At 67.1% G+C, this 111955-nt stretch carries 109 protein-coding genes, 2 tRNA genes and 1 pseudogene (1 of these 112 cut by a window edge); 39 read left to right on the plus strand and 73 right to left on the minus strand.

Annotation, left to right across the window (positions count from 1 at the left end):
* A pseudogene (locus tag AC1DYK_RS01570) lies at positions 1-1905 on the minus strand (hypothetical protein); the annotation flags it as partial.
* Between the two features lie 579 nt (positions 1906-2484).
* Positions 2485-3714 (minus strand): phosphoglycerate dehydrogenase, encoded by a 1230-nt coding sequence (gene serA / locus AC1DYK_RS01575; RefSeq protein WP_478164667.1) that lies wholly within the window; start codon positions 3712-3714, stop codon positions 2485-2487.
* 187 nt (positions 3715-3901) lie between these two features.
* Between serA and ugpB the strand changes: the two genes are divergently transcribed.
* The 6 genes from ugpB to AC1DYK_RS01605 all read left to right on the plus strand — a co-directional run bounded on the left by ugpB (position 3902) and on the right by AC1DYK_RS01605 (position 11530).
* Positions 3902-5212 (plus strand): sn-glycerol-3-phosphate ABC transporter substrate-binding protein UgpB, encoded by a 1311-nt coding sequence (gene ugpB / locus AC1DYK_RS01580; protein ID WP_478164668.1) that lies wholly within the window; start codon positions 3902-3904, stop codon positions 5210-5212.
* A 156-nt stretch (positions 5213-5368) separates the two neighbouring features.
* Positions 5369-6250 carry a sn-glycerol-3-phosphate ABC transporter permease UgpA gene (gene ugpA / locus AC1DYK_RS01585; protein WP_478164669.1) on the plus strand — a complete coding sequence of 294 codons (882 nt, stop codon included), beginning with the start codon at positions 5369-5371 and terminating at the stop codon, positions 6248-6250.
* On the plus strand, positions 6250-7101 hold the full coding sequence (gene ugpE / locus AC1DYK_RS01590; protein WP_478164670.1) for a sn-glycerol-3-phosphate ABC transporter permease UgpE: 852 nt from the start codon (positions 6250-6252) through the stop codon (positions 7099-7101). Before ugpA ends, ugpE begins: the two co-directional genes overlap by 1 nt.
* A gap of 149 nt (positions 7102-7250) precedes the next feature.
* On the plus strand, positions 7251-8258 hold the full coding sequence (gene ugpC / locus AC1DYK_RS01595; protein ID WP_478164671.1) for a sn-glycerol-3-phosphate ABC transporter ATP-binding protein UgpC: 1008 nt from the start codon (positions 7251-7253) through the stop codon (positions 8256-8258).
* Entirely contained in the window at positions 8255-9004 is a 750-nt protein-coding gene (gene ugpQ / locus AC1DYK_RS01600) for a glycerophosphodiester phosphodiesterase (RefSeq protein WP_478164672.1), read from the plus strand. The genes ugpC and ugpQ overlap by 4 nt, the downstream gene beginning before the upstream one ends.
* Positions 9005-9058: 54 nt before the next feature.
* Complete coding sequence (locus AC1DYK_RS01605) at positions 9059-11530, plus strand: DUF3772 domain-containing protein (protein WP_478164673.1); 2472 nt, start codon at positions 9059-9061, stop codon at positions 11528-11530.
* Here AC1DYK_RS01605 and AC1DYK_RS01610 read toward each other — a convergent pair.
* A complete protein-coding gene (locus AC1DYK_RS01610) occupies positions 11527-11793 on the minus strand; it encodes a hypothetical protein (RefSeq protein ID WP_478164674.1) in 267 nt (88 codons plus the stop codon). The two genes, AC1DYK_RS01605 and AC1DYK_RS01610, sit on opposite strands and share 4 nt — an antisense overlap.
* Positions 11794-11874: 81 nt before the next feature.
* Between AC1DYK_RS01610 and hemA the strand changes: the two genes are divergently transcribed.
* The 7 genes from hemA to paeA all read left to right on the plus strand — a co-directional run bounded on the left by hemA (position 11875) and on the right by paeA (position 18621).
* On the plus strand, positions 11875-13158 hold the full coding sequence (gene hemA / locus AC1DYK_RS01615; protein ID WP_478164675.1) for a glutamyl-tRNA reductase: 1284 nt from the start codon (positions 11875-11877) through the stop codon (positions 13156-13158).
* A gap of 91 nt (positions 13159-13249) precedes the next feature.
* Entirely contained in the window at positions 13250-14338 is a 1089-nt protein-coding gene (gene prfA / locus AC1DYK_RS01620) for a peptide chain release factor 1 (RefSeq protein WP_478164676.1), read from the plus strand.
* A gap of 157 nt (positions 14339-14495) precedes the next feature.
* A complete protein-coding gene (gene prmC, locus AC1DYK_RS01625; protein ID WP_478164863.1) occupies positions 14496-15308 on the plus strand; it encodes a peptide chain release factor N(5)-glutamine methyltransferase in 813 nt (270 codons plus the stop codon).
* A 29-nt stretch (positions 15309-15337) separates the two neighbouring features.
* Positions 15338-15664, plus strand: a complete 327-nt coding sequence (grxD, locus tag AC1DYK_RS01630; protein WP_478092735.1) for a Grx4 family monothiol glutaredoxin — start codon at positions 15338-15340, stop codon at positions 15662-15664.
* 12 nt (positions 15665-15676) lie between these two features.
* Entirely contained in the window at positions 15677-16180 is a 504-nt protein-coding gene (locus AC1DYK_RS01635) for a cupin domain-containing protein (RefSeq protein ID WP_478164677.1), read from the plus strand.
* A gap of 109 nt (positions 16181-16289) precedes the next feature.
* A complete protein-coding gene (locus tag AC1DYK_RS01640) occupies positions 16290-17285 on the plus strand; it encodes an AAA family ATPase (protein WP_478164678.1) in 996 nt (331 codons plus the stop codon).
* 49 nt (positions 17286-17334) lie between these two features.
* Positions 17335-18621: a polyamine export protein PaeA gene (paeA, locus tag AC1DYK_RS01645; protein ID WP_478164679.1), complete on the plus strand. Its 1287-nt coding sequence runs from the start codon at positions 17335-17337 to the stop codon at positions 18619-18621.
* 188 nt (positions 18622-18809) lie between these two features.
* On the opposite strand, the gene AC1DYK_RS01650 is transcribed toward paeA, so the two are convergent.
* Both AC1DYK_RS01650 and AC1DYK_RS01655 read right to left on the minus strand, forming a co-directional pair.
* Positions 18810-19478 carry a lytic transglycosylase domain-containing protein gene (locus tag AC1DYK_RS01650; protein WP_478164680.1) on the minus strand — a complete coding sequence of 223 codons (669 nt, stop codon included), beginning with the start codon at positions 19476-19478 and terminating at the stop codon, positions 18810-18812.
* 10 nt (positions 19479-19488) lie between these two features.
* Entirely contained in the window at positions 19489-21237 is a 1749-nt protein-coding gene (locus tag AC1DYK_RS01655) for a proline--tRNA ligase (RefSeq protein WP_478164681.1), read from the minus strand.
* Positions 21238-21362: 125 nt separating this feature from the next.
* On the opposite strand from AC1DYK_RS01655, the gene AC1DYK_RS01660 reads away from it, so the two are divergent.
* On the plus strand, positions 21363-22019 hold the full coding sequence (locus AC1DYK_RS01660; RefSeq protein ID WP_478092480.1) for an RNA pyrophosphohydrolase: 657 nt from the start codon (positions 21363-21365) through the stop codon (positions 22017-22019).
* Entirely contained in the window at positions 22006-22503 is a 498-nt protein-coding gene (locus tag AC1DYK_RS01665; protein WP_478164682.1) for a CNP1-like family protein, read from the plus strand. Before AC1DYK_RS01660 ends, AC1DYK_RS01665 begins: the two co-directional genes overlap by 14 nt.
* 22 nt (positions 22504-22525) lie before the next feature.
* Here AC1DYK_RS01665 and proB read toward each other — a convergent pair whose 3' ends face one another.
* The 4 genes from proB to rplU all read right to left on the minus strand — a co-directional run bounded on the left by proB (position 22526) and on the right by rplU (position 25384).
* On the minus strand, positions 22526-23665 hold the full coding sequence (gene proB, locus AC1DYK_RS01670) for a glutamate 5-kinase (protein ID WP_478092475.1): 1140 nt from the start codon (positions 23663-23665) through the stop codon (positions 22526-22528).
* Positions 23665-24729, minus strand: coding sequence for an Obg family GTPase CgtA (gene cgtA / locus AC1DYK_RS01675; protein ID WP_478158439.1), 1065 nt, complete (start codon positions 24727-24729; stop codon positions 23665-23667). The genes proB and cgtA overlap by 1 nt, the downstream gene beginning before the upstream one ends.
* A 73-nt stretch (positions 24730-24802) precedes the next feature.
* On the minus strand, positions 24803-25060 hold the full coding sequence (gene rpmA, locus AC1DYK_RS01680; RefSeq protein WP_158722371.1) for a 50S ribosomal protein L27: 258 nt from the start codon (positions 25058-25060) through the stop codon (positions 24803-24805).
* Between the two features lie 12 nt (positions 25061-25072).
* Positions 25073-25384: a 50S ribosomal protein L21 gene (gene rplU / locus AC1DYK_RS01685; protein WP_286369298.1), complete on the minus strand. Its 312-nt coding sequence runs from the start codon at positions 25382-25384 to the stop codon at positions 25073-25075.
* Positions 25385-25581: 197 nt separating this feature from the next.
* Here rplU and AC1DYK_RS01690 point away from each other — a divergent pair, with 197 nt between their 5' ends.
* From AC1DYK_RS01690 to AC1DYK_RS01735, 10 genes are all read left to right on the plus strand, one after another.
* Positions 25582-26574, plus strand: a complete 993-nt coding sequence (locus AC1DYK_RS01690) for a polyprenyl synthetase family protein (RefSeq protein WP_478164683.1) — start codon at positions 25582-25584, stop codon at positions 26572-26574.
* A 54-nt stretch (positions 26575-26628) separates the two neighbouring features.
* A tRNA-Pro gene (locus tag AC1DYK_RS01695) sits at positions 26629-26705 on the plus strand.
* Between the two features lie 457 nt (positions 26706-27162).
* Positions 27163-28896: a type IV-A pilus assembly ATPase PilB gene (pilB, locus tag AC1DYK_RS01700; RefSeq protein WP_478164684.1), complete on the plus strand. Its 1734-nt coding sequence runs from the start codon at positions 27163-27165 to the stop codon at positions 28894-28896.
* Positions 28897-28936: 40 nt separating this feature from the next.
* A complete protein-coding gene (locus AC1DYK_RS01705) occupies positions 28937-30160 on the plus strand; it encodes a type II secretion system F family protein (RefSeq protein ID WP_478164685.1) in 1224 nt (407 codons plus the stop codon).
* Positions 30160-31116, plus strand: coding sequence for a prepilin peptidase (locus AC1DYK_RS01710; RefSeq protein ID WP_478164686.1), 957 nt, complete (start codon positions 30160-30162; stop codon positions 31114-31116). The genes AC1DYK_RS01705 and AC1DYK_RS01710 overlap by 1 nt, the downstream gene beginning before the upstream one ends.
* An 8-nt stretch (positions 31117-31124) precedes the next feature.
* Entirely contained in the window at positions 31125-31727 is a 603-nt protein-coding gene (gene coaE, locus AC1DYK_RS01715) for a dephospho-CoA kinase (RefSeq protein ID WP_478164687.1), read from the plus strand.
* Between the two features lie 79 nt (positions 31728-31806).
* A complete protein-coding gene (locus AC1DYK_RS01720; RefSeq protein WP_478164688.1) occupies positions 31807-33300 on the plus strand; it encodes an MBOAT family O-acyltransferase in 1494 nt (497 codons plus the stop codon).
* Between the two features lie 89 nt (positions 33301-33389).
* On the plus strand, positions 33390-34403 hold the full coding sequence (locus AC1DYK_RS01725) for a hypothetical protein (RefSeq protein ID WP_478164689.1): 1014 nt from the start codon (positions 33390-33392) through the stop codon (positions 34401-34403).
* Positions 34404-34434: 31 nt separating this feature from the next.
* On the plus strand, positions 34435-35190 hold the full coding sequence (gene zapD, locus AC1DYK_RS01730) for a cell division protein ZapD (protein ID WP_478158433.1): 756 nt from the start codon (positions 34435-34437) through the stop codon (positions 35188-35190).
* A complete protein-coding gene (locus tag AC1DYK_RS01735) occupies positions 35187-35396 on the plus strand; it encodes a DNA gyrase inhibitor YacG (RefSeq protein WP_478164690.1) in 210 nt (69 codons plus the stop codon). The genes zapD and AC1DYK_RS01735 overlap by 4 nt, the downstream gene beginning before the upstream one ends.
* A gap of 3 nt (positions 35397-35399) precedes the next feature.
* Here the strand turns inward: AC1DYK_RS01735 and AC1DYK_RS01740 are convergent, their stop codons facing one another.
* From AC1DYK_RS01740 to secA, 4 genes are read right to left on the minus strand one after another with little or no spacing between them, the layout of a single operon-like run.
* Complete coding sequence (locus AC1DYK_RS01740) at positions 35400-35828, minus strand: NUDIX domain-containing protein (RefSeq protein WP_478164691.1); 429 nt, start codon at positions 35826-35828, stop codon at positions 35400-35402.
* Between the two features lie 7 nt (positions 35829-35835).
* On the minus strand, positions 35836-36705 hold the full coding sequence (locus tag AC1DYK_RS01745) for an ATP-binding protein (RefSeq protein WP_478164692.1): 870 nt from the start codon (positions 36703-36705) through the stop codon (positions 35836-35838).
* Positions 36706-36724: 19 nt separating this feature from the next.
* Complete coding sequence (gene argJ, locus AC1DYK_RS01750; RefSeq protein WP_478164693.1) at positions 36725-37954, minus strand: bifunctional glutamate N-acetyltransferase/amino-acid acetyltransferase ArgJ; 1230 nt, start codon at positions 37952-37954, stop codon at positions 36725-36727.
* Positions 37955-37976: 22 nt separating this feature from the next.
* Complete coding sequence (secA, locus tag AC1DYK_RS01755) at positions 37977-40754, minus strand: preprotein translocase subunit SecA (RefSeq protein ID WP_478164694.1); 2778 nt, start codon at positions 40752-40754, stop codon at positions 37977-37979.
* Between the two features lie 179 nt (positions 40755-40933).
* On the opposite strand from secA, the gene AC1DYK_RS01760 reads away from it, so the two are divergent.
* Positions 40934-41239 carry a hypothetical protein gene (locus AC1DYK_RS01760; protein ID WP_478164695.1) on the plus strand — a complete coding sequence of 102 codons (306 nt, stop codon included), beginning with the start codon at positions 40934-40936 and terminating at the stop codon, positions 41237-41239.
* Between the two features lie 15 nt (positions 41240-41254).
* Here AC1DYK_RS01760 and AC1DYK_RS01765 read toward each other — a convergent pair whose 3' ends face one another.
* The 7 genes from AC1DYK_RS01765 to petA form a co-directional block, all read right to left on the minus strand.
* Positions 41255-41956, minus strand: a complete 702-nt coding sequence (locus tag AC1DYK_RS01765; RefSeq protein WP_478164696.1) for a PepSY-associated TM helix domain-containing protein — start codon at positions 41954-41956, stop codon at positions 41255-41257.
* A gap of 11 nt (positions 41957-41967) precedes the next feature.
* Positions 41968-42043, minus strand: a tRNA-Thr gene (locus AC1DYK_RS01770).
* A 43-nt stretch (positions 42044-42086) separates the two neighbouring features.
* Entirely contained in the window at positions 42087-42653 is a 567-nt protein-coding gene (locus AC1DYK_RS01775; RefSeq protein ID WP_478164697.1) for a ClpXP protease specificity-enhancing factor, read from the minus strand.
* 19 nt (positions 42654-42672) lie between these two features.
* Positions 42673-43284 (minus strand): glutathione S-transferase N-terminal domain-containing protein, encoded by a 612-nt coding sequence (locus AC1DYK_RS01780; RefSeq protein WP_478092262.1) that lies wholly within the window; start codon positions 43282-43284, stop codon positions 42673-42675.
* Between the two features lie 91 nt (positions 43285-43375).
* Complete coding sequence (locus AC1DYK_RS01785; RefSeq protein ID WP_478092264.1) at positions 43376-44131, minus strand: cytochrome c1; 756 nt, start codon at positions 44129-44131, stop codon at positions 43376-43378.
* 16 nt (positions 44132-44147) lie between these two features.
* Complete coding sequence (locus AC1DYK_RS01790; protein WP_478164698.1) at positions 44148-45548, minus strand: cytochrome b; 1401 nt, start codon at positions 45546-45548, stop codon at positions 44148-44150.
* A 10-nt stretch (positions 45549-45558) separates the two neighbouring features.
* Positions 45559-46182, minus strand: a complete 624-nt coding sequence (gene petA, locus AC1DYK_RS01795; protein ID WP_442284712.1) for a ubiquinol-cytochrome c reductase iron-sulfur subunit — start codon at positions 46180-46182, stop codon at positions 45559-45561.
* A gap of 178 nt (positions 46183-46360) precedes the next feature.
* Between petA and mscL the strand changes: the two genes are divergently transcribed.
* Positions 46361-46783: a large conductance mechanosensitive channel protein MscL gene (mscL, locus tag AC1DYK_RS01800; RefSeq protein ID WP_442284713.1), complete on the plus strand. Its 423-nt coding sequence runs from the start codon at positions 46361-46363 to the stop codon at positions 46781-46783.
* Here mscL and pdxA read toward each other — a convergent pair.
* Together pdxA and AC1DYK_RS01810 are read right to left on the minus strand one after the other, a co-directional pair.
* On the minus strand, positions 46770-47819 hold the full coding sequence (gene pdxA / locus AC1DYK_RS01805; protein ID WP_478164699.1) for a 4-hydroxythreonine-4-phosphate dehydrogenase PdxA: 1050 nt from the start codon (positions 47817-47819) through the stop codon (positions 46770-46772). The genes mscL and pdxA overlap by 14 nt on opposite strands.
* A gap of 11 nt (positions 47820-47830) precedes the next feature.
* The gene (locus AC1DYK_RS01810; RefSeq protein WP_478164700.1) at positions 47831-48604 is read right to left on the minus strand and encodes a Nif3-like dinuclear metal center hexameric protein; all 774 of its coding nucleotides are present in this window, start codon (positions 48602-48604) and stop codon (positions 47831-47833) included.
* Between the two features lie 212 nt (positions 48605-48816).
* Between AC1DYK_RS01810 and AC1DYK_RS01815 the strand changes: the two genes are divergently transcribed.
* Positions 48817-49977 carry a S1C family serine protease gene (locus AC1DYK_RS01815; protein ID WP_478164701.1) on the plus strand — a complete coding sequence of 387 codons (1161 nt, stop codon included), beginning with the start codon at positions 48817-48819 and terminating at the stop codon, positions 49975-49977.
* 25 nt (positions 49978-50002) lie between these two features.
* On the opposite strand, the gene tatC is transcribed toward AC1DYK_RS01815, so the two are convergent.
* The 9 genes from tatC to AC1DYK_RS01860 form a co-directional block, all read right to left on the minus strand.
* Complete coding sequence (gene tatC, locus AC1DYK_RS01820; RefSeq protein WP_478164702.1) at positions 50003-50800, minus strand: twin-arginine translocase subunit TatC; 798 nt, start codon at positions 50798-50800, stop codon at positions 50003-50005.
* 64 nt (positions 50801-50864) lie between these two features.
* Positions 50865-51323 (minus strand): Sec-independent protein translocase protein TatB, encoded by a 459-nt coding sequence (gene tatB / locus AC1DYK_RS01825; protein ID WP_478088909.1) that lies wholly within the window; start codon positions 51321-51323, stop codon positions 50865-50867.
* A gap of 13 nt (positions 51324-51336) precedes the next feature.
* On the minus strand, positions 51337-51573 hold the full coding sequence (gene tatA / locus AC1DYK_RS01830) for a Sec-independent protein translocase subunit TatA (protein ID WP_478088907.1): 237 nt from the start codon (positions 51571-51573) through the stop codon (positions 51337-51339).
* 65 nt (positions 51574-51638) lie between these two features.
* Complete coding sequence (locus AC1DYK_RS01835) at positions 51639-51998, minus strand: histidine triad nucleotide-binding protein (protein WP_478088906.1); 360 nt, start codon at positions 51996-51998, stop codon at positions 51639-51641.
* Complete coding sequence (locus tag AC1DYK_RS01840; protein ID WP_478088905.1) at positions 51988-52377, minus strand: DUF4870 family protein; 390 nt, start codon at positions 52375-52377, stop codon at positions 51988-51990. Before AC1DYK_RS01840 ends, AC1DYK_RS01835 begins: the two co-directional genes overlap by 11 nt.
* Before the next feature lie 14 nt (positions 52378-52391).
* The gene (locus tag AC1DYK_RS01845; protein WP_478164703.1) at positions 52392-52775 is read right to left on the minus strand and encodes a phosphoribosyl-ATP diphosphatase; all 384 of its coding nucleotides are present in this window, start codon (positions 52773-52775) and stop codon (positions 52392-52394) included.
* Positions 52772-53173 (minus strand): phosphoribosyl-AMP cyclohydrolase, encoded by a 402-nt coding sequence (gene hisI / locus AC1DYK_RS01850; RefSeq protein WP_478164704.1) that lies wholly within the window; start codon positions 53171-53173, stop codon positions 52772-52774. The genes AC1DYK_RS01845 and hisI overlap by 4 nt, the downstream gene beginning before the upstream one ends.
* A 237-nt stretch (positions 53174-53410) precedes the next feature.
* Positions 53411-54190 (minus strand): imidazole glycerol phosphate synthase subunit HisF, encoded by a 780-nt coding sequence (hisF, locus tag AC1DYK_RS01855; RefSeq protein WP_478088901.1) that lies wholly within the window; start codon positions 54188-54190, stop codon positions 53411-53413.
* Positions 54191-54211: 21 nt separating this feature from the next.
* Positions 54212-55054 carry a D-hexose-6-phosphate mutarotase gene (locus AC1DYK_RS01860; RefSeq protein WP_478164705.1) on the minus strand — a complete coding sequence of 281 codons (843 nt, stop codon included), beginning with the start codon at positions 55052-55054 and terminating at the stop codon, positions 54212-54214.
* Positions 55055-55215: 161 nt separating this feature from the next.
* Here AC1DYK_RS01860 and AC1DYK_RS01865 point away from each other — a divergent pair, with 161 nt between their 5' ends.
* Both AC1DYK_RS01865 and AC1DYK_RS01870 read left to right on the plus strand, forming a co-directional pair.
* Positions 55216-56523, plus strand: a complete 1308-nt coding sequence (locus AC1DYK_RS01865; protein WP_478164706.1) for a dicarboxylate/amino acid:cation symporter — start codon at positions 55216-55218, stop codon at positions 56521-56523.
* A 9-nt stretch (positions 56524-56532) separates the two neighbouring features.
* Entirely contained in the window at positions 56533-57474 is a 942-nt protein-coding gene (locus AC1DYK_RS01870) for an amino acid ABC transporter substrate-binding protein (protein ID WP_478164707.1), read from the plus strand.
* Between the two features lie 128 nt (positions 57475-57602).
* Here AC1DYK_RS01870 and hisA read toward each other — a convergent pair whose 3' ends face one another.
* The 32 genes from hisA to AC1DYK_RS02030 all read right to left on the minus strand — a co-directional run bounded on the left by hisA (position 57603) and on the right by AC1DYK_RS02030 (position 89594).
* Complete coding sequence (hisA, locus tag AC1DYK_RS01875; protein WP_478164708.1) at positions 57603-58343, minus strand: 1-(5-phosphoribosyl)-5-[(5-phosphoribosylamino)methylideneamino]imidazole-4-carboxamide isomerase; 741 nt, start codon at positions 58341-58343, stop codon at positions 57603-57605.
* Positions 58344-58463: 120 nt separating this feature from the next.
* A complete protein-coding gene (gene hisH / locus AC1DYK_RS01880) occupies positions 58464-59114 on the minus strand; it encodes an imidazole glycerol phosphate synthase subunit HisH (protein ID WP_478164709.1) in 651 nt (216 codons plus the stop codon).
* 16 nt (positions 59115-59130) lie between these two features.
* On the minus strand, positions 59131-59760 hold the full coding sequence (hisB, locus tag AC1DYK_RS01885; RefSeq protein ID WP_478088892.1) for an imidazoleglycerol-phosphate dehydratase HisB: 630 nt from the start codon (positions 59758-59760) through the stop codon (positions 59131-59133).
* Positions 59757-60848 (minus strand): histidinol-phosphate transaminase, encoded by a 1092-nt coding sequence (hisC, locus tag AC1DYK_RS01890; protein WP_478164710.1) that lies wholly within the window; start codon positions 60846-60848, stop codon positions 59757-59759. The genes hisB and hisC overlap by 4 nt, the downstream gene beginning before the upstream one ends.
* A gap of 7 nt (positions 60849-60855) precedes the next feature.
* Complete coding sequence (locus AC1DYK_RS01895; protein WP_478164711.1) at positions 60856-61236, minus strand: hypothetical protein; 381 nt, start codon at positions 61234-61236, stop codon at positions 60856-60858.
* Positions 61203-61742, minus strand: coding sequence for an LbetaH domain-containing protein (locus tag AC1DYK_RS01900; RefSeq protein ID WP_478088888.1), 540 nt, complete (start codon positions 61740-61742; stop codon positions 61203-61205). The genes AC1DYK_RS01895 and AC1DYK_RS01900 overlap by 34 nt, the downstream gene beginning before the upstream one ends.
* Before the next feature lie 11 nt (positions 61743-61753).
* A complete protein-coding gene (gene hisD, locus AC1DYK_RS01905; RefSeq protein ID WP_478164712.1) occupies positions 61754-63082 on the minus strand; it encodes a histidinol dehydrogenase in 1329 nt (442 codons plus the stop codon).
* Positions 63079-63717 (minus strand): ATP phosphoribosyltransferase, encoded by a 639-nt coding sequence (gene hisG / locus AC1DYK_RS01910; protein WP_442284735.1) that lies wholly within the window; start codon positions 63715-63717, stop codon positions 63079-63081. Before hisG ends, hisD begins: the two co-directional genes overlap by 4 nt.
* Positions 63714-65000, minus strand: a complete 1287-nt coding sequence (gene murA, locus AC1DYK_RS01915; RefSeq protein WP_478164713.1) for a UDP-N-acetylglucosamine 1-carboxyvinyltransferase — start codon at positions 64998-65000, stop codon at positions 63714-63716. Before murA ends, hisG begins: the two co-directional genes overlap by 4 nt.
* Before the next feature lie 18 nt (positions 65001-65018).
* Positions 65019-65261, minus strand: coding sequence for a BolA family protein (locus tag AC1DYK_RS01920; RefSeq protein WP_478164714.1), 243 nt, complete (start codon positions 65259-65261; stop codon positions 65019-65021).
* A 222-nt stretch (positions 65262-65483) separates the two neighbouring features.
* Positions 65484-66248: an ABC transporter permease gene (locus AC1DYK_RS01925; RefSeq protein WP_478088913.1), complete on the minus strand. Its 765-nt coding sequence runs from the start codon at positions 66246-66248 to the stop codon at positions 65484-65486.
* A 76-nt stretch (positions 66249-66324) separates the two neighbouring features.
* Positions 66325-67272, minus strand: coding sequence for an ABC transporter ATP-binding protein (locus AC1DYK_RS01930; RefSeq protein ID WP_478164715.1), 948 nt, complete (start codon positions 67270-67272; stop codon positions 66325-66327).
* Between the two features lie 288 nt (positions 67273-67560).
* Complete coding sequence (locus tag AC1DYK_RS01935; RefSeq protein ID WP_478156828.1) at positions 67561-67833, minus strand: STAS domain-containing protein; 273 nt, start codon at positions 67831-67833, stop codon at positions 67561-67563.
* Between the two features lie 7 nt (positions 67834-67840).
* Complete coding sequence (locus tag AC1DYK_RS01940) at positions 67841-68497, minus strand: MlaC/ttg2D family ABC transporter substrate-binding protein (protein WP_478164716.1); 657 nt, start codon at positions 68495-68497, stop codon at positions 67841-67843.
* A 132-nt stretch (positions 68498-68629) separates the two neighbouring features.
* Positions 68630-69376 (minus strand): MlaA family lipoprotein, encoded by a 747-nt coding sequence (locus tag AC1DYK_RS01945; RefSeq protein WP_478164717.1) that lies wholly within the window; start codon positions 69374-69376, stop codon positions 68630-68632.
* Positions 69373-69861 carry an outer membrane lipid asymmetry maintenance protein MlaD gene (mlaD, locus tag AC1DYK_RS01950; RefSeq protein WP_478164718.1) on the minus strand — a complete coding sequence of 163 codons (489 nt, stop codon included), beginning with the start codon at positions 69859-69861 and terminating at the stop codon, positions 69373-69375. Before mlaD ends, AC1DYK_RS01945 begins: the two co-directional genes overlap by 4 nt.
* Positions 69862-69888: 27 nt before the next feature.
* Positions 69889-70671: a lipid asymmetry maintenance ABC transporter permease subunit MlaE gene (mlaE, locus tag AC1DYK_RS01955; protein ID WP_478093861.1), complete on the minus strand. Its 783-nt coding sequence runs from the start codon at positions 70669-70671 to the stop codon at positions 69889-69891.
* Positions 70668-71492: an ABC transporter ATP-binding protein gene (locus AC1DYK_RS01960; RefSeq protein WP_478164719.1), complete on the minus strand. Its 825-nt coding sequence runs from the start codon at positions 71490-71492 to the stop codon at positions 70668-70670. Before AC1DYK_RS01960 ends, mlaE begins: the two co-directional genes overlap by 4 nt.
* A gap of 335 nt (positions 71493-71827) precedes the next feature.
* A complete protein-coding gene (locus AC1DYK_RS01965; RefSeq protein ID WP_478164720.1) occupies positions 71828-73306 on the minus strand; it encodes a glutamate synthase subunit beta in 1479 nt (492 codons plus the stop codon).
* A gap of 30 nt (positions 73307-73336) precedes the next feature.
* Entirely contained in the window at positions 73337-78079 is a 4743-nt protein-coding gene (locus tag AC1DYK_RS01970; RefSeq protein WP_478164721.1) for a glutamate synthase-related protein, read from the minus strand.
* A 182-nt stretch (positions 78080-78261) separates the two neighbouring features.
* Positions 78262-78957, minus strand: a complete 696-nt coding sequence (locus tag AC1DYK_RS01975; RefSeq protein WP_478164722.1) for a transposase — start codon at positions 78955-78957, stop codon at positions 78262-78264.
* Between the two features lie 27 nt (positions 78958-78984).
* The gene (locus AC1DYK_RS01980; RefSeq protein WP_478164723.1) at positions 78985-79845 is read right to left on the minus strand and encodes a class I SAM-dependent methyltransferase; all 861 of its coding nucleotides are present in this window, start codon (positions 79843-79845) and stop codon (positions 78985-78987) included.
* A 61-nt stretch (positions 79846-79906) separates the two neighbouring features.
* Positions 79907-80479: a DUF1415 domain-containing protein gene (locus AC1DYK_RS01985; protein ID WP_478164724.1), complete on the minus strand. Its 573-nt coding sequence runs from the start codon at positions 80477-80479 to the stop codon at positions 79907-79909.
* Entirely contained in the window at positions 80476-81723 is a 1248-nt protein-coding gene (locus AC1DYK_RS01990; RefSeq protein WP_478164725.1) for an MFS transporter, read from the minus strand. The genes AC1DYK_RS01985 and AC1DYK_RS01990 overlap by 4 nt, the downstream gene beginning before the upstream one ends.
* A gap of 11 nt (positions 81724-81734) precedes the next feature.
* Positions 81735-82865 carry a deoxyguanosinetriphosphate triphosphohydrolase gene (locus AC1DYK_RS01995; protein WP_478089205.1) on the minus strand — a complete coding sequence of 377 codons (1131 nt, stop codon included), beginning with the start codon at positions 82863-82865 and terminating at the stop codon, positions 81735-81737.
* 1 nt (position 82866) lies between these two features.
* Positions 82867-83976: a 3-dehydroquinate synthase gene (aroB, locus tag AC1DYK_RS02000; RefSeq protein ID WP_478164726.1), complete on the minus strand. Its 1110-nt coding sequence runs from the start codon at positions 83974-83976 to the stop codon at positions 82867-82869.
* A gap of 36 nt (positions 83977-84012) precedes the next feature.
* Entirely contained in the window at positions 84013-84558 is a 546-nt protein-coding gene (locus tag AC1DYK_RS02005) for a shikimate kinase (RefSeq protein WP_478089207.1), read from the minus strand.
* A 23-nt stretch (positions 84559-84581) separates the two neighbouring features.
* Complete coding sequence (locus tag AC1DYK_RS02010) at positions 84582-86693, minus strand: type IV pilus secretin PilQ (protein WP_478164727.1); 2112 nt, start codon at positions 86691-86693, stop codon at positions 84582-84584.
* Positions 86690-87232 carry a pilus assembly protein PilP gene (locus tag AC1DYK_RS02015; protein WP_478164728.1) on the minus strand — a complete coding sequence of 181 codons (543 nt, stop codon included), beginning with the start codon at positions 87230-87232 and terminating at the stop codon, positions 86690-86692. The genes AC1DYK_RS02010 and AC1DYK_RS02015 overlap by 4 nt, the downstream gene beginning before the upstream one ends.
* Positions 87229-87900, minus strand: a complete 672-nt coding sequence (locus AC1DYK_RS02020; RefSeq protein WP_478164729.1) for a type IV pilus inner membrane component PilO — start codon at positions 87898-87900, stop codon at positions 87229-87231. Before AC1DYK_RS02020 ends, AC1DYK_RS02015 begins: the two co-directional genes overlap by 4 nt.
* Before the next feature lie 6 nt (positions 87901-87906).
* On the minus strand, positions 87907-88518 hold the full coding sequence (locus tag AC1DYK_RS02025; protein ID WP_478089211.1) for a PilN domain-containing protein: 612 nt from the start codon (positions 88516-88518) through the stop codon (positions 87907-87909).
* Positions 88515-89594 carry a pilus assembly protein PilM gene (locus AC1DYK_RS02030; protein WP_442284757.1) on the minus strand — a complete coding sequence of 360 codons (1080 nt, stop codon included), beginning with the start codon at positions 89592-89594 and terminating at the stop codon, positions 88515-88517. The genes AC1DYK_RS02025 and AC1DYK_RS02030 overlap by 4 nt, the downstream gene beginning before the upstream one ends.
* Before the next feature lie 241 nt (positions 89595-89835).
* On the opposite strand from AC1DYK_RS02030, the gene AC1DYK_RS02035 reads away from it, so the two are divergent.
* Entirely contained in the window at positions 89836-92238 is a 2403-nt protein-coding gene (locus AC1DYK_RS02035; protein ID WP_478164730.1) for a penicillin-binding protein 1A, read from the plus strand.
* 141 nt (positions 92239-92379) lie between these two features.
* Here AC1DYK_RS02035 and cyaY read toward each other — a convergent pair whose 3' ends face one another.
* Positions 92380-92712 (minus strand): iron donor protein CyaY, encoded by a 333-nt coding sequence (gene cyaY, locus AC1DYK_RS02040; protein ID WP_478164731.1) that lies wholly within the window; start codon positions 92710-92712, stop codon positions 92380-92382.
* A 12-nt stretch (positions 92713-92724) separates the two neighbouring features.
* Between cyaY and lptM the strand changes: the two genes are divergently transcribed.
* Positions 92725-92961, plus strand: coding sequence for an LPS translocon maturation chaperone LptM (gene lptM / locus AC1DYK_RS02045; RefSeq protein WP_478164732.1), 237 nt, complete (start codon positions 92725-92727; stop codon positions 92959-92961).
* Complete coding sequence (lysA, locus tag AC1DYK_RS02050) at positions 92958-94241, plus strand: diaminopimelate decarboxylase (protein ID WP_478164733.1); 1284 nt, start codon at positions 92958-92960, stop codon at positions 94239-94241. The genes lptM and lysA overlap by 4 nt, the downstream gene beginning before the upstream one ends.
* 18 nt (positions 94242-94259) lie before the next feature.
* Here the strand turns inward: lysA and AC1DYK_RS02055 are convergent, their stop codons facing one another.
* From AC1DYK_RS02055 to AC1DYK_RS02075, 5 genes are all read right to left on the minus strand, one after another.
* Complete coding sequence (locus AC1DYK_RS02055; protein WP_478164734.1) at positions 94260-94907, minus strand: protein-methionine-sulfoxide reductase heme-binding subunit MsrQ; 648 nt, start codon at positions 94905-94907, stop codon at positions 94260-94262.
* Between the two features lie 69 nt (positions 94908-94976).
* Positions 94977-95975 (minus strand): protein-methionine-sulfoxide reductase catalytic subunit MsrP, encoded by a 999-nt coding sequence (msrP, locus tag AC1DYK_RS02060; RefSeq protein WP_478164735.1) that lies wholly within the window; start codon positions 95973-95975, stop codon positions 94977-94979.
* A 115-nt stretch (positions 95976-96090) separates the two neighbouring features.
* Positions 96091-97407 (minus strand): c-type cytochrome biogenesis protein CcsB, encoded by a 1317-nt coding sequence (gene ccsB, locus AC1DYK_RS02065; RefSeq protein ID WP_478164736.1) that lies wholly within the window; start codon positions 97405-97407, stop codon positions 96091-96093.
* Positions 97404-99545 (minus strand): cytochrome c biogenesis protein ResB, encoded by a 2142-nt coding sequence (locus AC1DYK_RS02070; protein WP_478164737.1) that lies wholly within the window; start codon positions 99543-99545, stop codon positions 97404-97406. The genes ccsB and AC1DYK_RS02070 overlap by 4 nt, the downstream gene beginning before the upstream one ends.
* Positions 99546-99652: 107 nt before the next feature.
* Positions 99653-100327, minus strand: coding sequence for a c-type cytochrome (locus AC1DYK_RS02075; RefSeq protein WP_478164738.1), 675 nt, complete (start codon positions 100325-100327; stop codon positions 99653-99655).
* Positions 100328-100398: 71 nt separating this feature from the next.
* Here AC1DYK_RS02075 and yihA point away from each other — a divergent pair, with 71 nt between their 5' ends.
* Entirely contained in the window at positions 100399-101142 is a 744-nt protein-coding gene (yihA, locus tag AC1DYK_RS02080) for a ribosome biogenesis GTP-binding protein YihA/YsxC (protein ID WP_478164739.1), read from the plus strand.
* 50 nt (positions 101143-101192) lie between these two features.
* Positions 101193-102107, plus strand: coding sequence for an alpha/beta fold hydrolase (locus AC1DYK_RS02085; protein ID WP_478164740.1), 915 nt, complete (start codon positions 101193-101195; stop codon positions 102105-102107).
* Between the two features lie 126 nt (positions 102108-102233).
* Here AC1DYK_RS02085 and AC1DYK_RS02090 read toward each other — a convergent pair whose 3' ends face one another.
* Positions 102234-103118, minus strand: coding sequence for a lysophospholipid acyltransferase family protein (locus AC1DYK_RS02090; RefSeq protein ID WP_478164741.1), 885 nt, complete (start codon positions 103116-103118; stop codon positions 102234-102236).
* Between the two features lie 82 nt (positions 103119-103200).
* Positions 103201-104082, minus strand: a complete 882-nt coding sequence (locus tag AC1DYK_RS02095) for a lysophospholipid acyltransferase family protein (RefSeq protein WP_478164742.1) — start codon at positions 104080-104082, stop codon at positions 103201-103203.
* A gap of 181 nt (positions 104083-104263) precedes the next feature.
* Here AC1DYK_RS02095 and metK point away from each other — a divergent pair, with 181 nt between their 5' ends.
* Entirely contained in the window at positions 104264-105445 is a 1182-nt protein-coding gene (metK, locus tag AC1DYK_RS02100; protein WP_478088318.1) for a methionine adenosyltransferase, read from the plus strand.
* 87 nt (positions 105446-105532) lie between these two features.
* Here metK and AC1DYK_RS02105 read toward each other — a convergent pair whose 3' ends face one another.
* Complete coding sequence (locus tag AC1DYK_RS02105; RefSeq protein WP_478164743.1) at positions 105533-106162, minus strand: phosphoribosyltransferase; 630 nt, start codon at positions 106160-106162, stop codon at positions 105533-105535.
* Positions 106163-106185: 23 nt separating this feature from the next.
* The gene (locus tag AC1DYK_RS02110; RefSeq protein ID WP_478164744.1) at positions 106186-108306 is read right to left on the minus strand and encodes a TonB-dependent receptor domain-containing protein; all 2121 of its coding nucleotides are present in this window, start codon (positions 108304-108306) and stop codon (positions 106186-106188) included.
* 206 nt (positions 108307-108512) lie between these two features.
* Here AC1DYK_RS02110 and AC1DYK_RS02115 point away from each other — a divergent pair, with 206 nt between their 5' ends.
* The 3 genes in view from AC1DYK_RS02115 to pgm are tightly spaced (at most 20 nt apart) and all read left to right on the plus strand, a layout consistent with a single transcriptional unit that may run on beyond the window.
* Entirely contained in the window at positions 108513-110081 is a 1569-nt protein-coding gene (locus AC1DYK_RS02115) for a phospholipase D family protein (RefSeq protein ID WP_478164745.1), read from the plus strand.
* 9 nt (positions 110082-110090) lie between these two features.
* Positions 110091-110786 carry an HAD family hydrolase gene (locus tag AC1DYK_RS02120; protein ID WP_478164746.1) on the plus strand — a complete coding sequence of 232 codons (696 nt, stop codon included), beginning with the start codon at positions 110091-110093 and terminating at the stop codon, positions 110784-110786.
* A gap of 20 nt (positions 110787-110806) precedes the next feature.
* Positions 110807-111955, plus strand: partial view of a phosphoglucomutase (alpha-D-glucose-1,6-bisphosphate-dependent) gene (gene pgm, locus AC1DYK_RS02125; RefSeq protein ID WP_478164747.1) — the 5' portion only. It continues 525 nt past the right edge of the window; only the first 1149 of its 1674 coding nucleotides appear in the window; the start codon lies at positions 110807-110809; its stop codon lies off the right edge, out of view.

Raw genomic sequence — 111955 nt, forward strand, 5'->3', positions numbered from 1 at the left:
CAGGTCGCCCCCGAAGTAGACGCTGTTGACGTAGGTGAACAGTGGCTTCAGGTCGATGAAGGCGGCCTTTTGCTCCGACTTGGAGATCACCACGGCCACGCCACCCTTGGCGTACTTGCTGTAGTTGCTGCCGCCGCTCAGGAAACTCTGGCGGTTGGTCTGGCTGGTCAGCGGCGTGTCCCAGCCCACGAAGATGCCGTTGRYRAACATGGTCTTCCACTGGTCCATGCCCGTGGTGACCGAGATCTCGGTCGGCGCCGTGATGCCCGGCAGGTCGACATAGCCCAGGATCTTCATGAAGGCGATGTCGCCCACATTCATCAGGCCGGGGTACGGGGCGCCCCACTCGTGCCAGTAGTCGTAGGTGTTCTTCGAGTACGGGTCGCAGCCGTTGCACAGGCCGGCCAGCGCCACCACCGCGACCTGGCCCTTGAGGGCGGTCGTGTCCCAGACCGTCACCAGCGCGAATTCGCTGTTGTTGGTCACCGCGATGCCGGTCGGCACCTTGTTGGACGGCAGTTTTGCCGTGGCCTGGTTGTTCGCGGTATTGTTGCCGGCGGTGCCGATCAGKCCGTTCTGGAACACCAGCAGGGTCTGGTTGCAAAAGCCCGAACGCCCGCTGCAYCGGCCCACCGCCACCGGGTCGCCGGTGACGAGGCCGGCCTTCTTGTAGGCCGTCCCATTGACGCTGTCGATCTGGCCGCCCGCGTTCCCGCCGATCGTCCAGCTGATCTGGGGCGTCTGCGCGAAGACGTTGTACTGGTAGCCCGACACCTGGATGTCCGTGACCCCCATGCGTTGCGTCGGATCGTCCGCGACGTACGCCAGGTTGGCCACGTTCGTGGAATAGAGGCCGGCGTCGGAGGAGCTCGCGACCACCGTCAGCGAGCCGTCGACGATGTCGCCGGCGACGGGAGTGCCGCCGGTCCCGCCAGTGGGCGGCGGGGTCGTCGAGCCGCCACCGGTGTCGGCGCCGAGCGAATAGCAGGCCTTGACGACGTTGGGCGCGGGATCCGAGCCGAAGAACGCCACACTGCAACTCGCGGTGCCGGTCACGCTCTTCTGCACCCAGCTGGAGTTGACGCCGAACTGGACGATGGTTGCGCTCGCGACCGTGAAGCTCTGGCCTTCGGCCGCAAGCCTGGTGCCGCTGGGCGGCGCCGTCGTCGTCGGCGGCGGCGTCGTCGTGCTGCCGCCATCCACATAGCAGGCCTTCGCGACGCCGGGCGCGGGGTCCGAGCCGAAGTCGATGTTGTTGCAGTGCGTGGTGCCGCTCACGACTTTCTGCACCCAGCCCGTGCCGGCACCGTACTTCACGGCGGTCGCGTCCGCCAGCGTGAAGCTCTGGCCTTCGTCGGCAAGCTTGGTGCCGGCGGGCGGGGTCGTCGTCGTCGGCGGCGGCGTGGTGGTGCCGGTGCCAACCGAATAGCAGGACTTCGCGACGCCGGGCGCGGGGTCCGAGCCGAAGTCGATGTTGTTGCAGTGCGCGGTGCCGTTGATGGTTTTTTGCACCCAGCTCGAACCGGCGCCGTACTTCACGAGGGTGCCGGTGGGGACCGTGAACAAGCCGCCTTCACTGGCCAGCAGCGTGTCCGTCCCGCTGCTCGCGGTGCCGGTTTGGGCGAAGCAGCCCTTCACCACGCCAGGGGTGGGGTCGCTGCCGAAGAAACTGCTGCTGCAGGTGCCCGCCCCGCTGACGGTCTTCTGGACGAATGTCGAATCCGAGCCGTACTGGACGACCGTGCCGGTGGGCACCGTAAATGACTGGTTTTCGGTCGCGATGCTGACCCAGCTCGCATCCAGCTTCTGCGTCGCGGCGGCTTCCTTGCCGGTGCCCGAGAGCTCGACGAGTGCAGCGTCCGATCCCGCTTCGGCGGACTTGGCGGTCGTCGACGTGTCAGGCATTGCGCCTGCACTGCCCAAAGCACCGCCCGAACTCCCGCCGCCGCAGCCAGCCACGATGGCCAGCACTGCGAGGCAGGACAACTTTGATATTACTTTCATACTTGATCCCTTCAGTTGACATGATTTTTCCTACATATGCATGGCAACGCAATCAAGTGACTGCGGACTTTTCCTACATTTTGTTTTCCCGTATTCGCCAACTAATCGGCGACTTCTTCGCTCATTTCTCGCGTCAATGCTGGAAAGTTCCTGCAACGAGCCCGGCGCGGAGAAGACGTGAAAAACCATGTTGGCCTTACACGTATTCACAAAAAGCATGGGGCGGAACTTGAGATGCACCAGACCGGGGCGCACTTCGGAGCACCCGGCAAAGCATGCGCTGGAGGGGGTCGACCGGACCTCGGCGAGAGCCGCGAACTCGCCGCGGGCCGGGATCTGTTAGCGCTACCGGAGTCGCGACGAAGACATGCCAAGGGACCGTCCTTGCGTGGCTCGCGCTTGCCAGGCTTCAGCCGTGCTGCGCCCGCGCGCCTCCAGCCAGCCCCTTTGCCAGGCCTGCGGAAACAGCCTCAACAGTCCCTAGAACAGCACCCGGCTGCGGATCGTTCCCGGCACCTTGGCCAGCTTCTCGAGCGCGAGGTCGGAGGAGGCGGCATCGATGTCGGTCACCACGTAGCCCACCTTGTCGTTGGTCTGCAGGAACTGCGAGGCGATGTTGATGCGGTTGTCCGAGAAGATCCTGTTGATCTCCGACAGCACGCCCGGGACATTGCGGTGGATGTGCAGCAGGCGATGCTTGCCCGGGTGCGCCGGCAGGGCCACCTCGGGGAAATTGACCGACGAGGTCGAGGTCCCGTTGTCGCTGTACTTCACCAGTTTCTCGGCCACCTCGAGGCCGATGTTGGCCTGCGCCTCCATCGTGGAGCCGCCGATGTGCGGCGTCAGGATCACGTTGTCGAGTCCGCGCAGCGGCGACAGGAACTCGTCCTTGTTGCTGCGCGGCTCGACCGGGAAGACGTCGATCGCGGCGCCAAGCAGCTTCCTGGCCTTCAGCGCCTCGGCCAGCGGATCGATCTCGACCACGGTGCCGCGCGAGGCGTTGATCAGGATCGAGCCCGGCTTCATGGACGCGATCTCGGCGCCGCCGATCATCCACTGCGTGGCCTGCGTCTCGGGCACGTGCAGGCTCACGATGTCGCTCTGCGCCAGCAGGTCGGGCAAGAGCCGCACCTGACGTGCGTTGCCCAGCGGCAGCTTGGTGACGACGTCGTAGAAGCAGACGTTCATGCCCAGGGCCTCGGCCAGCACCGAGAGCTGGGCGCCGATCGAGCCGTAACCTACGATGCCGAGCGTCTTGCCGCGGATCTCGAAAGCGTTGTCGGCCGACTTGAGCCAGCCGCCGCGATGTGCGACCGCACTTTTCTCGGGCACCCCGCGCAGCAGTAGGATGGCTTCGGCCAGCACCAGTTCAGCCACCGAGCGGGTATTGGAATAAGGCGCGTTGAAGACGGCCACGCCGTGCTCGCGCGCCGCATCGAGATTGACCTGGTTGGTGCCGATACAGAAGCAGCCCACCGCGACCAGCTTCTGCGCCTCGGCGAACACCTCGGCGGTCAGTTGCGTGCGCGAACGAATGCCGAGGAAGTGCACGTCGGCGATGCGGGCCTTGAGTTCGGCGTCCGGCAGCGCACCGGGAAGCGACTCGATCTGGGTATAGCCGGCGGCCTGAAGCACCTCGATCGCCGAAGGATGGATGCCCTCGAGCAGGAGGAACTTGATCTTGCTTTTGTCGAGTGAAGTCTTGCTCATTCCAGGGCCAAAAAAAGCGAAAGACGATGCTAGCATGGTGCGCCGCAGCATGCAGGGCGCGCTGCGGCGCACCAAAAGGGTTTCCCCGATTGGTGGACGCTGCGCCGCGCGCAAAGAATATGTGACGCTGTCGTGTCATACGCGCGACCTAGCATCCGCGTTTCTCATTCCCCCCTCAGGAGTCTTCATGCGATTCAAAACGCTCGCCATGGCATCGGCGCTGGCCGCAACGCTTTCCACTTCCGCGTTGGCACAGACCGAAATCCAGTGGTGGCATTCCATGACCGCCGTCAACGGCGAATGGGTCAACGACCTGGCCAGGCAGTTCAACGAGAGCCAGAAGGACTACAAGATCGTGCCGACCTACAAGGGCCAGTACGACGAATCGATGACGGCAGCCATCGCCGCCTTCCGGGCCGGCAACGCGCCGCACATCCTGCAGGTCTTCGAAGTCGGCACCGCGACCATGATGGCCAGCAAGGGCGCCATCGTGCCGGTCGGCCAGGTCATGAAGGACGCCGGCGAGAAGTTCGACCCCAGCGCCTACATTCCCGCGGTGGCCGGCTACTACACGGCGCCGAACGGCCAGATGCTGAGCTTCCCGTTCAACAGCTCGACCACCATCTTCTATTTCAACAAGGACGCCTTCAAGGCGGCCGGCCTGCCGACCGACAAGGCGCCGGCGACCTGGCCCGAAGTGGTCGCCGCCGCGGCCAAGCTCAAGGCCAGTGGCCACAAGTGCCCCTTCACCACCGCCTGGCAGAACTGGACCCAGCTCGAGAGCTTCTCGGCCTGGCACAACGTCGAGTTCGCGACCAAGAACAACGGCCTCTCGGGCCTGGACCCCCGCCTGAAGGTCAATTCGCCGCTGCACCAGCGCCACATCGAGAACCTCGCGAGCATGGCCAAGCAGGGCCTGTTCATCTACAAGGGTCGTGGCAACGTGCCCGAGGCCTCGTTCGTCTCGGGCGAGTGCGCCATGATCGCCACCTCGTCGGGCTTCTACGGCAACGTGGCGAAGAATGCCAAGTTCGCCTACGGCCTGACCGCACTGCCCTACTACCCCGACGTTCCGGGCGCGCCCCAGAACACGGTCATCGGCGGCGCCAGCCTGTGGGTGATGGCGGGCAAGAAGTCCGAGGAATACAAGGGCATCGCCAAGTTCTTCAGCTTCGTCTCCACGCCTGAAGTGCAGTCGGCCAGCCACAAGCGCACGGGCTACCTGCCGATCACCATGGCCGCCTACCAGCTCACCGACAAGTCCGGCTTCTACAAGCAGAACCCGGGCACCGACGTCGCCGTGACGCAGATGATCCGCAAAGTGACCGACAAGAGCCGTGGCATCCGCCTGGGCAACTACGTGCAGATCCGCGCGATCGAGGACGAGGAACTCGAACAGGTCTGGAGCGGCAAGAAGACCGCCAAGGAAGCACTCGATGCCATCGTGACGCGCGGCAACGAGCAGCTCGAGCGCTTCCAGAAAGCTAACAAGGGCTGACGCCCTTGCCAGCTTTCGCTGCCATGTAGCACCCCACCCTGCCCTCCCCGCCAAGCGGGGAGGGTGCCTGCCGGAGTACGGGCCGCGGAGCGGGCGCAGTTAGACTCGCAGCCCCGCCGGACATCAGAACCGGCGGGGTTTCTTTTTGAGGGATTCATGGAAAAACGCGTCGTCTTTCGCTCGGGCTGGCTGCCGTGGGCGCTGCTCGCGCCGCAGATGGTCGTCATCGTCGTGTTCTTCTTCTGGCCGGCCAGCCAGGCGCTGATGCAGTCGATGCAGATGCAGGACGCCTTCGGCACCTCGACCGAATGGGTGGGCCTCGACAATTTCAAGCAGTTGTTCGCCGACCCGAAGTACATCGAATCCTTCGAGACCACGGCGCTGTTCTCCATCCTGGTCGCTTTCTTCGGCCTCACGATCTCGCTGGTGCTGGCCGTCTTCGCGGACCGCATCGTGCGCGGCGCGATGATCTACAAGACGCTCCTGATCCTGCCGTACGCGGTGGCGCCCGCGGTGGCCGCCGTGCTGTGGGTGTTCATGTTCTCGCCGTCGCTGGGCGTGGTCGCCTACGCGCTCGGCAAGGTCGGCATCGACTGGAACCACCTGCTCAACTCGACCCACGCCATGACGCTGATCGTGATGGCCGCGGTCTGGAAGCAGATCTCCTACAACTTCCTGTTCTTCCTGGCCGGCCTGCAGTCGATTCCGAAGTCGCTGATCGAAGCCGCCGCCATCGACGGCGCCAAGCCCTGGCGGCGCTTCTGGACGGTGCAGTTCCCGCTGCTGTCGCCGACCACCTTCTTCCTGCTGGTGATCAACGTGGTCTATGCCTTCTTCGACACCTTCGCGATCGTCGATGCCGCGACCCAGGGCGGACCGGGCCGGGCGACCTCGATCCTGGTCTACAAGGTCTACTACGACGGCTTCAAGGCCATGGACCTCGGCGGCTCGGCCGCGCAGTCGGTGGTGCTGATGGCGATCGTGGTGGTGCTCACCGTGGTCCAGTTCCGCTATGTCGAGAAAAAGGTGAACTACTGATGGTCGAGCGAAACCCGTCCCTGGGCATCCTGGCCCATGCCGTGATGATCTTCGGCGTTCTGATCGTCGCCTTCCCGCTCTACCTGGCCTTCGTGGCGTCGAGCCACTCGGCGCAGGAGATCGTGCAGGCGCCGATGCCGCTCCTGCCCGGCGGCCATCTCTGGGAAACCTACAAGTCGGCGCTGTTCGGCCGCACGGCCGGCGCCGGATCGACCGCCCCCGTGGCCCGCATGATGTGGGTCAGCCTGGTGTCGGCGCTGGTCATCACCTTCGGCAAGATCGCGATCTCCCTGCTGTCGGCGTTCGCGGTGGTGTACTTCCGCTTCCCGTTCAAGACCCTGTGCTTCTGGGCCATCTTCATCACGCTGATGCTGCCGGTCGAGGTCCGTATCGGCCCGACCTACCAGGTGGTCTCGGACCTCGGCATGCTCAACAGCTATGCCGGCCTGACCGTCCCGCTGATCGCCTCGGCGACCGCGACCTTCCTGTTCCGCCAGTTCTTCCTGACCGTGCCCGACGAGCTGATCGAGGCCGCCCGCATGGACGGCGCGGGCCCGATGCGCTTCTTCTGGGACGTGCTGCTGCCGCTGTCGAAGACCTCGATCGCGGCGCTGTTCGTGATCCAGTTCATCTACGGCTGGAACCAGTACCTGTGGCCGCTGCTCGCGACCACGACCGAAGACATGTACCCGGTGGTGATCGGCATCAAACGCATGATCGCCGGCGGCGACGGCCAGAACGAATGGAACATCGTGATGGCGACAGCACTGTTGGCGATGCTGCCGCCGGCGCTGGTCGTGCTCCTGATGCAGAAGTGGTTCGTCAAGGGTTTGGTGGATACGGAAAAATGAACCACCCCCAGGTTGGCTCACTTCGTGTAGCCGCCCACCCCCCGCGAGGGGGCAATACCAGCGGCCAGGCGTTGCCGGTTCCGCGGTATTCCTGGAATGAGATCGGCACGCGCGATGCGTGCGTCGAACTGGAAAACTGAGAAGAACACATGGCAGCACTTTCACTGCGCAACGTCATCAAGCGCTACGGCCACGGGCCGAAGGCAAACCAGGTCATCCACGGCGTCAGCGCCGAGATCCCCGACCACGAATTCGTCGTCATCGTCGGGCCCTCGGGCTGCGGCAAGTCGACGCTGCTTCGCATGGTCGCGGGACTGGAAGAAATCAGCGCCGGCGAGATCCGCATCGGCGACCGGGTGGTGAACAACCTCGAGCCCTCCGAGCGCGACATCGCGATGGTGTTCCAGAACTACGCGCTCTATCCGCACATGACGGTGTTCGACAACATGGCCTACGGCCTGAAGATAGCCAAGGTGCCGGTGCCCGAGATCAAGACGCGCGTCGACAAGGCCGCCGGCATCCTCGAGCTCGGCCACCTGCTCGAACGCAAGCCGCGCGAGCTCTCCGGCGGCCAGCGCCAGCGCGTGGCCATGGGCCGTGCGATCGTGCGCCAGCCGAAGGTGTTCCTGTTCGACGAACCGCTGTCGAACCTGGACGCCAAGCTGCGCGCGCAGACCCGCCTGGAGATCCAGAAGCTGCACCGCGAGCTCGGGATCACCTCGCTGTTCGTCACCCATGACCAGGTCGAGGCCATGACACTGGCCGAGCGCATCATCGTGATGAACGGCGGCGTGATGGACCAGTTCGCCACGCCCGAGGAGGTGTACTCGCGCCCCGCCACCACCTTCGTCGCGAGCTTCATCGGCTCACCACCGATGAACCTGCTGCGGTACGCGCCAGGCGTGCGGCCCGGCATGATCCTCGGCATCCGTCCCGAGCACCTGAGCCTCGATGCGAACGGCTGGACGGTGCAGGTCGAGCACGTGGAGCTGCTGGGCGCCGAGCGGCTGATCTACGGCCGCATCGGCGATGAGCAACTGATCATGCGTGTCGACGAGGGCCACACGCCACCGGTCGCGGGCGACACGGTCAAGATCGCCGCCCGCCAGGACAAGCTGCACTGGTTCGACGCCGGCTCCGGCAAGCGAAGCGCATGAGTGCCGACGCGACCTGGCTGTACCCGCGGTGGATCGCCCATCGCGGTGCCGGCAAGCTTGCGCCCGAGAACACCCTGGCGGCCTTCCGGCTGGGCGCCGAACATGGCTATCGCATGTTCGAATGCGATGCCAAGCTCAGCGCCGACGGCGTGCCCTTCCTGCTGCATGACGCCACGCTCGAGCGCACCAGCAACGGCCACGGCATCGCCGGCGAGCAATCCTGGGCGGCCCTGTCGCGGCTCGACGCCGGCGCCTGGCATTCGCGCCGCTACGCCGGCGAGCCGCTGGCAAGCCTCGAGAGCCTGATCCGCTTCTGCCTCGCGAACGGTCACGCGCTCAACATCGAGATCAAGCCGACACCGGGCCAGGAGCAACTGACGGGCGACGTGGTGGCACGGCAAGCCGCGCTGCTCTGGACCGCATCGGAGCTGCCGCCGCCCTTGCTGACCTCGTTCGCACCCGACGCCCTGCGCGCGGCCCGCGTCGCCGAGCCGCAGCTGCCGCGCGGCCTGCTGCTGGACACGCTGGCCGCGGGCTGGCTCGACCTGGCACTCGAGCTCGCCTGCGTCGCGGTCGTCTGCAACCACGCGCTGTGGGACGCCGCCACGGTGGCCCGGGTGCACGCCGCCGGCCTGCGCGCGCTGAGCTACACCGTGAACGACGAATGGGCGGCCGAGCGGCTGACCGCGCTCGGCACCGACGGCATCATCACCGACCGGGTCGACCACTTCAGCCCGGCGACCTGAGCTCGTCTACGGTTCGTTTCGAACCGGCAGCCGGCGGCTTTTATGATGAAGACCATGCGCTGGTTCCCCCAATTCACGGCCCTCCTGCTGGCTGCCGCGCTGTGCGGCGGCACCTGGGCCCAGCCAAGCACCGAGACCGAGGTCGCACCCACGGTGGCGGCACTGAGAAGCCAGCTCGAGAACGTGCCGTCGGAGGTGGAGACCAGCGCCGACGTGCGCGGCGTGGTCGAGCAGCTCAACGCCCTCAGTGCCTCGACCGACAAGTTCATCGCCGCGCGCACCGGCGAACTCAACGACCTGAACGCCCGGCTGGGCGAACTGGGCAATGCACCGGCCGAGGGTGCAACCGAGAATCCCGACATCACCCGCCGCCGGGCGGAGCTGATCAAGGAGCGCAACGCGCGCGATGCCGACATCCGGCTCGCGCGACTGGTCTCGGTGGACGCCCAGCAGCGCGCCAGCGAACTGCTGGCCAAGCGCCGTGCGCTGTTCGAAGCCCAATTGACCGAGCGCTCGCCTTCCCCGCTGGGGCGGGACTTCTGGGACGACGTCAGCGACGCCTGGTCGAGCGACGTGACCCGGCTCGGGCGCCTCGGTGCCGAGCTGGAGGACGGCGTCCGGACCGCCCGCAAGCCGGCCCACGCGCCCGCGGTGCTCGGCGCCCTGGCAGTTGCCGTGCTGATGGCCCTGCTGGGCAACTGGCTCGCCGAGCGCGCCCTGACCCGGTTCGCCGCGCGCTACCTGCCGCCGGGTCGACTGCGACGCTCCCTGCTGGTCATCGCGATCGTCACCGCCAACGTGCTGCTGGTCGGGCTGGCGGCGCAGGGCGTGTTCGCCGTGTTCGACAGCCACGACCTCTGGGGGCCCCTGACCCGCAAGCTGGGACAGTCCGTGGTTCAGTCGAGCATCTTCATCGCCTTCGTGGTGGGACTGGGTCGGGCGCTGCTGTCCAACGGACGGCCTTCGTGGCGATTGCCGCCGATCTCGGATGCGTTGGCGATCCGGCTCGCACCCTTTCCCTGGGTCATGGCCGGGGTGGCCGCGGTGGTGTGGGCGCCGACCCAGGTCAACGCGGTGGTGGAGGCCAGCTTCGCCGCCGTGGTGGCCACCCACGTCATGACCGCCCTCGTCCTGACGGGCATGATCGGCGCGATGCTGCTGCGCCTTCGCAGCGCGCCGGTCGCCGCAGCGCCGGTCGCCGCCAGGACGCCACCGAAGGACGCCGGGTCCGGCCCGGCGGAGACTGCGTCCTCCGCGCCCGTTGCCGACGGCCCCGAAAGGCCGATGTGGGTCGGCGTGCTGCTGGCCGCGGTGACGTTGATGCTGATCGTCATCTGGGTCCTGGTGGCGATCGGCTACGTCGCGATGGCGAGCTTTCTTGCGAGTCAGCTCACCTGGGCCGGCATCGTGGTGGCCGCCTTCTACGTGCTGTTCAAGTTCGCCGACGACCTGTTCGAATCGGTGGTTTCCTCGCGCAGCAGCTTCGGCGAGCGCCTGCAGCAGAGCTTCGGCCTGCAGCCGCGCACCCTCGATCAGGCGGCGGTGGTGCTCTCGGGCCTGAGCCGCGTGATTCTGTTCTTCTACATGGTGATCGCGCTGGCGACGCCCCTGGGCACCAGCCCGGGCGAGGTCTACCAGCGCAGCGGAAAGTTCGGCGGCGGCGTCAAGATCGGCGAGATCCAGCTGGTGCCTGGCGCGATCATCAGCGCGGTCTTGGTGCTGGTGATCGGCTTCGTCGCGCTGCGCGTGGTCAAGCGCTGGCTGGAGCGACGCTATCTGCCGCACACCGGGCTCGAGCCCGGCATGCAGAGTTCGATCACCACCCTGCTCGGCTACGTCGGCGGGATCATGGTGATCGCCTTCGGACTCTCGGCACTGGGCATCGGCATCGAGCGCATCGCCTGGGTGGCGAGCGCGCTGTCGGTGGGCATCGGCTTCGGCCTGCAGGCGATCGTGCAGAACTTCATCTCGGGCCTGATCCTGCTGGCGGAGCGCCCGGTCAAGGTCGGCGACTGGGTGGTGCTGGGCAATGCCGAGGGCGATGTGCGCCGCATCAACGTGCGCGCCACCGAGATCCAGCTGGGCGACCGCTCCACGATGATCGTGCCGAACTCGGAGTTCATCACCAAGACCGTGCGCAACATGACGCTCGCGAATGCCGAGGGCCGGGTGCTGATCCGCCTGCCTATGCCGCTGACCACCCACGCCAACCGGGCCCGCGAGGTGATGCTGGCGGCCTTCGCCGATCACCCGGGCGTGCTGGCCAGCCCGGCCCCCTCGGTCACGCTGGAGGGGGTGGAGGTGGGCTTCCTGATCTTCCAGGCGGTCGCCTATGTGCCAAGCCCCCGGCTGGCCGGCGGCGTACGCAGTGACGTGCTGTTCGCGATGCTCGAGGGGTTGCGGGCGGCCGATCTGCCGATGGCCGCCTACCCGGTGGCGCCAGCCTATGCGGGCGCGCCCGGGGCGCCGGCGGCCGCCGCCGCCCCGCCGCCACCGCCGCCGATATTGCCTGGCCTGGTGAACTAGCCGGCCACCAGCCACTGGCTGGTGGCGCAGGCCAGCACCAGGGCCACATACGTCGCCATCTTGCCGTCGCGGCCGAAGATCACGAGGCCGGCCGAGAGCACCGCCACGCCAACTATGAAATTGATAGCAGCCACGACCCACCAGGCGGGCGATTTCGCGCTTTTTCGCATGGAGATTCGGCCCAGCAGCGCGCACAGGAAACCGACCGCGAAGGCAGGCGCGACGAAATTGAGCAGGTGATTGAGGAGGTCCAGCGGTGCCATGACAGGAGATTCGCCGCTTCGCCGCGGACTTTTTTGTCGCCGCGGGCGGTCCGGGCGCTGCTGATTTTATAATCAGGGGCTATGTCAGTCTGGGCCCTCGGCTTGAACCACACGACCGCGCCGCTCGACCTGCGCGGTCGTTTCGCGTTCGCCATCGACCAGATCGCCCCGACGCTGCAGAGTCTGCGGCATTCCTTCGGCTCCCAGCGGCACCCCGGCGTCGAGGCCGCGATCATCTCGACCTGCAACCGCACCGAGATCTATTGCGCCGCCGATCAGCTGGCGCTCGACCACACGGTCGACTGGCTGGCCCGCAGCGGCGGCGTCGCCCCCGCCCTGCTGCGCTCGCATGCCTACACCCTGCACGACGACCACGCGGCGCGGCACGCCTTCCGTGTCGCCAGCGGGCTCGATTCCATGGTGCTCGGCGAGGCCCAGATCCTCGGCCAGATGAAGGATGCGGTGCGCGCCGCCGAAACCGCCGGCGCACTAGGCAGCACGCTGAACCAGTTGTTCCAGCGCTCCTTCGCAGTTGCCAAGGAGGTGCGTACCGCGACCGAGATCGGCGCCCATTCGATCAGCATGGCGGCCGCGGCCGTTCGCCTGGCCGGCCAGCTGTTCGAGGACCTGCAGCGCACCCGGGTGCTGTTCGTGGGCGCCGGCGAGATGATCGACCTCGCGGCGACCCATTTCGCGGCCAGGCAGCCCAAATCCATCGTGATCGCCAACCGCACGCTCGAACGCGGCGAGAAGCTGGCCTCGCGCTTCGGCGGTGAAGCGATGCGCCTGGCCGACCTGCCGGCGCGGCTGGCCGAATTCGACATCGTCGTGAGCTGCACCGCCAGCACGCTGCCGCTGATCGGGCTCGGCGCCGTCGAGCGCGCGCTCAAGGTGCGCCGGCACCGCCCGATGTTCATGGTCGACCTCGCCGTGCCGCGCGACATCGAGCCTGAGGTCAAGGCACTCGAGGACGTCTACCTCTACACCGTGGACGATCTCGCGCAGGTGGTGCAGCAAGGCCACGCCAACCGCCAGGCCGCGGTGGCGCAGGCCGAGGTCATCATCGACGCGGGCGTGCAGAGCTTCATGCACTGGCTGGACCAGCGCGGCACGGTACCGCTGATCCGGCAGCTCAACGCGCAGACCGACGAATGGCGCGCCGTCGAACTGGCGCGCGCGCGCAAGCTGCTGGCCAAGGGCGAGAGCGTCGACGCGGTGCTGGAGGCGCTGTCGCGCGGACTCACCCAGAAAATGATGCACGGCGCGCTGGCCGAACTGCACGCCGGCGATGCCGCCGCGCGCGAACACACGGCTCAGACCGTGTCGCGTCTGTTCCTGCGCAGCGAGTTGCGCAAAGAGCGTTAGCGACGCTCGCCGCAGCGGCGCCGCCGGTGCCCGCTCCCCGCCGTCGCCGCGCCCCGCTCGCGGTCCGTTCCCCTGGCCACCCCCCTTTTCCGTGAAACCCTTCCTGCGTCACCAACTCGAGCGCTTTGCGCAACGCCTCGGCGAACTCGACTTTCTGCTCTCGCGCGAGGACATCATGTCCGACATGGCGCAGTACCGCACCATCTCGCGCGAGCATGCCGAGGTGACGCAGATCGCCGGCCGCTACAGCCGCTACCTGCAGCGCGAGGCCGACCTGGCCAGCGCCCGCGAGATGCTGGACGAGCCCGAGATGGCGGAGATGGCCCAGGAGGAAATCGCCGCTGCCGAGGCCGAACTGCAACAACTCGACGACGAACTCCAGCGCCTTCTGCTGCCCAAGGATCCGGACGACGCCCGCAACGCCTTTCTCGAGATCCGCGCCGGCACCGGCGGCGACGAATCGGCGCTGTTCGCCGGCGACCTGCTGCGCATGTACACGCGCTACGCCGAACGCGCCGGCTGGCGCTGCGAGATCGTGAGCGAGAGCGAGAGCGAACTCGGCGGCTACAAGGAAGTGGTGATCCGCATCGTCGGCGACGAGGTGTTCGGCAAGCTGCGCTTCGAATCCGGCGGCCACCGGGTGCAGCGGGTGCCGGCGACCGAGACCCAGGGCCGCATCCACACCAGCGCCTGCACGGTCGCGGTGCTCGCGGAGCCCGACGAGGCGCAGGCCGTCCAGATCAATCCGGCCGACCTGCGCATCGACACCTACCGCGCCAGCGGCGCCGGCGGCCAGCACATCAACAAGACCGATTCGGCGGTGCGCATCACGCACATCCCGACCGGCATCGTCGCCGAGTGCCAGGACGACCGCAGCCAGCACCGCAACAAGGCCAAGGCCCTGCAGGTGCTGTCGGCGCGCATCCAGGAGAAGGACCGCAGCGAGCGCGCCGCCAAGGACGCGGCCGTGCGCAAGGGCCTGATCGGCACCGGCGATCGCTCGGACCGCATCCGCACCTACAACTTTCCGCAGGGCCGGCTCACGGACCACCGCATCAACCTCACGCTCTACAAGCTGCTGGCGATCATGGAAGGCGACCTGGGCGACGTCCTGGCCGCACTGCAGGCCGCGCGCGAGGCCGAACAGCTGGCCGAGCTCGAAGCCAGCCTGCCGGCATGAACAAACACCCCCGAAGCGCCTTCGGCGCCCCCCCCTTCAGGGGGCGATACCAGCGGCCCGGCAAAGCCGGTTCCGCGGTATCCCTGGCCTTGGCCGAGCCACTTCCGCACGCCCGCACAGGGGTCATCGGGTGACGTCACCCTCGACGGCAACGCAGATGCTGGCCGCAGCGGCCGCACGCGGGGTCGAGCGGCTCGACGCACAACTGCTGCTGCTGCATGCGCTGGGCCGCAGCGCGAGCGAGCGGGCGTGGCTGCTGGCGCATGACACCGACACGCTCCCTGACGCCGTTTGGGAGGCCTGCGAGCGGCTCTTCGCGCGGCGCCTGGCTGGCGAACCGGTGGCCTACCTGGTGGGCGAGAAGGAATTCCACGGCCTCGGCCTGCAGGTCGACGCGCGCGTGCTGGTGCCCCGGCCCGACACCGAGACGCTCGTCGACTGGGCGCTGCACTGCCTGGATGGCCGCAGCGCGCCCGCCGTGCTCGATCTCGGCACCGGCAGCGGCGCGATCGCGCTGGCGATCGCGCATGCCCGCCCGGACGCCCGGGTCGCGGCCGTCGATGCCAGCGCCGACGCACTGGCGGTGGCCCGCGCCAACGCCGCACGGCTCGGTCTGGCGGTGCGCTTCGTCCAGGCCGACTGGCTCGAAGGCGCCGACCGCGGGCTGGACCTGATCGTCTCGAATCCGCCCTACATCGTGGCCGGCGATCCGCACCTGGCCGCGCTGCACCACGAACCGCTGCAAGCGCTGGTTTCCGGCGCCGACGGGCTGGACGACATCCGCCGCATCGTCCAGGCCGCTCCGGGGCACCTGGCGCACGGCGGCTGGCTGCTGCTCGAGCACGGCTACGACCAGGCCGAGAGCGTGCGGCAGTTGCTGGCCGGGCGCGGATTCGCCCAGGTCCAAAGCCGCGACGACCTCGCCGGCATCGCGCGCTGCTCCGGCGGAATGTGGCCGGGAGTGAAATAATCCGCCCAGTCCAATTTCAGGAGTTCCCCATGTCCGACACCCAGCAACGCATCGACGATCTCGTCAAGAGCAACGATCTCGTGCTCTTCATGAAGGGCAATGCCAGCTTCCCGATGTGCGGCTTCTCGGGCCGAGCGATCCAGATCCTCAAGGCCGTCGGGGTCGACACCCGCACGCTCAAGACCGTCAACGTGCTGGACGACGCCGAAGTGCGCCAGGGCATCAAGGAATACAGCAACTGGCCGACCATTCCCCAGCTCTACGTGAAGGGCGAGTTCGTCGGCGGTTCGGACATCCTGATGGAGATGTACGAATCGGGCGAACTGCAGCAGATGCTGAACGCCAATCCGGCCTGATTTTTTTCCGCCATGAGCCACGACCACGCCGATCATGGCCACGCGCATGACGGCGAGGCCGCCTGGAAGCACGACGGCGTCTGCGTGATCCCGGGCGACCGGCTCGACACGAACACCGCCCAGACGCCCGGCATGAACCGGGCTGCCGCGATCAACTTCGCGCGCGTCGGGGCCCAGAAACTCTGGGCCGGCACCGTCACCATCCATGCCAACGCCAAGACCGGCGCCCACCATCACGGGCACCTCGAATCCGTGATCTACGTGGTGCGCGGCCGGGCCCGCATGCGCTGGGGCGAGCGGCTGGAGTTCACCGCCGAAGCCGGTCCGGGCGACTTCATCTATGTGCCGCCCTACGTCCCGCACCAGGAAATCAACGCCAGCGAGACCGAGGCGCTCGAATGCGTGCTGTGCCGCAGCGATGGCCAGGCGGTGGCGATCAACCTCGACATCGAGCCGGTCGAGAAACCGGAAGCGGTGCTGTGGGTGGACCCGACCCATCCCCACGGCGGCGTGTGACCGCCGCGCGACAGATCCGCAAAACACCTCAAAGCGAGAAAACGTAGACATCCATCGAACCCGGGCACGGCTTATGCTGTCCAAAGAGTGTTCGAAACCGGAGGTGTCCATGGATTCCCGCAGTCTCGTCCTCGCCTCGCCGCCGTTCCAGCTGCCGGTCGCCAACCTGCGCAGCGTGTTCCAGACGCACGATGTCGAGCGCAAGCTCGCCAAGCTCCCCGATCGCGACCATGAGCACCTGCGAACCACCTACGAGCGGATGCTCGAGCGCGGCCCGGACCGCTTCCAGGTCAAGCCCAGCGGCGTGCCGGAAATGGCCTCTCTCTACGCCCAGCTGCCCAACTTCACCGAGGTGCTCGACGACGTGCGCCGCCATGTCGCGCTGGCGCAGGACAGCCGCGACGGGCTCGAAGTCACACCGATGCTGCTGCTCGGCGCACCCGGCATCGGTAAGACCCATTTCGCCAGGAAGCTGGCCGAGCTGCTGGGCACCGGCATGTCGCTCGTGCCGATGAACTCGATGACCGCCGGCTGGCTGCTCTCCGGCGCCTCCTCGCAATGGAAGGGGTCCAAGCCCGGCAAGGTCTTCGAGGCGCTGGTCGACGGCCAGTACGCCAACCCGGTGATGGTGGTCGACGAAATCGACAAGGCCGGCGCCGACAGCCAGTATGACCCGCTCGGCGCCTTGTACAACCTGCTCGAGCACGACACCGCGCACGCCTTTGTCGACGAGTTCGCCGAAGTGGCGATCGATGCCAGCCAGGTGATCTGGATCACGACGGCCAACGATGCGCGCGGCATTCCCGAGCCCATCCTCAACCGCATGAACGTGTTCGAGATCGACGCGCCCTCGCCCGAGGCGGCACGCCAGATCGCACGCCAGCTTTACGCCTCGATCCGTGGCGACCACGACTGGGGCCGCCGGCTGGCCGAGGAGCCTTCGGCCGACGTGCTCGACCACCTGGCCGTGCTGGCGCCGCGCGAGATGCGGCGCGCCCTGATGACCGGGTTCGGCAATGCCCGGCTGGCCGGCCGCGACGAGGTCCGGGTCGAGGATCTGCCGCGCGCCAACGCCGCCAGGAGCCGGATCGGGTTCGTCCAGTAGCGACTCGTTCGCGGCTCATGGCACCATGTCGGTCTTCATCGACCGATCCATGACCCTGACACAGAGCCTCCTGATCATCGTCGCACTCATCGCGACCAGCGCCTTCTTCTCCCTCGCCGAGATCTCGCTGGCGGCTTCGCGCCGCCTGCGGCTGCGCCAGATGGCGGACGAGGGCGATGCACGCGCCGAACGCGTGATGCACATCCAGGAGCAGCCGGGCCACTACTTCACCGTGGTGCAGATCGGCCTCAACGCGGTCGCGATCCTCGGCGGCGTGGTCGGCGAAGGTGCGCTGAGCCCCTACTTCGCGCGACTGTTCGAGATCTGGCTCAGCGTCGACGCATCCCAGACCGCCGCCTTCCTGGCCTCCTTCATCACCATCATCTCGGTCTTCCTGGTCTTCGCCGACCTGTTTCCCAAGCGCCTGGGCATGAGCAGCCCCGAACTGCTCGCGGTGCGCATGGTCGGGCCGATGCTGGTCCTGATCACCGCCTTCAAGCCGCTGGTCTGGCTGTTCACCGTCTCCACCGACCTGCTGTTCAAGCTGTTCGGCATGCCGTTGCAGCGCGATGAGAAGATCACTTCGGCCGACATCCTCGCGATGACCGAAGCCGGAGCCCGCGCCGGCGTGCTGGCCGTGCGCGAGCAGCAGGTGATCGCCAACGTCTTCGAGCTCGACACCCGCGTGGTCAGCAGCGTCATGACCTCGCGCGAGCGCATCGCGTGGTTCCTGCGCGACGATCCCGAACACGTGCTGCGGGCACGCATCGTGGCCGAGCCTTTCTCTGCCTACCCGGTGTGCGAAGGCGACATCGACCACGTGCTGGGCTACGTGGACGCCAAGGACATGTTCCAGCGCGTGCTGAGCGGCCAGCCGCTCGCCTTCGGCCAGGGCCTGCCGCTGCACAAGGCGCTGGTCATTCCCGACCGGCTGTCGCTGACCGAAGTGCTCGAGCAGTTCCAGCAGGCGCACGAGGATTTCGCCATCATCGTCAACGAATACAGCCTGGTGGTCGGCGTGATCACCCTCAACGACGTGATGAGCACCGTGATGGGCGACCTGGTCGGCGACCAGGACGAGGAGCAGCAGATCGTCAAGCGCGACGAGAACTCCTGGCTGATCGACGGCGTGACGCCGATCCAGGATGTCCAGCGGGCACTCGAGATCGAAGAGCTGCCGCATGCGGAGGAGTACGAAACGCTGGCCGGCTTCCTGATGGTGATGCTGCGCCGCGTGCCCAAGCGGACCGACAGCGTGACCTGGGCCGGTTACACCTTCGAGGTCATCGACGTCGACAGCCACCGCATCGACCAGGTCATGGTGACGAAGATGTGACTCGCCCCCTCACTGCGTGTAGCCCGCCCACCCCCCTACCGGGGGCGCAGTCAGCGGCCCGGCGAAGCCGGTTCCGCGACTGCCCACCAACAGGCGCGCTGCGCGCAGCCGAAGGACAAACACAGCGCCTCTTCGTTCGGCCGGCGTAGCCAGGCCCGCTGGTGTTGCCCCCGGCAGGGGGTGGGCGGCTACACGGAGTGAGCCAACCTGGGGGCGAGCTCATTCCACGGGTCCTTGAAGACCCACAGCCGCTGGTTCGCGAACACCGCATCGGGATACGGCGACTTGCCGCGGCTGCCGTTGTAACGGCCCAGGGTCATGAAGAGATCGCCTCTCTCGCGATCGAGGTAGTGGCGCAGGATCACGCAACCGAAGCGCAGGTTGGTCTGCATGTGGAACAGCTTGGACGGGTCGCTGTCGCCGATGACCCGCGTCCAGAAGGGCATCACCTGCATGTAGCCGCGGGCACCGGCGCTCGAGACGGCGAACTTGCGAAAGTTGCTCTCGACCTGCACCAGGCCCAGCACCAGGCTGACGTCGAGCCCGGCGCGGCGCGCCTCGTACCAGACGGTCTGAAGGAATTCCTTGCGCGTCGGCCAGTCGGGCAGTTTCTTCTTGAGCCGCTCGCTCGTCGCCCCGAGCCAGCGCAGGTAGGCCATGCGGGCCTCGGTATCGCCGAATTCCGGGATCGGCGGCGCCTTGTTGTGGATCGCCGAACTCAGCGCGGTGCGCACCGAGTCGATCAGCGGCTCTTCGATCTGCGCGCCGGCGATGGCTCTGCGCGGCACGGCCAGCGAGAGCGCGCCGGCCGCCGCGCCACCGAGGTACTGACGCCGGGAAAGGCCGGGATCTTTCAAGGCCAGGGGCTCAAGCCGCAGCCAGGCGGCCGGTGATGAAGTCGGCGATGCCGGTGGCGGGCACCTTGGTCGCTGCGGTATCGCGGCGGTGCTGGTACTCGAGCTGGCCTTCCTTCAGCCCGCGGTCGGAGATCACCACCCGATGCGGCACGCCGATCAGTTCCCAGTCGGCGAACATCGCGCCCGGGCGCTCGCCGCGGTCGTCCAGCAGCACGTCGACACCGCTGGCCAGCAGTTGGGTGTAGAGCGCCTCGGCGGCAGTCTTGACCTCGGCGCTGCGGTCCATGCCGATCGGGCAGACCACCACCGTGAAGGGCGCGATGGCGTCGGGCCAGATGATCCCGCGCTCGTCGTGGTTCTGCTCGATGGCCGCCGCCGGCAGCCGCGTGATGCCGATGCCGTAGCAGCCCATCTCGAGGAACTGGGGCTTGCCCGCCTCGTCGAGGAAGGTCGCGTTCATCGGCTTGCTGTACTTGGTGCCGAGCACGAACACATGGCCGACCTCGATGCCGCGCTCGATCGCCAGCAGCCCCTTGCCGTCGGGCGAGGCGTCGCCGGCCACCACGTTGCGGAGATCCGCCACCGCATCGGGCTCGGGCAGGTCGCGGCCCCAATTGACGCCGGTCAGGTGGAAGTCGACCTCGTTGGCGCCGCAGATCCAGTCGGCCATCACCGCGACCTCGCGGTCGGCGACGATCTTCACCGGCTGCCTGAGGTTCAGCGGGCCCAGGTAGCCGGGCTTGCAGCCGAAGTGATCCTCGATCTCGGTCACGGTCGCGAAGCGGAAGCCCTGGTCGAGCCCCGGCACCTTGCTCACCTTGATCTCGTTCATGTCGTGGTCGCCGCGCAGCAGCAGCAGCCAGACCTTCACGTTCTTGATGTTGCCGGCCTCGTCCAGCTCGTCGGTGGCCAGCACCAGCGACTTCACGGTGGTCGCCAACGGTACGCCCAGCAGCACGGCGACGTCCTCGCAGGTGCTCTTGCCCGGGGTCGGCGTCTTCGTGAGGGCGCCGGTGGCGGCGCCGCGCGGACCGGCCGGCGCCAGCGCCTCGGCCTTTTCCATGTTGGCCGCGTACTCGCTGTCGGGACAGTAGACGATCGCGTCCTCGCCGGTGGCTGCGATGACCTGGAACTCCTGGCTCACATCGCCGCCGATGGCTCCGCTGTCGGCCGCCACGGCCCGGTAGCGCAGGCCGAAGCGGTCGAAGATCTTGCGGTACGCGTCCGCCATCACCTGGTAGCTGGCCTTGGCGCCTTCGAGGTCACGGTCGAAGCTGTAGGCGTCCTTCATGATGAACTCGCGCCCGCGCATCAAGCCGAAACGGGGCCGGCGCTCGTCGCGGAACTTGGTCTGGATCTGGTAGAGGTTCTTCGGCAGCTGCTTGTAGCTGCGAATTTCCTGGCGCGCGATGTCGGTCACGACCTCCTCGCTGGTCGGCTGGACCACGAAGGCGCGGTCATGGCGGTCCTTGATGCGCAGCAGCTCAGGCCCGTAGCCCTGGAAACGGCCGCTCTCCTCCCAGATCTCCGCCGGCTGCACCACCGGCATCGCGAGTTCGACCGCGCCGGCCCGGTCCATCTCCTCGCGCACGATGGCCTCGACCTTGCGGATCACGCGCAGGCCCATGGGCATGTAGGTGTAGATGCCGGTGCCCAGCTTCTTGATCATGCCGGCACGCATCATCAGACGGTGGCTGGCGACCTCGGCATCGGCGGGCGCTTCCTTGAGGGTGGAGATAAAGAATCGGGAAGCTTTCATCGGTCTCGAAGAGGGCTAGAAGCAGTGGTCGGGAGGGCAGGTCCTGAGCGGTCCTGGAACCGGTCGCTTGCCGTGTGCAACCCGGCATGCATAATCGACTCAGTTCAAAAAATTGGGGTTTGATTATGCTCGACCGGGACGGCTTCAGGCCCAACGTCGGCATCATCCTGCTCAACCAGAGAAACCAGGTTTTCTGGGGCAAACGCATTCGCACCCATTCCTGGCAGTTTCCGCAAGGCGGCATCGATCGCGGCGAAAGTCCCGAGCAGGCCATGTTCCGGGAACTGCATGAGGAAGTCGGTCTCCATCCGGAGCATGTGCGAATCGTCGCCCGTACCCGTGACTGGTTGCGCTACGAGGTGCCGGATCGGTTCATCCGCCGTGACGCACGCGGCCACTACAAGGGCCAGAAGCAGATCTGGTATTTGCTGCAGCTGACCGGTCACGACTGGGATCTGAACCTGCGCGCCACCGACCACCCGGAGTTCGATGCCTGGCGCTGGCACGATTACTGGGTGCCACTCGACGTGGTGGTCGAATTCAAGCGAGGCGTCTATGAAATGGCGCTGACCGAGCTCGCCCGCTACCTGCCGCGGCAGGACTTCCGCAACCGCTTCCTGCGCAGCAATGTGCGAGCCCGCGAATTCGAGCGCCACCCGCCCGGCGCGGGCCATGAACCGACTTTCGAGCTGCCGCCCGGCGCCAGCTTCGACCCCAACCCGAATGCCCATCTTGCCAACGACCCTGCCCCGACGAACGACCCGTCCCATGTTCCGCGCTAGCCGCACGATCCTGCTGGCCTGCGTGCTGGGTGCCGCCGGTCTGGCTCAGGCGCAGCTGTTCCAGGACCCCGAGTGGAAGGAGACCGAGGCGCCGCCCGCCCCGGCCTTCGACCCCAACAAGCTGGTCCCGGTCGAGATGCCGCCGTACATGACCCTGAAGTTCGGGATCGATCCGTCGACCATCAAGGTGACCGGTGACGGCGTGGTGCGCTACGTGGTGGTCGCCAGCCATCGCGAGGGCGGCGGCTTCAACGCCTTCTACGAAGGCCTGCGTTGCGCCACCGACGAATACAAGAGCTATGCGCGCTTCACCAACGGCACCTGGGAGGTCACGCCGGCGCCCGAATGGAAACGCCTGAATGACCGCAACTCGGCCTATACCAAGGCATTGGCACGGCAGGGGCTGTGCCGAGGCAGTGCGCCGCGCGCCTCTGTGGGCGAGATGGTCCGCTTCCTGAAGGCCCCGGTCCGCGAAGTCGAATAGGACCTGCTGTGCGCGCAGGCTCTCAGGCCTGCAGCAGCACCATGTTGTCGCGGTGGACCATCTCGGGCTCTGCGGCATAGCCCAGCAGGCGCTCGAACTCGGCCGAGGGCTTGCGGCACAGCATCCGGGCCTCGGCGCTCGAATAGTTGGCGAGGCCGCGCCCGAGTTCGACGCCCTGTTCGTCGCGGATCGCGATCACGTCGCCACGCGAGAACTCGCCCTCGACGCCGGTCATGCCGATCGGCAGCAGGCTCTTGCCCTCGGTGCGCACCTTGGCCGCCGCGCCGGCATCCACCGACACGGCGCCGCGCAGTTGCAGGTGGTCGGCCATCCAGCGCTTGCGCGCCTGGTGCTTGGCGGTCTGCGCCACGAGCAGCGTTCCGATGGCTTCGCCGCGCGTGAGGCGCAGCAGGGCGTCGGGCTCGCGGCCCCAGGCGATCACCGTCGAAGCGCCGGAGCCGGCGGCGCGCTTGGCGGCCAGGATCTTGGTGATCATGCCGCCGCGGCCGATGCTGCTGCCGGCACCGCCGGCCATGGCCTCGAGCACCGGATCGCCGGCCGCCGCCTCATCGACGAAGCGGGCATCCGGGTCCTTGCGCGGATCGGCGCTGTAGAGGCCTTTCTGGTCGGTCAGGATCACCAGCGCATCGGCTTCCACCAGGTTGGCGACCAGCGCACCCAGGGTGTCGTTGTCGCCGAACTTGATCTCGTCGTTGACCACCGTGTCGTTCTCGTTGATGACCGGCACCACGCCGAGGGCAAGCAGGGTCACCAGCGTCGAGCGCGCATTGAGATAGCGCTCGCGATCGGCCAGGTCGGCGTGGGTCAGCAGCACCTGGGCGCTGCCGATGCCGTTCTCGCGCAGCTTGGTCTCGTAGACCTGCGCCAACCCCATCTGCCCGACGGCGGCTGCAGCCTGCAACTCATGGATCTCGCGCGGCCGCACGCGCCAGCCCAGCCGCTTCATGCCCTCGGCGATGGCTCCGCTCGACACCATCACGACCTCCCGCCCCTCGCGCACCAGCGTCGCGAGTTGCCGGCACCACTCGCCGACGGCTTGCTCGTCGAGCCCGCGCCCCTCGTTCGTGACGAGGCTGGAGCCCACCTTGACGACGATGCGGCGCGCGTCGCGCAATACGGCAGAGCCTTGGGTCGAACTCATCATTGAACGTCTGGAAAACGGGGATCGATTTCCGTCGGCGGCTGCTCGGCCACCTGCTGGGCCTTGACGTGCTGGTAGATCGCCTGCACCAGCGGCTCGCAACCCTCGCGCGTGAGCGCGGAAATCTCGAACACCGGCCCCTTGAAGCGCAGTCGCTTGACGAAATCCTTGACCCGGGCCGCGCGCTCGTCGTCCGGCACCATGTCGAGCTTGTTCAGCACCAGCCAGCGCGGCTTCTCGTACAGCGCCTTGTCGTACTTCTTGAGCTCGCCCGCGATCGCCTTGGCCTGTGCGACCGGATCCACGCCCTCGTCGAAAGGCGCCAGGTCGACCACGTGCAGCAGCAGCCGGGTGCGCTGCAGGTGGCGCAGGAACAGGTGGCCGAGGCCCGCGCCCTCGGAGGCCCCTTCGATCAATCCCGGCAGGTCGGCGACCACGAAGCTCTGCTCCGGACCCACGCGCACGACGCCGAGGTTCGGGTGCAGCGTGGTGAACGGATAGTCGGCAATGCGGGGACGGGCATTGGAGATCGCGCTGATCAAGGTCGACTTGCCGGCGTTCGGCATGCCGAGCAGGCCGACGTCGGCCAGCACCTTGAGCTCGAGCTTGAGGTTCTTCTTCTCGCCCGGCCAGCCGGGCGTCTTCTGGCGCGGCGCGCGGTTGATGGCGCTCTTGAAGCGCATGTTGCCGAAGCCGCCGTCGCCGCCCTTGGCGATGGTGATCACCTCGCCGGGCGTCAGCAGCTCATACAGCACCTCGCCGGTCTCGGCGTCGGAGATGATGGTGCCGACCGGCATCTTGAGCGTGACGTCGTCGCCGGCGGCGCCGAACATGTCGGAGCCCATGCCGTGCTGGCCGCGCTTGGCATCGTGACGGCGCGAGAAGCGGAAGTCGACCAGCGTATTGAGGTTCGAGTCCGCAACCGCGAACACGTGGCCGCCGCGACCGCCGTCGCCGCCGTTCGGGCCGCCGAATTCCTTGTACTTCTCATGGCGGAACGACACGCAGCCGTTGCCGCCGTCGCCGGCGGCGACGTCGATGAAGGCTTCGTCCACGAACTTCATGAGATGTCCAATCAGTCTACAAAATGAAAAAGCCCCGGCAAAGCGGGGCTTCGATCGGATCGAAGTGACTGGCTTACGCCGGGGTCACGTTGACCGTGTGCTTGTTGAGTGCGCCCTTGGTGCCGAAGGACACATGGCCCTCGACCAGGGCGAACAGCGTGTGGTCCTTGCCGATGCCGACATTGACGCCGGGATGGAACTGGGTACCGCGCTGGCGCACGATGATCGAGCCTGCGCTGATCAGTTCGCCGCCGAAGCGCTTCACGCCGAGCATCTTGGGCTTGGAATCGCGCCCGTTTCGCGTTGAGCCGCCGCCTTTTTTCTGTGCCATGGAATCTGCTCCTTAGCCGGCGATCGCGCCGATTTGCAGTTCGGTGAACTGCTGGCGATGGCCCTGACGTTTCTGATAGTGCTTGCGACGGCGCATCTTGAAGATGCGAACCTTGTCGTGCTTGCCGTGCGACAGTACCGTGACTGTCACCGTTGCGCCGGACACCAGGGGCGTACCGACCTTGATTTCGCTGCCGGTTCCGACTGCGAGCACTTGATCGATCACGATTTCCTGGCCCACGTCCGCAGCAATCTGTTCTACTTTAATTTTTTCGCCGGAAGCAACGCGATACTGCTTGCCGCCGGTTTTTATGACCGCGTACATATTGACCTCTTGATGAAGATGGCTCCACGGCGAATTCCGCAGAGCCCATGATTATAGCACCCCAGCCTCTTGCCGCCAGTGGGCACGCCCCTGGCGGGCGGAGGGCGGTCCGGGCATCCCTATAATCGAAGGCTTCCGGCCGCTTCGGCCTTCAGCGCCATCGTCGCATTCCCTGCAGCGCGCAAGCGCCCTCGCCCTTGTCAGTCCACGCCGTCGACACCTCCCCCGCTGCTGCCGTTCTCAGCCTGATCGCCGAAGACATGGCCAGCGTCGATCTCGTGATCGCCCGCCGGCTCGACACCGGCGTCCCGCTGGTGAGCCAGGTGTCCAGGTACATCATCTCCGCCGGCGGCAAGCGGTTGCGACCGGCGCTGCTGCTGCTGATGGCGGGCGCCCTCGACTATCGCGGCGAACAGCGCTTCAATCTCGCCGCCGTGGTGGAGTTCATCCACACGGCCACGCTGCTGCACGACGACGTGGTGGACGAGTCCACGCTGCGCCGAGGCCGCCCCACCGCCAACGAATCCTTCGGAAACCCCGCCAGCGTGCTGGTCGGCGACTTCCTGTACTCCCGGGCGTTCCAGATGATGCTGGACGCCGATGACGTGCGCGTGATGCAGATCCTCGCGGAGGCGACCAACGTGATCGCCGAAGGCGAAGTGCTGCAGTTGATGAACATGCACGACGCCACGCTCGACGAAGAAGCCTATCTGAAGGTGATCCGCTCGAAGACCGCCAAGCTGTTCGAGGCCAGCACCCGGCTGGCCGCCGTGCTGGCCGGCGCGCCCCCCGACGTCGAGGAAGCCTGCGCCGCTTACGGGCAGGCACTGGGCACCGCCTTCCAGGTCATCGACGACGTGCTCGACTACGCCGGAGATGCCAACGAAACCGGCAAGAACGTCGGCGACGACCTGCGCGAAGGCAAGACCACGCTGCCGCTGATCCTGGCGATGCAGCGCGGCACGACAGAGCAACGCGCGCTGATCCGCACCGCCATCGAGGCCGGCGACACCACGCAACTGCCGCAAATCGTCGCCATCGTGCGCGAAACCGGCGCCCTGGAAGCCACGCGCGCCGCAGCGGCAGCCGAAGCGCAACGCGCCATCGACGCACTTCGTGGTTTTTCTGCAAATTCGCACTCCGCGGCTTTGCTACAATTGGCGGCTCAGTTGTTAGAGCGACGCGCCTGATTCAACTCACGAGAGTGAGTGCCACGGACGATTCCCTTTTCTTGCAACCACCATCGGGGTGTAGCTTAGCCTGGTAGAGCGCTACGTTCGGGACGTAGAGGCCGGAGGTTCGAATCCTCTCACCCCGACCAGATTTCCGCCAAGGAAGTCGGTAATTTCAAGTTGGCAGGCCCCTTTGGCCTTCGCCAAAGCCAGTGCGGCACTGGCCGGCGTCGCCCCATGTGCCGTGGCGAGTGCCAAGCCCAGCCGCTTCGTGCGTCAGCAGATTTCGAACGGATAGCGACCGCACACTTGAGGCGCATTCCCAACGCCTGTCGGGGCGACATCGTTATAAAATCCGCCCCAGACCGCTCCACCGACCCTGTCGCTCGACGCTTCCAGACCAAGCCGAATGGAAGGATGCCTGTCGCCCGCCTGAAGGGCCTTCGGGACGCACAGGCCGGAAGTTCGGATCCTTTCACCTCGTCCAGCCTTTCAGGGCTGTAATTGCCAAATGCTTCGCGGAACTGTTGCCGCGCGGCGATTTACAGCGCTTGGGCGATCAGCGATGATCGTGAAGCACATTTTCACGTTTCTTACATTCGTTGAATGGCCGCTGCCGAACCCTTAGTCAAAGAAAGCTCGCCGATCGCCCTGCCGGGACTCGCGCGCGCCCTCGTTTCGGCCGGAAAGCTCCCCGCGAAGACCGCGGAAGACATCTATCAGAAATCCCTCAGCGGCCGAACCAGCTTCATTGCGGAGCTGACCGGCTCCGGAGCGGTCTCGGCGGCCGACCTGGCCCATACGCTGTCGAGCGCGTTCGGCGCGCCGTTGCTCGACCTCGATGCCATCGACTCGCAGCGCCTGCCCAAGGACCTGCTCGACCCCAAGCTGTGCCAGGCCTACCGGGTGGTGGTGCTGAGCAAGCGCAACAACCGCCTGATCGTCGCGACCGCCGACCCCTCCGACCAACAGGCGGCCGAGAAGATCAAGTTCGCCTCGCAGATGGGCGTCGACTGGGTCATCGCCGAGTACGACAAGCTGTCCCGCATGATCGAAGCGGCGGCGGTGTCCGCCTCCGAGACCATCGACAGCATCATCGGCGCGGAGTTCGAGTTCGACGAGGTGACGGCCGATACGTCGAGCGAGAGCAACGACCCGGCGGTGGCCGAAGTCGAGGACGCGCCGGTCGTGCGCTTCCTGCACAAGATGCTGCTCGACGCCTTCAGCATGCGCGCCTCGGACATTCACTTCGAGCCCTACGAGCACAACTACCGCGTTCGCTTCCGCATCGACGGCGAGTTGCGCGAGATCGCCAGTCCGCCGACGGTCATCAAGGACAAGCTGGCATCGCGCATCAAGGTCATCTCCCGGCTCGACATCTCCGAGAAGCGCATCCCGCAAGACGGCCGGATGAAGCTCAAGATCGGTCCCGAGCGCGTGATCGATTTCCGGGTCAGCACCCTGCCCACCCTGTTCGGCGAAAAGATCGTGATCCGGATCCTGGATCCGAGCAGCGCCCGGCTGGGCATCGATGCACTCGGCTACGACGCCGTCGAGAAGGAGCGCCTGCTGGCGGCGATCGGACGCCCCTACGGCATGGTGCTGGTCACCGGGCCGACCGGCTCCGGCAAGACCGTGTCGCTCTACACCTGCCTGAACCTGCTCAACAAGCCCGGCGTGAACATCGCGACCGCCGAGGATCCGTCCGAAATCAACCTGCCCGGCGTGAACCAGGTCAACGTCAACGACAAGGCCGGCCTCACCTTCGCCACCGCGCTCAGGGCCTTCCTGCGGCAGGATCCCGACATCATCATGGTCGGCGAAATCCGCGACATCGAAACGGCCGACATCTCGATCAAGGCGGCGCAAACGGGCCACCTGGTGCTCTCGACGCTGCACACCAACGACGCCCCGACCACGCTCACGCGGATGCGCAACATGGGCATCGCGCCCTTCAACATTGCCTCCAGCGTGATCCTGATCACGGCCCAGCGCCTGGCGCGCCGTCTGTGCACGGTGTGTCGCACGCCGACCGACGTGCCCCGGCAGGCCCTGCTCGATGCCGGTTTCGACGAGTCCGACCTGGACGGCACCTGGAAGCCCTATCACCCGGTCGGCTGCTCGGCCTGCAACGGCGGCTACAAGGGTCGCGTGGGCATCTACCAGGTGATGCCGATCAGCGAAGAGATCCAGAAGATCATTCTTCGCGACGGATCCGCGCTCGACATCGCGAAGCAGTCCGAGGCCGAGGGCGTCAGATCGCTGCGCCAGTCGGGGCTTCGAAAAGTCATGCAGGGACTGACTTCACTCGAAGAAGTGCTGGCAGTCACCAACGAATAACGCGGCAACACGCGCATCAGTACGCAGAGGCGGAGATCCCATGGCAACGGCAGCAGCATCGAACCGGACGCTCAAGGAGTTCATCTTCGAGTGGGAGGGCAAGGACCGCAACGGCAAGACAGTGCGCGGCGAAGTGCGCGCCGCCGGCGAGAACCAGGTGCAGGCGGCACTGCGCCGCCAGGGCATTCTCACCACCAAGATCAAGAAGCGGCGCATGCGCTCGGGCAAGGCGATCAAGCCCAAGGACATCGCGATCTTCACGCGCCAGTTGGCCACCATGATGAAGGCCGGCGTGCCCTTGCTGCAGGCCTTCGACATCGTCGGCCGCGGCAACGCCAATCCGAACGTCGCCAAGCTGCTCAACGACATCCGCAGCGACGTCGAGACCGGCACCTCGCTGTCGGCGGCGTTCCGCAAGTTCCCGAAGTACTTCGACAGCCTCTATTGCAACCTGGTCGAGGCCGGCGAGGCCGCCGGTATCCTGGAAGACCTGCTCGACCGCCTGGCCACCTACATGGAGAAGACCGAGGCGATCAAGTCGAAGATCAAGTCGGCGCTGATGTACCCGATCTCGGTCGTGGTGGTGGCCTTCGTGGTGGTGGCGATCATCATGATCTTCGTGATTCCGGCCTTCAAGCAGGTGTTCTCCTCCTTCGGCGCCGACCTGCCGGCGCCCACGCTGATCGTGATGGCGATCAGCGAATTCTTCGTCTCCTACTGGTGGCTGATCTTCGGCGTGATCGGCGGCGGCATCTATTTCTTCCTGCAGGCCTGGAAGCGCAACGAGCGCGTGCAACAGGTCATGGACCGCCTGCTGCTGCGCCTGCCGATCTTCGGCGCCCTGATCGACAAGTCCTGCACTGCGCGCTGGACCCGCACGCTGGCCACGATGTTCGCCGCCGGCGTGCCGCTGGTCGAGGCGCTCGACTCGGTCGGCGGGGCGTCGGGCAACTCGGTCTATGCGGAAGCCACCACCCGCATCCAGCAGGAAGTCTCGACCGGCACCAGCCTGACGACCGCGATGACCAACGCCAACCTGTTTCCGTCGATGGTGCTGCAGATGACCGCGATCGGCGAGGAATCCGGCTCGATCGACCACATGCTGGGCAAGGCCGCGGATTTCTATGAGTCGGAAGTCGACGACATGGTGGCCGGCCTTTCGAGTCTGATGGAGCCGATCATCATCGTCTTCCTGGGCGTCATCATCGGCGGCATCGTGGTCTCGATGTACCTGCCCATCTTCAAGCTCGGCCAGGTCGTCTGATGCTCGTATCGCAGGGGGTGGACGCCGCGCTGGCCGGCGTGTTCGGGCTTCTGATCGGCAGCTTCCTCAATGTGGTCATCTACCGGAAGCCGGTGATGATGTACCGCGACTGGCTGTTCGACGCCGTCGGCCATCTCATGACCCAGGCCGACGGCCGCTCGCTGTGGACGCGGGCGCTCGGTCCCGCGTCGGCCGTGGAGTCCAGGCTCGCGGCGGCGGCCAACGAGGCCGTGCCGGTGCTCGAGGCGCTGCCGCCGTTCAACCTTGCGCGCCCGGCGTCGCGCTGCGGTCATTGCGGCCAGCCGGTGCGCTGGTGGCGCAACATCCCGGTGCTGAGCTATCTGGCGCTGGGTGGACGCTGCGGTGATTGCAAGGCCCGGATCAGCCCGCGCTACCCCATCGTCGAAGGAGTGGTCGGATTGCTGTTCGCGCTGTGCGGCTGGCGCTTCGGGCTGACGCCGGTCGGCGCGCTCTGGGCCGCCTGCGCGACGCTGCTCGTGTGCCAGTTCCTGATCGACCTGGACACGCAGTACCTGCCCGACGACTACAACTACCTGCTGCTCTGGCTGGGCCTGATCGGCTCGGCCCTGGGCTGGACCGGGGTCCCGCTCTCCTCCGCCGTCTGGGGTGCGGTGGCAGGCTATCTGAGCCTGTGGCTGATCTACCAGCTCTATCTGCGGATCACCGGCAAGGAGGGCATGGGTTACGGCGACTTCAAGCTGCTGGCGGCGCTCGGGGCCTGGTTCGGTGCGGAATTCCTGCTGGCCGTGGTGCTCGTGTCCTCGCTCGTCGGCGCGGTGGTCGGCGGCATGCTGCTGGTGGCGGGCAAGCTCGCGCACAAGGACGTGCCCATTTCCTTCGGCCCCTTCCTAGCGGGTGCCGGCCTGGTCTGCCTGGTGGCGGGGCCGGCGCAGGTCATGGCCTGGCTGCCGTTCGCCTTCCCCTTCCACCCCTGAGGCCGGCCATGCGCATCGGCCTCACCGGCGGCATCGGCAGCGGCAAGAGCACCGTCGCGTCGATGCTGGTCGGGCTCGGCGCGAAATTGATCGATACCGATGCGATCGCGCGCACCATCGCCCAGCCGCAAGGAGCGGCCATGCCGGCGCTGCAGCTGGAATTCGGTGCCTCGGTGATTGCGGTCGACGGCGGCCTGGACCGGGCCCGCATGCGGGAACTGGTGTTCGCCGATCCGGCGGCGAAACGGCGGCTCGAATCCATCCTGCACCCGCTGATCAGCGCCGAATGCGAACGGCAGGCAGCCACCGCTGCGGACGGCCAGACCATCGTCTTCGACGTCCCGCTGCTGGTGGAATCGAGGCGCTGGCGCACGAACGTCGACCGGGTGCTGGTGGTCGACGCATCCGAAGCGACGCAGCTCGAACGGGTGGTGGCGCGCTCGGGCTGGACGCCCGATGCGGTCCGGTCGGTGATCGCCCAGCAGGCCGAACGCGGCCTGCGGCGCGCGGCCGCCGACGCACTGATCTTCAACGAGAAGCTCACGCTCGCGGAACTCGCCCTTGAAGTACAGAGTCTTTGGAATCGTTGGGCCGACGCGGACACGCGATAATCTCCGGTCCGCCGGCGCGTGCGCCAGATAACAAGAAAGCGGCGCGGCAACGCCCTGCGGCACAGCTCTCCCCCCAAAGATGCTTTTCAATTCGTACGCGTTCATCTTTATCTATTTCCCGATTGTTCTCTTCGGGTTCTTTCTGATCGGCAGGCGAAGCACGCGGGCGGCAGCCGGCTTTCTCGCGCTCGCATCGCTGTTCTTCTACGGCTGGTGGAGCATCCAGGCGCTGCCGCTGCTGGTGGGCTCGATCGGCTTCAACTACTGGGCCGGCCTGCGCCTGACGCGGGCCCCCGGCCGTACCGACGCCGCGCGAAAGCGCATGCTGGTGTTCTCGCTGGTGGTGAATCTGGGCGTGCTCGCCACCTTCAAGTACGCGAACTTCTTCGTCGGCAACGTGAACGACGGCCTGGCGGCGGCCGGCATCGCGCCGCTGCCTTTGCTGCACGTGGCGCTGCCGATCGGCATCTCGTTCTACACCTTCACGCAGATCGCCTTCCTGGTCGACTGCTGGCAGGACAAGGTGCGTGAGCGCAGCTTCGTGTACTACGTGCTGTTCGTCACCTACTTCCCGCACCTGATCGCGGGGCCGGTGCTGCACCACGCGCAGATGATGCCGCAGTTCGCCAATCCGGCGACCTATCGCGTGGACTTCGACAAGATCTCGCTCGGGCTCGCAATCTTCGTCTTCGGCCTGGCCAAGAAGCTGCTGATCGGGGACCCGATGGGACAGTACGCGGACCTGATGTTCACCGGCGTCCACAACGGCGTGCAACCGACGACCGTGAGCGCCTGGTTCGGCGTCATGGCCTATACGCTGCAGATCTACTTCGACTTCTCGGGCTACTCGGACATGGCGGTGGGCCTGTCGCTGTGCCTGGGGGTGCAATTGCCGCTCAACTTCAATTCGCCCTACAAGTCGACCAGCATCATCGAGTTCTGGCGCCGCTGGCACATCTCGCTGTCGACCTTCCTGCGCGACTACCTCTACGTGCCGCTGGGCGGCAACCGCAAGGGGCCGGCGCGGCGCTACCTGAACCTGTTCCTGACCATGCTGCTCGGCGGCCTGTGGCACGGCGCCGCCTGGACCTTCGTCATCTGGGGTGCGCTGCACGGCTTCTTCCTCATGGTCAACCATCTCTGGAACGCCAAGGTGCGGCGCCATGCCACGCCGGGCCTGATCGCGCGCGTGCTGGGCTGGCTGCTGACCTTCGTCTGCGTGATGATCGCCTGGGTGGTGTTCCGCGCCGAAAGCATGACCGCGGCGACCGCCATCTACAAGGGCATGCTGGGCATGAACGGCATGACGGAGTCGATCTTCAGCGAGTTCGGCTCGATCCCCTACCGCAAGCCCGAGTTCTTCCAGACCATGCTGGTCGGCTTCATCATCTGCCTCGCACTGCCGCCGACCATCTCGCTGCAGCGCTGGGTGCCGCAGGCCCAGACACTGGCCGGGCGTCCTCACCTGGCCTGGGTCTTCACCGCCGCGATGGCGGTGTTCACCGTGATCCTGCTCGGTGTCTGCGTGTCGAAGCTGGGCTCGTACAGCCCCTTCCTGTACTTCCAATTCTGAAATGAAATGCCCCCACGCTCATCGCTTCGCGTATCGCTGCCCCCCGAGGGGGCGCTCAGTGCCCTTCGGGCGGCCGGGCGGGCACTGAGATGACCCCCGCAAAACTCTGGCTGCGGATCTTTGTGGCCGGCTTCGCCCTCATCTGCGGGCTGCTGATCGTGACGCTCAAGACCCCGCCCTTCTACGGCGACATGACGCGCATCGGGCTGTTGTCCGAAAGCGCCTTCGGCTGGACCATCGAGCCGCCGCAGGTGCCGGCCGAATTCCTGCGCGCCGCGCCGGTCGCCGAGGCCGACATCGTGGTCATCGGCGACAGCTTCTCGATGTCCAACCGCTGGCAATCGGAACTCACCCGCGCCGGCTATCGCGTCACCACCATCTTCTGGGGCCAGATCAACGAGGCGCTGTGCGGCGACCTGAACGCCTGGCTCGACCGGGCCGGCTTTCGCGGCAAGATCGTGATCGTCGAAAGCATCGAGCGCCTGCTCGCCGACCGGCTGGACAGCAGCCGGGCCTGCGCGAAGATGCAGAAGCCCTTCTCGGCCGGACTCAAGCCCTTCTTCGCGCCGCTCGACCATGTTCCGGCGCCCGCGATCAACTGGGACGGGAAGCTCACTTCGGGCCTCAACATCTATCGCAACACCAAGCGGGCACGCGAGGCCACCGGCGATGTCCTGTCCAACAAGCGCATTCTGGTGCGCCCCGTGGCGGGCGGCTGCTCGATGTTCAGCAGCCAGTTGTGCGACCGGGCCCCGTTCTGGCCGGCCGACGACGAGAACGGCGAACTCACCCCACAGCACGTCGCCCAGATGCGCGCCTTCAGCGAATCCCAGCGCCCGCGATCGATCCTCTGGATGGTGATTCCCAACAAGACCACGGTGTATGTCAAGCCGGAACATTCGAAAGATTTCGTGACGGCCTTCGACGAGGCTGGGCTCGGCCCCGACCTTTTCAGCTTCTCGCAGGAGAAGAAAAAGACGATACGCGACTACTATTTCCCCAACGACACGCACCTGTCGATGCACGGACAACTGGCCGTCGGTCAGCGCATGCTCGAGGCGGTTCGCAAGATCCTGCCCGCTGCGCCCTCGAAGGCTTCTTGAAGCTATCATCTGCAACCGGAAGCCACCACGCGTGATCCTCTACGAGTACCCCTTCAACGAGCGCATCCGGACCTACCTGCGGCTGGAACACCTGTTTCGCCGTCTTGGCGAACTGGTGCCGGCCGACTCGCCGCTGCTGCATCACTATGCGCTCGTCACGATCTTCGAGATCATGGACGTGGCTGCTCGCGCCGACCTCAAGGCCGATGTGCTGCGCGATCTCGACAAGCACAAGAACGTCTTCAACAGCTATCGCGGCAATCCCGCCATCGCCGAGTCGGTGCTGGACCAGGTGGTGGGCAAGCTCGAAAGCAACTTCGCGACGCTCAACACGGTGCCTGGCAAGGCGGGCCAGGCGCTGACCGAGAACGAGTGGCTCATGAGCATCCGCAGCCGCGCCGGCATCCCGGGCGGCACCTGCGAATTCGACCTGCCGGCCTACTACACCTGGCAGAACCGCCGGGCCCCCGAGCGCCGCGCCGACCTCGAACGCTGGTCGTCAACGCTCGCTCCGCTGGCCGAATCGATCTACCTGCTGCTCAAGCTGCTGCGCGACGCCGACGTGCCCTACAAGGTGATCGCGGCCAACGGCCAGTTCCAGCAGACCCTGCCGCAAGGCCGCAGCTTCCAGCTGCTGCGGCTGCGCATCGACCCCAAGCTCGGGCTCATCCCCGAGATCAGCGGCAACCGGCTCATGGTGTCGGTGCGCCTGATGCGGCACGAGGCCGACGACCGGCTGCACCAGAGCACGGACGACGCGCCTTTCGAACTCACCCTCTGCGCATGAGTGCCGTGAATGCCCTCGGCGAGCGGATCGTCAGGTGCCCGGCGTGCGGGCAGGACAGCGTCTATGCGGCCAGCAACCCCTACCGGCCGTTCTGCAGCGCGCGCTGCAAGGGCATCGATCTCGGCGCCTGGGCCAGCGAGGAATTCAGGATGCCCGCCGATGCGCCGCCGGACGATGATCCGTTCGGCGATCCCAAGCGCCAGTAAGCCCTAGGCCGCAGGCCGCTCGAAGGCCAGGCCGCGCTCCTCGGCCAGCCAGCCCAGCACCGGGAGCGCGCCCGGCAGCACCGGCGCAACGTCCAGCGGCAATTGCTGCCAGCACATCGCCTGCCCCTCGCGCATCTCGAAATCGCCCGCCCACTGCGTCACCTTGCACCAGTGCAGGCGCACCAGCGCGTGCGGATAATCGTGCTCGGTGACCTTCCAGACTTCGGCGCCGGCGATCGTGATGCCGAGTTCCTCGTGCAACTCGCGGCGCAGGGCCTGTTCGACGGACTCGCCGGCTTCGAGCTTGCCGCCCGGGAATTCCCAGTAGCCCGCATAGGGCTTGCCCTCCGGCCGGGTCGACAGCAGCAACGCGTCGTCCTCGCGGATCAGGATGCCGACCGCGACCTCGGTGTGCTTGCGCGAACCCCTCATGGCAACCTCAGGCGCGCCCGGCATAGTCGCGCGCGAACTGGTAGGCCACGCGGCCGCTGCGCGAGCCACGCTCGAGCGCCCACACCAGCGCTTGCGGGCGCGCGGCCTCGACGGCCTTGGCATCGACGCCGAAAGAGGAGAGCCACTGGGCGACGATCGCCAGGTACTCGTTCTGGCTGAAAGGATAGAAGCTCACCCAGAGGCCGAAGCGCTCCGACAGCGAGATCTTCTCCTCGATCACCTCGCCCGGGTGCACCTCACCGTCTTCCGTGTGGGTGTAGCTGAGGTTGTCCTTCATGTACTCGGGCAGCAGGTGGCGCCGATTGCTGGTCGCGTAGATCAGCACGTTGGGCGTCGACGCGGCGATCGAGCCGTCGAGGATCGACTTCAGCGCCTTGTAGCCCGGCTCGCCCTCGTCGAAGCTCAGGTCGTCGCTGAAGACGATGAATTTCTCGGGACGGCCCGAAACCACCTCGACGATGTCGGGCAGGTCGGTCAGCTCGGCCTTGTCGACCTCGATCAGGCGCAGGCCCCGCGGCGCATAGGCCTGCAGGCAGGCGCGGATCAGGGACGACTTGCCGGTGCCGCGGGCACCGGTCAGCAGCACGTTGTTGGCCGGCTTGCCCTCGACGAACTGGCGCGTGTTGCGCTCGATCTTTTCCTTCTGGACGTCGATTTCCTTCAACGCTTCGAGCGACATCGCGGCCACGTGGCGCACCGGCTCGAGCGTGCCGTGGCCCGAGCTGCGGCGGCGGTAGCGCCAGGCGATCGAGGCGTTCCAGTCGGCGGGGGCCGACAGCGGCTGGGGAAGGATCGACTCGATGCGGCCGATGAGCTGTTCGGCGCGTTCCAGGAGGCGTTCGAATTTCTCGTTCATGGCAGCAAGCGTGGGGGCTTCACGACCGGTAGTCGGCGTTGATGGTGACGTAGTCGTGGCTCAGGTCGCAGGTCCAGACCGTGTCGGCGGCGCTGCCGCGGCCCAGCGCGATGCGCACCGTGATCTCGCTCTGCTTCATCACGCGCTGGCCGTCTTCCTCGCGGTAGCTCGGATTGCGACCGCCCTTGACCGCCACATGGACGTCGTCTAGGTAGAGGTCGATGCCGGTCTGGTCGAGGTCGGCAATGCCGGCATAGCCGACGGCCGCGAGGATGCGGCCCAGGTTCGGGTCGCTCGCGTAAAACGCGGTCTTGACCAGCGGCGAATGGGCGACCGCATAGGCGACCTGCCGGCACTCGGCCGAATCCTTGCCGCCCTCGACCCGGATCGTGATGAACTTGGTTGCGCCTTCGCCATCGCGCACGATGGCCTGGGCCAGCTGGCGCGCGACGTTCTGCATCGCTTCCACCAGGGCGCGGCCTTCGACGGATTCGAGCGAGGTGATGGTGGCGTGCGCCGCCTTCTGCGTCGCGATCACGACGAAGGAATCGTTGGTCGAGGTGTCGCCATCGATCGTCACGCGATTGAAGGAGGCATCGGCCAGCGCCTTGGCCAGCGGCTGGATCAGCGACGCCTCGATCTTCGCATCGGTGGCCATGAAGCCGAGCATGGTCGCCATGTTCGGCCGGATCATGCCGGCGCCCTTGCTGATGCCGGTGACCGTGACGGTCGCGCCGCCGATCCGGACCTGCTGGCTGAAGGCCTTGGGCACCGTGTCGGTCGTCATGATGCCTTCGGCCGCGCGTGCCCAATGGCCGGGCGCGGCATCCGCGAGAGCGGCAGGCAGGCCGGCTTCGATGCGGTCGATCGGCAGCGGCTCCATGATCACGCCGGTCGAGAAAGGCAGGATCTGCTCGGGCGCGAGATTCAGGTGCCGCGCGAGCGCGATGCAGGTCGCCCGCGTGCGCGCCAGGCCGTCCTCGCCGGTGCCGGCATTCGCGTTGCCGGTGTTGATCAGCATCGCGCGAATGCCGAAATCGCGGGCCAGGTTCTCGCGGCAGACCTGGACCGGCGCGGCGCAGAAGCGGTTCTGCGTGAACACGCCGCCGACCGCCGCGCCTTCGTCGATCAGCACCACCGTGAGGTCCTTGCGGTTGGCCTTGCGTACGCCCGCTTCGGCCACGCCGATGCGGACACCGGGCACCGCATGCAGCGCGGCGGGGTCGGGAGCGGAAAGATTCACTGGCATGAGGAAATCCTGGTCGTTGCTGTCAGGTGAGCTTGCCGTGGCACTGCTTGAATTTCTTGCCGCTGCCGCACGGACACGGGTCGTTGCGGCCGACGCGCGCGAAGGCCGCGGCACCGGCACTCAGGCCGCCGGCCGCCTGGCGGCGCAGGCTTTCCTCGTCGACCCGGACCTCGACCTCGCCGGTTTCGGTCGGCGCCGTGTAGGTGATGTTGGCGAGGTTCTCGCCGCGGCTTTCCATGGCGTCGGCAGCTTCCTCGAGCTGTTCGCCGGACTGCACGCGCACCGTCATGAGCTGGCGCGTGACCTCGTTCTTGACCGAGTCGAGCAACTGGCCGAAGAGCTCGAAGGCCTCGCGCTTGTATTCCTGCTTGGGCTGCTTCTGCGCATAGCCGCGCAGGTGGATGCCCTGGCGCAGGTAGTCCAGCGAAGCCAGGTGCTCGCGCCAATGGGTGTCGATGCTCTGCAACAGCACCATGCGCTCGAACTGCGTGAAGTTCTCCTGGCCGATCAGCGCGACCTTGGCGCTGAAGGCCTCGTTGCCGGCGGCGACCACCTTCTCGACCACGTCCTCGTCGCCGATCGCAGTCGCGGCCTCGACTTCCTTCTGCAGCGGGAGCTGCAGGCCCCACTCGTCGGCCAGGGTCTTCTCGAGCCCGGCCAGCTGCCATTGCTCCTCGACCGATTCGGCCGGCACGTACTGACGCACCAGGTCGGTGAAGCAGCCTTCGCGCAGCGCCTCGATCTGCGCGCTCAGATCGGTGGCGTCGAGGATGTCGTTGCGCTGCTGGTAGATCACCTTGCGCTGGTCGTTCGAGACGTCGTCGTACTCGAGCAACTGCTTGCGCACGTCGAAGTTGCGCGCCTCGACCTTGCGCTGCGCGCTCTCGATGCTGCGGGTCACGATGCCGGCTTCGATCGCCTCGCCGTCGGGCATCTTGAGGCGGTCCATGATCGCCTTCACGCGGTCGCCCGCGAAGATGCGCATCAGCGGGTCGTCCAGGCCCAGATAGAAGCGCGAGGAGCCCGGGTCGCCCTGGCGGCCCGATCGGCCGCGCAGCTGGTTGTCGATGCGGCGCGACTCATGACGCTCGGTGGCGATGATGCGCAGGCCGCCGAGCGACTTCACGAACTCGTGGTCCTTGTCCCATTGGGCGCGCAGCCGTGCGATCTGTTCGGCCTTGGCGGCATCGTCGACGGACTCGTCGGCTTCCACTGCCTCGATCATCTTCTCGACGTTGCCGCCGAGCACGATGTCGGTCCCGCGGCCCGCCATGTTGGTCGCGATCGTGATCATCTTGGTGCGGCCGGCCTGGGCCACGATCTCGGCTTCGCGCGCATGCTGCTTGGCGTTCAGCACCTGGTGCGGCAGGCCGGCCTTCTCAAGCAGGCCGTCGATGATCTCGGAATTCTCGATCGACGAGGTGCCGACAAGCACCGGCTGGCCGCGCTCGTAGCACTCGCGGATGTCCTGGATCGCGGCGTCGTATTTCTCGCGCGTGGTCTTGTAGACGCGGTCGAGCTGGTCCTCGCGCCTGCTCTGCCGGTTCGGCGGAATGATCATGGTCTCGAGGCCGTAGATCTCCTGGAACTCGTAGGCCTCGGTGTCGGCCGTGCCGGTCATGCCGGCGAGCTTGGCGTAGAGCCGGAAGTAGTTCTGGAAGGTGATCGAGGCCAGGGTCTGGTTCTCGGCCTGGATCTCGACGCCTTCCTTGGCCTCCACGGCCTGGTGCAGGCCATCGCTCCAGCGGCGGCCGGTCATCAGGCGGCCGGTGAATTCATCGACGATCACGACCTCGCCCTGCTGCACCACGTAGTGCTGGTCGCGATGGTAGAGATGGCGCGCCCGCAGCGCCGCATTCAGGTGATGCATCAATGTGATGTTGGCCGGATCGTAGAGCGACGCGCCCTCGGGCAGCAGCTTGAACTCGGACAGCACCTGCTCGGCCTTCTCGTGGCCGTCTTCGGTCAGGAACACCTGGTGGGTCTTCTCGTCGACCGTGAAGTCGCCGGGCTTGGTGACGCCTTCGCCAGTGCGCGGATCGGCCTCGCCTTCCTGCTTGACCAGCAGCGGCACGACCTTGTTGATCGCCAGGTAGAGCTCGGTGTGGTCCTCGGCCTGGCCGCTGATGATCAGCGGCGTGCGCGCTTCGTCGATCAGGATCGAGTCCACCTCGTCGACGATCGCGTAGTTCAGCCCGCGCTGGACCCGGTCGCCCGGCTCGTACACCATGTTGTCGCGCAGGTAGTCGAAGCCGTACTCGTTGTTGGTGCCATAGGTGATGTCGCTGCCGTAGGCCTGCTGCTTCTCCTCGCGCGGCATTTGCGGCAGGTTGATGCCGACCGACAGCCCGAGGTAGTTGTAGAGGCGGCCCATCCACTTGGCGTCGCGGCCGGCGAGGTAGTCGTTCACCGTGACCACGTGCACGCCCTTGCCGGTGAGCGCATTGAGGTACACCGGCAGCGTGGCCGTCAGGGTCTTGCCCTCGCCGGTGCGCATTTCGGAGATCTTGCCGTTGTGCAGCGCCATGCCGCCCAGCAGCTGGACGTCGAAATGGCGCATCTTCATGATCCGCTTCGACGCTTCCCGCACCGTGGCGAACGCTTCAGGCAGCAGGTCGTCGAGCGACTCGCCCTTGGCGACACGGTCCTTGAACTCCTGCGTCTTGGCGCGCAGCGCGTCGTCGTCGAGCTTCTCGAAGGACGGTTCCAACGCGTTGATGCGTTCGACTGTCTTGCGATACTGCTTCAAGAGCCGGTCGTTGCGACTGCCGAAAATTTGGGTCAGGAAGTTGGTGGCCATGAATGGAGATCGATGCACACTCGCCGGATGCGGGCGCCTCGACCGAAGTCCCTAAGATAGACGGAGAACGAACTTGGGCGCGCTTTGTCAAAAGACAAGCGGACCGGCCCGCAGGATTGCCGGCAAACCGCTGATTTTAGCCGCCTTGCCCCGACCTTCCCGACCACTGTCCATTGCCCATGAATCGCCGCCACAACGCCTTCACCCTGCTCGAGGCCGCCGAGGGTTCTCCCACGCTCGCGAGCCTGGCCGCGCGGGCCCGCGATGCCAGCGAACGGCTGGCCGCGGTGCAGGATCTGATCCCGCCGGAGATGCGGCCCGGCATCCAGGCCGGGCCGGCCGAGGGCGACGTCTGGTGCATGCTGGTCAACGGCAGCGCCGCGGCCGCCAAGTTGCGTCAGTTGGCGCCGATGCTGCAGGCCCGGCTCAAGTCGCGGGGATGGGAGGTCGCGACCATCCGGATAAAGGTGCAGTCACGCCGTTGAATGCGGCGCTGGCCTTCAGAGCTGGGCGATCGCCAAGCCCAGCGTGAGCGCCACCGACGTCCCGAAGATGGCCAGCCCCACGCTGCGTCGCCGGTGGGTGAGCATCCACAACGCCACGCCCGAGATCGACAGGAAAATCAGGCTACCGGCCAGTGTGTCGACCAGCAGGATCCACGCCACCGGCATGCCCGTGCCCTTGTGCATGTTGGCCAGCGTCGCGACGACGCCGTTGCGGGTGGTCGTGACCCCGACCGAGCGGTTGCCGCGCCAATAGTCGGCTTGCACGACGGCGTCGGGCCCGCCGAAGTTGAACACCCAGCGCTCGGGCTGCATCAGCGGGTCGGCCTTGCCCTTTTCGCTCCAGGCAACCGGCCGCGCGGGCTCGGTCCGCATCGAATTCGGCGGGCCCTTCTGTTCCAGCGCGCCCTGCAGCCAGACCGCCATGTCCTGCGCGCTGGCAGGCGCCGGATCGGGGAGCGCCAGCTGGGCGTTGATGCGCTGCTGCGCCATCGGCAACTTCAGCACGGCACGGTGGTTGAGCCAGATGCCGGCGGTGCCGAAGATCAGCCCGAGGATCGCACCCCAGAGGCCGAACCAGCCATGGGTCTTGCGGATCCATTGCGTGACGATCGCGCGACGTGGCAGCAAGTGGCCGCGCACGTCGGCGGCGGCGGAGTGGCCGCGCACGTCGTCGGCGGCGTTCAGTGAGGAGGCCATGCCCGAAAAAGTGGTGCCGCTTGTCGGAATCGAACTGACGACCTACCGCTTACAAGGCGGTTGCTCTACCAACTGAGCTAAAGCGGCGGGATTTTGATTTTAGCGGCTGGGGCAGGCCCGGCCGCGATGCTCACTTGATCCGCTTGAGCGATGGCCGCGCGCCGCCACCGGCCGGCGGCCGTGGTGGATCCTCGGGGTCGGTCGGCGTGCTGCCGGGTTCGACCGCGTCCTCCCCCTCGCCGGTCACGAGATGCACCACCTTGCCGGCGTCGCCCTCGGTGCCGCGCGACGCATCGCGCAGCGGCGTGCGGGTCGAAGTGGCCGACGGGGTCGCGGCAGCTGGTGGGGCGGCGCTGCCATCGGCCCGCGCCGGCGCGGGAGCCGGGAAAGCCATGCCCTGCCCGTTCTCGCGCGCATAGATCGCGATCACGCGGCCGACCGGCACGCTGATCTCGCGCGCCGTGCCGGCGAAGCGGGCCTTGAACTCGATGAAGTCGTTGCCGAGCTTGAGCGAACTGGTGGCGTCGAAGCTGATGTTCAGCACGATCTCGCCGTTCTTGACGTACTCGCGCGGCACCTGGACCGTGTCGTCCACCTGCACCGCGACATAGGGCGTGAAGCCGTTGTCGGTGCACCATTCGTACAGCGCCCGGATCAGGTACGGGCGGGTGGAAGACGACTCGAGCGCGTTGATCATGGGCGGCTGGGCCAGCGACTCACTTGCGCATGACCTTTTCGGACGGCGTCAGCGCCTCGATGTAGGCCGGGCGCGAGAAGATGCGTTCGGCGTACTTCAGGAGCGGAGCCGCGTTCTTGCTGAGGTCGATTCCGTAGTAGTCGAGGCGCCACAGCAGCGGTGCGATCGCGACGTCGAGCATCGAGAAGTTGTCGCCCAGCATGTACTTGTTCTTGAGGAACACGGGCGCCAGCTGAGTCAGGCGATCGCGGATGTGTGCGCGCGCCTTTTCGATGGCCTTCTCGTTGCCCTTGGTGGTGCGGTTCTCGAGCATCGAGACATGCACGAACAATTCCTTCTCGAAGTTGAGCAGGAACAAGCGCACGCGTGCACGGTCGACCGGGTCGCCGGGCATCAGCTGCGGATGCGGGAAGCGCTCGTCGATGTACTCGTTGATGATGTTCGACTCGTACAGGATCAGGTCGCGCTCGACCAGAATCGGCACCTGCCCGTACGGGTTCATCACATTGATGTCTTCAGGCTTGTTGTAGAGGTCGACGTCACGAATCTCGAAATCCATGCCTTTCTCGAACAGCACGAAGCGGCAGCGATGGGAAAAGGGGCAGGTCGTTCCCGAATAAAGGACCATCATGGCGAAAGACTCCTAAAAATCAAAAAGAGTGGGTCGCGTTCGCAACCCACTCTGCGGGACCAGGCGCACGAGGCGCCCGATCGGCGTGGAATTACTTGACGTCTTTCCAGTACGAGGCATTCAGCCGCCACGTGAAGACCACTGCCATGAGCAGGAACAGCAACACCCAGACGCCCACGCGGATGCGGGTGTTCTGCGCCGGCTCGGCCATCCACTGCAGATAGCTCACGAGGTCGCCCACGGCCTGGTCGAACTGCATCGGCGTCATGGTGCCGGGGCTTACCTGCTCCCAGCCCTTGAACACTTCGGTTTCATGCCCGTGGGCTTCGACCTTCTCGAAGACCGGACGTCGCTCGCCCTGCAGCTCCCACATCACGTGCGGCATCGCCACGGCCGGGAACGCCAGGTTGTTCCAGCCGGTGGCCTTGGTGTCGTCGCGGTAGAAGGTGCGCAGATAGGTGTAGAGGTAGTCGGCACCGGTGCCGCCGTGGCCGGCACGCGAGCGCGCCACCAGGGTCAGGTCGGGCGGAATCGTGCCGAACCATTCCTTGGCCTGTTGCGGTGCCAGGTTGACCTTCATGGTCTCGCCGATCTTGTCGGTCGTGAACAGGAGGTTGTCCTTGATCTGCTGGTCGGTGATGCCGAGGTCCTGCAGCCGGTTGAAGCGCATGAACGCCGCCGAGTGGCAGTTGAGGCAGTAGTTGACGAACAGCTTCGCACCGTTCTGCAGCGAGGCCAGGTCGGTGGTGCGGTTGGGCGCCTTGTCCCAGGGGATGCCGCCTTCGGCCGCTTGCGCGCCCGTGACGATGCCGAGCGCCGCGATCAACGTGAGGATCAGTTTCTTCATTCTTGTTGTCTCCCGGTCAGTGAGCGTTGAAAACCACGCGCTCGGGGACCGGCTTGAATTCGCCGAGGCGGCTCCACCACGGCATCAGCAGGAAGAAACCGAAATAGAAGAGCGTTCCGATCTGCGACACGCGCTCGCCGATCGGCGACGGCGGTTGCACGCCGAGGTAGGCGAGCACCACGAAGTTGACGACGAACACACCGTAGACATACTTGTGCCAGCTCGGGCGATAGCGGATCGACTTGACCGGGCTGTGGTCGAGCCAGGGCAGGAAGAACAGGATGACGACCGCGCCGCCCATCACCAGCACACCCCAGAACTTGGCGTCGATCGACAGCATCATCGCGACCACGCCGACGGCGACGACCGCGACACCGGCCTTGATGAAGGAGGGGAAGCGGGCCTTCAGGACGCCGTAGGCGGCCGCACCGACCACGCAGGCGATCAGCGCATACATCATCTCGCTGGTGATGGCACGCAGCATCGAATAGAAGGGCGTGAAGTACCAGACCGGCGCGATGTGGTTCGGCGTCTTGAGCGAATCCGCCGGGATGAAGTTGTTGTACTCGAGGAAGTAGCCGCCGGCCTCGGGCGCGAAGAAGATCACGGCCGAGAAGATCGTCAGGAACACCACCACGCCGAAGATGTCGTGCACCGTGTAGTACGGGTGCGACGGGATGCCGTCGACCGGATGGCCGTCGGCGCCGCGGTTGGCCTTGATCTCGATGCCGTCGGGGTTGTTGGACCCCACTTCGTGCAGCGCGATCAGGTGGGCGACCACCAGGCCGAGCAGCACCAGCGGCACGGCGATCACGTGGAAGCTGAAGAAGCGGTTCAGCGTGGCGTCGCTCACCACGTAGTCGCCGCGGATCAGCAGCGCGAGGTCAGGACCGACGAAGGGAATCGCGGCGAACAGGTTCACGATCACCTGAGCGCCCCAGTAGCTCATCTGGCCCCACGGAAGCAGGTAGCCCATGAAGGCCTCGGCCATCAGGCACAGGAAGATCGCGCAACCGAAGATCCAGATCAGCTCGCGCGGCTTGCGGTAGCTGCCGTACATCAGGCCGCGGAACATGTGCAGGTAGACCACGATGAAGAAGGCCGAGGCCCCCGTCGAGTGCATGTAGCGGATCAGCCAGCCCCACGGCACGTCGCGCATGATGTACTCGACCGAGCCGAACGCCAGCGCGGCGTCGGGCTTGTAGTGCATCACGAGGAAGATGCCGGTCACGATCTGGATCACGAGGACCAGCATCGCGAGCGAACCGAAGATGTACCAGAAGTTGAAGTTCTTCGGCGCGTAGTACTTGCCCCACTGGTCGTTCCAGAGCTTGGTCAGCGGGAAGCGGTTGTCGACCCAGTTGAGCAGCTTCTCGCCGGCGGGTGCATTGGGGGAGATTTCGTTGAATTCAGCCATGTCTTGCTCCTCAAGCCTTCTTGTCGTCGCCGATCAAGATGCGCGTATCGGAGAGATACATGTGCGGCGGCACCGGCAGGTTGTCGGGTGCCGGCTTGTTCTTGAAGACGCGGCCGGCCAGGTCGAAGGTCGAGCCGTGGCAGGGGCACAGGAAACCGCCTTCCCAGTTGTCGGGCAGCGAGGCCTGCGGGCCGGCCTGGAGCCTGTCGATGGGCGAGCAGCCCAGGTGGGTGCAGATCCCCACGACCACCAGGATCTCGGGCTTGATCGAACGGTGGTCGTTGCGGGCGTAGGCCGGCGTGAACTCGTCGGGGTTGCGCTTGGATTGCGGATCGGCGAGCAGCGGATCGAGCTTGGGCAACTCGGCGACTTGCGCCGGCGAACGCTTGAGGATCCAGACCGGCTTGCCGCGCCATTCGACGGTCATCTTCTCGCCGACCTGCAGGGCACCGATGTCGGCCTCGACCGGCGCACCGGCAGCCTTGGCTTTCTCGGACGGCTGGAACGAGCTCACGAACGGCACGGCCACGGCCACACCACCCACTGCGCCTGCGCAGCCTGATGCGATCAACCATGTCCGCTTGCTGGTGTCGATCCGGGGTCGGCCGGCGGTGCTCACGGTACTGTCACTCATGGGGATCCTCAATCTTCTTCGCTAGGGGCTTGGGTCAACCCGCGATTGTAGCGGAGCGTAAGCGGCGATTTCAACGTCGGCGCGGCGCGTGACGCGAGCCCTCGATCGGACATGGATACGAAGCCCCACCCCTATACTGGCCGCCGTTCAAAACAATCCCCCGGAAGAGGTGCACGACATGAGCTTTCTGAAAGAGTTCCGCGAATTTGCCGTCAAGGGCAACGTGATCGACCTGGCGGTCGGCGTGATCATCGGTGCGGCCTTCGGCAAGATCGTCGACTCGCTGGTGAGCGACATCATCATGCCGCTGGTCGGCCTCATCTTCGGCAAGCTCGACTTCTCGAATCTCTACATCGTGCTCGGGCCCAGGCCGGCCGGGGTGGCCGACACGCTGGTGGAGCTCAAGAAGGCCGGCGCGCCGGTGCTGGCCTACGGCAACTTCATCACCATCGCGGTGAACTTCGTGATCCTGGCCTTCATCATCTTTCTGATGGTCAAGCAGATCAACAAGCTGCGCAAGACCAGCGAAGCGGCGCCGGCGCCGACGCCCGAAGACACCGTGCTGCTGCGCGAGATCCGCGACAGCCTCAAGCGTTCGTGAGGCGCGCAAGGGCCAGCGACCGGGCCATCCGCACGGCCTCGATCAGGCTGGAGGCGTCGGCCCGGCCGGTGCCCGCAATGTCGAACGCGGTGCCGTGATCGGGACTGGTGCGCACCAGCGGCAGGCCGAGCGTCACGTTCACGCCCTTCTCCACGCCCAGGTACTTCACCGGGATCAATCCCTGGTCGTGGTACATCGCGATCACCACGTCGAACTCGCCCGCGCCATCGGCCTTGGCGCGGGCGCGCATGAAGACGGTGTCGGGCGCATGGGGCCCGTCGGCATCGATGCCTTCGGCCCGCGCGGCCGCGATCGCCGGCGCAATGATGTCGCGCTCCTCGGAGCCGAACAGACCGCCCTCCCCCGCGTGCGGATTGAGGCCCGCCACCCCGATCCTGGGCGTTCGCCCGAGCACCGCCCCGAGCGCCTGGTGCGCGATGCGCAGTGTCTGCAGCACACCATCGAAACTCACGGCTTCGATCGCATGGCGCAGCGACATGTGGATGCTCACGAGCACGGTGCGCAGCTCGTCGTTGGCAAGCATCATGCGCACCGGCACCTCGGACAGCGGCCGGCCGAGATGGGCGGCCGCCTCGGCCTGCAGCAATTCGGTGTGGCCCGGATAGGGGAAGCCGGCCGCCGCGAGCGCTTCCTTGTGCAGGGGCGCAGTGACGATCGCGGCGATCTCGCCGCGTAGCGCGGCGCGTGCGGCCCAGACCACGCAATCGCCGGCAATGCGGCCCGCCGCCGCGCTGATCGCGCCGTGCGCGATGACCGCGCCAGGCGGCGCGACCACCTGCAGCACGGGGATGCAGCCCGGCGGCGTGTCGCGCACGTCGCGCGCCGCCTCGATCAGCGCGACCGGCAAGGCCGGCGCCCCGGCGGCAGCGATCGCCTGCGCGGCACGACGCACGATGCCGACATCGCCGGCCACGAAACATCCGCGCAAGTCATCGGCCGCATCGCGAAAGGCCTTCGCGATGATCTCGGGCCCGATGCCCGCGGGGTCGCCGAGCGTGACAGCGATGGGGGACAAAGGTTCGAAGCTCACGCCGGATTGTCGATGTCGATGAATTCGTGCGCCAGCCCCAGCTGCGCCGCCACATGGCCCGCGACGGCCGGGGCGCCATAGCGTTCGGTGGCATGGTGGCCGCAGGCGAGGAAGGCGACGCCGAGCTCGCGGGCGTAGTGGGTCTGGGGCTCCGAGATCTCGCCCGTGATGAAGGCATCGGCGCCGGCCGCGACCGCAGCCTCGAAATAGCTCTGGGCGCCGCCCGTGCACCAGGCGATGTTGCGGATCGGGCGTTGCGCGCCCTCCACCAGCGTGACCGGCTTGCCGAGCGCTTTCTCGACGTGCGAGGCCAACTGCTTCGCGCTCGCGAAGCTCTCGCCGTTGTCGCGCGCACCGAGGAAGCCGAGTTCCTGCTCGCCGAAGCGGCCGGTCGAACCCGCATGCGCGACCAGGCCGAGCCGAAGCCCGAGCTGTGCGTTGTTGCCGAGCTCGGGATGGGCGTCGAGCGGCAGGTGATAGGCGAACAGGTTGACGTCGTCGCCGAGCAGCAGGCCGAGGCGCTGCCGCATCCAGCCCGTGACGCGGCCGTCCTGGCCGCGCCAGAACAGGCCGTGGTGGACGAAGATCGCGTCCGCTTCGGCGTGAATCGCGGCTTCGATCAGCGCCCGGCTCGCGGTCACGCCGGAGACGATCTTTCGCACCTTGATGCGGCCTTCGACCTGCAGGCCGTTGGGCCCGTAGTCCTTGAAGCGCGCGGGCGCAAGCAACAGGTCGAACGCATGCAGGAGTTCGTGGCGGGTGGTGCTCATCGCGCCATTGTGGCCCCGGCGGGCGCAGGCTCGGCAGCGCATCCAACTGCAAACCCATGAATTCCAAGGGTTATCCCCAATTCCTCCTTGTGCACAGGGGTGTGCTACGGGCCCGGGCAGCGGAAGCCTTGAGGGACAATCGGAGCTTCGGCGCCGGCCACGGCGCAACGCCCGCCCTCCATGTTTTCCCACCACGTCTCGCCCGCCTCTTCATGAAACGCACCTGGCTGCTGTTCGCCCAAGCCGTGACCATCCTGCTCGCGGCCTATTTCGTCGTCGCGACGCTCAAGCCCGAGTGGCTGAACCGGCGCATCGGCCCGCTCAACGGCCTGGTCTCTGTGATCGAGGCCCCCACCGCGCCCGCCGGCCCCCCCACCGCCGGCAGCCTGAGCGCTGCGGCCAAGAAGGCCTCGCCCGCGGTGGTCAGCATCAACACCAGCAAGGCGGCGCAGCGAGCGCCGCGCAACAACGACCCGTGGTTCCGCTTCTTCTTCGGCGACCAGGGCGACCAGCCACAGGTCGGGCTCGGCAGCGGCGTGATCGTCAGCGCCGACGGCTACATCCTCACCAACAACCATGTCGTCGAAGGCGCGGACGAGATCGACGTCACGCTCAACGACAGCCGCCATGCGCGCGGCAAGGTGATCGGCACCGACCCCGACACCGACCTCGCGGTACTCAAGATCGAGCTCGACAAGCTGCCGGTGATCGTGCTGGGGAACTCCGACGCGCTGCAGGTCGGCGACCAGGTGCTGGCCATCGGCAACCCCTTCGGCGTCGGCCAGACGGTCACCAGCGGGATCGTCTCGGCGCTCGGGCGCAACCAGCTCGGCATCAACACCTTCGAGAACTTCATCCAGACCGACGCAGCCATCAACCCGGGCAACTCGGGCGGGGCGCTGATCGACGTCAACGGCAACCTCGAGGGCATCAACACCGCGATCTATTCGCGCTCGGGCGGCAGCATGGGCATCGGCTTCGCGATTCCGGTCTCGACCGCCAAGCAGGTGCTCGAGGACATCGTGACGTCCGGCAAGGTCACGCGCGGCTGGATCGGCGTCGAGCCGAACGACCTCTCGCCCGAGCTGGCCGAGACCTTCGGCGTCAAGGCGAGCGCCGGCGTGATCATCACGGGCGTGCTGCAGAACGGCCCGGCGGCCAAGGCCGGCGTGCGCCCCGGCGACGTGATCACCGGCGTCGGCGAGAAGAGCATCGGCAACACCCAGGAACTGCTGAGCGCGGTGGCCGGCCTCAAGCCCGGCACGGCGACCCGCTTCGCGCTGCAGCGCGGCAGCGACAAGCTGGAGCTGGACGTCACGCCGGGCCTGCGGCCACGGTCGCCGGTGCGGCGGACGCCGAACGAAACCGAGTGAATCGAAATCCCGGCGGGGCCGGAATTCAGGACTGCGCCGAGTCGGCGCTTTCTTCCGTCGGCTTGGTGGATTTCGAGAAGTAGCGCGCGCCGATGATGCCGACCTCGTACAGCAGGCACATCGGGATCGCGAGCGCGAGCTGCGAGACCACGTCCGGCGGCGTCAGCACCGCGGCGACGACGAAGGCCAGCACGATGAAATAGCCGCGGAACGAACGCAGCTTCTCGATCGTGACGAGCTCGAAGCGCACCAGCAGCATCACCACGATCGGCACCTGGAAGGCGACGCCGAAGGCGATGTAGAGCGACAGGATCGCCTCCACGTAGGACGAGATGTCGGGCGTGGCATTGACCGACGGCGGCGTGAACTTCTGGATGAAGCCGAACATCTTGTCCAGCACGAAGAACTGCACGAAAGCGATGCCGCCATAGGCCAGCAGGCTGCCGAAGAAGATCAGCGGCAGCGCGAACTTCTTCTCGTGGCTGTAGAGGCCCGGCGCCACGAACATCCAGCACTGGTACATGAGCCAGGGCAGTGCCAGCAGCACCGCCGTCATGCCCAGCACCTTGAGCGGCACGAAAAAGGGTGAGAAGACGCCGATCGCGATCAGCTTGGCGTCCGGCGGCATGTGGGCGCGGATCGGCACCGCGATCATGTCGATCAGTCCGGCCGGTCCGGGCCAGATGGCCAGCAGAAGGCCGGCCACGACCAGGCCGTAGACACAGTAGAGCAGGCGATCCCGCAGCTCCATCAGGTGCTGGACGAAGGGCTGCTCGGTGCCGGCCAGTTCGTCTTCTTTGTTCTTGTCGGTGGGGTCGGCCATGTGGGGGGACGCTGCGCTCGAGATTCCGGCGCGCGCKGCGCGCGGGCCGGGTCGCCAGCTTGCGCTAGTTGATCTTGTGGGGGCGATAGCGGGCCACGCGCGCCGCGCCCGACAACGCCTTGGTGCGCACGCCGTTGCGCGCCTTGTACCACTGTGGCGTGGCGCCCTGTTTCAGGCGCCAGTTCTTGCGTGGGTGCTTGTACTCGGGGAAGGAAGGCACCGTGTCGGACAGCGCCGAGAGCGTCTGGCCGCTTTCGGAGAACTGCTTCTCGAAATCGCTGGCGCTGGACTGGATGCTCTGCTCGACGTCGCGCGCCGCGTCCTGCACCGTGTCCTTCATCTTGCGCAGTTCGTCGAGGTCCATCGAGCGGTTGACCTCGGCCTTGACGTCATTCACGTAGCGCTGCGCCTTGCCGAGCAAGGTGCCCACGGTGCGCGCCACGCGCGGCAGCTTCTCCGGCCCGATGACGATCAGCGCCACCGCGCCGATGAGGGCCAGTTTCGAGATGCCGAGGTCGATCACGGATCGGTCTGGCTCAGGACTTCTGACGCGCTTCGACGTCGATCGTCGACTTGTCGGCGGTGGCGTTGCCGGTCACCTGGGCGTTCGGGGCGGCAGGTGCGTCGGTCGAGGCGCCGTCCTTCATGCCGTCCTTGAAGCCCTTCACGGCGCCGCCCAGGTCGGATCCCATGTTGCGGAGCTTCTTGGTGCCGAAGATCATCACGACGACGAGCAGCACGATCAGCCAGTGCCAGATGGAAAGTGAACCCATGGATTACTCCTGAAGAATGTGTTGCATTTTAGTCGCCGGGAAATGACCGGCCGAAATGATGGCTATCAGCCCCTGAGCCATGGCCGGGGCCCGCCCATGACGTGCACATGGAGATGGTGCACCTCCTGCCCGCCTTCGGCGCCCGTGTTGACCACGATGCGGAACCCGCCCTGGGGGTAGGGCCGGCAGCCCTGCTCGACCGCCAGCTTGGGCGCCAGGGCCATGATCCTGCCCAGCAGCGCCGCGTCGTCGGACGTCACCTGCGCCATCGACGGAATGTGGCGTTTCGGAACGATCATGAAATGCACCGGCGCCCAGGGCGCGATGTCGTTGAAGACGAACAACTCGTCGTCCTCATAGACCTTGCGCGACGGGATCTTGCCCTCGATGATTTTGCAGAAGATGCAGTTCGGGTCAGATGACATTGCCTGTTTCCATGGGTCGGCCCGCGTTCATGCGCACCATCCCCTTGACGATGCGATAGAGGAACCAAAGCGAAATCAGTGCCCAGGCGATCCAGCCCGGCACGAGAAAGAGCAGCCACAGCCACGAAGTCAGCACGTACAGCACGCCGGCCCACAGCACCGAACGGATGCGCCAGCTGAAGTGCGAGGCCTGCCAGCTGCCGGCAGCGTCCTCGCGCTTGACCAGGTCGATCACCAGCGCGATCAGCAGCAGGCCGATCGAGGCCTGGGCGCCGGGCAGCACGGCGCCGACCGCCACCACCAGATGCAGGATGTAACTGACCCAGCCCCAGGTCTTGAGCGAGTCGTCGGGCTCGACGGTCACGATGTCGTTGGGCATGGCGTGCGCTCCTTTCAGTCGTTGGAAGCTTCGCGGTCCTGCGCCTTGCGCAGGGCTTTTTCCTCGATGCCGCTGGTGCCTTCGCGGCGCTCGAGTTCGGCCACCACGTCGGCGGGCGAGAAACCGTAGTGCGCCAGGGCCACCATGCTGTGGAACCACAGGTCGGCCACTTCGTTCACCAGTTTCGTCCGGTCTCCGCCGTGGTCGGCATCCTTGGCGGCCATCACGACCTCGGTGGCTTCCTCGCCGATCTTCTTGAGAAAGGCGTCCGGGCCCCGGTGCAGCAGGCGCGCGACGTAGCTCTGGTCGGGGTCGCCGCCGCGTGCCGGCAGCCGGCTCTCGATGACAGCGGCCAGGCGCGCGAGCGCATCTTCCGCATTGCGTGTTTCAGTGCTCATCTCGGGGAGGATTTATAGATCGAAGCGGGGTCTTTCAAGACCGGTTCGGTGACGGTCCATTGGCCGTTCTCGTACTTGCTGAAGAAACAGCTGTGGCGGCCCGTGTGGCAGGCGATGCCCGGCTCGTGGCCCTGCTGCGTGACCTTGAGCAGCACCACGTCGTTGTCGCAGTCGAGCCGGATCTCGTGCACGGTCTGCACATGGCCGGACTCCTCGCCCTTGAACCACAGCTTCTTGCGCGAGCGGCTGAAGTACACGGCACGCTGGGTCTCGGCGGTCTTGGCGAGCGCCTCGCGGTCCATCCAGGCGAACATCAGGACGTCGTTGCTGCCCTGTTCCTGCGCGATCACCGGCACCAGGCCGTTCGCGTCCCATTTCACTTCATCGAGCCAGTTCATATCGTTCCAACACGCTGTCGCGTGACCCGCGCCGCAAGAAACCGGCGCGATCCGATGCCAGGGATACCGCGGAACCGGCTTTGCCGGGCCGCTGGTATCGCCCCCTTCAAGGGGCTGAGGTCCGCGGCTCCAAGCCTGCCTGCGCAGGCTTGGACGGACCCGAAGAGCCGCTGCCTCTGGCAGCGACTCGGGGCGCCGCAGGCGCTTCGGGGGTGTTTCATTTCCGGGTATTGTCGGTCACAGCCGCACCGGGATCCCGCGCGCCGCCATCTGCCGCTTGGCATCGCCGACCGTGAACTCGCCGAAATGGAAGATGCTGGCCGCCAGTACCGCGTCGGCGCCGCCGGTCTGGATGCCGTCGGCCAGGTGCTCGAGGCTGCCGACGCCGCCCGAGGCGATCACCGGCACGCTGACCGCATCGCTCACGGCCCGCGTCAGCTCGAGGTCGAAGCCGCTCTTGGTGCCGTCGCGGTCCATGCTGGTCAGCAGAATCTCGCCCGCGCCGCGGCGCGCCATCTCGACGGCCCATTGCACGGCGTCGAGGCCGGTGTTCTTGCGCCCGCCATGGCTGTAGACGTCCCAGCCCGGGCCGCGAGTGGCGGCGTCCTCGGGCGTGCGCCGCTTGGCGTCGATCGCCACCACGATGCACTGGGCGCCGTACTTGCGCGAGGCGTCCTCGATCACCTGGGGATTGGCGATCGCAGCCGAATTGAAGCTGGTCTTGTCGGCACCGGCATTGAGCAGCCGGCGCACGTCCGCCACCGTGCGCACGCCACCGCCGACGGTCAGCGGAATGAAGACCTGGGAGGCCACCGCCTCGATGATCGGCAGGATCAGGTCGCGGCCGTCGCTGGTGGCGGTGATGTCGAGGAAGGTCAGCTCGTCGGCGCCTTGCGCGTTGTAGCGCGCCGCGATCTCGACCGGGTCGCCGGCGTCGCGCAGTTCGACGAAATTGACGCCCTTGACGACGCGGCCGCCGGTGACGTCGAGGCAGGGAATGATTCGTTTGGCAAGCATGGTGTGGTTCAGGCGATGGGTTCAGGCGACCGTGAGCTGTTGCCAGCCTTGCCACTGGGCACCGGGCGCCAGCAGCACGGGTTCGTCGATGCGTGCGGCCTCGACGCAGAGCATCTGGCGCCAGCCGTCGTCGGGCAGGTCGTCGAGCTTGGCGCAGAGCTGCGGGCCCGGGTTCCAGACCACGGTCTCGGTGCAGCTCGCGCTTTGCGAGATCTCGAGTGTGCCCGAAGGCTGCACCAGCCGAAGCGGCCGGGCGGGCGCGGCGTAGACGCTGTCGAACTCGCTGCCGAAGCCCTGCGCCGGCGCCATGTCGACATGCCGGTCGTCACGCACCGCATCCCAGCGGTTGGCACCCTGCAGGCCTTCGAGCCGGGCCACGGTGACATCGTCGACCCGCAGGTAGCTGTGGAGCGCGGCCGCGAAGGACAACGGGCCGCTGCCGCTGTTGTCGATCGTGAGCGCGATGCGCAGCGCCCGCGGCGCCAGGGTGACGGCCAGCCGGGCCCGGAACGCATGCGGCCAGAGCGCGCGGGTGGCCGCGCTGTCGCGCAGCGTCAGCACCACGGTGTCGCGCCGGCCGGTGGCCTCCGGGGCCTCGGCGGTCCAGGGCAGGTTGCGGGCGAAGCCGTGCTTGGGCAGCGATCCGCGCTGATTGAACTGCGGCCAGCAGACCGGCACGCCGCCGCGGATCGCGCTCTGGCCATCGAAGCGGGCCTCGGGGCTCAGGTAGAGCCGCTCCACGCCATCGGCCGTGATCCAGGACAGCACATGGGCGCCGTGCAAGGCCACGGTACAGCTGCCGCCGTCAGGCAGCGCGAGGCGCACGGCCGGCTGGCCACGAAAGTCGAGGGCGCTGGAGGTCATGACCCGATTCTAGATTTGGGGCGGTCCTCGCGATGCGCCACCGGATCCGCAGGGGCATTGCGAACGGTGCGAATTTCGCTTGAAATGAGCGCCACCGGCGGCGGCTGTTGCGCGCCCCCGGCGGAATCCGCGCTTCGGAACAACCCGCACAAGGAGTCGCCATGAGAAGGAAACTGCCGCCGGCAGCCTGGATTCTGGTCGCGATGCTGATCGGGATCTTGATCGGCTACATGGTCTTCGTCAATTTCCCGGACAAGAAGACCGCAGCCGAGATCGCGGGCTACATCTCGATCATGTCGGACGTCTTCCTGCGCCTGATCAAGATGCTGATCGGGCCGCTGGTCTTCTCGACGCTGGTGGTCGGGATCGCCCACATGGGCGACGCCGCCGCGGTCGGCCGCGTGTTCGGCAAGGCGCTGGGCTGGTTCATCACCGCCTCGCTGATCTCGCTGGTGCTGGGCCTGGTCATGGCCAACCTGCTGCAGCCGGGCCACAACCTGGGCCTGCCGCTGCCCGACATCGGGTCTTCCGCCAACCTCGCGACCTCCAAGTTCACGCTGAAGGATTTCGTCAGCCACGTGGTTCCGAAGTCCTTCTTCGAGGCCATGGCCAATAACGAGATCCTGCAGATCGTGGTGTTCTCGATGTTTTTCGGCGTCGCCCTGGCCTCGCTCGGCGAAAAGGCCCGCACGCTGATCAACGCCATCGACGAGCTCTCGCACGCGATGCTCAAGATCACCGGCTACGTGATGAAGCTCGCCCCGCTCGCCGTGATGGCCGCGATGGCCGCCACCGTCGCCACCAACGGCCTGGGCATCCTGCTCAAGTTCGCGGTCTTCATGGGCGGCTTCTACCTGAGCCTGTTCATGCTGTGGGGCTTGCTGGCGCTGGCCGGCTTTGTCTTCCTGGGGCCACGCATCGTGACGCTGCTGAAGCTGATCCGCGAGCCCTTCCTGCTGTCCTTCGCAACGGCGAGTTCGGAGGCCGCCTATCCGAAGATCCTGATCGCGCTCGACCGCTTCGGCGTCAAGCGCAAGATCTCCAGCTTCGTGATGCCGATGGGCTACTCGTTCAACCTCGACGGCTCGATGATGTACTGCACCTTCGCCGTGCTGTTCATCGCCCAGGCCTACGACATCCCGCTGTCGATCGGCACTCAGATCACGATGCTGCTGATCCTGATGCTGACCTCCAAGGGCATGGCCGGCGTGCCGCGCGCCTCGCTGGTGGTGATCGCCGCGACCCTGAACCAGTTCAACATCCCCGAAGCCGGACTGTTGCTGATCCTCGGCGTCGACACCTTCCTGGACATGGGGCGCTCCGCCACCAATGCGGTGGGCAATTCGATCGCCACCGCGGTGGTGGCCAAGTGGGAGAGCGAGCTGCTCTCCGAGAGCGACGCCGCGGCCAACGCGCGGGCCATGGATGCCGAGAGCGCCGCAACCCTCGCCCATCCGGCGCACGCCTGAGGAGCGGCCATGACGCCCTTCCGGATCCGCCTCGGGACTGCCGCCGTGCTGCTGGGCGCTCTGCTGGGCCTGGCGCCGGCCGCGCTCGCGCAGCCCGAGCCGGCGCCGGCGGGTCCGGCGACCCTTACCGGCACCCTGGCCAGGGCACGGGACGCCGGTGTGGTGGTCATCGGCTACCGGGAGTCGTCGGTGCCGTTCTCCTTCCTGTCGCCGCGCAAGGAACCGATCGGCTACTCGATCGAGCTGTGCAAGGCGGTGGTCGAGGCCATGAGCGATGCGGTGCACAAGACGCTGGCCATCCGCTGGCTGCCCGTGACCGCCGAATCGCGCATCGATGCGGTGGTCAGCGGCCAGGTCGACCTCGAATGCGGCTCCACCACCAGCAACCTGGAGCGCCAGAAACGCGTGGCCTTCTCGCCGACGATGTTTGTCTCGGGCACCCGGCTGCTGGTGAAGAAGGGCTCGCCGATCCAGTCGTTCCGCGACCTGGCCGGCAAGCCGGTGGCCGTGACCGCCGGCACCACCAACGAGAAGACCCTGCGCGACCTGTCGGCCCGCTTCAAGCTGGGACTGAACCTGCTGGTGTCGCGCGATCATGCCGAATCGTTCGCGCTGGTGAAGTCCGGCCAGGCCGAGGCCTTCGCGACCGACGAGGTGCTGCTGTACGGCCTGATTGCGCAGGACCGGGGCGGCGCCGGAGGTGCCAGCGACTACCAGGTGGTCGGCGACTTCCTCTCGTACGACCCCTACGGCGTGATGTACCGCAAGGACGATCCGCAGCTGGCCAAGGTGGTCAACGATACCTTCCAGGCGCTGGCCGAGGACGGCGAGATCGAGCGCCAGTACAAGCGCTGGTTCCTGCGCAAGCTGCCGTCCGGCACCAGCCTCGACCTGCCCATGAGCCCGCAGCTCGAAACCATCATCCAGACGATGGCCGTCAAAACAGAATAGCCCGCTGCACCGGCCGGCGCAGCCAGGCCCGTTCGTGAAACACCGCGGATCTGGCTTTGCCAGGCCGCAGGTGTTGCCCCCGGCAGGGGGTGGGCGGCTACACGAAGTGAGCCAACCTGGGGGCGAGCCTATGCCGCCAGTTCGTCCGCGCGGGCCTGGGCGGCGGCGAAATCGAGGTCGCCCGAGTAGATCGCACGGCCGCAGATCACGCCCTCGACGCCGTCGTGCTCGACCGCGCACAGCTTGTCGATGTCAGCCATGTTCGACAGCCCGCCCGAGGCGATCACGGGGATCGTGAGCGCCTGCGCCAGCCGCACGGTGGCCTCGATGTTGATGCCCGACAGCATGCCGTCGCGGCCGATGTCGGTGTAGATGATCGACTCGACGCCGTAGTCCTCGAACTTCTTGCCCAGGTCGGCGACCTCGTGGCCGGTCAGCTTGCTCCAGCCGTCGGTCGCCACCTTGCCGTCCTTGGCGTCGAGGCCGACGATGATGTGGCCGCCGAAGGCGCTGCAGGCATCTTTCAGGAAGCCGGGATTCTTGACCGCCGCGGTGCCGATGATCACGTAGCGCAAGCCGTCGTCGATGTAGCGCTCGATGGTGTCCAGGTCGCGGATGCCGCCACCGAGCTGCACCGGGATGTCGTCGCCGACTTCCCTCAGGATCGCCTTGATCGCCGCATGATTCTGCGGTTTGCCGGCAAAGGCGCCATTCAGGTCGACCAGGTGCAGCCGGCGCGCACCGGCTTCAAGCCATTTGCGCGCCATGGCGGCCGGGTCTTCGCTGAAAGTGGTGGACTGGTCCATATCGCCTTGCTTGAGGCGAACACAGTGGCCATCCTTGAGGTCGATCGCAGGAATGAGAAGCATGGTGATGCGGGATTGCGTGGCGGACGAAGGGGGACGGGGACAGTGGGCGGGGGAATGCGCGATGGTACTCAGAACCCGGCAGGCACAGGCCGGGGCCGAGCGATGGAGGCGTTCACTGCGTCAGGGATTCCAGTGGAGGAAATTTCGATAGAGCTGCAACCCGTGCTCCGCACTCTTCTCGGGGTGGAACTGGGTCGCAAAAATATTATCGCGTGCCAGGGCGGCGGTAAAGCGCTCGCCGTAGTCGGCCTCCCCTACGCTGTGGGCGACGTCGGCGGGCCTGGCGTAGAAGCTGTGGACGAAATAGAAGTAGCTCTGGTCGGGCACCCCGGCCCAGACCGGGTGCGCCCGCGTCTGCAAGACCTGGTTCCAGCCCATCTGCGGCACCTTGTAGCGGCTGCCGTCCGGCTGCGTGCGGCCCTCGAGTTCGAACCTGCGCACTTCGCCGGGGATCAGGCCCAGGCCGTCGGTCGGCCCTTCGTCGCTGTGGGACAGCAGCATCTGCATGCCGACGCAGACACCGAACAGCGGCTTGCTGGCCGCGGCCTCGAGCACCGACTCGAGCAGGCCGGAGTCGGCCAGCTCGCGCATGCAGTCGGGCATGGCGCCCTGCCCCGGCAGCACCACCCGGGTGGCCCGGCGCACCACCTCCGGATCGGAGGTGACGAACACCTCCACCCCGACCTGGTCGGCCGCGTGCTGCACGGCCTGCGACACCGAGCGCAGGTTGCCCATGCCGTAGTCGACGACGGCGACGGTATTGGCGGTCATTGGGAGTCGTGGCGGCTCAGAGCGAACCCTTGGTGGAAGGAATGACACCCGCGGAGCGCGGGTCGAGTTCCAGGGCGGAGCGAAGCGCCCGCGCGAAGGCCTTGAACACGGTCTCGCACTGGTGGTGCGCGTTGACACCCTTGAGGTTGTCGATATGCAGTGTCACGAAGGCGTGGTTGGCAAAGCCGTGGAAGAACTCGTAGGTCAGCTGGCTGTCGAAGGTGCCGATCATGCCACTGGTGAAGGGAACGTCCATCACCAGGCCCGGGCGGCCGGAGAAATCGATCACCACGCGGCTCAGCGCCTCGTCCAGCGGGACGTAGGCGTGGCCATAGCGGCGGATGCCCTTCTTGTCGCCCACGGCCTTGGCCACGGCCTGGCCCAGCGTGATGCCCACATCCTCCACCGTGTGGTGGCCGTCGATGTGCAGGTCGCCCTGGCAGTCGATGTCGAGGTCGATCAGGCCGTGACGGGCGATCTGGTCGAGCATGTGGTCGAAAAAGCCGATGCCGGTCGACAGTTTCGCGCGGCCGGTGCCGTCGAGGTCGACCTGGACAGTGATCTTGGTTTCGGCCGTGTTGCGGGTGACGCAGGCCGTGCGCGCGCCGGTGGCGACGACGGCTTCGGGTGCCAGAGGGGTATTCATAGTGAGGCTTCGAGGGCGGCGAGCATCTGCGCGTTCTCGTCGGAGGTTCCGACCGTAAGGCGCAGGCAGTTCGCGAGCAATGGGTGCATTTTAGAAACGTTCTTGACCAGCACGCCGCGCGCCTTCATTCCTTCGAAGGTCTTTGCGGCATCGGGCACCCGGATCAGGATCATGTTGGCCTCGCTCGGCCAGCTCTTGACCGCCGGCAGCCGCGCCAGGCGCTCGACCACCCCCGCGCGCTGGTCGCGGATCTCGGCCGCCTGCCCGGCGAACACCTCGGCATGCTCGAGCGCGAACAGTGCGCATTCGCAGTTGAGCACGCTGATGTTGTAGGGCGGGCGCACCTTGTCGACCTCCGCAATCAGCGCCGCGGGCCCCATCAGGTAGCCCAGCCGGGCTCCGGCCAGGCCGAACTTGCTGAGCGTGCGCATCAGGAGCACGTGGCCGTGGCGCGCAACGCGGTCGATGTAGCTGCGGCCGGCAAACGGCTGGTAGGCCTCGTCGATGACCACCAGGCCGCCCTGCGCGCCCTGGGCCAGGACGATCTTCTCGATCACCGCGTCGTCCCACAGGTTGGCGGTCGGGTTGTTCGGATAGGCCAGGAAGACGATGGCCGGCTTCTCCCTGGCGATGGCTTCGAGCATGGCGGTCTCGTCGAGCTCGAAATCGGCGGTCAGCGGCACGCCGACAAAGCGCAGCCCCTGCAGCTGGGCGCTCACGGCGTACATCACGAAGCCAGGCACCGGCGCCAGGATCGCGGCACCGGGCAGGTCGCAGGCCATCGCCAGCAAGGAGATCAGCTCGTCCGAGCCGTTGCCGAGCATCAACGAAAAGCCCTCGGGCATGGCGGCATGGGCGGCCAGCGCTCGCTGCAGGTCGGCGCCGCGTTCCCCCGGGTAGCGGTTCAGCGCCAGGGCGCCGAGGCGCTGCCCGAGCGCGGCCTGCAGCGCGGGCGGCAGGCCGTGGGGGTTCTCCATGGCGTCGAGCTTGAGCAGGCCGCGGGCGTCCTGCACGGCATAGGCATGCATGGATTGGATGTCGGCGCGGATGCGGCCCAGTGCGCGGCGGGTGTCGTCGGTGGCAGTCATTCGGAGTTCAGGGGTTGCAGCGGTAGCTGTTGCGCAGCGCGGCGGAAAGCACCAGCTGGACCGGCATGTCGGCCTCGTAGCTGTCGGCGTTGCGCGTCAGTTCGGATTGGTAGAGCGAGCGTGCCATCACGGGTTCGAGCCGGCGGCCGTTGAAGCAGAAGATCGGCTGGTGGCCCGCGCGCTGCTCCGCGTCGCTGGCCTCGCGCAAACCCTCCATGACACCCACGAGGTAGTAGTTGGCGTAGAGCTTGCCCTCCTTCTCGTTGGCCTCGAGCATGCGCAGTTCGCGGATCGACATCGCCTGCGCGAGCGTCGACAGCATCAGCAGCGCCAGGCAGGCGCCCGCCGCGCGGATCAGTCGCGCGGGCGTGGCTTGATCAGCACGCATGGGTTCCCCGCATGGACGCAGTGGCCCTCGAGATCGCGCGTCACGACCGAGCGGGCGCCGACCACGGCGCCATCGCCGATCGTGACGCCCGGCGCCACGAAGGTCTCGGCCGCCAGCCAGACGCCATCGCCGACGCGGATGTCGTCCCAGATCAGCGGAAAGCTGGGCCGCTTGTAGTCGTGGGTGCCGGTGCACAGCCACACCCGCTGCGAGACGCAGCAGTTCTTGCCGATCCGGACCTCGCCGTAGTTGTAGATCTCGACGCCTTCGCCGATCGCGGTGTACTCGCCGATCACGAGATTCCACGGCATCAGCACCTTCACGCCGGCGCTGATCAGCACCTTCTCGCCGAGCCGGGCGCCGTAGAGCCGCAACAGGAAGAGCCGAAGCGGCGACAGCGCGCGCGGCCCGACGCGACCCAGCAGGGCCCAGACCAGCATCCAGGAAGCGCGTCGCAGCTTCTGGCCCAGGGTCCAGGGATGCCCCCGACTGGTCTTGAGATCCATGCCGTCCGGTTTCACGGCGTGGCGCCGCGCAGGCGCAACTCGGCCGCCCGCGCATGCGCCTGCAGCCCCTCGCCGTGCGCCAGCACCGAGGCGACCTGGCCGAGCACCTGGGCGCCCTCCTCGCTGACCTCGATCAGGCTCGAGCGCTTCTGGAAATCGTAGACGCCGAGCGGCGAGCTGAAACGCGCGGTGCCGCTGGTCGGCAGCACGTGGTTGGGGCCGGCGCAATAGTCGCCCAGGCTTTCGCTGGTGTAGGCGCCCAGGAAGATCGCGCCCGCATGCCGCAGCAGCGGCTCCCAGCGGTGCGGCTGCGTGCTGCTGACTTCCAGGTGCTCGGGTGCGATGCGGTTGCTGATCTCGCACGCCTCTTCCATGCTGCGTGTCTGGATCAGGGCGCCACGGCCGCTGAGCGAGGCGGCGATGATCGCGGCGCGCGGCATCGAGGGCAGCAGCCGGTCGATCTCATGCTGCACGCGCTCGATGTAGCCGGCGTCCGGACACAGCAGGATGCTCTGCGCCAGCTCGTCGTGCTCGGCCTGGCTGAACAGGTCCATGGCCACCCACTCGGGCGAGGTGCTGCCGTCGGCCAGCACCAGGATCTCGCTCGGGCCCGCGATCATGTCGATGCCCACGGTGCCGAAGACACGGCGCTTGGCGGCCGCGACGTAGGCGTTGCCCGGCCCGGTGATCTTGTCGACCGCCGGAATCGTCGCCGTGCCGTAGGCCAGCGCCGCCACCGCCTGGGCGCCGCCGATGGTGAAGGCGCGCGTCACGCCTGCGACGTGCGCAGCGGCCAGCACCAGCGGGTTCTTCTCGCCGCCCGGCGTGGGCACGACCATGATGATTTCGCCGACACCGGCGACGTGCGCGGGAATCGCGTTCATCAGCACGCTCGACGGATAGGCGGCCTTGCCGCCCGGCACGTAGATGCCGACGCGGTCCAGCGGCGTGACCTTCTGGCCGAGCAGCGTGCCGTCGGCATCGCGGTAGCTCCAGCTCTCGCCGCTGGCCTTCTTCTGGGCCTCATGGTAGGTGCGCACGCGGCGCGCGGCGGCTTCGAGCGCCTCCCGCTGCTCGAACGGCAGCGACTCGAAGGCGGAACGAAGCTCGGCCGCCGTCAGTTCCAGCGCGTCGACGCTGTCGAGGTCGAGTCGATCGAAACGGCGCGTGTACTCGAGCACCGCCTCGTCGCCGCGGCGACGCACGTCGGCGAGGATGTCGGCCACCACCTGCTCGATCGCGGCATCGGCCTCGGCGGACCAATGCAGGCGCGCCTTGAATTCGGCCTCGAAGGTGGCCGAAGCGGTCGAGAGACGGGCGGGGGCGGCTTTCAGGTTCATTTCGGAATGGCCGATGCGAAGGCGTCGACGATGTGGCGGATGGCCTCTTGCTTGAGCTTGAGCGCGGCCTGGTTGACCACCAGGCGGGCGCTGATGTCCATGATGCGCTCGACCTCCACCAGGTGGTTGGCCTTGAGCGTGTTGCCGGTCGAGACCAGGTCGACGATCGCGTCGGCGAGGCCGGTGAGCGGCGCCAGCTCCATGCTGCCGTAGAGCTTGATCAGGTCGACGTGCACACCCTTGCTGGCGAAGAACTCGCGCGCCAGGCCGACGTACTTGGTCGCCACCTTGAGGCGCGAGCCCTGCTTGACGGCCGAGGCGTAGTCGTAGTCGGCGCGCACCGCGACGCTCAGGCGACAGGCTGCGATGCGCAGGTCCAGCGGCTGGTAGAGGCCCTGGTTGCCATGCTCGAGCAGCACGTCGAGGCCGGTCACGCCGAGGTCGGCGCCGCCATACTGGACGTAGGTCGGCACGTCCGACGCACGCACCAGCACCACGCGCACATCGGGCCGCGTGGTGGCCAGGATCAGCTTGCGCGAGGTCTCCGGATCCTCGGTCACCTCGATGCCGGCCGCAGCCAGCAGCGGCAGCGTTTCCTCGAAGATGCGGCCCTTCGAGAGCGCGAGCGTGATCACGGCAGCACCTCCGTCGACCCGCTGACCCGCTCGATGTCGGCGCCCAGGCCGCGCAGCTTGCCTTCCATGCGGTCGTAGCCGCGGTCGAGGTGATAGATGCGATCCACCATGGTCTCGCCGTCGGCCACGAGGCCGGCGATCACCAGGCTGGCGGACGCCCGCAGGTCGGTCGCCATCACGGTGGCGCCGGACAGCTGCGAGACGCCCTCGATCACTGCCACCTTGCCGTCGGTCTGGATCTTGGCGCCCAGGCGCAGCATCTCGTCGACGTGCATGAAGCGATTCTCGAAGATCGTCTCGGTCACGGTCGAGGTGCCTTCGGCGATCGCATTGAGCGCCATGAACTGGGCCTGCATGTCGGTCGGGAAACCCGGGTACTCGGTGGTGCGGAAGCTCTGCGCCTTGAGCCGGCCCTGGCTTTGAACGCGGATACCGCCCTCGACCGCCGACACCTGCGCGCCGGCTTCGCGCAGCTTTTCGATGACCGCGTCGAGATGATCGGCCCGGCCATGCTTCAGGAACACGTCGCCGCCGGTCGCGGCCACGGCGCACAGGAAGGTGCCGGCCTCGATCCGGTCCGCCACCACCTGGTGGGTGCAGCCGTTCAGCCGGTCGACGCCCTGGATCCGGATGCGGCTGCTGCCATGGCCTTCGATCGTCGCCCCCATCGCGATCAGCATCTCGGCCAGGTCCGCGATCTCGGGCTCCTGGGCGGCGTTCTCCAGCACGGTCTCGCCATCGGCCAGCACGGCCGCCATCATGAAATTCTCGGTGCCCGTGACGGTCACCATGTCGGTCGTGATGCGGGCGCCGTGCAAGCGCGTGCGGCCATCGCCGATGCGCGCCACCATGTAGCCGTGATCGACCACGATCTCGGCGCCCATGGCCTGCAGGCCCTTGATGTGCTGGTCGACCGGCCGCGAGCCGATGGCGCAGCCGCCGGGCAGCGAGACCCTGGCTCGGCCGAAGCGCGCCAACAGCGGTCCGAGTGCAAGCACCGAGGCACGCATGGTCTTGACCAGCTCATAGGGCGCCTCGGGCAGTTCGAGCGCACGCGCATCGATGCGAACCGTGCCGTTGTCGTCGCGTTCGGCCACGACGCCCATGTTGTGGACCAGCTTGAGCATGGTCGCGACGTCCTTGAGGCGCGGCACGTTGTGCAGCGTGACCGGTTGGTCGGTCAGGAGCGCCGCGCAGAGTTCGGGCAACGCCGCGTTCTTGGCGCCGGAAATGAGTACTTCGCCGCGAAGCTTGCGCCCGCCGCGAATCAAGAGTTTGTCCATGAGGAATCCAGCGGAGATCTAGCGAGACTGGCCTGCCCATTCGGCAGGCGTGAAGGTTTTCATCGAGAGCGCATGCACCTCGTCGGTATGCATTTTCGCGCCCAGGGTGGCATAGACCCGCTGATGACGCTGGATGGCGCGCTTGCCCTCGAATTCGGGCGAGACGATGGTGGCGTACCAGTGGCGGCCATCACCCTCGAGCGTGATGTAGTCGCAGGGCAGGCCCGCCTGGATGATCGATTTCAATTCTTCTGCAGTCATGTCAGTTTTCCAGCGCGCGATCGCGTGACCCGAGACGCATGAAGCCGTCCCGGCGCAAGGCCAGGGATACCGCGGAGCCGGCTTTGCCGGGCCGCCGGTATCCCCCTTGAGGGGCTGAGGTCCGCGGCTCCAAGCCTGCATGGGCAGGCTTGGACGGACCCGAAGAGCCGCCGCCTCTGGCGGCGACTCGGGGCGCCGCAGGCGCTTCGGGGGTGGTTCATTTCATCCGCGGATTTTGTAGCCGATGCGCAGCAGGTGGACCGCGATCGCGCTCACCACCAGCCAGGCGCTGCCGACGATCGCCAGGCTCAGCCACGGCGAGGCGTCGCTGACGCCGAAAAAGCCGAAACGGAAGCCGTCGATCATGTAGAAGAAGGGGTTCAGGTGGCTCACCGTCTGCCAGAAAGGCGGCAGCGAGCCGATCGAATAGAACACGCCGGACAGGAAGGTCATCGGCATGATGAGGAAGTTCTGGAACACCGCCATCTGGTCGAACTTCTCGGCCCAGAGGCCGGCGATCAGCCCCAGCGTGCCCAGGATGGCGGCGCCCAGGAAGGCGAACACCAGGATCCACAGCGGCGCCACGAACCCCGGCATGGCAAAGAAGGCCGTCACCACGAACACGCCCAGGCCGACGGCCAGCCCGCGCACGATCGACGAGCCGACATAGGCGAAGAACCAGCCCCAGTGCGAGAGCGGCGTCAGCAGCACGAACACCAGGCTGCCCATAATCTTGCTCTGGATGATCGACGACGAGCTGTTGGCGAAGGCGTTCTGCAACACGCTCATCATCACCAGGCCCGGCACCAGGAAGGCCGTGTAGCTCACCGTGCCGTAGACCTTGACGTGATCCTCCAGCACGTGGCCGAAGACCATCAGGTAGAGCACCGCGGTCAGCACCGGGGCGCCGACGGTCTGGAAGCCGACCTTCCAGAAGCGCAGCGTTTCCTTGTACAGAAGCGCCCGCCACCCCAACGCGTTGATCATCATGTGAGCCCCCACGCCCGGCACTGCGTGTCCGAGCTGCCCCCCGAGGGGGCGTTCGCTTGCTTGGGCGCGGCGCTCATCGGGCGACCTCCAGCGGCGTCTGCTCGCCGGCCATCAGGTCGATGAACACGTCCTCGAGGTCGGCCTTGCGCATCTCGACGTCCTCGACATCGAGGCCGGCTTCGCGGATCGCGGCCAGCAGCTGCTCGACCTCATGGGCGTTCTGCGCCGGCAACTGCACGATGCGACCCGTGATGCGCGCGTGCTGCGCGATCGACCAGGGCAGCATGCCGTCGGTCTTGAAGCGCAGCACGTTGCTGGCGGCATTGCGCAGCAGCTCGCTGGTGCGGTCGAGCGCGATCACGCGGCCCTGCTTGAGCATCGCGATCCGATGGCACAGCGCCTCGGCCTCCTCGAGGTAGTGGGTGGTCAGCAGCACCGTGCTGCCCTGCTTGTTGAGCTTGGCCACGAACTGCCACAGCGTCTGCCGCAGCTCGACGTCGACGCCTGCGGTGGGTTCGTCCAGAACGATCACCGGCGGCTTGTGGACCAGCGCCTGCGCGACCAGCACGCGCCGCTTCATGCCGCCCGAGAGCTGCCGCATGTTGGCGTTCGCCTTGTCGGCCAGGCCGAGGCTGTGCAGCAGTTCGTCGATCCAGGCGTCGTTGTTCCGGATGCCGAAATAGCCCGACTGGATGCGCAGCGCCTCGCGGACGTTGAAGAAGGGGTCGAAGACCAGCTCCTGCGGCACCACGCCGAGCTGGCGGCGCGCCTGGGCGTAGTCCTTCTGCACGTCGAAACCGTGGACGCCGATGGCGCCGCTGGTCGGGCGCGCGAGACCCGCGAGCATGCTGATCAGCGTGGTCTTGCCGGCGCCGTTCGGCCCCAGGAGGCCGAAGAACTCGCCCTCCTCGATCTGGAAGCTCACGTCGTCGACAGCGCGAAGCCCAGGTTTGCCCTGGTTTCGTTGCTGGCGTGAGGCGGGGTAGGTCTTGGAGACCGATTGGAAGGAGATCGCGGGCATGGGAACGGAGCATTTTAAGCTCGCCCCCAGGTTGGCTCACTTCGTGTAGCCGCCCACCCCCTACCGGGGGCGCAGTCAGCGGCCCGGCGAAGCCGGTTCCGCGACTGCCCACCAATGGGCCTGGCTGCGCCGGCCGAGAAGGAGGAGCAGCGCGGTTGTCCCGGCCGGCGCAGCCAGGCCCGTTCGTGAAACACCGCGGAACCGGCTTCGCCGGGCCGCTGGTGTTGCCCCCGGTAGGGGGTGGGCGCCCGGACACGAAGTGCCGGGCAACCTGGGGGCGAGCAACAACTACGGGGCCGCGGGCAAAAGGCCTGCGATTCCGTACAGGGCGGCCAATTCGCGCAGGCGCGTCGGCAGGCCTTTCACCGCGAAGCCGCGGCCGAGTGCGCTCGACTCGCGCCGACACTCGAGCAGCACCGCGAGCGCCGAGGAATCGAAGTGGACCAGCGCACTGGCGTCGACCACCGTGGCCGTGTCCGTCTGCCCGGCCAGCCCCTGCTGGAGCATGTAGGCGCAGGCAGGCGCTTCGTCGTGCGTCAACTTGGGCGGCAGCACCAGCATGGCGGACTCAGCCCTTGCCGTTGCTCTTGTTGCGCGCCGCCAGGGCGGCGATCAGCCCGTCGATGCCCTTGCTGTTGATCTGCTGCGCAAACTGGGTGCGGTAGGTATCCACCAGCCACACGCCCAGCACGTTGATGTTGTAGATCTTCCAGCCGCCGGCTTCGCCCGGCGTCTTCTCGAGCCGGTAGTCGAGCTGCACCGGGTCGCCGCCACCGCCCTTGACTTCGGTGCGCACCAGCACCTCCTTGTCATCGGGCGAGCCGCGGAACGGACGCACGCTCACGGTCTGGTCGCTGACCTGGTCGAGGGCACCCGCGTAGGTGCGCACCAGGAGCGTCTTGAACTCCTCTTCGAGCCGCTTCTGCTGCTCCGGCGTGGCCTGGCGCCAGGCCGGACCGACGGCAGAAGACGTCATGCGCAGGAAGTTCACGTTCGGCATGATCTTGGTGTCGACCAGCACCATGATCTTGCCGATGTCGCCGGCCTTGATCGACTTGTCGGCCTTGATGGTGTCGAGCACATCCGAGGACAGACGCTTCACCAGCGCATCGGGTGCCTCGTCGGCAGCCTGGGCCGGCCGCACGAATCCGACGCCGGCCCCCACCAGCAGCAGGCCGGCCAGCGCAAGGCGTCCCAGGGTACGGCGTTGAAGAATCTGGTTCATCGAATCAATCCCTTGTCATCAAATATCGAGCAGACGCTCTGAGGGTTTGGAGCCCTGTCTGGCCGACAGGGTTCAACGGCGGGCGCCCGGCGCTGCAACTGAATGCAATCGGCGGCCGCCCGCGCGCTGGCCCTAGTTGCCGTCGTCGGGCAAGTTGCCGTCGTGGACTTCGTTGTGGCGGCGCTGCAGGAAGGCGTCACGCGTGAAGGTGTACTTGTCGAGCGCGGCATCGTCAAGCAACTGGCCCACCCGCAGCAGGCTGGCACGGATGTCGGTGTAGCGAAGAGCGTACAGTGAATTGCGCACCGGGATATCCGCCACGTGGTTCACCAGATCGCCCTGGATGTCCACCGGCAGCGCGACGGTGTCGCGCAGCGTCGAGGGCCCAAGCAGCGGCAGCACCAGGTACGGCCCCGCTGGTACTCCCCAGCGGCCCAGCGTCTGCCCGAAATCCTCGCTACGGCGATCGATCCCGAGTTCGGTGGCGACATCGAGAATCCCGCCCAGACCGAAGACGCTGTTGACGTTCACGCGCATGAAGGTCTGCGCACTGTCCTGGAGCTTGAGCTGCGCCACGCTGTTGGCGAAGCTCCAGACGTCCGAGAGATTGCCGAAGAAATTGCTGACGCCCGTGCGCACCGGCGACGGCAGGACCGCCTGATAGACCGTTGCGACCGGTTTCAGCACGGCATCGTCGACGGCGCTGTTGAAGCGGTGGACCTGCCGATTGAGCGGCTCCAAAGGGTCCGCCGGGTTGGCGCCGGGGCCCGTGGCGCAGCCGGTAGCGAGGACGAGGAAGCCGGCGGCCAATGCGCCGCGCGCACCGATGGCGAGCCGGCCGCGCACGGGCCGGCCGGCGGATGGAAATCGTGGTTTCATTTCTTGTTGGCGTTGCCGGGGGGCGTGCTCCCCTCCGCCGCTTTGCTGTACAGGAACTGGCTGATCAGGTTTTCAAGCACGACGGCGGATTGCGTGTCGGTCACGACGTCGCCAGCCTGCAGGTTCTTTTCGTCGGCGCCAGCTTCGATCCCGATGTACTGCTCGCCGAGCAGGCCGCTGGTCAGGATCTTGAACGAGCTGTCCTTGGGGAAACTGTAGCGATTTTGAAGCGCCAGCGTCACCGCGGCCTGGAAATTCTTGTCGTCAAACGTGATGGATTCGACACGCCCGACCACCACGCCGGCGCTCTTGACCGCCGTCTGGGGCTTGAGGCCGCCGATGTTGTCGAAGCGCGCGGTCACGGCGTAGGTCTTGTTGAAGTTCAGGCCCAGCAGATTGGCCGACTGAAGCGCCAGGAACAGCAGCGCCGCGCCGCCGATCAGCACGAACAGGCCGACCCAGATGTCATTGTTGGAACGTTGCATGTGTTGCACTCTCTCGAAACGATTGGCCTAAATGCTGAACATCATGGCTGTCAGCATGAAGTCGAGCCCGAGCACGCTGAGCGAGGCGACCACGACCGTCCGCGTGGTGGCGCGCGACACGCCCTCGGGCGTCGGCTGCGACTGGTAGCCCTGCAGCAGCGCGATGAAGGTCACGGCAAAACCGAAGACGATGCTCTTGACGACGCCGTTGCCGACATCGCGCCAGACATCGACACCGCCCTGCATCTGGCCCCAGAAGGCGCCCGGATCGACGCCCAGCATCAGCACGCCGACCACGTAGCCGCCGATCACGCCGACCGCGCTGAACACCGCCGCCAGCAGGGGCATGGTGATCACGCCGGCCCAGAAGCGCGGCGCCAGGATGCGCTGCACCGGGTCGACCGCCATCATCTCCATGGCGCTCAATTGCTCGCCGGCCTTCATGAGGCCGATCTCGGCCGTGAGCGAGGTGCCCGCGCGACCCGCAAACAGCAGCGCCGCGACCACCGGGCCGAGTTCGCGCACCAGGCCCAGCGCCACCAGCAGGCCCAATGCTTCGGACGAGCCGTAGCGCTGCAGCGTGTAGTAGCCCTGCAGCCCCAGCACGAAGCCCACGAACAGGCCCGAGACCGCAATGATCGCGAGCGAGTAATTGCCCAGGAAATGGATCTGGTCGCGCACCAGTCCGAAGCGCTGCAGGCTTCGAGCCCCCTGGAAGGCCAGCCGCACGAACAGGCGTGCGCCGAGCCCGAAGTCGGCCAGCTTGCTGCGCACGGCAAAGCCGACATCCGATGGCTTGTACCAGCTCATTCGCGCCCCCCCTGCGCATTGCCGAAGTCATCCTCGACGCCGACCGCGGGATAGTGGAAATGCACCGGCCCCTCGGGCAGCGCATTGACGAACTGATGGACCAGCGGGTCGGTGCTGACGCGCACCTCTTGCGGCGTGCCCTGGGCGGCGATGCCGCCGTTGGCCAGGATGATCACGTGGTCGGCGATGCGGAAGGTCTCTTCGAGGTCGTGCGACACGACCACGCTGGTCAGGCCCAGCGTGTCGTTCAACTGCCGGATCAGCCGCGCCGCGGTGCCGAGCGAGATCGGATCCAGGCCGGCGAAGGGTTCGTCGTACATCACGAGGTCGGGGTCGAGCGCGATCGCCCGCGCCAGCGCCACGCGCCGGGCCATGCCGCCGGAGACCTCGCTGGGCATCAGCTCGCGGGCGCCGCGCAGGCCGACCGCGTCGAGTTTCATGAGCACGATGTCGCGCACCAGCCCCTCGGGCAGCCGCGTGTGCTCGCGCAGCGGGAAAGCGACGTTGTCGAACACGCTCATGTCGGTGAACAGCGCGCCGAACTGGAACAGCATGCCCATGCGGCGCCGGGCCGCATAGAGCGCAGCGGAACCCATCTTGCCGACATCGTCGCCATTGACCCGCACTTCGCCACGGCGCGCCCGCACCTGCCCGCCGATCAGGCGCAGCACGGTGGTCTTGCCGCCGCCCGAGGCACCCATCAGCGCCGTCACCTTGCCGCGCGGCACGGAGAACGAGACGCCGTCGAGGATCGTGCGATCGCCGTAGCCGAAGGCGACGTCGCGAAACTCAACGAGGGAAGTGGGAGGTGATGGGTCCATGGCAATGAAAAAGCCGGGGCGTCCATGAGGACATCCCGGCTCGCGGTAACAGCCAATGATAAGGGAAAGCACGGAGGCGGCCCGCAGCCCCTTCGGGGGCAGCAACCCCCACCAATGGGGAAGAGCGGGGGGCTCAGGCCGGCGCCGGGCCGCCAGCGCGGCGAAGTCCGCGCTTCGCGCAGACGGGCGGCCTGCGACTTCCCCCTCGGGGGGCAGCGACCCACACGAAGTGGGGGAGCGTGGGGGCTCAGGCCGGCGCCGGGCCGCCCCAAGGCGGCCTGCGGCCCCCTCGGGGGGCAGCGACCCACACGAAGTGGGGGAGCGTGGGGGCCACTTCAGCGCGGCAGGTCGCTGAAACCCATCAGGAATTCGTCGACCGAGCGTGCCGCCTGGCGCCCTTCGCGGATGGCCCAGACCACCAGCGACTGGCCGCGGCGGATGTCGCCGGCGGCGAACACCTTCGGCACATTGGTCGCGTAGCCGCCGATGAAGTCGATGCTGGCCTTGGCATTGCCGCGGGCGTCCATCTCGACGCCGAAGGCATCCAGCACGTTGGCCACCGGGCTCACGAAGCCCATCGCCAGCAGCACCAGGTCGGCCTTGAGCACCTGCTCGCTGCCGGGCACTTCGACCATCTTGCCGTCCTTCCATTCGACGCGCACGGTCTTGAGTCCCGTGACCTTGCCCTTCTCGCCGATGAATTCCTTGGTGGAGATGGCGAACTCGCGCTCGCAGCCCTCCTCGTGGCTGGAGCTGGTGCGCAGCTTGTACGGCCAGTAGGGCCAGGTCATCGGCCGGTTCTCTTCCTCCGGCGGCTGCGGCATCAGTTCGAACTGGGTCACGCTGGCGGCGCCATGGCGATTGCTGGTGCCGACGCAGTCGGAGCCGGTGTCTCCGCCGCCGATCACGATCACGTGCTTGCCGTCGGCCCGCAGCTGGCCCTTGACCTTGTCGCCGGCGTTGATCTTGTTCTGCTGCGGCAGGAATTCCATCGCGAAGTGGATGCCGTCGAGATCGCGGCCGGGCACCGGCAGGTCGCGCGACTGCTCGGCGCCGCCGGTCAGCAGCACCGCATCGAACTCGCGGTCGAGCTGTTCGGGCGTGACGGTTTCCTTGGCCCAGTTGGTGACCTTGGAGCCCTTGCCCAGCGGATCCTTGGCGGCGCCGACCATCACGCCGGTGCGGAAGCTCACGCCTTCGGCCTTCATCTGCTCGACGCGGCGGTCGATGTGCACCTTCTCCATCTTGAAGTCGGGGATGCCGTAGCGCAGCAGGCCGCCGATGCGGTCGTTCTTCTCGAACAGCGTGACGTCGTGGCCGACGCGCGCGAGTTGCTGCGCCGCCGCCATGCCGGCCGGGCCGGAGCCGACCACCGCGACCTTCTTGCCGGTCTTGTGCTTGGCCGGCCGGGCCGCGACCCAGCCTTCGTCCCAGGCGCGGTCGATGATCGCGTGCTCGATCGACTTGATGCCTACGGGATCGTCGTTGACGTTGAGCACGCAGGCGGCCTCGCAGGGCGCCGGACAGATGCGGCCGGTGAACTCCGGGAAGTTGTTGGTCGAGTCGAGCACCACGAAGGCGCTCTGCCAGTCGCTGCGATAGACGAGGTCGTTGAAGTCCGGAATGATGTTGTTGACCGGGCAGCCGCTGTTGCAGAACGGCGTGCCGCAGTCCATGCAGCGCGCGCCCTGCACCTTGGCTTGCGCCTCGTCGAGTCCGACGACGAATTCCTTGTGATGCTTGACCCGTTCCTGGACGGGCTTGTAGCCCTCCTCGATACGCTCATGCTCCATGAAGCCGGTGATTTTTCCCATCGTGCTTTCCTCTTTGTTCGTTATCGCTCGTCAGACCGCCGCCACCGACTTCGCGGCCGCGTGCGGTTCCATGCCCGCATGCGCGTTGTTGCCGCTGCTGGTGAGCTCGACCTCGCGGTCGTGGATCTCGGCCAGCGCACGCTTGTATTCGTTCGGGAAGACCTTGACGAACTTGGTCCGCGAGACCGCCCAGCTGTCGAGCAGCTCGCGCGCGCGCTTGCTGCCGGTCCAGCGGTGATGGTCCTCGAGCAGCTTGCGCAATTGCGCCTCGTCGGTCTCGCCGTCGTGCCAGACCTTGCGGTGCACGCTGGCGGTCTGCTCAGCCGAGGTCAGCACCTTCTCGAGCGAGACCATCGTGAGGTTGCAGCGCGAGGCGAACTGGCCGTCCTCGTCATAGACGAAGGCCACGCCGCCGCTCATGCCGGCGGCGAAGTTGCGCCCGGTCTTGCCGAGCACCGCGACCGTGCCGCCGGTCATGTATTCGCAGCCATGGTCGCCGGTGCCTTCGACCACCGCGGTGGCGCCCGACAGCCGCACCGCGAAGCGCTCGCCGGCCACGCCGCAGAGGTAGGCCTCGCCGGTGGTCGCGCCATACAGCGCGGTGTTGCCGACGATGGTGTTGCGCACCGCCTCGCCGCGGAAGTCGAGGCTGGGACGCACCACCACGCGGCCGCCCGACAGGCCCTTGCCGGTGTAGTCGTTGGCATCGCCGATCAGGTAGAGCGTGATGCCGCGCGCCAGGAAGGCGCCGAAGGACTGGCCGCCCGTGCCTTCGAGCTGGATGCGGATCGAGTCGTCGGGCAGGCCCTGCGGGTGCACCTTGGTCAGTGCGCCCGACAGCATGGCGCCGACCGAGCGATTGACGTTGCGCGCGATCTCGATGAACTGCACCTTTTCGCCCTTCTCGATCGCCGGGCGCGACTTCTCGATCAGCTTCACGTCCAGGCTCTTCTCGAGCCCGTGGTCCTGGCTGTCGACATGGAAGCGCGGCACGTCGGCCGGCACGTTCGGCTGCGCGAACAGGCGGCCGAAGTCGAGCCCGCGGGCCTTCCAATGCTCGATGCCCTGCTTGGTGTCGAGCAGGTCGGCACGGCCGATCAGGTCGTCGAACTTGCGCACGCCGAGCTGGGCCATGATCTGGCGCACTTCCTCGGCGACGAAGAAGAAGTAGTTGACCACGTGCTCGGGCTTGCCCGAGAACTTGCGGCGCAGCACCGGGTCCTGCGTGGCCACGCCCACCGGGCAGGTGTTCAGGTGGCACTTGCGCATCATGATGCAGCCTTCGACCACCAGCGGCGCGGTCGCGAAACCGAATTCGTCGGCACCCAGCAAGGCGCCGATGGCGACGTCGCGACCGGTCTTCATCTGACCGTCGGCCTGCACGCGGATGCGCCCGCGCAGGCGGTTCAGCACCAGGGTCTGCTGGGTCTCGGCCAGGCCGATCTCCCACGGGCTGCCGGCGTGCTTGATCGACGACCAGGGCGAAGCGCCGGTGCCGCCGTCATGGCCCGCGATCACCACGTGGTCGCTCTTGCACTTGGCGACGCCGGCGGCGATGGTGCCGACACCGACTTCGCTCACGAGCTTGACGCTGACGCTGGCGTGCGGCGCGACGTTCTTCAGGTCGTGGATCAGCTGCGCCAGGTCCTCGATCGAATAGATGTCGTGGTGCGGCGGCGGCGAGATCAGGCCCACGCCCGGCACCGAGTAGCGCATCTGGCCGATGTACTTCGTGACCTTGCCGCCGGGCAGCTGGCCGCCCTCGCCGGGCTTGGCGCCCTGCGCCATCTTGATCTGCACCTGGTCGGCCGAGGACAGGTACTCGGCCGTGACGCCGAAGCGGCCCGATGCCACCTGCTTGATCTTCGAACGCAGCGAGTCGCCGGCCTCGAGCGCCAGGTCGACCTCGACATTGGCCTCGCCGATCACGCTCTTGAGCGTGTCGCCCATCTTGATCGGGATCCCCTTGAGCTCGTTGCGGTAGCGCGCCGGGTCTTCCCCGCCCTCGCCGGTGTTGCTCTTGCCGCCGATGCGGTTCATCGCCACGGCCAGGGTCGCGTGTGCCTCGGTGCTGATCGAGCCGAGCGACATCGCACCGGTGGCGAAGCGCTTGACGATCTCGGTCGCGGGCTCGACCTCGTCGACCGAAATGGCCTTTGCCGGATCGATCCTGAACTCGAACAGGCCGCGCAGCGTGAGATGGCGGCGGTTCTGGTCGTTGACGATCTGCGCGTATTCCTTGTAGGTGTTGAAGTTGTTGGCGCGCGTCGCGTGCTGCAGCTTGGCGATCGCGTCGGGCGTCCACATGTGCTCTTCGCCGCGGGTGCGCCAGGCGTACTCGCCGCCGGCGTCGAGCATGTGGGCGAGCACCGGGTCGTCGCTGAAGGCGGCCTTGTGCATGCGGATCGCTTCCTGCGCGATCTCGAACACGCCGATGCCCTCGACCCGGCTGGCGGTGCCGGTGAAGTACTTGCCGATCGTCTCGCTGTTGAGACCGATGGCCTCGAACAGCTGGGCGCCGCAATAGCTCATGTAGGTGCTGACACCCATCTTCGACATGATCTTCGACAGCCCCTTGCCGACTGCCTTGACGTAGTTGTAGATCGCCTTGTCGGCGCTCAGGTCGCCGGACAGGTCTTCGTGCATCGCGGCCAGCGTTTCCATCGCCAGGTAGGGATGCACGGCTTCGGCGCCGTAGCCCGCGAGCACGCCGAAGTGATGCACTTCGCGCGCCGAGCCGGTCTCGACCACCAGGCCGGCCGTGGTGCGCAGGCCTTCCCGCACCAGGTACTGGTGGATCGCCGACAGCGCCAGCAGGGCGGGGATCGCGACTTGCGTCGGGCCGACGTTGCGGTCGCTCACGATCAGGATGTTGTGGCCGCCCTTGATCGCGTCCACGGCTTCGGCGCACAGCGAGGCCAGCTTGGCCTCGACGCCCTCGTCGCCCCAGCCCAGCGGGTAGGTGATGTCGAGCGTGTAGCTCTTGAACTTGCCCTGCGTGTAGGTGCCGATGTCGCGCAGCTTCGCCATGTCGGCGAAGTCGAGAATCGGCTGGCTCACCTCGAGCCGCATCGGCGGGTTGACCTGGTTGATGTCCAGCAGGTTCGGCTTCGGGCCGATGAAGGACACCAGCGACATCACGATCGCCTCGCGGATCGGGTCGATCGGCGGGTTCGTCACTTGCGCGAACAGCTGCTTGAAGTAGTTGTAGAGCGGCTTGTTCTTGTTCGAGAGCACGGCCAGCGGGCTGTCGTTGCCCATCGAGCCGATGCCTTCCTCGCCGGCGGCCGCCATCGGGCTCATCAGGAACTTGATGTCTTCCTGGGTGTAGCCGAAAGCCTGCTGACGATCGAGCAGGCTGACCGGGCTGACCGGTGCCTGCACCGTCTCGGCCTCGACGCTGTCGAGCTTGATGCGCAGGTTCTCGATCCACTGCTTGTAGGGCTTGCTGTTGGCCAGCGTCGACTTGACTTCCTCGTCGTCGATCATGCGGCCCTGCTCGAGGTCGATCAGGAACATCTTGCCGGGCTGCAGGCGCCACTTGCGCACGATCTTCTGCTCGGGCACCGGCAGCACGCCGGACTCCGAACCCATGATCACCAGGTCGTCGTCGGTGACGCAGTAGCGCGACGGACGCAGGCCGTTGCGGTCGAGCGTGGCGCCGATCTGGCGGCCGTCGGTGAAGACGATCGAGGCCGGGCCGTCCCAGGGCTCGAGCATCGCGGCGTGGTATTCATAGAACGCGCGGCGGCGCGGATCCATCGTGGCGTGCTGCTCCCAGGGCTCGGGAATCATCATCATCACGGCCTGGCTGATCGGGTAGCCGGCCATCGTCAGCAGCTCGAGGCAGTTGTCGAAGGTGGCGGTGTCGGACTGGCCGGCGAAGCTGATCGGATACAGCTTCTGCAGGTCGGCGCCCAGCACCGGCGAGGACATCACGCCCTCGCGTGCCTTCATCCAGTTGTAGTTGCCCTTGACCGTGTTGATCTCGCCGTTGTGGGCGACATAGCGGTACGGGTGGGCCAGCGGCCACTCGGGGAAGGTGTTGGTCGAGAACCGCTGGTGCACCAGGCCCAGGGCCGAGATACAGCGCTTGTCCTGCAAGTCGAGGTAGTAGGTGCCAACCTGGTCGGCCAGCAGCAGGCCCTTGTAGACCACCGTGCGGCTCGACATGCTCGGCACGTAGTATTCCTTGCTGTGCTTGAGCTTCAGGCGCTGGATGTTGGCGCTGGCGGTCTTGCGGATCACGTAGAGCTTGCGCTCCAGCGCATCCTGGACGATGACGTCGTTGCCGCGGCCGATGAACACCTGGCGCAGCAGCGGCTCCTTGGCGCGCACGTTGGGCGACATCGGCATCTCGCGGTTGACCGGGACGTCGCGCCAGCCCAGCAGCACCTGGCCTTCGACCTTGATCGCGCGCTCCATCTCCTGCTCGCAGGCTTCGCGGGAGGCATGCTCCTTCGGCAGGAAGATCATGCCGACGCCGTATTCGCCGGGTGGCGGCAGGGTCACGCCTTGGCTTGCCATCTCCTCGCGGTACAGCAGGTCGGGCAGCTGGATCAGGATGCCGGCGCCGTCGCCCATCAACTTGTCGGCGCCCACGGCGCCGCGGTGGTCCAGATTCTCGAGAATCTTCAAGCCCTGCAGCACGATGGCGTGGCTTTTCTCGCCCTTGATGTGGGCCACGAAGCCGACGCCGCAGGCGTCATGCTCGTCAGCGGCGGAATAAAGACCGTGTTCTTGGAGATGCTGGATCTCGGCAGCCGTCGTCATGGGCGTGCTCCTTCAGTTTTCGCAGGGAAGAGGAGCATATTGCGTTGCACAAATAATGCCAAATCATTTAATTGGGGTCAGATTCCAATTAAATCCCGACGAAATCCATTGGTTAACAATTAGGGACACATCAAAAACCATAGCGCATTCGCAAGACTCTGCGGGCGACTTCTCGGCGTCGACTAACGCGGATGAGGCAGCGGCGGCCGCCCGGCGCGGGCTTTCAGCGTACGGCGCCCTGTGGTTTTTTGTAACGAATCGACAAAGTCGCGATCGCCGACCGCCCAGCCGTGCAGGGTGGCCTCGGTCAGCAGCGCCTGGGCGGCGGCCGGAATGCCCGCACGCACCATTTCGGCATAGGCGGCCTCGCGCGCGAATGGGGTGTTGCCGAGCGCCCAGTAGAGCGCGTGCGGCGTGAGCAGCTTGTCGTGCACGAGTCCCGCGTAGTGCGCGTGGCTCGACCACGGGTAGTCGCGCGCCTCGGCCGCGAGGCCGGCGCGCACCGGGTTCAGGTCGATGTAGGCCATGCAGGCCAGCAAATAGCGGTCGGTCTGGATCAGCGTCGACTTGTAGCGCCCTTCCCACAAGGTGCCGCTGCGGCCGTGCCGGTCATTGAAGTAGCGAACATAGCGCCGACCCACCGCCTGCATCCACTGCGGCAAGCCGTCGGCGGTCGAGGGCGTGGCCAGCAGATGGAAGTGGTTGTCCATCAGCACGTAGGCGTGAAGCGCAATGCCGAAGCGAGCCGCGTTTTCGCCCAGGAGCCCCAGGAACATCTCGCGGTCGGCGCGGTCGAGGAACACGGCCTGGCGGTTGTTTCCTCGCTGGATCACGTGGTGCGGCTGGCCGGCCAGCGTGAGACGGGGCAATCGAGCCATGGCGAAGGTGGCGCAGGGGTGCGCGGCTCAGGAGAGCCGGAAGCGGGTCTCCAGCAGCGTCGCGAGCCCGAACTGGTCGAGCAGTTCGCGCAGCCGCTCGGCCGCGCTGGCTTTGCGCTGGCCGGTGTGGCGCGCGATGATCAGCTCGTTCTTCATGCTGTGCTCCCAGCCCACGAGTTCCGTCACCGTGACCTGGTAGCCGTTCGCTTCCAGATACAGGCAGCGCAGCACATTGGTGAGCTGGCTGCCGATCTCGCGCGTGTGCAACGGGTGGCGCCACAGCTCCGCCAGCGGCGTGCGCGAGAGCGCCAGCGCCTTGGTCTGGCGCAGGCAGGCGGCGATCTCGGCCTGGCAGCAAGGCACCAGCACCATGAAGCGCGCCTGCTTCGCCAGCCCGAAAGCAATGGCGTCGTCGGTGGCGGTGTCGCAGGCATGGAGCGCGGTCACGACGTCGATCCGCGGCGGCAGCTCGGCCGCGCTGGCGGATTCGGCCACCGTGAGATTGAGGAAGGCCATGCGATCGAAGCCCAGCCGCTGGGCCAGCGTGCGCGACTTCTCGACCAGCTCGGCCCGGGTCTCGATGCCGTAGACATGGCCCGCGCCGCGCTGCTTGAAGAACAGGTCGTAGATGATGAAGCCCAGGTACGACTTGCCGGCGCCGTGGTCGGCCAGCGAGGCCTGGGCGCCGTCGTCCGGCAGCTCGCGCAACAGCTTCTCGATGAACTGGAACAGGTGGTAGACCTGCTTGAGCTTGCGGCGCGAATCCTGGTTGAGCCGGCCTTCGCGCGTGAGGATATGGAGTTCCTTGAGTAGCTCGACCGACTGGCCCGGCCGCAGTTCGCCGAGGACCTCCGCTTCGGCTTTCGAAGCCTTCGCAGCCTTGCTCATCGGGCAACCTCCGTGCTGCGCACTGCGGTGCGAGCTTGCTTGGAGCGGTCCGGCGCGGCGCTCATCGCGCGCTCCCCGGCCCGACGTCCAGCGCCGCCCATCCGGCCGCACCCAGCGCTTCGAGCGTCTCGATGTTGCGCCCGAAGATCGCCTCGGCGTCCGGAAAGGCGTCGACCGCCCGGCTGACACTGTCCTCGCGCAGCAGGTGCAGCATGGGATAGGGGGCCCGGTTGGTGGCGTTCGTGATGTCGTCGACCTCGGTGCCGCCGAACTGGAAGCGCGGGTGGAAGCTGGCCAGTTGCAGAAGCCCGTCGAAGCCCGCGCGCCCCAGGCGGCGCTCGGCACGCGCCGTGAAATCGTTGAAGTCCAGGAAGTCGGCCAAGGTGTTCGGTGCCATCAGAAGTGTGGTGTCGCGCTCGGAGGGCGCCAAGGCCGCAAGCGCTTCGGCCTCGCGGATCATTGCCTCGATCAGGCCGGACTCATCATCCTGCAAAAAGGCCGCGTAGTGGACCTGGCCGCGCGTGTGCACGGCTTTGGCGAAGGGACAAAGATTGAGTCCGATCACCGCGCGTTCGAGCCAGCGCCGGGTGTCGGCCTCGGCCTGCGCGGCGGAAACCGTTGCAGGGTCCGTCATGCGGCGCCCCTCTTGGGTACGGACGGCGAAAGCCGGGCCGCGAGGACCATGCCCGCGAGCGAACACGCCAGGGTCACGGTCCAGGTCCATTGCCAGCCGCCCACGCGGTGCGCGAGCCAGGCCACCACCGGCGGCGCCACGAACTGGCCGAACGAGGAGGCCTGCTGCATCAGGCCGACGGTGGTCGACACCGTGGAAGCGCCGGGCGCGCACCGCACGCTGAGCATGAACAGGGTCGCCGGCACGACGCCGCCGCCGAGGGAGAACATGCAGATCGCCAGATAGCGCAGTGCCGGCGGCAGGCTCCAGGCCGTCTCCGGAGCGCCGATCCCGGCGAAGGCCGCGACGCTGCCGAGCCCCATCACGAGAAATCCCCAGCGCAACAGCCGGACCGGCACCATGCCGCGCTGCAGCAGCTGGCCGCCCGCCACGTTGCCGACGATGTTCGCGCCTGCGGCGAGCGCCGTGAGCGCCGCATTCCAGCCAGCCGGCACCCCTGCACTGGCATAGATGGCAGGCAGGAAACCGATCACGGCCATCCATTGCGAGGAATAGACCGCGAATGCCAGCGCGAGCGTCCAGGGCCCGCTCGCGCCCAGGGTGTCGCGCAGTCGCACCGACCACCCCTCGGCCGAACCGCCCAACGCGCCCCGGCGGGTGCGGTCCGGCGGCACCGCCAGCGCCACCCCCACCGCCGCGGCGGCGGAGATCGCCGCCAATGCCCACCACCAGCCCGGCCAGCCGGCACCGGCGATCGACGCCGGGCCCAGCAGCAAGGCCAGGGCGACGCCGAACGGCATGTAGGCGCCCCACAGGCCGATCGCGCTCTTGTCCGCGCCGGCAGGGGCCACCGCGCGGATCAGCCCGGGTCCCGGCATCACGGCCAGCAGGAAGCCGACGCCCTCGAGCGCGCGCAGGGCGAGCAGCCAGCCGACCGCAAGGACCGGGTCATCGATCCAGACCCCTACCCCGCCTCCCAGCGCACTCGTGAGGCTGACCAGCATCAGTCCGGCCAGCATGCTGCGCCGCAGGCCGATGGTGTCGGCTGCCAGCCCGACCAGCAGGCCGAGCGTCATGCCCGCCAGTTGCACCAGCGACAGCAGGAACCCCGCCTGCACCAGGCCGATGCCCAGCGTGGCTTGAAGGGCCGGCACCGCCGGCGGCAGCTTGCCGATGTGCAGCGCGGCGGCGACGCCGCCCGCGACGACCGCGAGCGCCGCGGCGGGGATCCGGGGCCGATGCATCGACAGTCCGCTCATTCGACCCACCGCCGCCCCGTGAGGCGCTCGTATTCCCGGATCGCGAACCGGTCGGTCATGCCGGCGATGTAGTCCGCGACGCCTCGCTGGCGGTCGGCACGCTGGGCGAAGGCCTCGGGCATTTGGGCGGCGTCGTCGAGGTAGGCGTCGAACAGCGCACGCACGACGGCCTGGGCCTGGTCCGCTGTCTGCATCACTCGGGGGTGGCGATAAAGATTGCGAAACAGGAAGCGCTTGAGATCCGAGGACTCCACGCGCATGCGGGCGCTGAAAAGCACCAGCGGCGCGCTTCGGCGCACCGCGTCCGCATCCGCCGGCGCGGTCGATTCGAGCGCACTGCGGGTGGCGTCGATGACGTCGTAGACCTGCGCGCTGAGCATCCGGCGAATGGTCTCGTACAGCACCCGTCGCCCCTGCAGGCCGGGATGCTCGGCCAAGGCCTCGCGCCGATGACGATCGAACAGGTCGACCTCGCCGAGATGATCGATACCGATCAGCCCCGACCGGACGCCGTCGTCGATGTCGTGTGCGTTGTAGGCGATCTCGTCCGCCAGGTTGCACAGCTGCGCCTCGAGCCCGGGCTGGGTGCGGTCGCAAAAGCGCCGCCCCACCCCGCCCGGCTCCTCGGCCTCGATGCGCTCGGCGTTGGCGCGCGAGCAGTGCTTGAGAATGCCTTCGCGGGTTTCGAAACTCAGGTTGAGGCCGTCGTACTGCGGGTAGCGATGCTCGAGTTCGTCGACCACGCGCAGGCTCTGCAGGTTGTGCTCGAAGCCGCCGTGGCCCTGCATGCAGGCATCGAGCGCGTCCTGGCCCGCATGGCCGAAAGGGGTGTGGCCCAGGTCGTGGGCCAGCGCGATCGCCTCGACCAGGTCCTCGTTGAGCCGGAGCGCCCGCGCGATCGAACGGCCCAGTTGTGCGACCTCGAGCGAATGCGTGAGCCGGGTCCGAAACAGGTCGCCTTCGTGGTTCAGGAAGACCTGGGTCTTGTAGACCAGGCGCCGGAAGGCGGTCGAATGAACGATCCGGTCGCGGTCGCGCTGGAAGGCGTCGCGCGTCGGCGCCGGCACCTCGGGATGGCGCCGGCCGCGCGAGCGCGCGGGGTCGCAGGCATAGGGCGCGAGGCTCATGTCAGGCCACGCAACAATGCGCCAGCACCTCGCGCACCATCGCATCGGGCGCGCTGCGCACCACCGCCGAGCCCGGTTTGTCGATGACCACGAAACGGATCTCGCCGGCTTCCGATTTCTTGTCGACGCGCATCAGCTCAAGGTAGCGCTCGGCCCCGAGCGCCGGCGCGGTGACCGGAAGGCCAGCGCGACGAACCAATGCCGTCAGCCGCGCGACGAAGGCGGCGTCGATGCCGCCGAGCCGCTGCGACAGATGCGCCGCCATGACCATGCCGCAGCCGACCGCCTCGCCGTGCAGCCACTCGCCGTAGCCGAGCCCCGACTCGATCGCGTGGCCGAAGGTGTGGCCGAAATTGAGGATCGCGCGCAGGCCGGCTTCACGCTCGTCCTGGCCCACGACCTCGGCCTTGATCTCGCAGCTGCGCTTGACCGCGTGCGCCAGCGCGGTGGGCTCGCGGGCGATCAGTGCATCGATGTGGTCCTCGATCCAGGCCAGGAAGTCCATGTCGTAGATCGGGCCGTACTTGATGACCTCGGCCAGCCCGGCACTGAGTTCGCGCGGCGGCAGCGTGGCCAGCGTCGCCAGGTCGCACAGCACCAGTTGCGGCTGGTAGAAGGCGCCGATCATGTTCTTGCCCAGGGGGTGATTGATCGCGGTCTTGCCGCCAACCGACGAATCGACCTGCGCCAGCAGCGTCGTCGGCACCTGCACGAAAGGCACGCCACGCATGTAGCTGGCGGCGGCGAATCCGGTCATGTCGCCCACCACGCCACCCCCGAGCGCGAACAGCACCGTCTTGCGGTCGCTGCCTCGGGCCAGCAGCGTATCGAAGATCAGGTTCAGGGTCTGCCAGTCCTTGTGGGCCTCGCCGTCGGGCAGTTCGAGCACGTGCACTTCGCGGTAGCGGCCGGCCAGCGCCTTTTGCAGGGCCGCCGCATAGAGTGGCGCCACGGTGGTGTTGGTGACGATCAGGGCGCTGGCAGCCGCCGGCACGGTCGCGAAACTGCGTGCATCGCCGAGCAGCTCGCTGCCGATCAGGATCTGGTAGCTGCGCTCGCCGAGATGGATCTCGACATGTTGAGGGGGGACGGGCAGAACGGACAATGGCATGCCCCCGAGTTTAGGTGCACGCCGACTGGCCCCGGGTCAGTCGACCGGATGTCCCTTGGCGTCGGGCACCACGACCCCGGCGAGCTCGAGCTGCATCACGATGATGTTGACCAGCATCGCGATCGACGGCCGGCCGGTCTCGACGATCTCGTGGGCCGTCTCACGGTAGAGCGGATCGCGCGCCTCATGGAGCTCGCGCAAGCGGCCCAGCGGGTCGGCCACCTGCAGCAGCGGCCGCTTGACGTCGTGGCGCAGCCGCCGGAACACATCCTCGGGCGTCGAACGCAGGTAGAGCACATGGAAGTTGGCGCGCAGGGTTTGCCGATTGGCCTCCCGCAACACGCAGCCGCCGCCGGTGGCCACCACGCCGTGGGGCGCCGCCGCCAGTTCGGCGATGACCGACTGCTCGAGATCCCGGAAACTGGCCTCCCCCTCGCGTTCGAAGTAGTCGCGGATCGAACAGCCGAGCCGATCCTCGATCACATGATCGCTGTCAATGAAGGGAAGCTGCAGGCGCTGCGCCAGACGCCGGCCAATCGCGGATTTTCCGGCGCCGGGCAAGCCGACGAGTGCGACCGCCATGCGAAGCTACGAACGCTGCGCGTTCAACGCGCAGCGTTGCGGTCGGTGATCATTTTCGGGGTGATGAAGACGAGCATTTCAGTTTTGTTGGCAGTGCGAGTGCGCGTCCGGAACAGTGCCCCGAGATAAGGCACTTCACCGAGCACCGGGATGCGCGACTCGTCATTGGATTCAGTGAGTTCGAAGATACCACCAATGACGACCGTCCCACCGTTCTCGACCAGCACCTCGGTCTGCACGTGCTTGGTGTCGATCGCGAAGCCGGCCGTGGTCGGCCGTCCCACCGTGTCCTTGTTGACGTCGAGCGTCAGGATGATGTTGCCCTCGGGCGTGATCTGCGGGGTCACCTCGAGCTTCAGGTTGGCCTTGCGGAACGCGATCGAGGTGGCGCCGCTGGAGGTCGCGACCTGGTAGGGCAATTCCGTGCCCTGCTCGATCAAGGCCTTGGTCTGGTCGGCCGTCACGACGCGCGGGCTCGACACCACCTTGCCCTTGCCGTCGGCTTCCAGGGCGGAGATCTCGAGGTTCAGGATGCGCGACAAGCTGGAATTGAACAGCGAAATCGCGAAAGTGCCCGGCGCGCTGCCGTTGCCCGTGACACCGGTCGATGGCAGATTGACGAAGTTGCTGCCCGTCGGGGTCGAGATGATGTTCGCCGCCGTGTTCGCAGTTCCGGGAACGAAGACCGTCGGCCCGATCGCATTGTTGTTGTTCAACACGCCGCCGCCCAGCCTCACGCCCAGCGACTTGCCGAAAGTATCTGCCGCTTCGACGATGCGGGCCTCGATCAGGACCTGGCGCACCGGGATGTCCAGCTTCTGGATCAGCTCGGCCACCTGCACCAGGCGAGACGGGATGTCCGACACGAACAACTGGTTGGTACGCGCTTCCGCGATCACGCTGCCGCGCGGGCTCAGGATCCGGGTCGCCGTGCCGGCGCCGCCGCCACTGGAGGCGCCGGTGCCGGTCAGGCCGGCGGCGATCTGCAGCGCCTTCGTGTAGTTGAGCTGGAAGGACTGGGTACGCAGCGGCTCCAGGTTCTGGATCGCGGCCTGGGCCTCGAACTCCATCTTTTCCTTGGCGTTGATCTCGTCCTTGGGCGCGATCCACAGCACGCTGCCGTTCTTGCGCATGCCGAGGTTCTTGGCCTGCAGGATGATGTCCAGCGCCTGGTCCCAGGGCACGTCCTTCAAGCGCAGCGTCAGCGAGCCGGTGACCGAGTCGGAAGTCACGATGTTGAAGTTCGTGAAGTCGGCGATCACCTGCAGCAGCGAGCGCACCTCGATGTTCTGGAAGTTCAGCGACAGCTTTTCGCCGTTGTAGCCCACGCCCTGCGTCAGCTTGGTCGGATCGATCTTGCGCGGCCGCACTTCGACCACGAACTGGTTCTCGCTCTGGTAGGCGCTGTGCTCCCACTCGCCGCGGGGCTCGATCACCATCCGCACGCGGTCACCGACCTGCTGGGTGGTCACGAGTTGCACGGGCGTGCCGAAGTCGGACACGTCGAGTCGGCGGCGCAGGCCTTCGGGCAAGGTCGACTTGGTGAATTCCACCACCAGGTTCTTGCCTTGCTGGCGGATGTCGACACCCACCTGGTTGTTGGCCAGGTCGACGATCACGCGGCCGGTGTTGTCGCTGCCGAGGCGGAAATCGACATCGCGCAGCGGCAGCATGTCGCGGTTGCGGTTCTCGGCGAAGGCCGATTGGGCCGAGGCCACCAGCGCCGCGCCGGCCACCGGCTCCAGCGAGACCAGCAGCGACTTGCCCTGGATCTCGGTCTTGTAGGCAGTCGCCTGCTTGAGGTTCAACACCAGGCGGGTGCGTTCGCCGGCCTGGACCACGTTGACCGAGCGCAGGTTGCCCTGGTTGATCTCGATCGCGTTGCGTCCGATGGCGTTGGTGACACCCGGGAAGTCGAGTGCGACGCGGGCCGGCGACTGGATCGCGAAGCCGGTCGGCGCCACGGCGAGTGGCTGGGTGAAATCGACCCGGATCACCTCTGCGCCGGACTGCATCGAGCTCGTGACGGATTCGATCGCATTCTGGGCATGCACGACGGCCGCCGCGCCGAACGCCACCAGCGCCGCGCCGGCGACGCGCAGCCACTGCGCCAGCATTGATTTTTGTGTCTTCATTTTTTCGACCTCTCTTGCAACTGCAGCGTCGCCACCCGTTCGATCCATTCACCGGCGGCGTCCTGCACGATTTCACGCAAGCCGAGTTCGGTTTCGCTGATACGGGTGATGAGCCCGTAGTTGAGTCCCAGATAGTTGCCGACCCGCACCTGGTAGAGCAGCTTGTCGACGCTGATGAGCGCCACGGGCTGGCCGTTGCGGCTCAGGCTTCCGACCATCGCCATCGAATCGAGCGGGAAGGCCTCGAGCGCTTCCTTGCGCCGCACCAGTTCGGGGGCAATCAGACCCGAACTGCTGGGCTGGGCCGAGTCGCGCCGCAGCGCCTGCGTCAGCTTCTGCATGTTGAAGGGGTCGAAGGCGGCGCTCTCGCTGTAGGCCTGCGGCGTGAACTTCTTCGGCTCCGTGATCGGAGGCACGCTGGGCTTCACCTGCGCGCGCTGTTCGGCCATCCAACGCTGGAGGTCTTCCTGTTCCGAACCGATGCAGCCGGTCAGGCCCACCGCAGCGGCCGCAAGCACCAGAAAGCTGAGCGCCCTCATTTCTTCTTCGCCCCCGCGGCCGCGGCGCGCTTCTGCATGTTCTGCTCTTCCTCGTCCAGATAGCGATAGGTCCGCGCCGTGGCATCCATGACCAGCACCCCGTCCTTCTGCGGCGCCACCGAGAGATTGTTCAAGGTCACGATCCGCGACAGATTCGCGATGTCGGCGGCGAAGGCGCCCATGTCGTGGTAGCGGCCGGTCACGCGCACCGCGATCGGAAGCTCCGCGTAGTAGTCCTTGACCACGACCTGACCCGGTCGGAACAGCTCGAACTGCAGGCTGCGGCCGAGCCCGGCCTGGTTGATGTCGGACAGCAGCGCATCCATTTCGGCCTTGCTCGGCAGCTGCTTCTCGAGCACCGTGACGAACTGCTGGACCTGTTCGCGCTGCTTCTTCAGCAGATCGAGATTGGCGGCCTGCGCCACCTTCTTCTGGTAGTCTGCCCTGAGCGTGACTTCCTTGGCGCGCTCGGCATCGAGTTCGTCGTTCGAATTGGTGAGCCAGACGAACCACAGCGCAACAAGAACCGCGGCGGCGACCGCAACGCACAAGGCGTAGCGTGGCACCGGCGGCCAGACCGAAGGGTCGTTGGGGTTCAGTCCCTGGAACTGCTGGCCGAAGCGCCGCAGGCTCAGCGCCAGGTCGAAGGAGGGGCGTTTCTTTGGCATGAGCGCTTACCCCTTCGCCTTGACTTGCGCCGGCACGGCGCCGGGTTTCTGGGCGTCGGTCGGCCGCTTGAGACCGATGCGCATCTTGAAGTTGGCGACCCGCCGCTGGTCGCGTGGCGTCAGGTTCACGGTCGCCGAGGTGATCTCGATCAGCTCCGGCTTGACCAGCCAGGGACTGCTGTTGCCCAGGTTGCGCAGCAGCTCGGAGACTCGCTCGTTCGACTGCGCCATGCCTTGCAGCGTGACCGTCTGGTTCTCCTGCTTCATGCTCGTGATGTAGACGCCGTCAGGCAACTGCCGCACCAGTTCGTTGAGCAGGTGCACCGGCAGGTTGCGATCGCCTTGCAGATCCTCGACCGCCTGCTGGCGCGCACGCAGGGCCGCGATTTCAGCCTGCAGGGTGGAGATCTCCTTGATCTCGATCTCGAGCTTGGCGATCTCGGTCTTGAGCATCGTGTTCTTCGCCTGCTGACCCGAAATCTGGGCCTCGAACCACAGAAACGCGGCGCCGGCGATGACGCAACCCAGCACCGCGGAAAGGCCCAGCGTGACGTAGAAGGTCTCACGCCGACGCTTGCGGGCCGCTTCCCGGTGCGGGAGCAGATTGATCAGGATCACTGCAGGAACCTCCGCATGGCCAGTCCGCAAGAGGTGAGGTAGGACGGCGCTTCGCGCCGCACCTTCTTCTCCCGGATGCCGCTGCCGATCTCCATGCCATCGAACGGGTTCACCAGTGAACAGGCGAACGAAGTCTGGCGCGTCACGGCGCTGGTGAGGCCGGGAAGCGCCGCCGAGCCACCCGCCAGCAGCACGTAGTCGACACGGTTGTGCGGCGTGCTGGTGAAGAAGAACTGCAGCGCCCGGGCGATTTCCTGCGCGATGCTGGCGACAAAGGGCTTGAGCACGCCCGCGCCGTAATCGTCGGGGAGTTCCCCGCTGCGCTTCTTGACCTCGGCCTCTTCGACCGAAAAGCCATACTGCCGAACGATCAGCTGGGTCAGCTGCGCCCCGCCGAAGGCCTGGTCGCGGTCGTAGAGCACTTCCTGGTTGCGCAGCACCTGCATGCTGGTAGTGAACGCACCGACCTCGAACAGGGCGACGACCGCATCCTGGCCCTGGCCGGGAAGCAGCTCGATCAGGCGCGAAGTGGCGAGCCGCGAGGCATAGGACTCGACGTCCAGGATCACGGCCTTGAGGCCCGAAGCTTCGGCCAGGCCCTGGCGGTCCTGCACCTTCTCCTTGCGTGAGGCAGCGATCAGCACCTCGACGTCGCCGGCCGAGCTGGCGCTCTGTCCGATGACGCAAAAGTCGAGACTGACTTCGTCCAGCGAGAACGGAATGTACTGATTGGCTTCGGACTCGACCTGGATCTCGAGTTCCTGCTCGCTCATGCCGCCGGGCAGCACGATCTTCTTGGTGATCACGGCCGACGGCGGCAGGGCCAGCGCGACGTTCTTGGTGCGCGTGCCGCTCTTGCGGACCACGCGCCGCACGGCCTCCGCCACCTCGTCGAACTTCTCGACATTGCCGTCGGTGATCCAGCCGCGCTCGAGGGGCTCGATGGCGCAGCGCTCGAGCACGAGCTTGCCGCTCGCATCACGGCCCAGCTCGACCAGCTTCACGCTGGACGAACTGACGTCCAACCCGAGCAGGGGCGCGGGCTGGCGGCGAAACAACGATCCGAGAGCTGTCAAGTTCGATCCCATCCGTTTGTAACGATTGGAAATATTTGCGTGTGGTTGCATGCTAGCAGCAAGGTGCGAGCCCAACCAAGCGCCGAATCTCCAGGGCGTGAGCAATCGTTGTCAAAAGTCGACGTCACTGTTCTGAACTGCAACTTACGTCACAAATAGGAGTACTTGGGTCCTAACTGCTACCGACGCTCCGTCCCGAAGCGGGGCGTTTTTATAATGCGCGCAGACTCTGACAGCCTCAATGCCCGAAACCTCTCGACCCAAAGGGCCTGCCAAGGCTCACGCTCCCAAACGCCCGGCCTGGCTGACATGGTTGCTCCGGTTCATCTTGTGGAGCCTCGGGATCGTGGCGGCCGGTGGGCTCGCCCTGGTCTGCGTGATCGCCGTGGCACTCGCGGTCGCCTACCCGAACCTGCCCGACATTTCCGAGCTCGCGGACTATCGGCCCAAGCTGCCGCTGCGGGTGTTTTCGGCCGAAGGGATCCTGATCGGCGAGTTCGGCGAGGAGCGTCGCAACCTGACGCCCATCGCGACCATTCCGAAGGTGGTGAAGGATGCCGTGCTGGCGGCCGAGGATGCCCGCTTCTACGACCACGGCGGCGTCGACTACAAGGGCATGCTGCGCGCGGGCATCGCGAACATGAACCGCGCCAAGAGCCAGGGTGCCTCGACCATCACGATGCAGGTGGCGCGCAACGTCTACCTGAGCTCGGAAAAGACGCTGACCCGCAAGATCTATGAAGTGCTGCTGACCTTCAAGCTGGAGCACCTGCTGACGAAGGACCAGATCTTCGAGATCTACCTGAACCAGATCTACCTGGGCAACCGGGCCTACGGATTCGCGGCGGCCTCCGAGGCCTACTTCGGCAAGCCCCTGCAGGACATCACGATCGCCCAGGCGGCGATGCTGGCCGGCCTGCCGAAGGCGCCAGGCGCCAACAACCCGGTCAACAATCCGGCCCGCGCGCGCGGGCGCCAGCAGTACGTGATCGACCGCATGCAGGAGGCCGGCTTCATCACCGCCGAGCAGGCCGCCGAAGCCCGCAAGGAAGAACTGCAGCTGCGCGACGCCGCCGATCCGACGCGCCTGCATGCCGAATACGTGGCCGAAACCGTGCGCCAGCTGATGTACGCGCAGTATGGCGACAGCACCTACACGCGCGGCCTCAAGGTCTACACCACGCTGGTCGCGGCCGACCAGGCGGCGGCCTACCGGGCGCTGCGCAAAGGCATCATGGACTACGAGCGCCGCCAGATCTACCGCGGCCCCGAGAAGTTCGTCGACCTGCCGGCCTCCCCCAAGGAGCTGGACGAGGCGGTCGACGACGCGCTGGCCGAGCATCCAGACAACGGCGACGTGATGTCGGCGGTGGTGCTGAAGGCCAGTCCCAAGGAGATCCAGGCGGTGCGCGGCAACGGCGACAGCGTGATGATCACCGGCGAAGGCCTGAAGCCGGCGCAATCCGGCCTCTCGGACAAGGCGCCGCCGAACATCAGAATCCGCCGCGGCGCGGTGATCCGGGTCGTCAAGACGCCCAAGGGGGCCTGGGAAATCACCCAGCTGCCCGAAGTGGAAGGCGCCTTCGTCGCGATGGACCCGCGCGACGGCGCGATCAAGGCCATGGTCGGCGGCTTCGATTTCGACAAGAACAAGTTCAACCACGTCACGCAAGCCTGGCGCCAGCCGGGCTCGAGCTTCAAGCCCTTCATCTATTCGGCCGCGCTCGAGAAGGGCTTCACGCCCAGCACCGTGATCAACGATGGGCCGCTTTTCTTCGACGCCGGCACCACCGGCGGCCAGCCCTGGGAGCCGAAGAACTACGACGGAACCTTCGAAGGGCCGATGCCGATGCGCCGCGCCCTGATGAAGTCCAAGAACATGGTGTCGATCCGCATCCTGCAATCGATCGGCACGCGCTACGCACAGGACTGGGTCACCAACTTCGGCTTCGAGCGCGAAAAGCACCCGGCCTACCTGCCGATGGCGCTGGGCGCCGGCTCGGTCACGCCGATGCAGATGGCGACCGCGTATTCGGTGTTCGCCAACGGCGGCTACCGCGTCAATCCGTACCTCGTGACGCGGGTGACCGACCACAAGGACAAGGTGCTGGTCGACAAGCAGCCGCCCCTGCTCAACGAGACCTTGCGCGCGGTGCCGCAGCGCAATGCCTTCCTGATGGCCAGCCTGCTGCAATCGGTGGCCAGCGGCGGCACCGCGGCCAAGGCGCAAGCCACGCTCAAGCGCACCGACATCTACGGCAAGACCGGCACCACCAACGATTCGCTCGACGCCTGGTTCGCGGGCTTCCAGCCGACGATGGCGGCGGTGGCCTGGATGGGCTACGACACGCCGCGCAAGCTCGGCGACCGCGAGACCGGCGGCGGCCTGAGCCTGCCGATCTGGATCAACTTCATGGAGACCGCGATCAAGGGCGTTCCGGTGGCCGAGGTGCCTGCGCCTTCGGGCGTGGTGAATGTCGGCGGCGAGTGGTACTACGACGACTATGCGCCGGGACGCGGTGTCGCGACCCTGGGCATGGACAGCGGGCCGACGCAGCCGGCGGAGGCCATTGCGGCGCCACCGATCAGCGCACCGGCGCCGGTCGAGGAACGCAGCCGGATCCTGGATTTGTTCAGGAATTGAGCTCGCCCCCAGGTTGGGCTCACTGCGTGTAGCCCGCCCACCCCCTGCCGGGGGCAACACCGGCGGCCCGGCAAAGCCGGTTCCGCGGTGTTTCACCAACGGGCCGGGCTGCGCCGGCCGAGAGGGGACGGCGCGCGGCGCTCAGCCAGCGCTGAATTGGAGCGGCTGGCCGGCCTGCCGCGTGGCTTCGCGCGACAGGTTGCCGAAGAACTCCTCGCCGGTCTTGGTGTCGACCCAGGACTGGCCGTCGTGCCGGTAGTGGTAGCCGCCGGAGCGGGCCGCGAGCCAGATTTCCTGCAGCGGCTTTTGCAGGTTGATGATCAACTGGCTGCCGTTGCGGAACGTGATGGTGATCATCCCCCCGACGCGCTGGTTGTCGATATCGGCGTCGGTCGCGTCGTTGATGCGGTCGCAGCCGCGCTCGATCGCTGCCAGCGCAGATTCTGCGCGGTCCATGTACTCGGGGTCGGTCATTACAATTTCGCCATGTTGAATGTTCGCCAAATTCTAGTGAGCGCCGTTGGCCTCGCGCTCGTTGGGGTCGGCTTGACGGCCTGCGGTCAGAAGGGCGGGCTGTATCTGCCCACCGATCCGGTCGCCAAGGACCGCGCCACGCTGCCCGGCTTGCTGCTGCCCACCCCGCCCGCCTCCGCGGCCACCGACTCCCCCGCCGTCCCGCCGCCAGCGGCAGCCAGCAGTGCGCCCGCCGGAGCCACGAAGTGAACCACACGGTCGCAAGGCTTCCCGGCCACCCCCACATCGCGCACAAGGACGGCGTGCTGCAGATCGAGGGCCAGCCGCTGTCCGAACTCGCGCAGGCCTACGGCACCCCCCTCTTCGTCTACTCGAAGCAATGGATGCTGGACGCGCTGGCCGCCTACCAGCGCGGCTTCGAGGGCCGCGACGCCCTGGTCTGCTATGCCATCAAGGCCAATTCCTCGCTCGGCGTGCTGCGCGTCTTCGCCGAGGCCGGCTGCGGCTTCGACATCGTCTCGGGCGGCGAACTGGCGCGCGTGCTCGCGGCCGGCGCCGATCCGGCCAAGGTGATCTTCTCGGGCGTGGGCAAGACCCGCACCGAGATGCGCCAGGCGCTGGCGGCCGGCATCGGCTGCTTCAACGTCGAGAGCGAAGCCGAACTCGACGTGCTCAACACGGTTGCGCTCGAGGAAGGCCTCCGCGCGGCGGTCAGCATCCGCATCAATCCCAACGTCGACCCGAAGACGCATCCGTATATCTCGACCGGCCTCAAGGGCAACAAGTTCGGCGTGGCGCACGACCGCGCGGTCTCGATCTACCGGCACGCGGCTTCCCTGCAGGGCCTGCAGGTGGTCGGCATCGACTGCCACATCGGCTCCCAGATCACCGATGCCTCGCCCTACCTCGAGGCGCTCGAGCGCGTGCTCGACCTGGTCGAGGCGATCGAGGCGGCCGGCATCCCGCTGCACCACCTCGACTTCGGCGGCGGCCTGGGCATCGACTACAACGGCGATACCCCGCCGGCCGCCGATGCGCTCTGGCAGCAACTGCTCGCGCGCCTCGATGCGCGCGGCTTCGGTCGGCGCCGGCTGATCGTCGAGCCGGGACGCTCGCTGGTCGGCAACGCGGGTGTCTGCGTGACCGAGGTGCTCTACCTCAAGCCCGGCGAGGAAAAGAACTTCTGCATCGTCGATGCGGCCATGAACGACCTGCCGCGGCCGGCCATGTACCAGGCCTTCCACCAGATCGTTCCGCTGGCCGAGCGCCAGGCCGAGGCCATCACCTACGACGTGGTCGGCCCGGTCTGCGAAAGCGGCGACTGGATCGGCCGCGACCGCGTGCTTCGGGTGGCACCCGGCGATCGGCTCGCCGTGCTCTCCGCGGGCGCCTACTGCATGGCAATGGCGAGCAACTACAACACCCGCGGACGAGCCGCGGAAGTGCTGGTCAGCGGCACCCAGGCGACGCTGATCCGCCGCCGCGAGACGATCGAGGACCAGCTGCGCAGCGAGCAACCGGGCGCCTGAGCGGCAGGCGCCGCCGGATCACTTGCTGAGCTGGGTGCGCGCCGAAGCCATCGGCCGCGCCTGCTGCTTCCTGTTGCGCGCGAAGTTCCATGCGCGCCAGCCGAGCAGCAGCCCGACGATCGCGGCATACACGAACACTTCGGCGAAGTTGTTCTTGCCCGCGCGCATCCAGAAGAAGTGCAGCAAGCCCAGCCCGGCGATCACGTAGACCAACCTGTGCAGCGCCTGCCAGCGCTTCGCACCCAGCGCCTTGATGGCGCGGTTGAACGACGTGGCGGCCAGCGGCGTGAGCAGCACGAAGGCCGAGAAACCGACCAGGATGAACGGCCGCTTGGCGATGTCCTTGGCGATGTCGGCGAACTCGAAGCCCATGTCGAACCAGGCGTAGCTCAGCAGGTGCACCACCACGTAAAAATAGGCGAACAGCCCCAGCATGCGGCGAAAGCGCGCCAGCGCATTGACCTTGCCGATGACCCGCAGCGGTGTGACCGCCAGCACGATGCAGATGAAGCGCAAGGTCCAGTCGCCGGCCGAGCGGATCAGGTACTCGGCCGGATTGGCGCCGAGCCCATCGGTCAGCGCGCCGTAGAACAGCCAGGCGAAGGGCAGCAGGCACAGCACGAACACCAGCGGCTTGGCGCCCGGGTGCAGCAGCAGCTTGTTCATGGGTGTTTCTGATCAGTTGAGGACAGAGCAAAAACTGCTGCGCAGTTTCTTGGTCTGTCCCGCAAGGTCTCAATAATTCTTCTTCAGGTCCATGCCGGCGTACAGCTGGCCGACCTGCGCCTCGTAGCCGTTGAACATCTGGGTCTTGCTGCGCTTGGCGAACAGCCCGCTGCCGTCGCCGATGCGGCGCTCGGTCGCCTGACTCCAGCGCGGATGGTCGACGTTCGGGTTGACGTTGGAATAGAAGCCGTACTCCTGCGCCGCCGCCTTGTTCCAGGCGGTGCCGGGCTCCTTCTCGACGAAGCGGATCTTGACGATCGACTTGGCGCTCTTGAAGCCGTACTTCCAGGGCACGACGATGCGCACCGGCGCGCCGTTCTGGTTCGGCAGGACCTCGCCGTACATGCCGAAGGTCAGGAGCGTGAGCGGGTGCATCGCCTCATCCATGCGCAGTCCTTCTGCGTAGGGCCAGTCGAGCACGCGCGAGCCGACGAAAGGCATCGTCTTGGGGTCGGCCAGCGTCAGGAACTCGACGTACCTGGCATTGCCCTGCGGCTCGACCTTCCTGATGAGTTCGGACAGCGAATAGCCGACCCAGGGGATCACCATCGACCAGCCTTCGACGCAGCGCAGCCGGTAGATGCGCTCTTCCTGGGCGCTGAGCTTGATCAGGTCCTCGATGCCGTACTTGCCGGGCTTCTTGACCAGGCCCTCGACCTCGACCGTCCAGGGCCGGGTCTTGAGGCTGCCGGCGTTCTTCACCGGGTCGCCCTTGTCGGTGCCGAACTCGTAGAAGTTGTTGTAGCTGGTGGCGTCCTTGTAGTCGGTCAGCTTTTCCATGGTCTGGGCCCCGGGCACCGCCGATTTCGCGCCCGGCAAGGCGGCCAGCTTGCCCGGTGCCGTCGCCTGCGCCATGGCGTCGCGCGCGGCCCAGGAGGCCATGGCGACACCGGCTGCGCCGCCGGCCAGCCAGCGCAGCATGTCGCGCCGGCCTTCGTAGACGGCGCGGGGAGTGATCTCGCTCGAACGCGGGTGGATGAAGCCGTCGTCGCGGGAGTGAATCAACATGATGGAATGCCTTTCGCCTGAATCGTGTGTCAGGGTGAGTTCGTTGCCGACGCCGATCCGGTTACGCGCCCAGGGCGCCTGCGGATCATTTCACGAGCGAAAGACCGGCGTGCGCCTACAGGGTGCCGTAGCTGTGCAGCCCGCTCAGGAACATGTTGACGCCCAGGAACGCGAAGGTGGTCACGGCCAGCCCGGCCAACGCCCACCAGGCCGCCACGGTCCCGCGCAGGCCCTTCACCAGCCGCATGTGCAGCCAGGCCGCATAGTTGAGCCAGACGATCAGGGCCCAGGTTTCCTTCGGGTCCCAGCTCCAGTAGCCGCCCCAGGCATCGGCCGCCCAGAGCGCGCCCAGCACGGTCGCGATGGTGAAGAAGGCGAAGCCGACCGTGATCGACTTGTACATCACGTCGTCCAGCACCTCGTTGGCGGGCAGCCGCGCCGCGATGCGCTTGCGGCCCATCAGGATGCCCGCCGCGATCAGCGCCGAGATCGCCGCGTAGCCGACCCAGTAGCTGCCGCCGGCCTCCTGCACCCGCTGGCGGAACGCCACCGGCACGAAGCACAGGGCCACGCCCAACAGCCAGATCGGCGTCAGCTTGTACCAGCGGGTCTCGTCGGCCTGCTCCTTGATCAGGTAGGCGAAAGCGACCATGGCCGCCAGCGAGAAGGTGCCGTAGCCGATGAAGTTGGCCGGCACGTGCAGCTTCATCCACCAGCTCTGGAGCGCCGGCACCAGCGGCTGGATCTCGTGGGCGTCGCGCACCAGCGTGTACCAGAGCAGGAAGCCCACCGCGGCACTGACCACCAGCATCACGAAGGCGCCCAGCGCGCGCGTGCGGTAGCGCCATTCGAAATACAGGTAGAAGGCGGCCGTGAGCCAGCAGAAGAGGACGAACACCTCGTACAGGTTGCTGACGGGGATGTGGCCGATGTCCGGGCCGAGCTGGTGGCTCTCGTACCAGCGCACCATGGTGCCGATCAGCGCCATCGTGACCGCGGCCCAGGCCAGGCGCGAGCCGATCAGGTCCATGGCGTCGCCCTGCTTGCCGCCGAAGAAGCCGATCCAGTAGAACAGCGTGCTCATGAAGAACAGCACGCTCATCCAGAGGATGGCCGACTGGCTCGACAGGAAGTACTTGAGCCAGAAGACGCTGTCGGCGCGTGCCAGGTCGCCCTGGTAGGAGACGATGGCCAGCAGCGCGGCCGCGGCGACCACGATCGCGAGCACCCGCAGCGGCCGCCAGAACCAGCCGAGCCAGATCGCGGCCGGTACGGTCGCCACCAGGATCGTCTTCTCGTAGTAGTCCATCGCCCCGTGGTAGCGCGAGAACGCGAACAAGGCGCCGGCCACCGTCAGCAGCGCGAACACCCAGTCGAAAGGATTGCGGCGCGAGAGCCAGCTGTCGTTGAGCGTGAGCGTGGTGGTGGTCATGACGCGGTGTCTTTCCTGATGGCGAGCAGCTTGTGCTTCAAGTGCTCGAATTCGCGATCGCTGTCGATGGTCTTGCGGTTGACCGAGAAGGCCAGGGTCGCCGCCGTGCCGCGGGGGTCGTCGCCGTCTTTCGCGAGCCACACCCACAGCCTGCGCTCGCGCACGTACAGCATCGCAAAAATGCCCACGATCAGCAACAGGCAGCCCAGATAGACGATGTTCTTGCCGGGCGCACGGGCGACCTGGAACACGCTGGCCTGCACCTGCTTGAAGTCACTCATCATCATCGCGACCGGGGCCGGATAGAAATGCGCATCGCTGATCGCCAGCACCGCCTGCGTGAGATAGAGCTGCGATTTCTCGTCCGGCGGCATCGCGGCCAGGCCGGCCTTCTCGCGGCTTACGTTGAGCACCTCGAACAGCACGTCGTTGAGGATCCGCACCAGCACCGCGGCGGCGCGCTCGCGCTCGGCCTCGGGCACGTTGGCCTCCATGAACTCGGCCACCGCCTGCCAGCCGCCGGCGCTCACCGCATCGGCCTTGGCCCGCTCGGTGCCCGCGAACAGGGCCAGAGCACGCGCGGCGGACCCGCGCAGCTGGGCCGCGAGCTCGGGCCGCTTCGGGTCGGCGGCGCGCGCGATGTAGCGGTCGAGGGCGCGGGCGCGCACGTCGGCATCGGCCAGGGCGGCGCGCATGCGCACGAAACCGTCCATCGAGCCCTGCTCGTCGGCCGGCACGCGCAGGTAGCGGAACGGATCCTCGGGCCGCTCGCGCACGCCGAGCAGGAACACCGGCTGGCCGTCGCCGGTGTCCACCGGCACCATGTAGTTCTGGAACTCGCGCGCCTGCCCCGAGGCATCGCGCAGCTTGTAGCCGATGCTGGGCCCGATGTTTCGCAGCACCTTGGGCTTGTTGGTCTTGTTGGCGGCGCCCAGACGCGACTCGAGGTCGTGCCGCAGGTCGACCTTGCGGACATCGGCCCCGCTGGTCATGGCGCCGCCGTTGCCGTCGGCGAAGTTCTCGACATTGATGACCCGCAGCGCCACCAGCTCCAGGGTGAGCCGGTCGCTGCCGTTGGTGATCTCGCTGCTGCCGCCGATGGTGCCGTCGATCTCGAAGGGCTTGGCCGCCGCGGCCATCGGCACCGCCTTCAGCTTCACGCTGGAGCCGCCGTCGTCGAAACTCGACTGGTAGATCTCGACGCCCTTGTAGCTGGCGGGGTGATTGACCTCGATGCGCTTGGGGAACTGCTCGCCGGTCGCGCGGTCGTGCAGCACGACCTCGCTCGCGAACAGCTTGGGCATGCCGGTCGAGTAGTACTCGACGATGAACTTCTTGAGTTCGATCGAGAAGGGCAGGTCCTGCAGCAGCACGCCGTCGGACTGGTTCAGGATGGCGACGCTCGATTGCGCGCCCTCGGGCACCAGGATGTTGCCGCGGAAGGTCGGGTTGCGCGGCGACAGGCGGTGCTCCGGCGCCACATCGGCGATCAGGCCGCCGCCGGTGTAGACGCTCTTGCCGTTGAACCAGGTCTGGGCCCGCACCACCAGGTCGCCATCGAGCAGCCCGCCGATGCACACCAGCACGATCGCGCTGTGGGCCGCGATGTAGCCGAGCTTGTGGGCACCACCCGCACGGGCGGCAACCATCCAGCCATCGCCCTCGCGGTGCTGCAGCTTGACCTTCCAGCCGCCGCCCGCGAGCAGCTGGCCGATGCGGTTGGCCGCCGTGTCGGGCGTTTCGGCGAGCACGGCCTGGGCCCGCTGGCCGAAGGCTTTCAGGCTCTGCGCCCGGATGTTTTCCTTGTAGGTCTTCAGGTCCCTGAAGATATGCGGCGTGTTGCGCGCAATGCACAGCGAGGTGCTGATCACCAGGAACAGGAGGATCAGCAGGAACCACCAGGCGCTGTAGATCGCGTCGAGCTTCGCGGCGTGGAACACCTCGGCCCAGAAGGGTCCGAACTGGTTGACGTAGTTGCCGAAGGGTTCGTGCTGCTTGAGCACGGTGCCGATGATCGATGCGATGCAGATGATGGTCAGCAGCGCGATCGCGAAGCGCATCGACGAGAACAGCTCCACGGCCGCGCGGACCACTTGGGGTCCGCGACGGACTCGAAGGCCGTGGGTGGAGACAGACATGGAGGCGACGCGTGAAAAGCAAAAAAGGCGGGCCGTCCTGCTGGATCGGCCCGCCTTGTTAGGAGTTTGTTATCGGCGGTTGGTTCAGAAGAAAGCGGAACCGGGGTTCAACGCAGGCCGGCGATGTAGTCTGCCACCGCCGCGATTTCCTTGTTGCTGAGCTTGGCGGCAACCCCAGTCATCACGGGCGAATTCAGGCGACCGCCTTCGCGGAACATGTTGAGCTGCTGCACCGTGTAGTCGGCGTGCTGGCCGCCCAGGCGCGGGTACTGCGCGGGGATGCCGGCGCCGTTCGGGCTGTGGCAGCCGGCGCAGGCGGGAATCTGGCGGTCGGCGGCGCCGCCACGGAAGATGCGCTCACCCAGGGCAACCGTGTCCTTGTCCTTGGCGAAGCCGGGCTTGATCTTCTTCGAGCCCACGAACCAGGCGATGTTGCGCATGTCCTCGTCCGACAGCGCTGCCGCCATCGGCTTCATGATCGCGCTCTTGCGCTTGCCGGACTTGAAGTCCTGCAGCTGCTTGAGGATGTACTCGGGGTGCTGCTGCGCCAGCTTGGGGTTCGCCGCGATCGCCGAGTTGCCGTCCGCGTTGTGGCACGAGGCGCAGCTCTGGCTGTTGGCCGGCGTGGCATTGAAGACCGTGTCGCCCTTGGCGGGGTCGGGCTTCGGAGCCTTCGCAGGCGCCTCGGCAGCCGGCTTTGAGGCGTGCTCGTCAGCGGCGAAGCTGGCATTGGCGGCGATGCCCAACAGGGCTGCAAGCAGAAAATGGGCAAACAACTTCATATCGGGGGCTTGGGATTTATGGCGCAAAACCCGGCGATTCTACAATGGCGCCCCGTTACGAAAGCTCATCGATGACCACCCCGCCGCGGAAGCCCGCCGTCAGCTACTCCCGCACGGCGACCGCCGCCGACCCCGAAGCCGCCGAACGCGCCCGCGTGGCGCGCGGCTGGCTGCACACCGCCCACTTCCTCACGAGTGCTCCGCAACTCGAGCATCTGCCGCCCTTCGAGCTGCCGGAAATCGCCTTCGTCGGCCGTTCGAATGCCGGCAAGTCGACGGCCATCAACACGCTCACGCAGCAGCATCGGCTGGCCTTCGCGTCGAAGACGCCCGGCCGCACGCAGCACATCAACCTGTTCGGCGTCGGCAAGCAGAAGGTCGACGACGCGGTGCTGGCCGACCTCCCGGGCTATGGCTACGCGGCCGTGCCGAAAGAAGCCAAGCTGCGCTGGCAGCGGGTGATGGGCAACTACCTGATGACGCGCGAGAACCTGCGCGGCGTGGTGTTGATGTGCGACCCGCGCCACGGCCTCACCGAGCTCGACGACATCCTGCTCGAAGTGATCCGGCCGCGGGTCGAGGAAGGGCTCAAGTTCCTGGTGCTCCTGACCAAGTCGGACAAGCTCACGCGTTCGGACGGCGCCAAGGCACTGTCGATTGCGCGACTGCAGGCTGGCGGCGGCGAGGTCAAACTGTTCTCGGCGCTGAAGCAGCAAGGCGTGGACGAGGCGGCCGAGCTGCTGTGGCGCTGGGCGCATCCCGAGGGCGGGCAGCCCCCACCCCCCGAGCAAACACCCATCGACGAGCAGCCCTGAGCACTGCGCAGGCGCCTCCTCGCCGCATGGACACACGAAGGAGACCGCCTGTGATCGAGACTTTCGCCCGTACGCTGCCGAACGGCACCACCCTGAGCTGCCGCGCGGCCGGCGCCGCCGGGCGCCCGTTGATGGTGTTCCTGCACGGCTTTCCCGAAGCCGCATTCATCTGGGACGAACTGCTCGAACACTTCGCCGCGCCCGAACACGGCGGCTTCCGCTGTGTGGCGCCGAACCTGCGCGGCTTCGAGAAATCCAGCGCGCCCGCCGAGGTCTCGGCCTACCGCGCCCACCTGCTGGTGCAGGACGTCGCCGAACTGGCGGCCAGCGAGAACCCGACCGGCCGCATCGAGACGCTGGTGGCGCACGACTGGGGCGGCGCCTTCGGCTGGAGCTTCGGCAACCGGCACGGCGACAGGCTGGGCCGGCTGGTGATCATCAATTCGCCGCACCCCGGGACCTTCGCGCGCGAACTGCAGCACAGCCCGGCGCAGCAGGCGGCCAGCGCCTACATGAACTTTCTCGCCCGGCCGGATGCCGAGGCGTTGCTGGCGGCCGACGACTACCGTCGCATGTGGCCCTTCTTCCTGGGGATGAAGGCCGGGCCCGACGGCTTCGGCTGGCTCACCGACAAGGTCAAGGACCAGTACCGCGAGGTCTGGAACGCCGGCCTCACGGGTGCGTGCAACCTCTATCGCGTCACGCCGCTGAAGCCGGCCATGCCGGGGCAGCCGGCGCCCGCGATGCCGGAACTTCCCCGCGACAAGCTGACCGTCGCGGCACCCACGCTGGTGCTGTGGGCGCTCGACGACAAGGCGCTGCTGCCCGGGCTGCTGGAAGGCCTGGAGGACTATGTGCCGAAGCTCGAAATCACCCGGATGCCGGGCGCCACGCACTGGGTGGTGCATGAGCAGCCGGCGTTCGTCGCATCGGAAATCGAATCATTCCTCGAGCGCACCCGCTGACGTTCGCACGGCCGCGCAGCCAGGCCCGTTGGTGAAACACCGCGGAACCGGCTTCGCCGGGCCGCCGGTGTTGCCCCCGGCGAGGGGGTGGGCGGCTACACGAAGTGAGCCAACCTGGGGGAGGACCTAGTACACCGGGTCTTCGCCCTCGGGGCGGGTCTTGAACCGGCGATGCACCCAGTAGTACTGCGAAGGCATGGTGTCGATGTAGCCCTGCAGGCGCTGGTTCATCAGGGCGGTGTCGGCCACCGCGTCGTCGCTCGGGAAATCCTTCCAGGCCGGCAGCACCTCGATCTCGTAGCCGTCGCGGGTGAGCTTCGAGATCACGGGCACCACCTTGGCCCGGCCCAGCCGCGCGAAGCGCGACAGCGAGGGCACGGTGGCCGCCTGCACGCCATAGAAGGGCACGAACACGGTCTGGTCGCGGCCGAAATCCATGTCCGGCAGCAGGTACAGCAGGCCGCCCTTGCGCAGCCCCGCGACGATCGGCTTGATGCCGTCGACCCGGTTCAGCGTGATCACGTTGCCGAAGCGCTTGCGGCCCTCGCTGATCCACTCGTCCACCATCGGATCGCGCTGGGTGGTGTAGATGGTGGTCGAGGGGCGGTCCGTGTGCATGGTCAGCGCCGTGGCCGCCGCATCCAGGCCGTAGAAATGCGGCGCGAACAGGATCATCGGCTCGTGACCATGGGCGATCTCCTCGATCATCTCGGCCGCGCCATGCACCTTGAGCCGCCGGGTCACCACCGCTTCCGGTGCATGCCACAGCCAGCTGCGGTCGAGCCAGGACTGGGCCACGTAGACGAAGGTCTCGCGCGCCATGCGGTGCCGCTCGGCCGGCGATTTGCCGGGGAAGCACAGCGCGAGGTTGGTGTCGACCACGCGCCGCCGCGGCACCGCGAGCACGTGCAGCACGCGCCCGAGCACGGCGCCGAAGCCGCGCACCAGCGGGAACGGCACATGCGCCAAAGCGCGCATGAAGCGGATGCCGAGCCGGGATGTCAGGCTCATGTCGACCCCCACGCTCGGCACTTCGTGTCCTCGCTGCCCCCCGAGGGGGCGCGAGCTTGCTTGGGGCGGCCCGGCGCTGCGCTCATGGCGCCGCCTCCGCCGCCGCGGCCTCGGCGCGCGGCTGCTTGTAGCGGGCGTAATCCCAGACGTACTGGCCGGGCAGGCTGCGGATCAGCTTCTCGATGCCCTCGTTCATCGCGGTGGCGGCGGCCTCGGGCGTGGCCTTGGGGTCGCTCATCGCGGTGCCGTCGAAAGGCACGAAGCGGATCGCGTAGCCGGCGCCGCGGGGCAGGCGCTCGCAGACGCCGAGGAAGACGCGGGCCCCGGTCTGCTGCGCGAGGCGCGGCAACAGGGTCATCGTGTAGGCCGGCCGGCCGAGGAAGGGCGCCCAGACGCCCTGCCCCAGCGGCGGCACCTGGTCCGGCAGCAGTCCGGTATAGCCGCCGCTGCGCAGCGTGCGGATCAGGCCGCGCACACCGGCCACCGTGGTCGGCAGCGTCCGCAGGCCGGGGCGGTCCCGCGAACCGGCGATCAGGTCGGCCATGAACTTCTTGCGCGCCGGCCGGAACAGCGCCGTGATCGGGCCGTAGGCCTCGAAGAAGCGCTCGCCCACCGCCTGGCCGAAGGTTTCCCAGCTGCCGAGGTGCGGCGAGACCAGGATCACGCCCTTGCGCTCGGCCAGCGCGGCCTCGAAGGCCTCGATGCCGTCCCAGCGCACGATACGCGGCAGCAGGCTTTCACCGCGCGGGCGGGCCCAGACCCACGGCAGCTCGCCGACCATCGCGCCGGCCGCGGCGATCGCCGGGCGGTACTGCGCCGGCGTGAAGCCCGCCGCCTCGGCGTTTTCCTTGAAGCGGCGGCGGTAATCCGGCGCGAACCACCAGACCAGCCAGCCCAGCCAGCCGCCGATCGCGTGCATGACGGGCAGCGGAACACGGGCGAGCAAACGGAACAAGGCAATCATCAAAACATGGGGATGGAAAGGACGCGCGCGCAGGTTACAGCGCGGCTCGAATAGAATGCGAATTGTCGCTGAGTTATGGAACTACTTGCAGAGCGACGTTAAACAACACTGCTAAAGCGTTCGCCAAGGCTCCCAGACGGGTTGGCAACGCGCCAATTGACCTGCTACGGAGCTTCACTACATGGCGAACGATTTTCTCTTCACTTCCGAATCCGTTTCCGAAGGCCATCCCGACAAGGTGGCCGACCAGATCTCGGACGCAATCCTCGACGCGATCTTCGAGCAGGACCCGCGCTCCCGCGTGGCCGCCGAGACCCTGACCAATACCGGTCTGGTGGTGCTGGCGGGCGAAATCACGACCAACGCGCACGTCGACTACATCCAGGTGGCGCGCGACACCATCAAGCGCATCGGCTACGACAACACCGACTACGGCATCGACTACAAGGGCTGCGCCGTGATGGTCTGCTACGACAAGCAGTCCAACGACATCGCGCAGGGCGTCGACCACGCCAGCGACGACCACCTGAACACCGGCGCCGGCGATCAGGGCCTGATGTTCGGCTACGCCTGCGACGAGACGCCCGAGCTGATGCCCGCGCCGATCTACTACGCGCACCGGCTGGTCGAGCGCCAGGCGCAGCTGCGCAAGGACGGCCGCCTGCCCTTCCTGCGCCCGGACGCCAAGAGCCAGGTCACGATGCGCTACGTCGACGGCAAGCCGCACAGCATCGACACCGTGGTGCTCTCGACCCAGCACCATCCCGACCAGAGCGAGACGCCGACCAAGATGAAGGCCTCGTTCAACGAAGCCATCATCGAGGAGATCATCAAGCCGGTGCTGCCCAAGGAGTGGCTCAAGGACACCCGCTACCTGATCAACCCGACCGGCCGCTTCGTCATCGGCGGCCCGCAGGGCGACTGCGGGCTCACCGGCCGCAAGATCATCGTCGACACCTACGGCGGCGCCTGCCCGCACGGCGGCGGCGCCTTCTCGGGCAAGGACCCGAGCAAGGTCGACCGCTCGGCCGCCTATGCCGCGCGCTACGTGGCCAAGAACATCGTGGCCGCGGGCCTCGCGCGCCAGTGCCAGATCCAGGTGGCCTATGCGATCGGCGTCGCCAAGCCGATGAACGTCACGGTCTACACCGAAGGCACGGGCGTGATCCCCGACGCGCAGATCGCCGCCCTGATCCAGGAGCATTTCGACCTGCGTCCGAAGGGCATCATCCAGATGCTCGACCTGCTGCGCCCGATCTACGCCAAGACCGCGGCCTACGGCCACTTCGGCCGCGAGGAGCCGGAGTTCACGTGGGAGAGCACGGCCAACGCCTCGAAGCTGCGCGCAGCCGCGGGGTTGTAGGCCTTCAGGCCGGCGCCGGGCCGCCCCAAGGCGGCCTGCGCCCCCTCGGGGGCAGCGAGTACACGACGTGAGGGAGCGTGGGGGCTCTCAGTTCTCGGCCAGCAGCCGGCAGACCTCCTCGTCGGAGGTCTGGCCGAAGTCCTGGTACCAGAGTCCGACCGCGCGGAAGTGCTCGGGCGTGAAAACGCTCACCACCTCGTCGGCCACGCTGGCTACACTCTGGACCGCCTCGCGCGAAGCCACAGGCACCGCGACCACGATGCGCTGCGGCCGGCCCGCGCGCGCCGCCATCACGGCGGCGCGCATCGTGGCGCCGGTCGCCAGGCCATCATCGACCAGCAGCAGCACCCGCCCGCCCAGCACCAGCGGCGGGCGCTCGCCCCGATAGAGCCGCTCGCGGCGCACCAGCTCGGCCTGCTCGCGCGCGACCACGGCCTCGACCTCCGCTGCGGATACCGGCCAGGCAAGCGGCGAATCGTCCATGAAGCGCACACCGCCGGAAGCGATCGCGCCCATGGCGTACTCCTCCTGGCCCGGGTAGCCGAGCTTGCGCACGACCAGCACGTCCAGCGGCGCGCCCAGGGCGTGCGCGATCTCCCACGCCACCGGCACACCGCCGCGCGGCAGCCCGAGCACCAGCAGGCCTGGCTGGCCGCGCCAGCCGGCCAGCACTGCGGCGAGCTTGCGCCCCGCATCGCGTCGATCCTTGAATTCCATTTGCCACTCCTGCGGCCCGTGAATCAGAAACGATACGCCGCACTCATGCCGATCGTCCAGTTGCGCCCCGGTGCCGGTTCGTAGTAACGGGCATTGCCTTCGTTGACGATCACCGAGCCGACGTATTGCCGGTCGAACAGGTTGTCGATGCGCGCGAAGGCGTTCAGGTCCCAGCGCTGCCACTGCATGAGATAGCCGGCGAACAGGGCGACCACCGCGTAGCCCGGCACGCTCACCGTGTTGCGGTCGTTGGCCTCGATGCTGGCGAGCGCGCGCAGTTCGGTGCCGGCACGCCAGCCCTGGGGCGGCACCCAGCCGAACGAGGCGAACAACGATTGCGGGGCGATGCCGGGAATCCGGTTGCCTCCCGGGACGATGCCGGCCGCCGTGCAGGGCACGGTCGCGCAGAAGGTGTCGCTGTAGCGCGCGTCGAGCCAGGTGTAGGCCAGTTGCGTGCGCCAGTTGTTCTCGCTCTCGTGCTGCCAGGCGAGTTCGAAGCCGTCGCGCGTGGTCCGGCCGGCGTTCCGGAAGGTGGCCCTGCCGCCGACGTTGGTGGCGGTCACGATCTCGTCGCTCGTGCGGGTCTTGAACAGCGCTGCCGTCAGCAGGCCGCCGGCCAGCCGCGCCTTGGCGCCGACCTCGACACTGTCGTTGACGGCCGGCTGCAGCGCGAAGTTGAGCCCGCCCAGCCCGTCGGGACGGTACGAAAGCTCGTTCAGGGTCGGCGTCTCGAAGCCGCGGCCCACCGAGGTATAGAGCGCGAGGTCGCGCGTCGCCTGGTAGCGCAGCGACGCCACCGGCAGCGTCTCGGCATAGCGCGCGCTGCCGCTGTCGTCGCGGTTCGCGCCCACGATGTAGTGGTCCTGCGAATCGAAATCGACCGTGCTGCGGCGCACGCCGGCCTCGAGCGTCCATTGGTCCGCGAAGCGCCAGGTGCCCTGCACATAGGGGTCGAGGTTGTAGACCTCGTTGGTCTCGTTGCGCCGCAGCCGCCCCTGCACGCCCAGCAGCAGAGGCTTCGCGGCCGGACCCAGGAAGTTCTCGTAGCCCGTGCGGTGCTCGCGCAGCTTGTTGTACTCCAGCCCGGCCACCAGTTCGAAGGGCCGGTCGGCCAGTTGCATCTGCGAGATCCAGCGCAGGTCGGCGCCGCCGAAATCACGCGCCAGCCCGATCACGCCGCCGGCGCTGGTCGGGCTCAGCTGCGCCGAGGGCGGGATGGCCTGGTACTGCGAGGTCTTTCGCTCGCCGCCGTAGACCAGCATGCGCAGCGCGTTGTCGGCATCGAGGCGGCGTTCGTACAGCAGCCCGGCCTGCGTCTGGTCGACGCTCTTGCGGGTGTCGTACTGCGTCGCGATCGCTGCACTGCGCCGGTTCAGCGCGTACTGATCGGCCGTGAGCCCGAGCGGGTCCTGCGCATTCAGATGCACGCTGTTGGCGATCAGCGTCAGCCGGCTGCCGTCGTCGAGCGTGAAGCCCATCTTGCCGTTGACGATGCCGCGCTCGGCCGCGCTGTGGTCGCGATAACCGTCGGTTTCGAAATGGCCGGCGCTCAGCAGATAGTCGACCGCGCCGGAGGACCCGCTGGCCTTGAGACCGGTGCGCGTCGTGCCGAAGCTGGCCGCGGCCATCGCGAAGCCCAGCTTCGGCGGCCCCTCGCCGGTCTCGGTGAAGGATTGCACCACGCCGCCCGAGGAGTTCCCGTAGAGCGCCGAGAAGGGCCCTCGCAGCACCTCGACGTGGTCGACCGAGCCGATGTCGATGTTGGAAGTCTGGCCCTGGCCGTCCGGCAGGGTGGCCGGGATGCCGTCGACGTACAGGCGCACGCCGCGCACACCGAAGGTGGAGCGGGCGCCGAAGCCGCGGATCGAGATCTGCAGGTCCTGCGCGTAGTTCTGCCGGTTCTGGATCTGCAGTCCGGGCACGCCGCTCAGGCTTTCCGACAGGTTCACGCCGAGCCGGTTGTCGCGCATGTCCGCGCCTTCCACCCGGTCGACCGAACCGGCGACGTCGAAGAGCGGCGTCGGACCGGCCGGCGTGGACACCGTGATCTCCCCCAGCGTCGGTGTGCTCCCGGTGTCCTGGGCCCGGACCATGGACGAGGTGGCGAGCAACAGGCAGGCGGAAGCAACGGCGGAGAATTTCATCGCCGCGATTCTGCAGCGCGCCGCGGCGCCGTTGGCGAAGGGCAACACCCTATGGCGCCCAGAGCCGGCGCGGGCCCCGGAGCGTCGAAACGCGCCGGCAGGCGCGCACCGGGAGCCACCCGGTGTCGGCCGGCCCGGCTACGATCCGCAGGCCGTTCATCCGGGCGGCGCCCTTTTCTTCCGGTCGCTCCGCGCGCTCCCGTCCCATGCTCCGTTGCCTGGCTCTCGTCCTCGCCTGCCTGCTCTCGGCCTGCGCCGGACTGCCGCCCGTTCCAGCGACGCCGTACGTCCCGGCCATCCCGGCCTCGCCCGCCACCGAACTGGGCCGGCTTGCCGCCCTCTTCGACGCCCGGCCCGACGGCCTGTCGGGTACGCGTGTGCTGGCGCAGGGCGCGTTCGCGCTGGACGCCCGGCTCGAACTCATGCGGCGCGCACAGTCCTCGCTCGACCTGCAGTACTACCTGCTGGGCAACGACAAGACCGGCAAGCTGATCCTGCGCGAATTGCGCGACGCCGCCCGGCGCGGCGTGCGCGTGCGCCTGCTGCTGGACGACTTCTACACGACCAGGCTGGACCCGCTGCTGCTCGGCCTGGCCGCCACCCCGAACGTGGAGATCCGGCTGTTCAACCCCTTCGTGGCCGGCCGCGACCATTCGGCCACCCGCTGGATGAGCTTCGCGGCCGACTTCCGCCGGCTCAACCACCGGATGCACAACAAGCTCTTCGTCGCCGACGGCGCCTTCGCGATCGCCGGCGGGCGCAACCTGGCGGACGAGTACTTCCTGCGCAGCGACGGCCCCAACTTCATCGACCTCGACATGCTGATGGCCGGCCCGGTCGTGACCGAACTCCAGACCATCTTCGACAACTACTGGAACAGCGAGGTGGTCTGGCCGCTCGAGGCCATCGTGCCGCCCCTCGAATCGCCCGCTTCGCTGCAGGCGAACTTCGAGCGGCTGACCTCGCGCAAAGTCGCGCCGCTGCCCCCGGCTCCGCCCGCGACCGACATGTTCGGCGATCCGCGGCTCGGCATCCTGATCGACCGGGGCCGGCTCGAGCTGATCCCGGCGCGCGCCAACGCGGTGGCGGACTCGCCGAACAAGGCGCTGCGCCCGGAGGACGACGCCGCCGCCAGGGAACGCCGGCCGCCCACCGTCGCCGAGCGCATGCGCGTACAGCTCGACCAGGCGCGCTCCGACGTCGACATCGTGTCGCCCTACTTCCTGCCCGGCGAAGCGGGCATGGCGCAGATCGCCCGGCTGCGCGCCCGCGACGTCCGCATGAGCGTCGCCACCAATTCGCTGGCCGACACCGACGAACCGCTGGTCAACATCAACTACAACGACTACCGGGTCGAGATGCTCCGGCTGGGCGTGCGGCTCTACGAAGTCAGCTCGGAGCAGATCAAGCGCAGCCTGAACCTGCGCAAGGTGTTCCGCCAGTCGCGCGGGCGGCTGCACGCCAAGCTGGCGCTGATCGACCGCGAATGGTCCCTGATCGGCTCGTTGAATTTCGATCCCCGCTCGGCCCACATCAACACCGAGCTGGGCGTGCGGTTCGAGAGCTTCGAAGTGGCGCACCGCCTGCTCGATGCCTTCCAGGTCGACAATGTCGAAAGCGCCTACGAGCTGCGGCTGAAGCCCGGCAGCGACCAGATCCAGTGGGTGAGCACCGATGGCGAGAACGTGGTGCACGACGAGGAGCCCGACGCCAACGTGCTGGTGCGGCTCAAGCTGCTGCTTTTCTCGTGGTTCGTTCCGAGCGACTTGCTCTAGGAGGCCCCGATGCAGGACATCGTTTTCTTGCTCGACGTCGACAACACGCTGTTCGACAACGATGGCCTGGTCGACGACCTGCGACGCCGCCTGGCCGACAACTTCGGCAACGCCCGGGCCGAGCGCTACTGGACCTTCTTCGAGGCGCTGTTCAGCGAGCTGGGCTACGCCGACTATCTGGGCGCGCTGCAGCGCTTTCGCCTGCTAGAACTCGGCGACGACGACATGAGCGACCCGCGGCTGCTGCAGATGTCGGCCTTCCTGATCGACTACCCGTTCGCCGACCGCCTCTTTGCGGGTGCACTGGGCGTCGTCGAGCACCTGCAGCGCTTCGGCGTCCCGGTGATCCTCTCGGACGGGGACGCGGTGTTCCAGCCACGCAAGGTGCAGCGCTCGGGGCTCTGGCAGGCCGTCGACGGCCGGGTGCTGATCTACATCCACAAGGAGCTGATGCTCGACGCGGTGCAGCAGCGCTTCCCGGCGCGCCACTACGTGATGGTGGACGACAAGCTGCGCATCCTCTCGGCGATGAAGGCCGCCCTGGGCGAGCGCCTCACCACCGTCTTTCCACGCCAGGGCCACTACGCGCTCGATCCGCGGGTCATCGGCGCCTATCCCCCGCCGGACATCACGCTGGCGCGCATCGCCGACCTGCGCGACCTGCCCCCGGCCACCTGGCAGGGCTCGACCCGGCCCACTCCCTGAATCGCCACACAGGAGCCTCCATGGCCTCACGCATCAGCCCCCTCGCCGGCCAGCCGGCGCCCCCCGACGCCCTCACCGACATCGACGCGCTGCTCGCGGCGTACCACGCCGAGCGGCCCGATCCCACCGTGGCGGCCGAGCGCGTGGCCTTCGGCACCTCGGGCCATCGCGGCTGCGCCTTCGACCGCTCCTTCAACGAGTGGCACGTGCTCGCCATCACCCAGGCGATCTGCGACCATCGCCGGGCGCAGGGCATCGACGGCCCGCTCTACCTCGGCATCGACACGCACGCGCTGTCCGCGCCCGCGGCGGCCAGCGCGCTCGAGGTGCTGGCCGCGAACGGCGTCGAGGTAATGCTGGCCAGCGGCGACGAATACACGCCGACGCCGGCCCTGTCGCACGCGATCCTCACGTACAACCGCGGGCGCACGCGCGGGCTGGCCGACGGCATCGTCGTCACGCCCTCGCACAACCCGCCGCGCGATGGCGGCTTCAAGTACAACCCGCCCAACGGCGGGCCGGCCGGCACGGACATCACGGGCCCGGTGCAGGACGCGGCCAATCGCTTCATCGAGAAAGGACTCGAGGGCGTCCGGCGGATGCCGCACGAGAAGGCCTTGCAGGCCGCGACCACCCACCGCCACGACTTCCTGGCCGCCTATGTGGGCGACCTGGGCAGCGTGATCGACATGGATTCGATCCGGGCGTCGGGCGTGCGCATGGGCGTCGACCCGCTCGGCGGCGCCGGCGTCCACTACTGGGGCGCGATCGCCGAACGCTACCGGATCGACCTCGCCGTGGTCAGCGACGCCGTCGATCCTCGCTTCAGCTTCATGACGCTCGACTGGGACGGCCAGATCCGCATGGACCCGTCGTCGACCTACGCGATGCAGCGCCTGCTCGACATCAGGGACCGCTACGACGTCGGCTTCGCCTGCGACACCGACCACGACCGCCACGGCATCGTCACCCGCAGCGCCGGCCTGCTGCAGCCCAACCACTACCTGTCGGTCGCGATCGACTACCTGTTCCAGCACCGTCCTCAATGGGGCGCCGGGGCGGCCGTGGGCAAGACGGTGGTGTCCACGCGGCTCATCGACGCGCTTGCGCAAAGGCTCGGCCGCCGCCTCTTCGAAGTGCCGGTCGGCTTCAAGTGGTTCGCCGACGGC

It is taken from the genome of Variovorax sp. P2_H12 (assembly GCF_056403395.1).

Coding starts and splice junctions, on each gene's coding strand:
- serA (WP_478164667.1), bottom strand. CDS start 3,714: ATGAGCAAGACTTCACTCGACAAAAGCAAGATCAAGTTCCTCCTGCTC.
- ugpB (WP_478164668.1), top strand. CDS start 3,902: ATGCGATTCAAAACGCTCGCCATGGCATCGGCGCTGGCCGCAACGCTT.
- ugpA (WP_478164669.1), top strand. CDS start 5,369: ATGGAAAAACGCGTCGTCTTTCGCTCGGGCTGGCTGCCGTGGGCGCTG.
- ugpE (WP_478164670.1), top strand. CDS start 6,250: ATGGTCGAGCGAAACCCGTCCCTGGGCATCCTGGCCCATGCCGTGATG.
- ugpC (WP_478164671.1), top strand. CDS start 7,251: ATGGCAGCACTTTCACTGCGCAACGTCATCAAGCGCTACGGCCACGGG.
- ugpQ (WP_478164672.1), top strand. CDS start 8,255: ATGAGTGCCGACGCGACCTGGCTGTACCCGCGGTGGATCGCCCATCGC.
- AC1DYK_RS01605 (WP_478164673.1), top strand. CDS start 9,059: ATGCGCTGGTTCCCCCAATTCACGGCCCTCCTGCTGGCTGCCGCGCTG.
- AC1DYK_RS01610 (WP_478164674.1), bottom strand. CDS start 11,793: ATGGCACCGCTGGACCTCCTCAATCACCTGCTCAATTTCGTCGCGCCT.
- hemA (WP_478164675.1), top strand. CDS start 11,875: ATGTCAGTCTGGGCCCTCGGCTTGAACCACACGACCGCGCCGCTCGAC.
- prmC (WP_478164863.1), top strand. CDS start 14,496: ATGCTGGCCGCAGCGGCCGCACGCGGGGTCGAGCGGCTCGACGCACAA.
- grxD (WP_478092735.1), top strand. CDS start 15,338: ATGTCCGACACCCAGCAACGCATCGACGATCTCGTCAAGAGCAACGAT.
- AC1DYK_RS01635 (WP_478164677.1), top strand. CDS start 15,677: ATGAGCCACGACCACGCCGATCATGGCCACGCGCATGACGGCGAGGCC.
- AC1DYK_RS01640 (WP_478164678.1), top strand. CDS start 16,290: ATGGATTCCCGCAGTCTCGTCCTCGCCTCGCCGCCGTTCCAGCTGCCG.
- paeA (WP_478164679.1), top strand. CDS start 17,335: ATGACCCTGACACAGAGCCTCCTGATCATCGTCGCACTCATCGCGACC.
- AC1DYK_RS01655 (WP_478164681.1), bottom strand. CDS start 21,237: ATGAAAGCTTCCCGATTCTTTATCTCCACCCTCAAGGAAGCGCCCGCC.
- AC1DYK_RS01660 (WP_478092480.1), top strand. CDS start 21,363: ATGCTCGACCGGGACGGCTTCAGGCCCAACGTCGGCATCATCCTGCTC.
- AC1DYK_RS01665 (WP_478164682.1), top strand. CDS start 22,006: ATGTTCCGCGCTAGCCGCACGATCCTGCTGGCCTGCGTGCTGGGTGCC.
- proB (WP_478092475.1), bottom strand. CDS start 23,665: ATGAGTTCGACCCAAGGCTCTGCCGTATTGCGCGACGCGCGCCGCATC.
- cgtA (WP_478158439.1), bottom strand. CDS start 24,729: ATGAAGTTCGTGGACGAAGCCTTCATCGACGTCGCCGCCGGCGACGGC.
- rpmA (WP_158722371.1), bottom strand. CDS start 25,060: ATGGCACAGAAAAAAGGCGGCGGCTCAACGCGAAACGGGCGCGATTCC.
- rplU (WP_286369298.1), bottom strand. CDS start 25,384: ATGTACGCGGTCATAAAAACCGGCGGCAAGCAGTATCGCGTTGCTTCC.
- pilB (WP_478164684.1), top strand. CDS start 27,163: ATGGCCGCTGCCGAACCCTTAGTCAAAGAAAGCTCGCCGATCGCCCTG.
- AC1DYK_RS01705 (WP_478164685.1), top strand. CDS start 28,937: ATGGCAACGGCAGCAGCATCGAACCGGACGCTCAAGGAGTTCATCTTC.
- AC1DYK_RS01710 (WP_478164686.1), top strand. CDS start 30,160: ATGCTCGTATCGCAGGGGGTGGACGCCGCGCTGGCCGGCGTGTTCGGG.
- coaE (WP_478164687.1), top strand. CDS start 31,125: ATGCGCATCGGCCTCACCGGCGGCATCGGCAGCGGCAAGAGCACCGTC.
- AC1DYK_RS01720 (WP_478164688.1), top strand. CDS start 31,807: ATGCTTTTCAATTCGTACGCGTTCATCTTTATCTATTTCCCGATTGTT.
- AC1DYK_RS01725 (WP_478164689.1), top strand. CDS start 33,390: ATGACCCCCGCAAAACTCTGGCTGCGGATCTTTGTGGCCGGCTTCGCC.
- AC1DYK_RS01735 (WP_478164690.1), top strand. CDS start 35,187: ATGAGTGCCGTGAATGCCCTCGGCGAGCGGATCGTCAGGTGCCCGGCG.
- AC1DYK_RS01740 (WP_478164691.1), bottom strand. CDS start 35,828: ATGAGGGGTTCGCGCAAGCACACCGAGGTCGCGGTCGGCATCCTGATC.
- AC1DYK_RS01745 (WP_478164692.1), bottom strand. CDS start 36,705: ATGAACGAGAAATTCGAACGCCTCCTGGAACGCGCCGAACAGCTCATC.
- argJ (WP_478164693.1), bottom strand. CDS start 37,954: ATGCCAGTGAATCTTTCCGCTCCCGACCCCGCCGCGCTGCATGCGGTG.
- secA (WP_478164694.1), bottom strand. CDS start 40,754: ATGGCCACCAACTTCCTGACCCAAATTTTCGGCAGTCGCAACGACCGG.
- AC1DYK_RS01760 (WP_478164695.1), top strand. CDS start 40,934: ATGAATCGCCGCCACAACGCCTTCACCCTGCTCGAGGCCGCCGAGGGT.
- AC1DYK_RS01765 (WP_478164696.1), bottom strand. CDS start 41,956: ATGGCCTCCTCACTGAACGCCGCCGACGACGTGCGCGGCCACTCCGCC.
- AC1DYK_RS01775 (WP_478164697.1), bottom strand. CDS start 42,653: ATGATCAACGCGCTCGAGTCGTCTTCCACCCGCCCGTACCTGATCCGG.
- AC1DYK_RS01780 (WP_478092262.1), bottom strand. CDS start 43,284: ATGATGGTCCTTTATTCGGGAACGACCTGCCCCTTTTCCCATCGCTGC.
- AC1DYK_RS01785 (WP_478092264.1), bottom strand. CDS start 44,131: ATGAAGAAACTGATCCTCACGTTGATCGCGGCGCTCGGCATCGTCACG.
- AC1DYK_RS01790 (WP_478164698.1), bottom strand. CDS start 45,548: ATGGCTGAATTCAACGAAATCTCCCCCAATGCACCCGCCGGCGAGAAG.
- petA (WP_442284712.1), bottom strand. CDS start 46,182: ATGAGTGACAGTACCGTGAGCACCGCCGGCCGACCCCGGATCGACACC.
- mscL (WP_442284713.1), top strand. CDS start 46,361: ATGAGCTTTCTGAAAGAGTTCCGCGAATTTGCCGTCAAGGGCAACGTG.
- AC1DYK_RS01810 (WP_478164700.1), bottom strand. CDS start 48,604: ATGAGCACCACCCGCCACGAACTCCTGCATGCGTTCGACCTGTTGCTT.
- AC1DYK_RS01815 (WP_478164701.1), top strand. CDS start 48,817: ATGAAACGCACCTGGCTGCTGTTCGCCCAAGCCGTGACCATCCTGCTC.
- tatC (WP_478164702.1), bottom strand. CDS start 50,800: ATGGCCGACCCCACCGACAAGAACAAAGAAGACGAACTGGCCGGCACC.
- tatA (WP_478088907.1), bottom strand. CDS start 51,573: ATGGGTTCACTTTCCATCTGGCACTGGCTGATCGTGCTGCTCGTCGTC.
- AC1DYK_RS01835 (WP_478088906.1), bottom strand. CDS start 51,998: ATGTCATCTGACCCGAACTGCATCTTCTGCAAAATCATCGAGGGCAAG.
- AC1DYK_RS01840 (WP_478088905.1), bottom strand. CDS start 52,377: ATGCCCAACGACATCGTGACCGTCGAGCCCGACGACTCGCTCAAGACC.
- AC1DYK_RS01845 (WP_478164703.1), bottom strand. CDS start 52,775: ATGAGCACTGAAACACGCAATGCGGAAGATGCGCTCGCGCGCCTGGCC.
- hisI (WP_478164704.1), bottom strand. CDS start 53,173: ATGAACTGGCTCGATGAAGTGAAATGGGACGCGAACGGCCTGGTGCCG.
- hisF (WP_478088901.1), bottom strand. CDS start 54,190: ATGCTTGCCAAACGAATCATTCCCTGCCTCGACGTCACCGGCGGCCGC.
- AC1DYK_RS01860 (WP_478164705.1), bottom strand. CDS start 55,054: ATGACCTCCAGCGCCCTCGACTTTCGTGGCCAGCCGGCCGTGCGCCTC.
- AC1DYK_RS01865 (WP_478164706.1), top strand. CDS start 55,216: ATGAGAAGGAAACTGCCGCCGGCAGCCTGGATTCTGGTCGCGATGCTG.
- AC1DYK_RS01870 (WP_478164707.1), top strand. CDS start 56,533: ATGACGCCCTTCCGGATCCGCCTCGGGACTGCCGCCGTGCTGCTGGGC.
- hisA (WP_478164708.1), bottom strand. CDS start 58,343: ATGCTTCTCATTCCTGCGATCGACCTCAAGGATGGCCACTGTGTTCGC.
- hisH (WP_478164709.1), bottom strand. CDS start 59,114: ATGACCGCCAATACCGTCGCCGTCGTCGACTACGGCATGGGCAACCTG.
- hisB (WP_478088892.1), bottom strand. CDS start 59,760: ATGAATACCCCTCTGGCACCCGAAGCCGTCGTCGCCACCGGCGCGCGC.
- hisC (WP_478164710.1), bottom strand. CDS start 60,848: ATGACTGCCACCGACGACACCCGCCGCGCACTGGGCCGCATCCGCGCC.
- AC1DYK_RS01895 (WP_478164711.1), bottom strand. CDS start 61,236: ATGCGTGCTGATCAAGCCACGCCCGCGCGACTGATCCGCGCGGCGGGC.
- AC1DYK_RS01900 (WP_478088888.1), bottom strand. CDS start 61,742: ATGGATCTCAAGACCAGTCGGGGGCATCCCTGGACCCTGGGCCAGAAG.
- hisD (WP_478164712.1), bottom strand. CDS start 63,082: ATGAACCTGAAAGCCGCCCCCGCCCGTCTCTCGACCGCTTCGGCCACC.
- murA (WP_478164713.1), bottom strand. CDS start 65,000: ATGGACAAACTCTTGATTCGCGGCGGGCGCAAGCTTCGCGGCGAAGTA.
- AC1DYK_RS01920 (WP_478164714.1), bottom strand. CDS start 65,261: ATGACTGCAGAAGAATTGAAATCGATCATCCAGGCGGGCCTGCCCTGC.
- AC1DYK_RS01925 (WP_478088913.1), bottom strand. CDS start 66,248: ATGATCAACGCGTTGGGGTGGCGGGCGCTTCTGTACAAGGAAACGCTG.
- AC1DYK_RS01930 (WP_478164715.1), bottom strand. CDS start 67,272: ATGCCCGCGATCTCCTTCCAATCGGTCTCCAAGACCTACCCCGCCTCA.
- AC1DYK_RS01935 (WP_478156828.1), bottom strand. CDS start 67,833: ATGCTGGTGCTGCCGCCCAAGTTGACGCACGACGAAGCGCCTGCCTGC.
- AC1DYK_RS01940 (WP_478164716.1), bottom strand. CDS start 68,497: ATGAACCAGATTCTTCAACGCCGTACCCTGGGACGCCTTGCGCTGGCC.
- AC1DYK_RS01945 (WP_478164717.1), bottom strand. CDS start 69,376: ATGAAACCACGATTTCCATCCGCCGGCCGGCCCGTGCGCGGCCGGCTC.
- mlaD (WP_478164718.1), bottom strand. CDS start 69,861: ATGCAACGTTCCAACAATGACATCTGGGTCGGCCTGTTCGTGCTGATC.
- mlaE (WP_478093861.1), bottom strand. CDS start 70,671: ATGAGCTGGTACAAGCCATCGGATGTCGGCTTTGCCGTGCGCAGCAAG.
- AC1DYK_RS01960 (WP_478164719.1), bottom strand. CDS start 71,492: ATGGACCCATCACCTCCCACTTCCCTCGTTGAGTTTCGCGACGTCGCC.
- AC1DYK_RS01965 (WP_478164720.1), bottom strand. CDS start 73,306: ATGGGAAAAATCACCGGCTTCATGGAGCATGAGCGTATCGAGGAGGGC.
- AC1DYK_RS01970 (WP_478164721.1), bottom strand. CDS start 78,079: ATGACGACGGCTGCCGAGATCCAGCATCTCCAAGAACACGGTCTTTAT.
- AC1DYK_RS01975 (WP_478164722.1), bottom strand. CDS start 78,957: ATGGCTCGATTGCCCCGTCTCACGCTGGCCGGCCAGCCGCACCACGTG.
- AC1DYK_RS01980 (WP_478164723.1), bottom strand. CDS start 79,845: ATGAGCAAGGCTGCGAAGGCTTCGAAAGCCGAAGCGGAGGTCCTCGGC.
- AC1DYK_RS01985 (WP_478164724.1), bottom strand. CDS start 80,479: ATGACGGACCCTGCAACGGTTTCCGCCGCGCAGGCCGAGGCCGACACC.
- AC1DYK_RS01990 (WP_478164725.1), bottom strand. CDS start 81,723: ATGCATCGGCCCCGGATCCCCGCCGCGGCGCTCGCGGTCGTCGCGGGC.
- AC1DYK_RS01995 (WP_478089205.1), bottom strand. CDS start 82,865: ATGAGCCTCGCGCCCTATGCCTGCGACCCCGCGCGCTCGCGCGGCCGG.
- aroB (WP_478164726.1), bottom strand. CDS start 83,976: ATGCCATTGTCCGTTCTGCCCGTCCCCCCTCAACATGTCGAGATCCAT.
- AC1DYK_RS02005 (WP_478089207.1), bottom strand. CDS start 84,558: ATGGCGGTCGCACTCGTCGGCTTGCCCGGCGCCGGAAAATCCGCGATT.
- AC1DYK_RS02010 (WP_478164727.1), bottom strand. CDS start 86,693: ATGAAGACACAAAAATCAATGCTGGCGCAGTGGCTGCGCGTCGCCGGC.
- AC1DYK_RS02015 (WP_478164728.1), bottom strand. CDS start 87,232: ATGAGGGCGCTCAGCTTTCTGGTGCTTGCGGCCGCTGCGGTGGGCCTG.
- AC1DYK_RS02020 (WP_478164729.1), bottom strand. CDS start 87,900: ATGCCAAAGAAACGCCCCTCCTTCGACCTGGCGCTGAGCCTGCGGCGC.
- AC1DYK_RS02035 (WP_478164730.1), top strand. CDS start 89,836: ATGCCCGAAACCTCTCGACCCAAAGGGCCTGCCAAGGCTCACGCTCCC.
- cyaY (WP_478164731.1), bottom strand. CDS start 92,712: ATGACCGACCCCGAGTACATGGACCGCGCAGAATCTGCGCTGGCAGCG.
- lptM (WP_478164732.1), top strand. CDS start 92,725: ATGTTGAATGTTCGCCAAATTCTAGTGAGCGCCGTTGGCCTCGCGCTC.
- AC1DYK_RS02055 (WP_478164734.1), bottom strand. CDS start 94,907: ATGAACAAGCTGCTGCTGCACCCGGGCGCCAAGCCGCTGGTGTTCGTG.
- msrP (WP_478164735.1), bottom strand. CDS start 95,975: ATGTTGATTCACTCCCGCGACGACGGCTTCATCCACCCGCGTTCGAGC.
- ccsB (WP_478164736.1), bottom strand. CDS start 97,407: ATGACCACCACCACGCTCACGCTCAACGACAGCTGGCTCTCGCGCCGC.
- AC1DYK_RS02070 (WP_478164737.1), bottom strand. CDS start 99,545: ATGTCTGTCTCCACCCACGGCCTTCGAGTCCGTCGCGGACCCCAAGTG.
- AC1DYK_RS02075 (WP_478164738.1), bottom strand. CDS start 100,327: ATGAAGTTGTTTGCCCATTTTCTGCTTGCAGCCCTGTTGGGCATCGCC.
- yihA (WP_478164739.1), top strand. CDS start 100,399: ATGACCACCCCGCCGCGGAAGCCCGCCGTCAGCTACTCCCGCACGGCG.
- AC1DYK_RS02090 (WP_478164741.1), bottom strand. CDS start 103,118: ATGAGCCTGACATCCCGGCTCGGCATCCGCTTCATGCGCGCTTTGGCG.
- AC1DYK_RS02095 (WP_478164742.1), bottom strand. CDS start 104,082: ATGATTGCCTTGTTCCGTTTGCTCGCCCGTGTTCCGCTGCCCGTCATG.
- metK (WP_478088318.1), top strand. CDS start 104,264: ATGGCGAACGATTTTCTCTTCACTTCCGAATCCGTTTCCGAAGGCCAT.
- AC1DYK_RS02105 (WP_478164743.1), bottom strand. CDS start 106,162: ATGGAATTCAAGGATCGACGCGATGCGGGGCGCAAGCTCGCCGCAGTG.
- AC1DYK_RS02110 (WP_478164744.1), bottom strand. CDS start 108,306: ATGAAATTCTCCGCCGTTGCTTCCGCCTGCCTGTTGCTCGCCACCTCG.
- AC1DYK_RS02115 (WP_478164745.1), top strand. CDS start 108,513: ATGCTCCGTTGCCTGGCTCTCGTCCTCGCCTGCCTGCTCTCGGCCTGC.
- AC1DYK_RS02120 (WP_478164746.1), top strand. CDS start 110,091: ATGCAGGACATCGTTTTCTTGCTCGACGTCGACAACACGCTGTTCGAC.